The organism is Nonomuraea sp. NPDC050556, assembly GCF_044457355.1.
Classification (GTDB): Bacteria; Actinomycetota; Actinomycetes; order Streptosporangiales; family Streptosporangiaceae; genus Nonomuraea.
Window position 1 is genome coordinate 1 of record NZ_JBITGU010000006.1, and the last position, 110,619, is coordinate 110,619.

Annotated in this window: 117 protein-coding genes and 1 tRNA gene (1 of these 118 only partly in view); 67 read left to right on the top strand and 51 right to left on the bottom strand. The window is 68.9% G+C overall.

Annotated elements, in window-relative coordinates:
• Positions 1-386: 386 nt before the first annotated feature.
• From ACIBG8_RS46690 to ACIBG8_RS46700, 3 genes are read left to right on the top strand one after another with little or no spacing between them, the layout of a single operon-like run.
• Positions 387-788: a hypothetical protein gene (locus ACIBG8_RS46690; protein ID WP_397349761.1), complete on the top strand. Its 402-nt coding sequence runs from the start codon at positions 387-389 to the stop codon at positions 786-788.
• 57 nt (positions 789-845) lie between these two features.
• Positions 846-1,040: a hypothetical protein gene (locus ACIBG8_RS46695; RefSeq protein ID WP_397349762.1), complete on the top strand. Its 195-nt coding sequence runs from the start codon at positions 846-848 to the stop codon at positions 1,038-1,040.
• On the top strand, positions 1,037-1,273 hold the full coding sequence (locus ACIBG8_RS46700; protein ID WP_397349763.1) for a hypothetical protein: 237 nt from the start codon (positions 1,037-1,039) through the stop codon (positions 1,271-1,273). The genes ACIBG8_RS46695 and ACIBG8_RS46700 overlap by 4 nt, the downstream gene beginning before the upstream one ends.
• Here the strand turns inward: ACIBG8_RS46700 and ACIBG8_RS46705 are convergent.
• The 3 genes from ACIBG8_RS46705 to ACIBG8_RS46715 are packed head-to-tail and all read right to left on the bottom strand — an operon-like array spanning position 1,240 to position 5,145.
• Positions 1,240-1,926 carry a response regulator gene (locus ACIBG8_RS46705; protein ID WP_397349764.1) on the bottom strand — a complete coding sequence of 229 codons (687 nt, stop codon included), beginning with the start codon at positions 1,924-1,926 and terminating at the stop codon, positions 1,240-1,242. The two genes, ACIBG8_RS46700 and ACIBG8_RS46705, sit on opposite strands and share 34 nt — an antisense overlap.
• On the bottom strand, positions 1,923-4,379 hold the full coding sequence (locus ACIBG8_RS46710) for a DUF4118 domain-containing protein (protein ID WP_397349765.1): 2,457 nt from the start codon (positions 4,377-4,379) through the stop codon (positions 1,923-1,925). Before ACIBG8_RS46710 ends, ACIBG8_RS46705 begins: the two co-directional genes overlap by 4 nt.
• 22 nt (positions 4,380-4,401) lie before the next feature.
• Complete coding sequence (locus tag ACIBG8_RS46715; protein ID WP_397349766.1) at positions 4,402-5,145, bottom strand: group II truncated hemoglobin; 744 nt, start codon at positions 5,143-5,145, stop codon at positions 4,402-4,404.
• A 22-nt stretch (positions 5,146-5,167) separates the two neighbouring features.
• Here ACIBG8_RS46715 and ACIBG8_RS46720 point away from each other — a divergent pair, with 22 nt between their 5' ends.
• Positions 5,168-5,827: a phosphotransferase gene (locus tag ACIBG8_RS46720; RefSeq protein WP_397349767.1), complete on the top strand. Its 660-nt coding sequence runs from the start codon at positions 5,168-5,170 to the stop codon at positions 5,825-5,827.
• A complete protein-coding gene (locus tag ACIBG8_RS46725) occupies positions 5,808-6,371 on the top strand; it encodes a class I SAM-dependent methyltransferase (protein ID WP_397349768.1) in 564 nt (187 codons plus the stop codon). The genes ACIBG8_RS46720 and ACIBG8_RS46725 overlap by 20 nt, the downstream gene beginning before the upstream one ends.
• A gap of 74 nt (positions 6,372-6,445) precedes the next feature.
• On the opposite strand, the gene ACIBG8_RS46730 is transcribed toward ACIBG8_RS46725, so the two are convergent.
• Complete coding sequence (locus tag ACIBG8_RS46730; RefSeq protein ID WP_397349769.1) at positions 6,446-7,867, bottom strand: M1 family metallopeptidase; 1,422 nt, start codon at positions 7,865-7,867, stop codon at positions 6,446-6,448.
• A gap of 84 nt (positions 7,868-7,951) precedes the next feature.
• On the opposite strand from ACIBG8_RS46730, the gene ACIBG8_RS46735 reads away from it, so the two are divergent.
• Positions 7,952-8,458 carry a hypothetical protein gene (locus ACIBG8_RS46735; protein ID WP_397349770.1) on the top strand — a complete coding sequence of 169 codons (507 nt, stop codon included), beginning with the start codon at positions 7,952-7,954 and terminating at the stop codon, positions 8,456-8,458.
• Positions 8,459-8,779: 321 nt separating this feature from the next.
• Here the strand turns inward: ACIBG8_RS46735 and ACIBG8_RS46740 are convergent, their stop codons facing one another.
• The 4 genes from ACIBG8_RS46740 to ACIBG8_RS46755 form a co-directional block, all read right to left on the bottom strand.
• Entirely contained in the window at positions 8,780-9,226 is a 447-nt protein-coding gene (locus ACIBG8_RS46740; protein WP_397349771.1) for an NUDIX hydrolase, read from the bottom strand.
• Positions 9,227-9,791: 565 nt separating this feature from the next.
• Positions 9,792-11,366: a pentapeptide repeat-containing protein gene (locus tag ACIBG8_RS46745; protein ID WP_397349772.1), complete on the bottom strand. Its 1,575-nt coding sequence runs from the start codon at positions 11,364-11,366 to the stop codon at positions 9,792-9,794.
• Positions 11,367-11,871: 505 nt separating this feature from the next.
• The gene (locus ACIBG8_RS46750) at positions 11,872-12,600 is read right to left on the bottom strand and encodes a hypothetical protein (RefSeq protein ID WP_397349773.1); all 729 of its coding nucleotides are present in this window, start codon (positions 12,598-12,600) and stop codon (positions 11,872-11,874) included.
• 169 nt (positions 12,601-12,769) lie between these two features.
• Positions 12,770-13,534 (bottom strand): GntR family transcriptional regulator, encoded by a 765-nt coding sequence (locus tag ACIBG8_RS46755; RefSeq protein WP_397349774.1) that lies wholly within the window; start codon positions 13,532-13,534, stop codon positions 12,770-12,772.
• A 199-nt stretch (positions 13,535-13,733) separates the two neighbouring features.
• Here ACIBG8_RS46755 and ACIBG8_RS46760 point away from each other — a divergent pair, with 199 nt between their 5' ends.
• Positions 13,734-14,567 carry a hypothetical protein gene (locus ACIBG8_RS46760; protein ID WP_397349775.1) on the top strand — a complete coding sequence of 278 codons (834 nt, stop codon included), beginning with the start codon at positions 13,734-13,736 and terminating at the stop codon, positions 14,565-14,567.
• A gap of 725 nt (positions 14,568-15,292) precedes the next feature.
• Here ACIBG8_RS46760 and ACIBG8_RS46765 read toward each other — a convergent pair.
• Both ACIBG8_RS46765 and ACIBG8_RS46770 read right to left on the bottom strand, forming a co-directional pair.
• Entirely contained in the window at positions 15,293-15,682 is a 390-nt protein-coding gene (locus ACIBG8_RS46765) for an SCO5389 family protein (RefSeq protein WP_397349776.1), read from the bottom strand.
• Positions 15,683-15,890: 208 nt separating this feature from the next.
• Entirely contained in the window at positions 15,891-16,658 is a 768-nt protein-coding gene (locus tag ACIBG8_RS46770) for a GntR family transcriptional regulator (RefSeq protein WP_397349778.1), read from the bottom strand.
• A 150-nt stretch (positions 16,659-16,808) separates the two neighbouring features.
• On the opposite strand from ACIBG8_RS46770, the gene ACIBG8_RS46775 reads away from it, so the two are divergent.
• The 9 genes from ACIBG8_RS46775 to ACIBG8_RS46815 all read left to right on the top strand — a co-directional run bounded on the left by ACIBG8_RS46775 (position 16,809) and on the right by ACIBG8_RS46815 (position 20,788).
• On the top strand, positions 16,809-17,039 hold the full coding sequence (locus ACIBG8_RS46775) for a hypothetical protein (protein ID WP_397349779.1): 231 nt from the start codon (positions 16,809-16,811) through the stop codon (positions 17,037-17,039).
• Between the two features lie 291 nt (positions 17,040-17,330).
• The gene (locus ACIBG8_RS46780) at positions 17,331-17,660 is read left to right on the top strand and encodes a hypothetical protein (RefSeq protein WP_397349780.1); all 330 of its coding nucleotides are present in this window, start codon (positions 17,331-17,333) and stop codon (positions 17,658-17,660) included.
• Positions 17,661-17,759: 99 nt separating this feature from the next.
• Complete coding sequence (locus ACIBG8_RS46785) at positions 17,760-18,002, top strand: hypothetical protein (protein WP_397349781.1); 243 nt, start codon at positions 17,760-17,762, stop codon at positions 18,000-18,002.
• Complete coding sequence (locus tag ACIBG8_RS46790; protein ID WP_397349782.1) at positions 17,999-18,487, top strand: hypothetical protein; 489 nt, start codon at positions 17,999-18,001, stop codon at positions 18,485-18,487. The genes ACIBG8_RS46785 and ACIBG8_RS46790 overlap by 4 nt, the downstream gene beginning before the upstream one ends.
• A complete protein-coding gene (locus ACIBG8_RS46795) occupies positions 18,484-19,005 on the top strand; it encodes a hypothetical protein (protein WP_397349783.1) in 522 nt (173 codons plus the stop codon). The genes ACIBG8_RS46790 and ACIBG8_RS46795 overlap by 4 nt, the downstream gene beginning before the upstream one ends.
• Complete coding sequence (locus tag ACIBG8_RS46800; protein WP_397349784.1) at positions 19,002-19,346, top strand: hypothetical protein; 345 nt, start codon at positions 19,002-19,004, stop codon at positions 19,344-19,346. Before ACIBG8_RS46795 ends, ACIBG8_RS46800 begins: the two co-directional genes overlap by 4 nt.
• A 104-nt stretch (positions 19,347-19,450) precedes the next feature.
• On the top strand, positions 19,451-19,759 hold the full coding sequence (locus ACIBG8_RS46805; RefSeq protein ID WP_397349785.1) for a hypothetical protein: 309 nt from the start codon (positions 19,451-19,453) through the stop codon (positions 19,757-19,759).
• Positions 19,756-20,100 carry a WhiB family transcriptional regulator gene (locus ACIBG8_RS46810; protein ID WP_397349786.1) on the top strand — a complete coding sequence of 115 codons (345 nt, stop codon included), beginning with the start codon at positions 19,756-19,758 and terminating at the stop codon, positions 20,098-20,100. The genes ACIBG8_RS46805 and ACIBG8_RS46810 overlap by 4 nt, the downstream gene beginning before the upstream one ends.
• 115 nt (positions 20,101-20,215) lie before the next feature.
• The gene (locus ACIBG8_RS46815; protein ID WP_397349787.1) at positions 20,216-20,788 is read left to right on the top strand and encodes a hypothetical protein; all 573 of its coding nucleotides are present in this window, start codon (positions 20,216-20,218) and stop codon (positions 20,786-20,788) included.
• Here the strand turns inward: ACIBG8_RS46815 and ACIBG8_RS46820 are convergent.
• Positions 20,785-21,852: a hypothetical protein gene (locus ACIBG8_RS46820; protein ID WP_397349788.1), complete on the bottom strand. Its 1,068-nt coding sequence runs from the start codon at positions 21,850-21,852 to the stop codon at positions 20,785-20,787. The genes ACIBG8_RS46815 and ACIBG8_RS46820 overlap by 4 nt on opposite strands.
• Before the next feature lie 342 nt (positions 21,853-22,194).
• On the opposite strand from ACIBG8_RS46820, the gene ACIBG8_RS46825 reads away from it, so the two are divergent.
• The 16 genes from ACIBG8_RS46825 (at position 22,195) to ACIBG8_RS46900 (ending at position 36,967) form a co-directional block, all read left to right on the top strand.
• Positions 22,195-22,857, top strand: a complete 663-nt coding sequence (locus ACIBG8_RS46825; RefSeq protein ID WP_397349789.1) for a hypothetical protein — start codon at positions 22,195-22,197, stop codon at positions 22,855-22,857.
• 73 nt (positions 22,858-22,930) lie between these two features.
• Entirely contained in the window at positions 22,931-23,137 is a 207-nt protein-coding gene (locus tag ACIBG8_RS46830) for a hypothetical protein (RefSeq protein ID WP_397349790.1), read from the top strand.
• 1 nt (position 23,138) lies between these two features.
• Positions 23,139-24,734 (top strand): hypothetical protein, encoded by a 1,596-nt coding sequence (locus tag ACIBG8_RS46835; RefSeq protein ID WP_397349791.1) that lies wholly within the window; start codon positions 23,139-23,141, stop codon positions 24,732-24,734.
• A gap of 155 nt (positions 24,735-24,889) precedes the next feature.
• Positions 24,890-25,363: a hypothetical protein gene (locus ACIBG8_RS46840; protein ID WP_397349792.1), complete on the top strand. Its 474-nt coding sequence runs from the start codon at positions 24,890-24,892 to the stop codon at positions 25,361-25,363.
• The gene (locus tag ACIBG8_RS46845) at positions 25,363-26,133 is read left to right on the top strand and encodes a hypothetical protein (RefSeq protein ID WP_397349793.1); all 771 of its coding nucleotides are present in this window, start codon (positions 25,363-25,365) and stop codon (positions 26,131-26,133) included. The genes ACIBG8_RS46840 and ACIBG8_RS46845 overlap by 1 nt, the downstream gene beginning before the upstream one ends.
• A gap of 17 nt (positions 26,134-26,150) precedes the next feature.
• The gene (locus ACIBG8_RS46850) at positions 26,151-26,840 is read left to right on the top strand and encodes a DNA cytosine methyltransferase (RefSeq protein ID WP_397349794.1); all 690 of its coding nucleotides are present in this window, start codon (positions 26,151-26,153) and stop codon (positions 26,838-26,840) included.
• 80 nt (positions 26,841-26,920) lie between these two features.
• Positions 26,921-29,038, top strand: a complete 2,118-nt coding sequence (locus tag ACIBG8_RS46855) for a hypothetical protein (protein ID WP_397349795.1) — start codon at positions 26,921-26,923, stop codon at positions 29,036-29,038.
• Positions 29,039-29,243: 205 nt separating this feature from the next.
• On the top strand, positions 29,244-29,504 hold the full coding sequence (locus ACIBG8_RS46860; RefSeq protein WP_397349796.1) for a hypothetical protein: 261 nt from the start codon (positions 29,244-29,246) through the stop codon (positions 29,502-29,504).
• A 29-nt stretch (positions 29,505-29,533) separates the two neighbouring features.
• Positions 29,534-30,022: a single-stranded DNA-binding protein gene (locus tag ACIBG8_RS46865; RefSeq protein ID WP_397349797.1), complete on the top strand. Its 489-nt coding sequence runs from the start codon at positions 29,534-29,536 to the stop codon at positions 30,020-30,022.
• A gap of 98 nt (positions 30,023-30,120) precedes the next feature.
• The gene (locus tag ACIBG8_RS46870) at positions 30,121-31,653 is read left to right on the top strand and encodes an ATP-binding protein (protein ID WP_397349798.1); all 1,533 of its coding nucleotides are present in this window, start codon (positions 30,121-30,123) and stop codon (positions 31,651-31,653) included.
• Between the two features lie 297 nt (positions 31,654-31,950).
• The gene (locus ACIBG8_RS46875; protein WP_397349799.1) at positions 31,951-32,265 is read left to right on the top strand and encodes a hypothetical protein; all 315 of its coding nucleotides are present in this window, start codon (positions 31,951-31,953) and stop codon (positions 32,263-32,265) included.
• 227 nt (positions 32,266-32,492) lie between these two features.
• Positions 32,493-33,395 (top strand): DNA-processing protein DprA, encoded by a 903-nt coding sequence (locus ACIBG8_RS46880; protein ID WP_397349800.1) that lies wholly within the window; start codon positions 32,493-32,495, stop codon positions 33,393-33,395.
• 155 nt (positions 33,396-33,550) lie between these two features.
• Positions 33,551-34,258, top strand: a complete 708-nt coding sequence (locus ACIBG8_RS46885) for a hypothetical protein (protein WP_397349801.1) — start codon at positions 33,551-33,553, stop codon at positions 34,256-34,258.
• 76 nt (positions 34,259-34,334) lie between these two features.
• Positions 34,335-35,408: a bifunctional DNA primase/polymerase gene (locus ACIBG8_RS46890; protein ID WP_397349802.1), complete on the top strand. Its 1,074-nt coding sequence runs from the start codon at positions 34,335-34,337 to the stop codon at positions 35,406-35,408.
• Positions 35,409-35,420: 12 nt separating this feature from the next.
• On the top strand, positions 35,421-35,612 hold the full coding sequence (locus ACIBG8_RS46895; RefSeq protein WP_397349803.1) for a helix-turn-helix domain-containing protein: 192 nt from the start codon (positions 35,421-35,423) through the stop codon (positions 35,610-35,612).
• Entirely contained in the window at positions 35,609-36,967 is a 1,359-nt protein-coding gene (locus tag ACIBG8_RS46900; RefSeq protein ID WP_397349804.1) for a tyrosine-type recombinase/integrase, read from the top strand. Before ACIBG8_RS46895 ends, ACIBG8_RS46900 begins: the two co-directional genes overlap by 4 nt.
• 79 nt (positions 36,968-37,046) lie before the next feature.
• Here ACIBG8_RS46900 and ACIBG8_RS46905 read toward each other — a convergent pair.
• From ACIBG8_RS46905 to ACIBG8_RS46925, 5 genes are all read right to left on the bottom strand, one after another.
• A tRNA-Met gene (locus ACIBG8_RS46905) sits at positions 37,047-37,123 on the bottom strand.
• 161 nt (positions 37,124-37,284) lie between these two features.
• Positions 37,285-40,170: a UPF0182 family protein gene (locus ACIBG8_RS46910; RefSeq protein WP_397349805.1), complete on the bottom strand. Its 2,886-nt coding sequence runs from the start codon at positions 40,168-40,170 to the stop codon at positions 37,285-37,287.
• Between the two features lie 129 nt (positions 40,171-40,299).
• On the bottom strand, positions 40,300-41,346 hold the full coding sequence (locus ACIBG8_RS46915; protein WP_397349806.1) for a PDZ domain-containing protein: 1,047 nt from the start codon (positions 41,344-41,346) through the stop codon (positions 40,300-40,302).
• A gap of 10 nt (positions 41,347-41,356) precedes the next feature.
• A complete protein-coding gene (locus tag ACIBG8_RS46920; RefSeq protein ID WP_397349807.1) occupies positions 41,357-41,782 on the bottom strand; it encodes a molybdenum cofactor biosynthesis protein MoaE in 426 nt (141 codons plus the stop codon).
• Entirely contained in the window at positions 41,779-42,852 is a 1,074-nt protein-coding gene (locus tag ACIBG8_RS46925; protein WP_397350459.1) for an NAD-dependent epimerase/dehydratase family protein, read from the bottom strand. Before ACIBG8_RS46925 ends, ACIBG8_RS46920 begins: the two co-directional genes overlap by 4 nt.
• Positions 42,853-42,984: 132 nt before the next feature.
• Between ACIBG8_RS46925 and ACIBG8_RS46930 the strand changes: the two genes are divergently transcribed.
• The 3 genes from ACIBG8_RS46930 to ACIBG8_RS46940 are packed head-to-tail and all read left to right on the top strand — an operon-like array spanning position 42,985 to position 45,749.
• The gene (locus ACIBG8_RS46930) at positions 42,985-44,175 is read left to right on the top strand and encodes a zinc-dependent metalloprotease (protein WP_397349808.1); all 1,191 of its coding nucleotides are present in this window, start codon (positions 42,985-42,987) and stop codon (positions 44,173-44,175) included.
• On the top strand, positions 44,172-44,762 hold the full coding sequence (locus tag ACIBG8_RS46935; RefSeq protein ID WP_397349809.1) for an NUDIX hydrolase: 591 nt from the start codon (positions 44,172-44,174) through the stop codon (positions 44,760-44,762). The genes ACIBG8_RS46930 and ACIBG8_RS46935 overlap by 4 nt, the downstream gene beginning before the upstream one ends.
• Entirely contained in the window at positions 44,763-45,749 is a 987-nt protein-coding gene (locus ACIBG8_RS46940) for an endonuclease/exonuclease/phosphatase family protein (RefSeq protein ID WP_397349810.1), read from the top strand.
• On the opposite strand, the gene ACIBG8_RS46945 is transcribed toward ACIBG8_RS46940, so the two are convergent.
• From ACIBG8_RS46945 to ACIBG8_RS46955, 3 genes are all read right to left on the bottom strand, one after another.
• Positions 45,733-46,311: a hypothetical protein gene (locus ACIBG8_RS46945; RefSeq protein WP_397349811.1), complete on the bottom strand. Its 579-nt coding sequence runs from the start codon at positions 46,309-46,311 to the stop codon at positions 45,733-45,735. The two genes, ACIBG8_RS46940 and ACIBG8_RS46945, sit on opposite strands and share 17 nt — an antisense overlap.
• Positions 46,305-46,820 (bottom strand): M48 family metallopeptidase, encoded by a 516-nt coding sequence (locus ACIBG8_RS46950; RefSeq protein ID WP_397349812.1) that lies wholly within the window; start codon positions 46,818-46,820, stop codon positions 46,305-46,307. Before ACIBG8_RS46950 ends, ACIBG8_RS46945 begins: the two co-directional genes overlap by 7 nt.
• A 67-nt stretch (positions 46,821-46,887) precedes the next feature.
• On the bottom strand, positions 46,888-47,670 hold the full coding sequence (locus ACIBG8_RS46955) for an enoyl-CoA hydratase/isomerase family protein (protein ID WP_397349813.1): 783 nt from the start codon (positions 47,668-47,670) through the stop codon (positions 46,888-46,890).
• Positions 47,671-47,772: 102 nt separating this feature from the next.
• On the opposite strand from ACIBG8_RS46955, the gene ACIBG8_RS46960 reads away from it, so the two are divergent.
• Together ACIBG8_RS46960 and ACIBG8_RS46965 are read left to right on the top strand one after the other, a co-directional pair.
• Complete coding sequence (locus ACIBG8_RS46960) at positions 47,773-49,212, top strand: thiamine biosynthesis protein ThiF (protein WP_397349814.1); 1,440 nt, start codon at positions 47,773-47,775, stop codon at positions 49,210-49,212.
• A gap of 63 nt (positions 49,213-49,275) precedes the next feature.
• The gene (locus ACIBG8_RS46965; protein WP_397350460.1) at positions 49,276-50,601 is read left to right on the top strand and encodes an ABC1 kinase family protein; all 1,326 of its coding nucleotides are present in this window, start codon (positions 49,276-49,278) and stop codon (positions 50,599-50,601) included.
• A gap of 1,003 nt (positions 50,602-51,604) precedes the next feature.
• Here the strand turns inward: ACIBG8_RS46965 and ACIBG8_RS46970 are convergent.
• From ACIBG8_RS46970 to ACIBG8_RS46985, 4 genes are all read right to left on the bottom strand, one after another.
• Positions 51,605-51,793 carry a hypothetical protein gene (locus tag ACIBG8_RS46970; protein ID WP_397349815.1) on the bottom strand — a complete coding sequence of 63 codons (189 nt, stop codon included), beginning with the start codon at positions 51,791-51,793 and terminating at the stop codon, positions 51,605-51,607.
• 43 nt (positions 51,794-51,836) lie between these two features.
• On the bottom strand, positions 51,837-52,106 hold the full coding sequence (locus ACIBG8_RS46975) for a WhiB family transcriptional regulator (protein ID WP_397349816.1): 270 nt from the start codon (positions 52,104-52,106) through the stop codon (positions 51,837-51,839).
• Positions 52,107-52,568: 462 nt separating this feature from the next.
• Complete coding sequence (tesB, locus tag ACIBG8_RS46980) at positions 52,569-53,441, bottom strand: acyl-CoA thioesterase II (protein WP_397349817.1); 873 nt, start codon at positions 53,439-53,441, stop codon at positions 52,569-52,571.
• A 342-nt stretch (positions 53,442-53,783) separates the two neighbouring features.
• Entirely contained in the window at positions 53,784-55,835 is a 2,052-nt protein-coding gene (locus ACIBG8_RS46985; RefSeq protein WP_397349818.1) for an ATP-dependent DNA helicase UvrD2, read from the bottom strand.
• 145 nt (positions 55,836-55,980) lie between these two features.
• Here ACIBG8_RS46985 and ACIBG8_RS46990 point away from each other — a divergent pair, with 145 nt between their 5' ends.
• Positions 55,981-56,853 (top strand): alpha/beta hydrolase, encoded by an 873-nt coding sequence (locus ACIBG8_RS46990; protein ID WP_397349819.1) that lies wholly within the window; start codon positions 55,981-55,983, stop codon positions 56,851-56,853.
• Between the two features lie 75 nt (positions 56,854-56,928).
• Complete coding sequence (locus ACIBG8_RS46995; protein WP_397349820.1) at positions 56,929-57,174, top strand: mycoredoxin; 246 nt, start codon at positions 56,929-56,931, stop codon at positions 57,172-57,174.
• 83 nt (positions 57,175-57,257) lie between these two features.
• Here ACIBG8_RS46995 and ACIBG8_RS47000 read toward each other — a convergent pair whose 3' ends face one another.
• Both ACIBG8_RS47000 and nudC read right to left on the bottom strand, forming a co-directional pair.
• A complete protein-coding gene (locus ACIBG8_RS47000; RefSeq protein ID WP_397349821.1) occupies positions 57,258-57,503 on the bottom strand; it encodes a hypothetical protein in 246 nt (81 codons plus the stop codon).
• Between the two features lie 58 nt (positions 57,504-57,561).
• Positions 57,562-58,536, bottom strand: coding sequence for an NAD(+) diphosphatase (gene nudC, locus ACIBG8_RS47005; protein WP_397349822.1), 975 nt, complete (start codon positions 58,534-58,536; stop codon positions 57,562-57,564).
• 120 nt (positions 58,537-58,656) lie between these two features.
• On the opposite strand from nudC, the gene ACIBG8_RS47010 reads away from it, so the two are divergent.
• From ACIBG8_RS47010 to ACIBG8_RS47035, 6 genes are all read left to right on the top strand, one after another.
• A complete protein-coding gene (locus tag ACIBG8_RS47010; protein ID WP_397349823.1) occupies positions 58,657-59,793 on the top strand; it encodes an acetyl-CoA carboxylase biotin carboxylase subunit family protein in 1,137 nt (378 codons plus the stop codon).
• Positions 59,790-61,295 (top strand): IucA/IucC family protein, encoded by a 1,506-nt coding sequence (locus ACIBG8_RS47015; RefSeq protein WP_397349824.1) that lies wholly within the window; start codon positions 59,790-59,792, stop codon positions 61,293-61,295. Before ACIBG8_RS47010 ends, ACIBG8_RS47015 begins: the two co-directional genes overlap by 4 nt.
• Positions 61,296-62,822: an IucA/IucC family protein gene (locus ACIBG8_RS47020; RefSeq protein ID WP_397349826.1), complete on the top strand. Its 1,527-nt coding sequence runs from the start codon at positions 61,296-61,298 to the stop codon at positions 62,820-62,822.
• Positions 62,819-63,862 carry a type III PLP-dependent enzyme gene (locus tag ACIBG8_RS47025; protein ID WP_397349827.1) on the top strand — a complete coding sequence of 348 codons (1,044 nt, stop codon included), beginning with the start codon at positions 62,819-62,821 and terminating at the stop codon, positions 63,860-63,862. The genes ACIBG8_RS47020 and ACIBG8_RS47025 overlap by 4 nt, the downstream gene beginning before the upstream one ends.
• A 9-nt stretch (positions 63,863-63,871) precedes the next feature.
• Positions 63,872-64,213: a hypothetical protein gene (locus tag ACIBG8_RS47030; RefSeq protein ID WP_397349828.1), complete on the top strand. Its 342-nt coding sequence runs from the start codon at positions 63,872-63,874 to the stop codon at positions 64,211-64,213.
• A 155-nt stretch (positions 64,214-64,368) separates the two neighbouring features.
• Positions 64,369-64,956: a Uma2 family endonuclease gene (locus tag ACIBG8_RS47035; RefSeq protein ID WP_397349829.1), complete on the top strand. Its 588-nt coding sequence runs from the start codon at positions 64,369-64,371 to the stop codon at positions 64,954-64,956.
• Here ACIBG8_RS47035 and ACIBG8_RS47040 read toward each other — a convergent pair.
• From ACIBG8_RS47040 to ACIBG8_RS47090, 11 genes are all read right to left on the bottom strand, one after another.
• Positions 64,931-68,194: an ATP-dependent helicase gene (locus ACIBG8_RS47040; protein WP_397349830.1), complete on the bottom strand. Its 3,264-nt coding sequence runs from the start codon at positions 68,192-68,194 to the stop codon at positions 64,931-64,933. The two genes, ACIBG8_RS47035 and ACIBG8_RS47040, sit on opposite strands and share 26 nt — an antisense overlap.
• Positions 68,188-72,039 (bottom strand): UvrD-helicase domain-containing protein, encoded by a 3,852-nt coding sequence (locus ACIBG8_RS47045; RefSeq protein WP_397349831.1) that lies wholly within the window; start codon positions 72,037-72,039, stop codon positions 68,188-68,190. Before ACIBG8_RS47045 ends, ACIBG8_RS47040 begins: the two co-directional genes overlap by 7 nt.
• Before the next feature lie 440 nt (positions 72,040-72,479).
• The gene (locus tag ACIBG8_RS47050) at positions 72,480-72,770 is read right to left on the bottom strand and encodes a prevent-host-death protein (RefSeq protein ID WP_397349832.1); all 291 of its coding nucleotides are present in this window, start codon (positions 72,768-72,770) and stop codon (positions 72,480-72,482) included.
• 246 nt (positions 72,771-73,016) lie between these two features.
• Positions 73,017-75,776, bottom strand: coding sequence for a CDP-glycerol glycerophosphotransferase family protein (locus tag ACIBG8_RS47055; RefSeq protein WP_397349833.1), 2,760 nt, complete (start codon positions 75,774-75,776; stop codon positions 73,017-73,019).
• Positions 75,777-75,966: 190 nt separating this feature from the next.
• Positions 75,967-76,284 carry an MGMT family protein gene (locus ACIBG8_RS47060; RefSeq protein WP_397349834.1) on the bottom strand — a complete coding sequence of 106 codons (318 nt, stop codon included), beginning with the start codon at positions 76,282-76,284 and terminating at the stop codon, positions 75,967-75,969.
• A gap of 11 nt (positions 76,285-76,295) precedes the next feature.
• On the bottom strand, positions 76,296-77,453 hold the full coding sequence (locus tag ACIBG8_RS47065) for a S8 family serine peptidase (RefSeq protein WP_397349835.1): 1,158 nt from the start codon (positions 77,451-77,453) through the stop codon (positions 76,296-76,298).
• The gene (locus tag ACIBG8_RS47070; RefSeq protein ID WP_397349836.1) at positions 77,447-78,364 is read right to left on the bottom strand and encodes a hypothetical protein; all 918 of its coding nucleotides are present in this window, start codon (positions 78,362-78,364) and stop codon (positions 77,447-77,449) included. Before ACIBG8_RS47070 ends, ACIBG8_RS47065 begins: the two co-directional genes overlap by 7 nt.
• A 53-nt stretch (positions 78,365-78,417) precedes the next feature.
• Positions 78,418-79,626, bottom strand: a complete 1,209-nt coding sequence (gene mycP / locus ACIBG8_RS47075; protein WP_397349837.1) for a type VII secretion-associated serine protease mycosin — start codon at positions 79,624-79,626, stop codon at positions 78,418-78,420.
• A complete protein-coding gene (locus ACIBG8_RS47080) occupies positions 79,620-80,339 on the bottom strand; it encodes a hypothetical protein (RefSeq protein WP_397349838.1) in 720 nt (239 codons plus the stop codon). Before ACIBG8_RS47080 ends, mycP begins: the two co-directional genes overlap by 7 nt.
• A 34-nt stretch (positions 80,340-80,373) precedes the next feature.
• Positions 80,374-81,555, bottom strand: coding sequence for an adenylyltransferase/sulfurtransferase MoeZ (gene moeZ / locus ACIBG8_RS47085; protein ID WP_397349839.1), 1,182 nt, complete (start codon positions 81,553-81,555; stop codon positions 80,374-80,376).
• A 42-nt stretch (positions 81,556-81,597) separates the two neighbouring features.
• A complete protein-coding gene (locus ACIBG8_RS47090) occupies positions 81,598-82,497 on the bottom strand; it encodes an alpha/beta fold hydrolase (RefSeq protein ID WP_397349840.1) in 900 nt (299 codons plus the stop codon).
• A gap of 151 nt (positions 82,498-82,648) precedes the next feature.
• On the opposite strand from ACIBG8_RS47090, the gene ACIBG8_RS47095 reads away from it, so the two are divergent.
• From ACIBG8_RS47095 to ACIBG8_RS47105, 3 genes are all read left to right on the top strand, one after another.
• On the top strand, positions 82,649-82,936 hold the full coding sequence (locus tag ACIBG8_RS47095; protein ID WP_397349841.1) for a hypothetical protein: 288 nt from the start codon (positions 82,649-82,651) through the stop codon (positions 82,934-82,936).
• Complete coding sequence (locus ACIBG8_RS47100; RefSeq protein ID WP_397349842.1) at positions 82,933-83,277, top strand: SH3 domain-containing protein; 345 nt, start codon at positions 82,933-82,935, stop codon at positions 83,275-83,277. The genes ACIBG8_RS47095 and ACIBG8_RS47100 overlap by 4 nt, the downstream gene beginning before the upstream one ends.
• A gap of 121 nt (positions 83,278-83,398) precedes the next feature.
• A complete protein-coding gene (locus ACIBG8_RS47105) occupies positions 83,399-83,680 on the top strand; it encodes a hypothetical protein (RefSeq protein WP_397349843.1) in 282 nt (93 codons plus the stop codon).
• 190 nt (positions 83,681-83,870) lie between these two features.
• Here the strand turns inward: ACIBG8_RS47105 and ACIBG8_RS47110 are convergent, their stop codons facing one another.
• Positions 83,871-84,788 (bottom strand): GNAT family N-acetyltransferase, encoded by a 918-nt coding sequence (locus ACIBG8_RS47110; protein ID WP_397349844.1) that lies wholly within the window; start codon positions 84,786-84,788, stop codon positions 83,871-83,873.
• 278 nt (positions 84,789-85,066) lie between these two features.
• Between ACIBG8_RS47110 and ACIBG8_RS47115 the strand changes: the two genes are divergently transcribed.
• Together ACIBG8_RS47115 and ACIBG8_RS47120 are read left to right on the top strand one after the other, a co-directional pair.
• A complete protein-coding gene (locus ACIBG8_RS47115) occupies positions 85,067-85,330 on the top strand; it encodes a hypothetical protein (protein WP_397349845.1) in 264 nt (87 codons plus the stop codon).
• Between the two features lie 104 nt (positions 85,331-85,434).
• The gene (locus ACIBG8_RS47120; RefSeq protein WP_397349846.1) at positions 85,435-85,806 is read left to right on the top strand and encodes a VOC family protein; all 372 of its coding nucleotides are present in this window, start codon (positions 85,435-85,437) and stop codon (positions 85,804-85,806) included.
• Between the two features lie 6 nt (positions 85,807-85,812).
• Here the strand turns inward: ACIBG8_RS47120 and ACIBG8_RS47125 are convergent, their stop codons facing one another.
• Positions 85,813-86,667 carry a Ku protein gene (locus ACIBG8_RS47125; RefSeq protein ID WP_397349847.1) on the bottom strand — a complete coding sequence of 285 codons (855 nt, stop codon included), beginning with the start codon at positions 86,665-86,667 and terminating at the stop codon, positions 85,813-85,815.
• Between the two features lie 189 nt (positions 86,668-86,856).
• Between ACIBG8_RS47125 and ACIBG8_RS47130 the strand changes: the two genes are divergently transcribed.
• From ACIBG8_RS47130 to ACIBG8_RS47150, 5 genes are all read left to right on the top strand, one after another.
• The gene (locus tag ACIBG8_RS47130; RefSeq protein ID WP_397349848.1) at positions 86,857-87,762 is read left to right on the top strand and encodes an ATP-dependent DNA ligase; all 906 of its coding nucleotides are present in this window, start codon (positions 86,857-86,859) and stop codon (positions 87,760-87,762) included.
• Positions 87,759-88,631 carry a non-homologous end-joining DNA ligase gene (gene ligD / locus ACIBG8_RS47135; RefSeq protein WP_397349849.1) on the top strand — a complete coding sequence of 291 codons (873 nt, stop codon included), beginning with the start codon at positions 87,759-87,761 and terminating at the stop codon, positions 88,629-88,631. Before ACIBG8_RS47130 ends, ligD begins: the two co-directional genes overlap by 4 nt.
• A 32-nt stretch (positions 88,632-88,663) precedes the next feature.
• On the top strand, positions 88,664-88,876 hold the full coding sequence (locus ACIBG8_RS47140; protein WP_397349850.1) for a hypothetical protein: 213 nt from the start codon (positions 88,664-88,666) through the stop codon (positions 88,874-88,876).
• Positions 88,877-88,935: 59 nt separating this feature from the next.
• Positions 88,936-89,556, top strand: a complete 621-nt coding sequence (locus ACIBG8_RS47145) for a TetR/AcrR family transcriptional regulator (RefSeq protein WP_397349851.1) — start codon at positions 88,936-88,938, stop codon at positions 89,554-89,556.
• A 155-nt stretch (positions 89,557-89,711) separates the two neighbouring features.
• The gene (locus ACIBG8_RS47150; protein ID WP_397349852.1) at positions 89,712-89,942 is read left to right on the top strand and encodes a DUF3107 domain-containing protein; all 231 of its coding nucleotides are present in this window, start codon (positions 89,712-89,714) and stop codon (positions 89,940-89,942) included.
• On the opposite strand, the gene ACIBG8_RS47155 is transcribed toward ACIBG8_RS47150, so the two are convergent.
• Positions 89,939-90,265 (bottom strand): hypothetical protein, encoded by a 327-nt coding sequence (locus ACIBG8_RS47155; RefSeq protein WP_397349853.1) that lies wholly within the window; start codon positions 90,263-90,265, stop codon positions 89,939-89,941. The genes ACIBG8_RS47150 and ACIBG8_RS47155 overlap by 4 nt on opposite strands.
• Before the next feature lie 204 nt (positions 90,266-90,469).
• Complete coding sequence (locus ACIBG8_RS47160; protein ID WP_397349854.1) at positions 90,470-91,123, bottom strand: ferritin-like fold-containing protein; 654 nt, start codon at positions 91,121-91,123, stop codon at positions 90,470-90,472.
• A 359-nt stretch (positions 91,124-91,482) separates the two neighbouring features.
• On the opposite strand from ACIBG8_RS47160, the gene ACIBG8_RS47165 reads away from it, so the two are divergent.
• From ACIBG8_RS47165 to ACIBG8_RS47180, 4 genes are all read left to right on the top strand, one after another.
• On the top strand, positions 91,483-93,207 hold the full coding sequence (locus ACIBG8_RS47165; RefSeq protein WP_397349855.1) for a DEAD/DEAH box helicase: 1,725 nt from the start codon (positions 91,483-91,485) through the stop codon (positions 93,205-93,207).
• Between the two features lie 107 nt (positions 93,208-93,314).
• A complete protein-coding gene (locus ACIBG8_RS47170; protein ID WP_397349856.1) occupies positions 93,315-94,205 on the top strand; it encodes an alpha/beta fold hydrolase in 891 nt (296 codons plus the stop codon).
• 13 nt (positions 94,206-94,218) lie between these two features.
• The gene (locus tag ACIBG8_RS47175; RefSeq protein WP_397349857.1) at positions 94,219-95,133 is read left to right on the top strand and encodes an oxygenase MpaB family protein; all 915 of its coding nucleotides are present in this window, start codon (positions 94,219-94,221) and stop codon (positions 95,131-95,133) included.
• Positions 95,130-95,432: a hypothetical protein gene (locus ACIBG8_RS47180; protein ID WP_397349858.1), complete on the top strand. Its 303-nt coding sequence runs from the start codon at positions 95,130-95,132 to the stop codon at positions 95,430-95,432. Before ACIBG8_RS47175 ends, ACIBG8_RS47180 begins: the two co-directional genes overlap by 4 nt.
• A 43-nt stretch (positions 95,433-95,475) precedes the next feature.
• On the opposite strand, the gene ACIBG8_RS47185 is transcribed toward ACIBG8_RS47180, so the two are convergent.
• The 3 genes from ACIBG8_RS47185 to ACIBG8_RS47195 form a co-directional block, all read right to left on the bottom strand.
• Complete coding sequence (locus ACIBG8_RS47185) at positions 95,476-97,140, bottom strand: S8 family serine peptidase (protein WP_397349859.1); 1,665 nt, start codon at positions 97,138-97,140, stop codon at positions 95,476-95,478.
• Between the two features lie 61 nt (positions 97,141-97,201).
• Positions 97,202-97,426, bottom strand: coding sequence for a hypothetical protein (locus tag ACIBG8_RS47190; protein ID WP_397349860.1), 225 nt, complete (start codon positions 97,424-97,426; stop codon positions 97,202-97,204).
• A gap of 2 nt (positions 97,427-97,428) precedes the next feature.
• Positions 97,429-97,743 carry a hypothetical protein gene (locus tag ACIBG8_RS47195; RefSeq protein WP_397349861.1) on the bottom strand — a complete coding sequence of 105 codons (315 nt, stop codon included), beginning with the start codon at positions 97,741-97,743 and terminating at the stop codon, positions 97,429-97,431.
• 107 nt (positions 97,744-97,850) lie between these two features.
• Here ACIBG8_RS47195 and ACIBG8_RS47200 point away from each other — a divergent pair, with 107 nt between their 5' ends.
• On the top strand, positions 97,851-98,225 hold the full coding sequence (locus tag ACIBG8_RS47200; RefSeq protein WP_397349862.1) for a hypothetical protein: 375 nt from the start codon (positions 97,851-97,853) through the stop codon (positions 98,223-98,225).
• A 204-nt stretch (positions 98,226-98,429) separates the two neighbouring features.
• On the opposite strand, the gene ACIBG8_RS47205 is transcribed toward ACIBG8_RS47200, so the two are convergent.
• Positions 98,430-99,239, bottom strand: a complete 810-nt coding sequence (locus ACIBG8_RS47205; protein WP_397350461.1) for a RecB family exonuclease — start codon at positions 99,237-99,239, stop codon at positions 98,430-98,432.
• 30 nt (positions 99,240-99,269) lie between these two features.
• Positions 99,270-99,983: an MBL fold metallo-hydrolase gene (locus ACIBG8_RS47210; RefSeq protein WP_397349863.1), complete on the bottom strand. Its 714-nt coding sequence runs from the start codon at positions 99,981-99,983 to the stop codon at positions 99,270-99,272.
• A gap of 250 nt (positions 99,984-100,233) precedes the next feature.
• On the opposite strand from ACIBG8_RS47210, the gene ACIBG8_RS47215 reads away from it, so the two are divergent.
• Together ACIBG8_RS47215 and ACIBG8_RS47220 are read left to right on the top strand one after the other, a co-directional pair.
• Positions 100,234-100,626 carry a type II toxin-antitoxin system RelE/ParE family toxin gene (locus ACIBG8_RS47215; RefSeq protein ID WP_397349864.1) on the top strand — a complete coding sequence of 131 codons (393 nt, stop codon included), beginning with the start codon at positions 100,234-100,236 and terminating at the stop codon, positions 100,624-100,626.
• Positions 100,623-100,955: a helix-turn-helix domain-containing protein gene (locus ACIBG8_RS47220; RefSeq protein ID WP_397349865.1), complete on the top strand. Its 333-nt coding sequence runs from the start codon at positions 100,623-100,625 to the stop codon at positions 100,953-100,955. The genes ACIBG8_RS47215 and ACIBG8_RS47220 overlap by 4 nt, the downstream gene beginning before the upstream one ends.
• 295 nt (positions 100,956-101,250) lie before the next feature.
• Here ACIBG8_RS47220 and ACIBG8_RS47225 read toward each other — a convergent pair whose 3' ends face one another.
• Both ACIBG8_RS47225 and ACIBG8_RS47230 read right to left on the bottom strand, forming a co-directional pair.
• A complete protein-coding gene (locus tag ACIBG8_RS47225; protein ID WP_397349866.1) occupies positions 101,251-101,865 on the bottom strand; it encodes a MarC family protein in 615 nt (204 codons plus the stop codon).
• A 30-nt stretch (positions 101,866-101,895) separates the two neighbouring features.
• Positions 101,896-102,525, bottom strand: coding sequence for a DUF6758 family protein (locus ACIBG8_RS47230; RefSeq protein ID WP_397349867.1), 630 nt, complete (start codon positions 102,523-102,525; stop codon positions 101,896-101,898).
• A 52-nt stretch (positions 102,526-102,577) separates the two neighbouring features.
• Here ACIBG8_RS47230 and ACIBG8_RS47235 point away from each other — a divergent pair, with 52 nt between their 5' ends.
• Positions 102,578-102,949: an NUDIX hydrolase gene (locus ACIBG8_RS47235; protein WP_397349868.1), complete on the top strand. Its 372-nt coding sequence runs from the start codon at positions 102,578-102,580 to the stop codon at positions 102,947-102,949.
• 46 nt (positions 102,950-102,995) lie between these two features.
• The gene (locus tag ACIBG8_RS47240; protein WP_397349869.1) at positions 102,996-103,205 is read left to right on the top strand and encodes a hypothetical protein; all 210 of its coding nucleotides are present in this window, start codon (positions 102,996-102,998) and stop codon (positions 103,203-103,205) included.
• Here the strand turns inward: ACIBG8_RS47240 and ACIBG8_RS47245 are convergent.
• Together ACIBG8_RS47245 and ACIBG8_RS47250 are read right to left on the bottom strand one after the other, a co-directional pair.
• Entirely contained in the window at positions 103,183-105,954 is a 2,772-nt protein-coding gene (locus ACIBG8_RS47245) for a hypothetical protein (RefSeq protein ID WP_397349870.1), read from the bottom strand. The two genes, ACIBG8_RS47240 and ACIBG8_RS47245, sit on opposite strands and share 23 nt — an antisense overlap.
• A gap of 159 nt (positions 105,955-106,113) precedes the next feature.
• Positions 106,114-107,058, bottom strand: a complete 945-nt coding sequence (locus ACIBG8_RS47250; protein ID WP_397349871.1) for a lysostaphin resistance A-like protein — start codon at positions 107,056-107,058, stop codon at positions 106,114-106,116.
• Between the two features lie 102 nt (positions 107,059-107,160).
• On the opposite strand from ACIBG8_RS47250, the gene ACIBG8_RS47255 reads away from it, so the two are divergent.
• Positions 107,161-107,826: a hypothetical protein gene (locus ACIBG8_RS47255; protein WP_397349872.1), complete on the top strand. Its 666-nt coding sequence runs from the start codon at positions 107,161-107,163 to the stop codon at positions 107,824-107,826.
• Positions 107,823-108,368 (top strand): DUF6529 family protein, encoded by a 546-nt coding sequence (locus ACIBG8_RS47260; RefSeq protein ID WP_397349873.1) that lies wholly within the window; start codon positions 107,823-107,825, stop codon positions 108,366-108,368. Before ACIBG8_RS47255 ends, ACIBG8_RS47260 begins: the two co-directional genes overlap by 4 nt.
• Here ACIBG8_RS47260 and ACIBG8_RS47265 read toward each other — a convergent pair.
• The gene (locus ACIBG8_RS47265) at positions 108,358-109,290 is read right to left on the bottom strand and encodes an HpcH/HpaI aldolase/citrate lyase family protein (protein WP_397349874.1); all 933 of its coding nucleotides are present in this window, start codon (positions 109,288-109,290) and stop codon (positions 108,358-108,360) included. The genes ACIBG8_RS47260 and ACIBG8_RS47265 overlap by 11 nt on opposite strands.
• A 48-nt stretch (positions 109,291-109,338) precedes the next feature.
• Complete coding sequence (gene uppS, locus ACIBG8_RS47270; protein ID WP_397349875.1) at positions 109,339-110,037, bottom strand: polyprenyl diphosphate synthase; 699 nt, start codon at positions 110,035-110,037, stop codon at positions 109,339-109,341.
• Positions 110,038-110,053: 16 nt separating this feature from the next.
• On the opposite strand from uppS, the gene ACIBG8_RS47275 reads away from it, so the two are divergent.
• On the top strand, positions 110,054-110,619 hold the 5' portion of the coding sequence (locus tag ACIBG8_RS47275; protein ID WP_397349876.1) for an SAF domain-containing protein. 40 nt of this gene lie beyond the right edge of the window; only the first 566 of its 606 coding nucleotides appear in the window; the start codon lies at positions 110,054-110,056; its stop codon lies off the right edge, out of view.

The following is a 110,619-nucleotide window of genomic DNA, read 5'->3' on the forward strand; positions in this document are numbered from 1 at the left end:
CAGGTGGCATTTCGTTCCGTTGTGTCTCTATTCTCGCATTCGGCCTGGTCAGTGTCAAATTGACGCTGCCGGACATTTGTGCGGGAATTTCGACCGCCCCGTTTCCGGGACAACCCCTCTAACTTACCAGCACATTTGGACAGGTGCGAACCAGCCGGATGAGCCAAGAAGAAGTGGGATTCGCTGGGCGCCGTTCCCGGCCGCCCTGCATGAGCAACTCTAGCAGCCCCCTGGACCACCCAGGCGCCACTCAGGTAATCAGTACGTTCTTCCCTGCCCTCTCGACCCTCAAACCCACCCTCTCCGCAAGTGGACATCAAGTCATCCGCAATCGCCCCCCGGTACGAAGTACACACGAGCAGACTGCGCCCCTGGAGGTGTCCGCAATGACCCGCTCGGAGTTCGATGACATCCGCGCCGCCATAGCCGACGAGAGCAATCACGCCGGTGACCTGCTGCGTATCGCCAGGACCCTCCTTGACGACCTGGAGCATGCGCGCACGAGAGAGGCTGCGCTGCAGACGTACTACCTACGTCTGCTCACCGCGGCCCGCGCCACGGTCGCCGCCGACATGATCGGCGCCGAGGATCCCCTGATGTTCCTCGTGCACGAGCTCGAGGAACGCGGCCAGATGCCGGCGGACGGCGAAGCCGTACAACGCATCCTGGCCGATGCGAAAGCGGCGGCCGCGCTGCTCGCCTGCGTGGAGCACAGCGTGCAACCGCCCAGGTCAAGGGGCATGCGCCTGCGCCGGTGCGTGGGCACCGGGCGGAGGCTGCCGCGCTGACCCGACCGCGACCGAGCGCATACCCAGGCTTGGCGGAACGCCTGTAAGACTGCGCTTATGTGGCAACGGGGGTTGAACTGGGCGGCCATCGTCCTGGTCGGTGGATTCGGCCTGATGTGGCTTGGTGTGGTGATTTTCGCCATCGACACCACCGCCCTGTGGATACGGATCGTCCAGGCTGCCTTCGGGCTGCTCCTCGCCGGATGGGCCATGCAGAAGACTGCGGTCATGTTCAGCAAGGCCACGCGATGACCGATCAACCGTACGAAGTGAGCAGCGATCTCGGCGAGGACGTCCAGGAGTCGACGATCGCGATGTATCAGGACAAGTTCCCCGAGCGGCACCGGATCGACGAGATCGACGACGAGGCCGACCGGAGCGTCAAGGCCTGGGTGCGCGAGGAGGATCCCCGCGAAACCGACGCGCACCCCGACATCCTTGACGAGAGCACCTACTTCCCCGACGACCCAGACACTGACGGCTGAAAGCGGTAGCCCATCCCGGCTTCCGTCAACAGCTGAACCGGGTGCGCCGGGTCCCGTTCGAGCTTGCGCCGCAACTGGGCCATGTACTGGCGCAGGTAATGCGTCTCCTTCTCGTAGCCGCTCCCCCACACCTCCGCCAGCAGTTGCCGCTGGCTGATCAGCTTGCCCGGGTTGCGCAGCAGGAGTTCGAGGAAGTGCCACTCGGTCGGCGTCAGCCGTACGCCGCCGGAAATCGTCTTGTTCGCCAGGTCCACGACATGGTCGCCCACCTGGATGAGCGTCGAGTCCTCCTCGTGCGCGGCAGTTCTGCGGGTCACCGCGCGGATCCGGGCGAACAGCTCGTCGATGCGGAACGGCTTGCTGACGTAGTCGTCAGCCCCCGCGTCCAGCGCGTCGACGGCGCTGCCGTCCCGCCCGGTCAGCACGATGATCGGGACGCTCGTCCACCCGCGCAGCCCGTGAATGACCTCCAGGCCGTCCAGGTCAGGCAGCCCGAGGTCGAGAATGACCAGGTCGGGGTGCCAGTCGGCGGCCTGACGCAGCGCCGAGCCCCCGTCAGGGGCGACGGCGACGTCGTAGGAGCGGGCGGCCAGGTTGATACGCAATGCCCGGAGGATCTGGGGCTCGTCGTCGACGACCAGCACGCGGGTCACTCGGCCGCCCTCTGCAGCGACACGGTCATGGTCAGTCCCCCTCCTGGCGTCTCCTCGGGCAGCAACGTGCCGCCCATCGCCTCCGTCAGCCCTCTCGACAGCGCCAGGCCCAGCCCGACTCCTGTGTGGTTGTCGCGATCGCCCAGCCGCTGGAACGGTAGGAAGACCCGCTCGTGCGCTTCGGCCGGAATGCCCGGACCACGGTCGATGACCCGGATCTCCACCAGGGAACCATGTGCGCTCGCCGTAACCACCACCGGGCTGTAGCGCACGCCGTTCGACACCAGGTTGGCCAGCACCCGCTCCAGCAGCGCCGGATCCGCCATGAACGGGGGCAGATCGGCGGGAGCCTCGACGGTGAAGGCGAGGTCGTGCGGCAGGACGTCGGCCAGCGTCGCCGGTCGCAGCTCCAGCCCGAGCGCCCCCGCCTGCAGTCGGCTCATGTCCAGCAGGTTCGCCACCAGCCGAGCGAGCTTGGCCAGCGACTCGTCCGCGGTAGCGAGCAGTTCCCACCGATCCTCGACAGACCACTCGATATCGGTGCTCCGCAGGCTCTCGACCGCGGCCATCGCCGACGCGAGCGGTGTGCGCAGATCGTGGCTCACTGCGGCGAGCAACGCCGTACGCATCCGATCCGCCTCAGCCAGCGGCTGCGCCCGCGAGGCCTCCTCGCGCAGCCGCTGCTGGCGCAGCGCCACAGCCGCCTCGGCGGCGAACGCCTCGAGCACCCGACGGTCGGCCGCGTCCAGCAACCTTCCCCGTACGGCCAGCACCAGCTCGTCGTCGATCACGACGTCGGTGTCCGCGCCTCCCGGACTCGTGGCCGGCGGCCCGCCCGCGATTCCGGCGATCTGCCACCCGTCGCCGTCGCGTTCGAGCAGCGTGACCGAGGCCAGGCCGTACACCTCTCTGAGCCGTCCCAGCAGCGACGGCAGCGCCGAGTCGCCCCTGAGCACGTGGCCGGCCAGCGTGGACAGGACCTCGGCGTCGGCCCGCGCCCGCGCGGCCTCCCGGGTACGGCGGGCCGCCAGGTCGACCACTGTGCTGACCATGACGGCGACCAGCACGAAGATCAGCAGGGCGAAGAGGTTCTCCGGCTCGGCGATCGTCAGCGTGTGCAGCGGCGGCGTGAAGAACCAGTTGAGCAGCAGGAACCCGAGCACCGCCGAGGTCACGGCCGGCCACATGCCGCCGACCAGCGCCACGACCACCACCATGAGCAGGAAGAGCAGGATGTCGATCGGCAGCGTGAGCGAGTCGCGCGCCGGGACCATCGCGGCGGCCAGCGCGGGCACCGCCGCGAACGCCATCACCCACCCGGCCACCCTGCGCCCACGCGTCAGCGCCGCCCCTGCTCGGGGGCGGCGTGGCCGCATGACCGCCTCGTGCGTGACCATGTGCACGTCGATCGATTCGGACAGCGCGGCGGTCGTCACGCCGACGCCCCTGGTCAGCAGCTGCGCGAGCCTGCCGCGCCGCGAGGCGCCGACGACCAGCTGCGTCGCGTTCACGCCTCCGGCGAAATCGAGCAGCGCCCGCGGGATGTCGTCGCCCACGACCTGGTGGTAGGTGCCGCCGAGGCTCTCGACCAGGACCCGCTGGCGCGCCAGGTGCGCGGGATCGCCGCCGGCCAGGCCGTCCGCCGTGGTCACGTGCACGGCCAGCAGATCGGCGCCCTTGCTGCGGCCGGCGATGCGGGCGGCGCGCCGTACCAGGGTGTCGCCCTCCTGGCCGCCGGTCAGGGCGACCACGACGCGCTCGCGCGCCTCCCAGGTGCCCTGGATGTCGTGGTCGGTGCGGTATCGGTCGAGTTGCTCGTCGACCTTGCCCGCCACCCAGAGCAGGGCAAGCTCCCGCAGAGCGGTCAGGTTGCCAACGCGGAAGTAGTTGGACAGGGCCGCGTCGACCTTCTCCGGGGCGTAGATGTTGCCGTGCGCCATCCTGCGCCGCAGGGCTTCCGGCGACATGTCGACGAGCTCGATCTGCTCGGCCCGCCGTACGACCTCGTCAGGTACGGTTTCCCGCTGCGTGACGCCGGTGATCTGCTGGACCACGTCGTTCAGCGACTCCAGGTGCTGCACGTTGAGCGTGGTGACCACGTCGATCCCGGCGTCGAGCAGCTCGTCGACGTCCTGCCAGCGTTTCGCGTTGCGCGAACCAGGCACGTTGGTGTGTGCCAGCTCGTCGACCAGGGCGATCGCCGGGCGGCGGGCGATCACCGCGTCGGTGTCCAGCTCGGTGAAGGCCGAACCGCGGTGGATCATGCTCCGCCGCGGGACGATCTCCAGCCCGTCGAGCAGCGCCGCCGTCTGCGCGCGGTCATGGGTCTCGACGAACCCCACGACCACGTCCCTGCCGCGCTCGGCAGCGCGCCTGGCCTCGCCGAGCATCGCGTAGGTCTTGCCGACGCCGGGGGCGGCGCCCAGGTAGATGCGCAACCTGCCGCGCGCCATCGTCCTCACCCCCAGGTCAAGGCTATCCCTGGTACGGCGGAGCCACCCCCCAGCCCCAGTGCGGCACCGGCGCCTTGGTCGGCGGGGTCGCGCCGGGCTGGGAGTTGTGCACGGCCAGCCTGGTGCCCCACTCGATGTAACTGGCGAACGCGGCGCGGAACTCGGGGTCCGCCGGGAGCTCCACCTCGTCGGCCGCGTCCATGAGCAGGTTCACCCACCTGCGCCGCTGCTGCTCGGTAAGAGCCTTTCCGAGGTGTTGCGAGAGCATGTGGGGGTATCCGCCGCGTTCCTGGGTGTAGCGGTCAGGGCCGCCGAACACCTCACCCAGCCACATGGCCACGTACTTGGGGTGATCGGGGTTCATGTGCGCGAAGAGCGGACCAATCAGGTCGTCCTTCAGGACGTGCCCGTAGAACACGCCGGTCAGCCGTTCGAGCGCCTCGGCGCCACCCGCCCAGTCGAACAACGACGGTTCTGTCTTCTTGATGATCTGCTCGTAGTGCCGCATCTCCTCGATGTTCGACACGAACGGCTTGATCTCTCCAAAGAAGGCAGCGAAGTGGTCGCTGTTCCTGAAACCCTCCATATGCCCCTTGGCGGAGGTCCATTCGATGCGCAGGATGTAGCACTCGGGTTCGTCCACACAACGGGACAAGTCGTAGTCGAGGCATTGGGGCGCCTGGCCGAGCGGCACGACCGCACGCCGGTAGGCCGCCTCGAACTCCTCGGCGTCGGTCACGCGGTACCTGATGTATTCGAGGATCATGTAATCATGTAATCACTTCGGCATGGACGGGGGCAAGGTGGAGCTCATCGGCACCGGCAGGACCGCCGACATCTACGCGCTCGACGAACACCGCGTACTACGGCGCTACCGCTCGGGGGAGCCTGCCGACGCCGAGGCGCGAGTCATGACGTACGTCAGGGACTCCGGCTACCCGGCGCCGGAGATCTTCGACTGCTCGGGCCCCGACCTGGTCATGGAGCGCCTGCACGGGCCGACCATGTTCGCTGCCATGACCCGCCGCCCCTGGCTGATCAGCGCGTACGGCAGGCAGCTCGCGGCGCTGCACACCCGGTTGCACGGGATCGCGGCGCCCGGGTGGCTGGGCGACGGGCAGGTGCTGCACCTGGATCTGCACCCGCTCAACGTACTGCTCACGCCGTACGGGCCGCGGGTGATCGACTGGTGCAACGCCAGGGGCGGGGATCCGGCGCTCGACGTGGCGACGACGTTCGTCACGATGTCGGTGGCCGAGGTCCCGCATCTGGTGGCGCGGGCCGGGCGTGGGGCGTTCGTGCGCGCATTCCTTGCTGCCAGCCGTACGGACCCGCTGCCGAAGATCGCCGAGGCATGTCTGGCGAGGATCGGGGATCCGCACACGACTCCCGCCGAATTCACGCGATTGCGGGGCATGATGGCGCGTTATGACGTTCAACCACAATGACCACTATCACCGGTTGCTGCTGAGGCAGGTGCCGTCGGGGGCTCGGCGGGCGCTGGACGTGGGCTGCGGGACCGGCCGGTTCGCCCGCACATTGGCGGAGCGCGGGTTGGAGGTCGACGCGATAGACCCGGCGACATCGGGTGCAGGTCCCGGGGTCCGCTTCCTCCGAGGCGACGCAGCGTCGATGGACCTACCCGCGGCCCATTATGACTACATTTCCTGCCTCGCAAGCTTGCACCACATGCCCTTCGAAACAGTCACCCGCCTGCGCGCCTCCTTGGCACCCGGCGGCGTCCTGGTGGTGTTGGGCTGCTATCCGGAGAGCACCAGGTCGGACTACCTGCTCAGCCTGCTGGCCGTTCCTTGCAACGCTTTGATGCGCCTGGCGCTGTCCACCCGCCCAGCCCCCGAGGAGACAGCCCCCGTGACACCCCCGAAAATGACCCTCCCCGAGACCCGCAGGGCGGCCGACCAGCTCCTACCAGGCCACACCCTCCGCCGCCTCCTCTTCTGGCGCTACCTCCTGATCTTCAGAGCCACCTGAGCTCATCGGCGTTTCGTCGGGCTTTCCGGGCCTTGGCGCACTGTGTTCTTCTCGCGCAAGGCCCGGAAGGAGGTTTAGAGCGCTGGTTTGCCCTCGGTGTAGAGCCACTTGGTGAACAGGGCGTCGAGCTGCGCGGCATCGCCGAAGCGCTTCACGAAGCGGGTGAAGTCCTCCGTCGAGGCGTTGCCGTACTTGTTGATCGTCGGCCACAGCTTGACGAGCCTGAAGAACTTGTCGTCCCCGATGGTCTTGCGGATCATGTGCACGGTCATCGCGCCGCGGTCGTAGACCAGCCCGTCGAAGATGTGGTCACGCCCAGGATCGGCGACCTTGCCCTTCCACAGGTCGTCGCCGGCGTCCGTCGCGTACGCCTCGTCGAAGCTCGCCTGCGCGGTCGCCCCACCGGCGTGCTCCGTGTACAGCCACTCCGTGTACGTCGCGAACCCCTCGTTCAGCCAGATGTCGGACCACCGCGCCGGCGTCACGCTGTCGCCGAACCACTGGTGACCCAGCTCGTGCGCCAGCAGCCCGTCGCTCGGGTTCCGCCCCGGCCGGCCGTACCGGTCATAAACCGGACGCCCCTGCGTCTCCAGCGCATAGGACACGTGCGCGTCATCCACGATGCCGCCCGTCGAACCGAACGGATAACGCCCATACGTGGCCGCCAGCCAGTCCGTGACCGCGCCGGTGCGGTTCTGGAAGTCGGCGTCCTGCCCGGACGCGGTGTCCAGCGCCGTGTCGATCGCGGTGATGTTGCGCACGCCGCCCGGCGTCACGCCGTCCGTCACCGTGAACTTGCCGATGGCGATCACTGACAGCTCGCTCGCCATCGGCTGGCGCATCCGCCAGCGCGCCGTGGTCCAGCCGTCCTTGGTCCTGGTACCGGCCGGTTCGCCGTTGGCGAGCGACGTCAGCCCCTCGGGCGCGGTGATCGAGAAGGTGTAGGTCGCCTTGTCCTTCGGGCTGTCGTTGACCGGGTAAACGGTCGCTGCGCCGAACGGCTGGTTCAACATCAGCCCGCCGTCGCTCGTCGGGATCCAACCGGAGATGCCGAGCGCATCGTCGTCGACGGTCTGCGGAACACCCGCATAAGAGACGGACACCTGGAACGGCGCCCCTCTCCACAGACCCCACGGCGGGGTGATCTCCAGCTCCTGGGCGCCGGTCCGCGCGTACTCGGCCGGGCGACCGTTCACGGTCACCGCACTGATCTGCAGCGGGCCCAGGAAGTCGAGGTTGAACCTGGACAGGTTCTGGGTGGCGACGGCCTGGATCTTGGTGGTGGCGTCGATGGCCTTCGTCGCGGGGTCGTATTTCAGCTCGACGTCGTAGTGCGCCACGTCGTAGCCGCCGTTGCCCATATCGGGAAAGTACGGATCACCGCCACCGGGGGCGCCGGGGGTGAACCTGGTGGCAGCCTCCGCCGGAGGCGCCGCGACCAGGGCGGCAGCGAGGGAGAGCGAGAGGGCCAGGAGGGCGCGGGGGATCTTGCTCATTCGTGAGACCTTGTCTTGGGGGGTGAAGATCGTGCCCCAACCCTGGCAGGAAGACCGTCCCGCGCACAATGAAGGAGTCCGCGAATGGACACGAAGCGGCTGCGCGACGCGGCGGAAGAATTGGCGGCGGTGGTGGTACGGCACGCGAACGCATTGAGCGAACCCCTGAACCCGCCGGAAATCTTCGCCCTCAACGACGCGCTGGCGGAGGCCGCCGGCCGGTTCGCCGACGCCCAGTTCGACCTGACCGGCACCTTCCCCCAGTTCACGTGCGAGGAAGAGCCCGCCGCCCCCGCCGAACCCACCGAGGGACTCGCCGTCCTGAGACGCCACGACTTCGTGATCACCGACCGCGAGGCCCTGATGGCCGCCGGCCGAGCCGCCTACCTGCGCGTGTGGCCAGACGACACCGAGAAGGACGCCGCAAGCGACGTGCACGACGTCAACCGGGCCATCTACCAGCTCCTCCACGCCGCCCCAGACCCTCTGGACAACATTCCGGGGCTCCGTCCTGGCGCGTGGGTACAGCTCACCCTCGCCGCAACAGAACCCCTCAACCTCGACGACCCCTTCGAGATCTACTACGACTAGCCGGGGGCGTCAGAAACACGAAAACGCCCTCCTGGACAAGGTCCAGAAGGGCGGTCTCTTTTGGTAGCGGGGGCAGGATTTGAACCTGCGACCTCTGGGTTATGAGCAAGCTGTCCTTGATCTCGGGTAGATCACCCGGACTGCTCAACGCCGCCCTAGCTGCATATAGGTAGCAAAGATGTCTCACGGCGTCCTACCCGAATACACCTATGGCTGCGCGTCTTGGTTACCGCCCTGGTTACCAGGACAGCCTGCAAGCCCGCGTTAGTCGGAGCGGGCCCGACCCCCGATTGTGGCTCTCGATACTGTGCGGTTGCACCGCTACCTTTCGTATCCGTCTTGAAGCAGGCGCGCGCCGTCATGCTGGCGGACGGCCGGCACGCCGCTGCTTTCGAGCGCATCAAGAACGCGAACTGCGAACGCCTCAGAAGCCAAGGACTGGACCTCGCCAGCCGTGACCCAGCAAAAGGCTCGGGCTTCGTCGGTCTCGGCCAGTTCCCCGCCAACCACCCTGCATCGGAAAACGAGAGCCACGATGCTGCGAGCCATGTTCTTGTAGACCCCGGACAGGGAGAGCGGCTCGACCTGCAAGCCGGTCTCTTCCCTTATCTCGCGGATGAGCCCAGAGACGATGTCTTCGTCGAGTTCCAGGATGCCGCCCGGCGCTTCCCAGTGGCCGTTGTCCCGGCGCTGAGTCAGGAGCGCCCGCCCCCGGCCGTCGATGACTACGCCCGCGACACTGACGGAGTGGAGGTGCTGGGAATCCAACGGGCAAACCTTCCAAGAGAGATGGACGCGAGCTCCCATTCAGTCTGGCGTAGCCGACCTCAGAGGCTCCCCATCTAGGGGAGAAACGTCTGCACGTGCGCCCGTGACAGCTCATGATGGAGCTGTGGGGGCGTTCATGCCTCCCTACGCACGCAGGGGTGTGCCATCGTCACTGAACCCTCCTTGGCGAAAGGCCAGGTCTCCCCACGCACGTGGGGGTGTCGATGGAGATCGCCCTGCACTCTTGCACGGTTGACGCCATCCCCGGCACAGGGGCCGGGACTGTCCTCCATTCGGTGAGCCCTTGTTTTGAATATGGTCCTGCTGACTGATCACTCAACGTGATCGCTCCCATCAAGTGCGCCAGACCCCGTTATCTGGCCGGCGTCTTCAGCGCTATTTGGCCGCCGATCCCTATCCGGGGTGACACTGCACTCTGGCGGAAACGGGGCGCCGGGCTTCGCGCCGAGGGGAGATCCGGCTCGAACATGGCGGGATAAGTCCGGCGCGATAACGATCACCAAAGCGTTTGCGCACGTGGCGGCGCCCGGTATGGAGCCTTATGTCAACCCTCCGCCGCTCCGGTCGGCCCCTCCTTCTCGCCGCCCGCCGTACTGCCCGGCTCGGGCTCCGCCAGGCGCAGCGTCCGCCACCCGTCCGCATCCGCCTCCACCCGCCAGCACGGCGGCCACACCCACCGCACGCCCGCGGCCGCCGGCGTCACCCGCACGCCCACCAGCAGCGCCGCCTCCAGCCCCTTCGCCTGGCTGAACCAGGTGTCGCCGGTGAAGGTCGCCATGTCGAACCTGGCGTGGCCGGTGAAGGTCGCCTTGCCGAACCCGGCGACGCGGGTGAAGGTCGCCTCGCGGAACCCGGCGTCGCGGGTGAAGGTCGCCCCATCGAACATGGCGCCGCGGGTGAAGGTGACCTTGTCGAACCTGGCGTGGCCGGTGAAGGTCGCCATGTCGAACCTGGCGTGGCCGGTGAAGGTCGCCTTGCCGAACCAGACGTCGCCGGTGAAGGTCGCCTCGCCGAACCCGGCGTCGCGGGTGAAGGTCGCCTCGCCGAACCAGGCGTCGCGGGTGAAGGTCACCTTGCCGAAGTCGGTGTTGCGGGTGAAGGTCGCCTTGTCGAATATGGCGACGCTGGAGAAGGTCGCCTTGGTGAACCTGGCGTCGCCGGTGAAGGTGACCTTGCCGAACCGGGCCTCGCGGGTGAAGGTCACCTTGCCGAACCCGGCCTGGCCGGTGAAGGTCGCCTTGTCGAACCAGGCGACGCTGGAGAAGGTCGCCTCGCCGAACCAGGCGTCGCCGGTGAAGGTCGCCTTGTCGAACCTGGCGTGGCCGGTGAAGGTCGCCCCATCGAACACGGCGTCGCCGGAGAAGGTCGCCTTGTCGAACCCGGCGTCGCCGACACGGCAGCGGTTCAGGTCGAAGTCGAGCAGGGTGGCGCCGGTGAGGTCGAGGCGGACGTCGGTCCAGTGGCGGGCGTTGGGGTCGGCGGTGCTGGGCTGCCACCAGCGGTGGGCGGGCGGGTCCTCGTAGCGCAGGTGGGCGGTGAGGACGCGCTGAGCGGTCAGCCGAACCTGGCGCTCCTCGTGAGGGTCTCTTGCCACCGGCGCGGAGACGCCGCTGTCGACAGCGCCCGGCTCGGCGGGCTCTGACTGTCCGGTCTGGTCTAGGGGCGGGGTGTACGGCATCCTCAGATACGCGCAGATCACGTCCACGATGGTCTGCCGCAGCGCCGGGCTGGGATTGTCCTGACCCAACTGGTCGAGCGCATACAGGCCGCCCAGCCGGACCGGGGCCTGGGCGCTGCCGAGCTGCTCCACGGCCTTGCCGTACCGGTCGGTCACATGGCCGCGCTCGCCGAGCTGGAAGGTGCGCCGGGCGGTGTCGGCGTTGCGCGCGGTGTAGTACACCGCGACCAGCGCGGCCAACCCGGTCGCTACGGCCAGCACCCGGCCGCGGACCGCGTCCAGGGCCGCCGCCAGGTCCTTGCCGACCAACCCCGCCGGCCCGCCGATCGTCACCCCGTCTATGTGCTCCAGCACCCAACGCGCCCCCGGACCCAGCACCCAGACGATCCCCGCCACCAACACCACACCGACCGCAGCCACCACCATCGAGACAGGCTTCACATCCTCCACCGTGACCCGAACCAATCAAATGAGCCAGACCCCGATACGTGGCCGGATTCTTCGGAGCTATCCGGCCGAGACGCTGACCAATCCCACTAGATGTAGGTACGAAGACGAGTCCGATCCGTTCGGGAGAGGTCGAGCGTGGCCACAAGTCCGAAGTGGTCGTTAATGCCTAGGCCAGGGTCGACCCGTTCATACCCAGTGATTGCAGGACGCAGTGCTGGCGTCACATGCAACTGGTCGACTCGCAGCAAGCCCGCCCGACCTGTAGGCGCCGGTCCGATCGAGCGTATGTGCTTGGCAAGCTGTCCCCAGCGACCATCGGCCCCCGCCCCGTACTTGACGTTTTGACTCATCACCGTCAGGTCCATACGCACTCTCCTTGGCCAAGGGGCATCAAACATGACCCAGCTCTTCGTCTGCCGAAGGTGTGTTCGCCGAGCTCGGTGAGCCGAGCGCGAGCCTGATCGTGATCCATGGGCGGGGTGGAGCTCACGATCTTCTAGAAGTGCGGGCAGGGATTTTGCCTCTCCGCCCAAGGGCTTGTGCTGCCTTGACGGTAGCGTTCATAGAAGCGCTTGACGTGTGAATACTGACCGGTGGTGTACCAGGTCAGGTGCGGGTGACGGGTCTCCAACTGACGCAGCGCGAATGTGCCGAGCCCGCAGTATTGCCACTCAAGAGAGAAGCTGATTTTTCTGAGAAGGCCGATTCCACACGCGTCGCAGGTCTGGTACTGGACGACCCCGAGCAAGTCCTCGTCTCCTGATGTGATCGAGAACTCATAGGCCACAGTCGACGTGTCGGCACCTGGGCGTGGACGGTTATGAGTGGCGTTCGCTTGAGCGATCGTCGCCGTTCTGTCGCGATCGATCGCCGCGTACAGGCTCCAGGCGAGCTCAGGATCAATGTCGGCGATGGTGATCTCCGACCACCCGTCTACCTCCACGGTTCGACTCGTCAGGAAGGCGGTCAGCCGCGTTTTGACTGCTAGGGCAAACTCGGTCGGCCGCCGGTGCTCGGTGTCTTGCTCGGCAAAGATCTGCCTATATGCCTCGCACACGAGGGCTTGCGTTGCGGCCCGGCGCATACGCCGCTCGAATGCGAGGTCGGTCTCCGGGGTGGGTGTGGTGCGCAGCCAGGCAAGCAGACCGCGCCATCCACGCGGTCGCTCGCGTTCTTCTGCTGGCCACGCATCGGGTAGCGGATTCCACAGCAGCCGCAGCGTCATGAACGCACCGTAACTCCGGAGCGGGCGGATCTGCATCACAAGCCGGGCGGTCTATGCGCTCAGTTAGTGGAACTCCGGCTTGGGGTGCATCAGGAAGTCGTAGTGAGAGATGTTTCACGCGTACGCGCCGGACATTTCGAAAGCGACGACATCGCCAGGCCCGAAGCGATTACGCGAGCGGGAACGAGCTCTCGACGATCAGGTAGTGGGCCGGGGTGACGGTGGTGGTGACCTCGACGGCGGTGCCGTCGTCAGTGCGGCCCACGTGGAAGATGTCGAGCACGGTCCGGTCCGGGCTGATCTCCAGCCGGTTGGCTTCGCGGTCCGTCGGCTGCCGGACGGTGAACCGCTCGAAGGCTTCCGTCTGGGGGTATCCGAGGTCCGCGAGCGCCGACTTGATGCCGCCCACGATGACCAGTCCCGCCTCCTCTAGAACGGTTCCGTCGGCGATCGACAGCGGGAACCACGACGCGCTCAGCCGCACAGGGATACCCGACGCCAGAAGGCGCTGGCGGCTAACTAGGCAGTTGGCCTCACCTTCGGGCAAGCCCAGTGCCTGAGCGACATTCGCAGGCGGAATCGCGTGCTCCGTCGTGATCTCATGCTGCGGCTCAAGCCCAATCGCCCGGATCTCTGCGTCAAACGCTCTGCGAGCGGTACCACCTTCGCGGGTCGCCTGGAAGAATCGCGCGGGGGAGTGAGTTAAGGGTGGAATCCACGTCACCATGGTGCCCCTGCCCTGTCGCGGTCGCACCAGCCCTTCGGCGGCGAGTATCTGCATTGCACGGTTGACGAGGCTGCGAGACGCGCCGAAACGCTGTCCCAGCTCCGGTTCTGGCGGTAGGAACGACGCCGACGGGTACTGCCCTACCACAATTTCCTGTCTGATCTGATTCGCGATCTCCCGGAAGCCGAGCCGGTCAGCATGCTTCATCTGGTCCCGCCTTGTCCCTTTTCGGGCTAGAGCTGCGAGGAGTTGAACACCAAACGTTTGATGCCTCCCGCCATCATGCGTCATAGGGTGCGCAATTGCCATAGGTAAACGATGAACGTTTGATGGATGGCACATCGTTCCTGGAGATGTCGACGCAGAAGGCGTGGCGTAATCGGGCAGGATGCGAGAAGCTTGATGCATGGCACAGGTGACCATGACGGCACAGCGATGGCAGGAACTTACTGCGTTGCTGCAGGACGAACAGCGCCTCCAGGTCGAGTATCCCAAAGTGGCTGAATACCTGGATAGGACGGAAAGCCTATCGGGAACCGGTGACGATCAATTGGATGCGACGTTCGACTTGCGGTTTGTGCACCATATGACCGGCGGGATGGCCGTGAGCCCGAACCCATATTGGGACATCGTTGAACCCGTTGTGTTCGAGCACGATGGTCGTCGCGTGGTGAATGGCGGCCGGGCAGAGGGAAGTACGCGACTTGCCTTTGCACAGATGATCCTTCAGGCAACGTACGCCTACGCCATACCGTCCCCGCAGACCATTGAATGGGTATCCACCTTCTGCGCCGGTCTTCCTGTCATCGAGGTGGGTGCGGGTCGGGGATACTGGGCCGCGCAGCTGTCTCGCACCGGTGTAGCTGTAGCGGCGTACGATCTGGAACCGCCGGACAAGACCGAGAATGTCTCGTTCCCTGGAGCGATTGGGCAGGCTGATATTTGGCACCCCGTGGATGTTCTTGATGGATTTGTAAGGCGCTCCCGGTCAACGGGTTGTGTGCTGTTCCTATGCTGGCCGCCTGGCTGGGGCAACCAGATGGCGTACGAAGCGCTGACGTCGTTCGAGGAAGCCGGTGGGAAGCGACTCATATACATTGGAGAGCCAAAGGGCGGTAGAACCGGATGTGACGCATTCTTTGATGCCCTGTCGATGCGATGGAGAGTGGACTCTGTGGACTCCAATTTCGTTTCGTGGTGGACATCAACAGACGTAGCGCAGGGCTGGGTTCGAAGCTAAAGAGGGGCATGGCAAGGGGAGCTCGACTATTCGCCCTGCCAGTAGGTGTTAATCCGTCAGGGGCGCTGTTACGAATCTATCAGTGGCTGGGGTTTAGACGTAGATGACTTTTGTCTACGGAGCTCCCATTCGCTTCGACCATCAATCTCCGGTAGGAGCGCTTCGTCATCACCAACCACGTCCCGCCGCGCGGCAGTCCTGAAGGACACCGCGAAAGCGCTCCAACGATCCGGCTCGTAGGTCTTTTCGCCCCAGGCGATCGCCGTGAGTTCATGCATCAGTTCACGAGCGGTGCGGACTGTTTCGGGTGATCCTATGAGTCTAACGGCCACGAAAGCCTGCCAAGCTTCATTTCGCGCCTGCCGTGCTTGCGCTGGGGTGCTTGGCTCTCCCTGTCGAAACCCATCGGAAGTCATTATGGCCCGAGCTAAGCCGAACTTGATATGGAAGGCGCTGTAGGCGTCCAGGCGCTCTTTATGAAGACGGAAGCGATCCTCTCGCGCGTAGTCCGCTGCCCGCATTCGCTGAATGGTGCGTGCCTGAAAGCGCTGACCCAGAAGGGTTCCTGAGATTGCCAGAACGCCGCCCAGCGCCGTCAGTAATAGTGATTGGAGCATCAGCGAACTCCCTTCCTAACCCCCAGTCTGCACGACGAACTGATGAGAGAACGCCACAGGCCTGTGCGATCCTGATCGGATCGAACAGGCCCCCGTAGCTGTTGAGGCTTAGCAGTTCACGAGCTCAGGCGACTGGTTGAGGAGCTGTGCTCGGCGTGACTTGAACGTTCGGTACTGCTCTTCGCTTGCGCTTGAAGTGAAGACGGCGACTCGGTGGCAATTCTGGAAGGCGATGCGCACGCCGAAGTGTTCTTCCATGGCGGCACGCATGGAGTCGCTGGACATGGCTCGGAGGAGTTGGCCCTGAGCCGCATCGTCCGGTGGGGCAGTCCGGTTGTCCGCGAAAGTTGCTCCTGTCTCACGGGTCCTGGCAACGAGTTCCTCCACTAGTTCCCACGCGTAGGGCAGGGAGGACTTGATGCAGGCCACGAACTCTTCGTTGTCGACCTCGCCGGCGCGGGCACGTTCGAGTAGGGCCGGGGGGACGTCGAGTGACATGTGTGATCCCTTTCGAGTGAGCCGATCGAACGACAATAGTTATCATTCTCACTGATGTGGGAGCGCGGCAAGGGAGACTTGTGTAGCCAGTGGGCTACGTGCGGCAAGCGAACGAGCGCGAACGGCGTGCAAGTGAAAGCGCCAATATGTAAGGCCGGGCACCTCGCCATGTGGGGCGATATACCCGGCCTGTCTGGGTCTAGGCGTGCTACTTGTCCGACTCTGTGAGCGGATCCACCCGCGTGGCGTATTCGAGTTCGTACCGGTCGGATGAGAGCAGCAGGTCAGCCGTTTCGAGCGGGGTGTCTCCGAAGTACGCGGTTCGCATGATCACCACAACCGGGGTGCCAGGGCGCAACTTGAGCTGTTCGAGCTCGGAGGGGCGAGGCATGCGGGCGCGAAGTCGTTCGACGACGGCCGTGGGCCTCTTGCCGATAAAGGTGAAGCGATCAATGATCCCGGCCCCTGGTAGCGGACCCTGCTCGGGGAGTTCGATCGGTGTGCCACCTGTGATGGCGAGAGGCTCGAACGAGTTGACGATCATCACGGGCTCATCGTTTGCGAACGACACATAGTGCGTGCGCATCACCTCACCTCCAACCGCGATGTTGAGGCGTCGGGCGATGTCGAGACTGGCGCGCTCGGCGTGCGTTTCGTGTGAGTAGCGCGGGATTCTCTCGCTGGCCAGCGCTTCCTCGGCAAACGGGGCGCCCGGGTCCGAGCGGTAGTGCTGGGCAGACCGGCGGATCATCGGCTGGTATCGCCGGACGAACGCGCCGCCGCCGCGCACCCGGTCAATGAGCCCCTCGGCTTCGAGGATGTCCAGTGCTCGCCGCGCCACGGCTCGGGAAACCTCGAAGTCCTCGACGATCTGCTCCTGCGTAGGGAGCCTCTGACCCCATTCCAGGGATCCGCTGACGATCCGGTCACGCAGGGCACCCGCCACTCGCTCGTACATGTGAGTCGGTTCCGACATGCCTCCACCCGTCCTTCCTCGCGTGCGCGAAAAAACTTGTTAGGCCAAGAGTACTTGACTTGGCATGCCAAATGCTGGCATGTTCAGTGACATGAGTTGGCATACCAAATCAGCTCACGGTAACGACAACACAGTCCGAGAGGTGAAGCGATGAGCACTCGTCAGACCACCCCCAACCGCTCGCAGCACTGGTTCCCCGGCCTGTACGTACCGGTCAGGCACATCCGTGGCATCGAGATTTTCCCCTCGTCCCGGCGCATCGAAGTCGGTGTGTTGAAAACGACGCTGCACGGGACCGTCGACCAGCTCTACGCACTGGCGGCGGACATTCTGGACGCGATCGAGCGGGCTGAGCAGCAGCAACGGATGCGGGCTGCATGACCGTCTCTTCCTGAGGGTGTTGATCTGGCCCGCTTCCTCGGGGGCGCGGACCGGGTCAAGGCCTACAGGCCGAGAAGGAACAGCTTCTTGAGAACTGCATAGCGACAGTGCCAGCTGGGACCGCCGGTCCAGGTGACGAAACACGAGGTCCCGCGATCGCGGTCCGGTACGGCTGGCAGATGAAGCAGCGCTTGCGCTGCCCATCCTGCACGCACCCATCCCAGCTTCAGGGCGGATGCGCGCGGGGTGGAGAACGCAAGCCACCCCCAGTTTGTCGTGAGGAGTACGCCCATGAGGCACAACGGACGCGCGCCGATCCTGGTCAGCACGATGGCGCCCAACATGCTCAGCCTGCACGCCGGCGAACCGCCGATGGTGGCCTGCCCGGACTGTTCGGTCTGGCGGGTGGTACGGCGCGGCATGCTGTGGCCGCACCGCGCCGTCGACACCATCACCCGCTGTCCGGGAAGCGCCCAGCGCGTCGTCATCGACCTGACCGCCGTGGAGTGGCAGACCCGCCTGACGGTGGCCTGCCGCGAGGCCGGGTTGCGGCGCGGGAGCCGTACCGAGTTCACGCCCCGCCCGCCGACCCCCACACCGATCCACCGCATCGCCGCCTGACCCCGCACCACACATCAGGGCGCCCGGCCGGACCTGCCTAGGTCCGGCCGGGCGCCCTTCTGCATGCCCCAAATCACTGACAGAGGAAGGACACGACCCATGACCATTCACGCCGAAGGTTCCTACCTGAGGGAAGCTCAACTGCAGCTGGGAGAGGTGCTGTCCGGCTACGACCCGGCCGTCGGCGACCGCGACGAGCGGCTGCGCTTCGAGAGCAACCTGCGCATCGCGGCGGTGGCCTGCCAGGTCGCCCAGGTCGAGGTGCTGGAGCGGATCGCCACCACCCTGGACGAAGCACTGACCGAGCTGCGCAGCCTGTGCCGGAACGGCGGGCTGTCATGATGCCCCGCCAACAGGTGGCCGACCTGCGTGAACACGCCCAGGCCGCGCACCTGATCAGCGACGCTGACGAGCTGGCCACCATCGTGACCACCCTGCTGAGCGAGCTCGACGGCGCCCGGCAGCGTGAGCAGATCGTGCGCGGCGAGTATGGAGCGCTGCTGACCGCCGCCCGCGCCACCATCGCCGCCGACCAGAGCAGCGAGGCGGAGCCGCTGACGCACCTTCGGTGGGAGCTGGCCCGCCACGGCCAGCTGCCCACCGGGCAAACGTCGCCGATGCGGGTGCTGGCCGACGCCGCAACGACACAGACACTGGTGGAGCACCTAACCGAACACACCCCGCCCGCGATCGGCTGGCCATGCACGGGGTGCGGGACCGCGATGCTCACCCCGGGCATCGACATCGCCATCCCCGCCGATGGCCGCTGCCCGTCGTGCAGTACGGCTGGCGCGAGCCGTACCAGCGCGCTGGGGGTGAGCGCATGATCCCCACCGACTACAGCGACGCGCTTGACGAGGCCAGATGGCGCCTGACCGGGGAGGTCACACGCTTGGCCGTCGCCGCGTTCGGTAAGGACGCAGCCAAAGCCCGGCCGATCTTCCCCGGCGCGGAGACAACCGCGATCACGGCCGATCCGCTCCCTGCGTTGTGGGCTGCCAAGCAACTGCAGGCCCTGGCAGCGGCGCAGATCTATCGGCAGGCGCAGCACGCCCGCTCGGCCGGCCACAGCTGGCAGCAGATCGGCGAGACGCTTCAGCTGCCCGACACCAACGGTCCACTCGCAGAAGCTGCATTCGAGTACTTCACTGACGAACCGGTGAGCTTTTCCACCCCGTCCTTCTCCTGGCGCTGCCCTGCATCCAGCTGCGGCAACATGATCACCGATCACGGCCCGTACGAGTCCCACCCTGACGACTGCGAACGCGGTCACGCGCCCGGATGTGCTCGCCACGCCGCCGCCCTGGCCGCCTGGCAGGCAGCACACGACGGTGACGACTGGTGAGCGGCGACATGCTGCCGGACATCAGCGTCCGCGCCCCGCTGGTCGGCGGCGACCTATGGACGACCGTGGCTGTGCACCGCGCTGACGGGCGCTGCCAGTGCCGTACCGAGTGCGGCAACCAGCACACCAGCGGCCACGGTGCCTGCCGCCGCGAACAATCCCTCGGCCGCCCGCTGCGGGTGGTGCCGCGGGTGGCGGTGTCGGATCGCGCCGCCGCCGGATTGGGCGCCGATGACCTGATGGCGGTGTGCGCTCCCTGCCACGACGGCCTGATCCGCGCCCGCCGCATCGCCCACGAGGCGAGCATCACGCAGGCGGTCACCGCCGACACCCTGTTCTAACCAACATGCGGCTCCTGCCGCGCCCGCCCTCCCGCACCCTCTTTGCGAGACCGCGCCCCATGTCCCCGGGCGCGGTCTTCCTCATCTTCGATCGGAGTTCCGTCATGCGTATCTTCCTGCGAGTCGCCGGTCTGGTTCTGCCCGGCCCCACCACCCTCATCGCCGCCTACCTGGCCGGGATCTGGCCGGTCGTCATTGCCATGGGCATCCTGGCCGCGCTGGCCATCGTGGCCGGCCTGGCCGTCCTGGCGGTGTCGATCAACCGCGAAGAGAAGCGCGGCTCACTGACCTATGACCCGTCCGGCCGCGGCACCGCGTTCGCCCGGCGGCTGCTGAACGTGCACATCCGACAGCTGCCCGACGAAGAGCGGCCTACCGCCCCGATCGAGATGACGCGGGAGGTGAGCCGATGAGCGCCTGGCAGGACTCGGCGCGCTGTGCCGAAGTCGACCCTGAGCTGTTCTTCCCCGAACTCGGTGACCACCAGGATGCCCTCGACGCCAAGCGCGTCTGCGCTTCGTGTCCAGTGCGCTTCGAGTGCCTGACCCAGGCGCTGCAGCGGCGCGAACAGTACGGCGTGTGGGGCGGCATGTCGGTTGTCGAGCGGCGTGCGGTCACTCGGCTGCCGCACCGCTGCCGCCAGTGCTCCGGCCCCGTCCTGGAAGCCGGTCATCGGTACTGCGGCCCCGACTGCCAGCGCACAGCCCGTGCCGTACGCCGCCGCGAACGCCAGCACGTCGAGTGGGCGGCGTGAGCGCGCCATGTCGGGAACTTCTGTCTGCCGATCCGGCCATCCGGCGAACCAGCCCAGGTGACGATTGGGTGGAGAGCGGTGTGTCGCCCGCGGAGGCAGGCCAAGGTGGTTCGTCATGACGACGCCATTGCCTGCGCTGCCTGATGGGGTGCTCTCCGACGTGTTGGACGCGCTGGGCTGGGCCGACCACCAGCTGGTATACGCCCCGGCGTTGAGCGCTATGCGCCTCGTGGCCTGTCAGCTGGATGAGTTCGAACATGCAGCTCGGCAGTCACAGGGTCTTGGGCCCGTGACGGATGCGTTCTTGCTCCGCTGTGTTGGCGCCGGTGATCCCGACTTCCTTACGCGGCCCTCGCCGGTGCGGATCACCGGTGCCATCGCCGTACGCAGGACATGGACAGCCGCGTCGGGGAACCTCGGCGGCTTCGTATCGTTCGGAGCCCGGGTCGCAGTACTTCCACGTGCGGTAGCCACGCGTCCATCGGTCGCAGCCCAAGCGATCTATCACGGTTTTGGGGTGATCGCCGTCGAAAACCCTGGCGAGCTGATTCACCCACCCGCGTGTGCCACGGCAGGTGAGCGGACTTGGGTGCATCGGCAGGTGGAAGAGATCATCTACAACGCTCTCCTCCAGCAGGCTCGCCACCCAGTACCGTCGGCTGGCATAGGGCGAAGCGCCGCCGGTTAGGCAGGGCACCAGGCGCGAAGGAATCGGGGTACCTGCCAGTTCAGGCCGCTCCGGTGGCTGAGGTCCTCGTTACGCCAGATGGCGTCTCGGCATTTGCACAGCCACGATTCCTGACGAGCATTGGGCTGCAGCTGCGCCAAGCCCTCTCGTACGTCGAGCAGCAGTTGGAAAGTATGCGCGGTCAGCTCTGCGGCGGAGGCCGTTGCCAGCCATTCCATGGTGCGATTGCCACAGGTGGAGCAGGTGCACCGCCAGATGTCCCGCTCCAGATCCGCATCATGATGGGTGGCTGCCCAGCCCTCTGCGATCCGATCTACGCTCATGAGCGACAAGAGCGGCGCTACCAGGGCGTGCCTGGCCGGTGGGCGTCCCCCGCCTCCCCCACGACTGTCGGTGGGATAGAGGTGGCGCAACTTCGAGGTGACTCCGACCGCGGCCCATTGGGCGCCGAACGAGAGCGCCCCGAGCCCCGACACGTCGGTGCACAGCAGACTCACGCTGGTCATGGGCTGCTGTAGCAACCGGGCGAGACCTGTCGCTGCCTGCCTGCTGCCTAGGGGGTCGCTCTTGTGCTCCAGCACCAGAGCGACAGGCACGTCGTAGGCGCAGACCGCGCTGATCAGCAGCTGAATCCTGGCCGGTGACAACCAGCTGGTGTGCAGGGGAAGTACCGCTGTGGCGTCCCCGTCGAGTTCCGCGGTCTGCTCCAAGATCGCATGCAGTGAGGCTTCGTCTCCCTGGCCTACATATCCGGAGTCTGTCAGCAAAGTAGCGACGCCAAGCTGCCGTTGTGCCTCCATCCAAGGGCGGGACAGCTTCGCCGTTCCGAGCTTTCGGGATTTGCCCGCGTAGCGGCGGCGGTCGATCAGCAGCGGTTCGTCTAGTTCTGCCCGCCATGCGGAACTCGCCAGGTAGGTGGCTTCCTCCCCTGTTACCACGATCCCGCTGCCGCCTGCTTCCACAAGTGGAAGCGCGTCGCTGACTTTGTCGGCTTCCACCTGGATGAGCAGACGATCAGTCAGCAGGCCTGTCGCGCCGCCGACGCTTTCCGCGCCCGTTTCCACAGACGTGTCCCCCATCCCTCGCCGGTGAAGGAACGCACCCGATCACTTCGAAGGTGACCTGGCATTCAACGACCGTCAAGGGCTGGGTCGACCCCCGTCGAGGAGACGCCTCCCTCCTGCATCTCACGTCACGGCAGGCCCGAAGCGGTGGCCATCAGGCCATTCCTGCGGTTAGCACACCGCCCGCGGCGAGGCGCATCTGGCCGGCGCGTGTGGCACCGCGATCTTGCCCCGCCCGACCTACGCCCTCATCTGGCGCGCCCGCCTTCTGACCCAGCTGAAACAGCGCGGCCACCAAGAAGACCTCTTCGACCACCACGCCAAGCCCACAAGGAGATCAGCATGACCACCCCCACCGTCCCGCCCGCCTCCCCTGAATCCGGTTCCACGCCCGCTCGCAGTGCGGTCTACGCTGCGGCGGACTTCGTCTCGACGGCCGCGCTGATCGCGCACGCAGCCGGCATCCCCGCGCTGACCTTCGTCACCGACCCCGACCAGTACATGCCAGTCAGCGCCGCGGCCACCGGCCACGACACCCCCCTACCGATCATCACTCTCAGCGAGGCCGTGCTGTGCGCCGACCTCGACTCCTACGCCGGGAAGGTCGCCGCCGGGGCGCTTGCGCACACGCTGGTGTGCATGCACCAGCTCCCCACCGCGCGGGAGCGGTGGGCCGGATGGTTGTCGACGCTCGCGTTCTCCGCCGTGCTGGTCGGCCTGCTGATGGGCTCGCCTCTCACGCTAGCCCTGGGTGCGGTGGGCTGGGTCGGTGCCGCTCTGTCCGGGCTGGCCGCACAGCGGGCCAGCGAGATCGCCGCCGACCTGTACGCCGTCCACCTGCTCAACCAGGCCGGACTGGACGGGCGCGCCTGCCTGCTGACCATGGTCAACGACATCGCCTGCGGCGAGCCGCGGGCCTACCGGTTGTTCGGCTGGACGCTCTCCGGCGTGCCCACCGCCGCCGCCCGCGCCCGCGCGCTCAGCCGTACCAGGCCGACCGCCTGAACCCCCACCCATCCCTGTCCCGGCCGTCACCCCTTTTGGGGGTGGCGGCCTTGATTGTGCTGGAGGTGCCCGAATGCAGGTCCGCATCATCGGCGAGCCCGACCAGGTCGCCGCCGCTATCGAGGCGATCAGCGCCGTACTGACGGTGTCGGAGGTCTCCCGCCCGTACGGCTCCCGCCGCAACCCCACCCAGGTTCGCGTCTACATGGAGGTGACCGCCCCCGCCGCTGTGATCAAGGCTCACGGCAGCACAACTGAGAGCAATCCGGGGGTGAGCTGAGATGATCGACTCGATCCGCGAGGTCATCGCCGCTGGACTCGCCGAGCTCGCCACGCCGACGAACATCGGTCTGACCGCCGCGGCTCTGCTCGACGTCGCTCTCGTGATCGCCTACCTCAGGCTGGTCAAGGCTCGCCGCCGTGACGCCGACCGGGGTCTCAGTGCACCGCGCAAACCGCTCCCATGGCGCACGCGGCTCACGTATCTGGCCGCTGTCATGGCGTCTGTCGTGGCAGCTCAGGGCATGTTCATGTTTTTCAAGGACGTCTTGGGACTGTCTGCGCCGTTCGCCCTCATGCTGTGCAGCTTCATGGAGGTCGGCACGTTCGCCAGCGCCCTAGGCGCCCGCGACAATCTCAAGCTGCCGCCCTACACGACGGGACCGGAAGGCAAAGCCGTATGGGTCTTCGCCTCCTTGTCCGGCATCATGTCGGCATCGCACGCCTCCTCCGTAGCCGAAGCATTCGGCCGCCTGGTCGTGACCCTGATCGCAGGCTGGCTGTGGGAGCGGTCGCTGCAGGACGAACGCAAGCAGCTCACCGGCAAGTCCAATGAGCTGCAGTGGGCCATCACCCCCACACGCCTGCTCATCCGCATGGGCCTGGCCGACCCGACGACCCGCGACAGCAACGACATCGCTCGTGAACGGCGCCTAGACGCCTACGTACGCGCCATTCACGACCTGAGCGACGCCGAGACCCGCGGACAAGCCAAGGCCATCGCCAAGGCCCGCAAACGATGGGAAGCGGCCTACAACCGCGCCGTGGAGTACGCCCGCGTGGATGTCGATCAGGACGCCGCCCGGATCGTGGCCATCAAGGTCGACGCGCTACGCGAGCGCCGCGCCCTGATCGAGCGCATCCACACCGCACCGGCCCCACCGTCACCCCCACCCCCCAGCACCTACAAGCCAATCGTGATCCGCCACCTCCAGCGCCTGGCGCTCACCCCCGACCCGACCCACCCGACTCAGTCGGATGAACAGTCGGCCGCTTCAATAGCGCGCGGCACAGCCGACCAGACCCGACCCGACCACAGCACCCCCCGGTCTCAGTCGGATACCCCGCCCCCGACCCAGCCCGACCCGACTCAGTCGGGTTGGCAATCATCTGACTCCGACAAGGCAACCCGTACCACCGACCCGACCATCCCTGACCTCATCGCGTTCGCGAACGCCCTACTCGCGACCCGACCCGACCCGACCAACGCCCCCGACCTTGAATCGGCCGAGACGGCCGACTCCACCCGACCTATCAACCCGACTCGCGCAGCACCGACCGTGGTATTTCAAGCACCGCCCACGCTGCCCGCACCCGACCCGACTGAGGACCCGACGCTCCCAGCGCGAACCGGTCCCGCACTCACCGCAGTGCCCCCCGCCCCGAACTCGCGTCGGGTAAGCCGCAACAGCGCACCAATCACGCGACCGCTTGCAGCTCGCCGATCGATCGACACCCATCGAGAAGCCTTGCACGAGCTGATCGCACGCGGCCAACTGCCCGACCGCCCTGCCGCCGACGCGATCCGCACCGCCCTCGGGTGCTCCCAACAAGCCTCCCGCACGCTACGCAACGAGCTGCGAGGCATCGCCTCATAACCCGGCTTCCGAGCCCTCTGCGCAGCCCGCCCGAATTCGCCATCCGCGCCGGGCGAGCCGTACCCCTCATGCGCCGTGCTCGGGTGCGCTGTGCCGTCACCCGGGCGCGGAACCACCCTTTCTCACCTGCACGCCAACCCTTCAAGGAGTCCACGATGGAAGCGGGTAAATGGATCATCTTCGCCGCCCTGGCCGGGGCCGTGTTCGTCGGCTTTAAGTCCCGGCAGCTCAAGTCGTATGAGTTCGTCGTCTGCGGCCTGTTCGTCCTGCTCTTGGACGGGCTCGTGTTCAAGGGCCAGATCACCAAATGGGTCGGCGACCTCGGCTCCAACCTGCCCGACGTCGCCAAGACCGTCAGCCCCGGCATGGCCCTGGGACTAACCCCCAACGCCAGATGCTGGCTGGCCCGCTTTGGTCGGGCGGTGCGGGCCAACCTGCCGCACTGGTCCGACTACGTCATCACCGCCGCCCTGACCGTGGTCGCCCACTACGTGCTGGGCCTGTCCTGGTGGTTCGGCGCGGTGCTGTACGGCGTCCTGGCCGTCTTGCTCGCCGCCAAGGCCCTGCTCGCCATGCCCGCCGCCGACCCCGGCGAGGATGCCGCGGCGGGGAGTGGAGGGGAGCGCTGATGGACCCGTTCACTCTGGTCATCATCGTGGCCGCGTTGGTCGCGGCGACTAAGACCGGCCGGGCCGCGGTCGGCAACGGGGTGCGCTCCGGCTACAAGGCCACCGGGTGGCGTACTCCGAGCCAGGCCATCGTGCACCACTCCGGCACTGCCGGTGCCTGGGTCGGCAGCTGGATCGGCAAGGGCTTCCGCACGGCCCGCCACGGCATCGCGACCCGGATCAAGGCTGGCCGCCAACACCTGAGGAACAACCCTGAGCCGGTCGACGCCGACACGCTCCCACCGACCACCACCGATCTGAAGCCCGACGACTACTTCCGCGAATACATCGACACGCCGCCGCCGTTGCTCGACGAGCCCGACGATCTCCCCGCACGGCCCGCATCCGATGGCGCCAGCGCCCGCCCTGTCACTGCCCTGCCCGCCCCTGCACCGGCCCGCCGCCCCACCTTGTCGAAAGGATCTCTCACCGTGTCCCAGCTCATCATCAACATCGAACCGCCTACCACCGACGCCGAGTTCCTCGACGACTGCCGCTCCATCGCCGGCGTCATGCGCGCCCTGGCCGAAGAGATCGGCGAGTGGGCCAGCGGCGTGGCCGCGCTCGGCATCCCCCAGGAGGTGACCAACCCGCTGGCCGGGATCGCCGACGGGCTCACCGCGGCCGCCGACGGCGCCATGCAGGCCGCCACCCGCTTCGAGGACTCTTTCGAGGAGGCTCGCGAGGTCGCCGCTCGCGGAATGACCATCACCGGCCAGGACGCCGCTTGAACCGGTTGGCATCCACGATGAGCCCGGCGGCTTCGGCCGCATCGCAGGTGGGGCCGAGCGGCAGGCAGGTGCTCGACCTATTCTGCTGCGCAGGCGGCGCGAGCATGGGCTATCACCTGGCGGGCTTCACAGTGACCGGCGTGGACATCGCACCGCAGCCCCGATACCCCTTCACCTACCTCCAGGCCGACGCCCTGGAGGTGCTGTCCGACAGGAAGTTTCTCGCTCAGTTCGACCTCATCCACGCTAGCCCTCCATGCCAGGCCCACACCCAGGCCCAGCCGATCCAGGGCCGCAGGCACCCCGACCTCATCGCCCCCACCCGAAGATTGCTCCGCACCTCAGGCCGTCAGTGGATCATGGAGAACGTGCCAGGCGCGCCGCTCCGGCCCGATCTGATCCTGTGCGGATCGATATTTCCCGAGCTGCGTGACGGTCCGTACGGGATCAAGCGCCATCGCTGGTTCGAGTTCTCGGACATGCCCGACGAGCTTGCGCTGGTTCCGCCCTGTGACCACCCGCCGAAAGTGGTTTCCGTGTTCGGGCACGGCGGCGCCCGCTATCACGGAGTGGAGCAGTGGCGCCGGGTTATGGGGATCAGCTGGGCCAGCCGCGACGAGCTGGCCGAAGCAATCCCGCCCGCCTACACCCATTACATCGGAAACGCGCTCGTCCGCACCTGGACGTCGCAGAAAGGGGCTACATGAGCTGACCAGCAACCGTCCAACAGCCCCGGCAACCAGCCGTTCGCCGGGGCTTTTACCTGCCCAGGGAGGACATCCCAGCGATGGCACGACGTGACCGCTTCCCCACAGGTGACGGCCGACGCGGCTACCGACGCGGTCGTCGCTCCCGCTACGGCGACGGCTACCCCTACCCGCGCTCCGGCTACTACCGTGACCGCATCACCCCAGGACGGGTCATCGGCGCCACCCTGCGCGGCTACAGCCGGTGGGTGGCCAAGAGCCCCGATACCCGCGGCTTGGCCTCCGCGCTGGCCGCGCTCTACCCCGCCGGGCAGCTCGCCCACGCCTTCGAGCCCGAACCCGTGTGGGTCGGCGTCCTGTCCGGGCCGCTTGCGCTAGCCGCGTGGGTCGGCACCTACAAAGCCCACCACTCTCACGCCTACTCCGCCACCGTCGCCGCGACCGCTGCAGCCGGTCCGGCGTGGCTGGCCTTCGCCACCCACTTCGGCGCGTTCAACCTGCCCACCCTGATCGGCTACAGCAGCGCCTCAGCACTGGCCTGGTCGGCCTACACCTGGTCCGACGTCCTACGCCGCCGCCGCGCCAAACAAGCCGAACACGCGAAGTGGGAGGCGATGGCCGAAGCTGCCGGGCTGGAGGAATCCGTTCTGGTCGCGGTCGAGGACACCCGGCTGGGGCACCGCTACCGCGTCGACATCCGCCGCTGCAGCAAGACCGCCCGCCAGCTGGCCAGCGGCTCCCTGTCCGAGAACATCGCCGCCTACCTCGCCCTGCCCGCCTCCCGCGTACGGGTGAGCACCGACCCCAAGCACGCCGGAATGATCCAGATCCACATCCAGCTGACTGACCCGTGGGTCAACACCGTGCCCCACCCCGCCCTGACACCTACTGAGGCGGGCGCTTCCCGGCGGCGCCGGTCCATCATGGACGGCCCGCTGATCCTCGGCACCGACCCCGACACCGGCCACGACCTGGTCGTGAGCATCTTCGACAAGGTCGGCGGGCACGACACCTTCGTCGTCGCGCCCAAAGGCAGCGGCAAGACGGTCCTGTACTTCAACCTCATCGAACAAGCCACCGACCGAGACGATGTCCTGGTCTGGGCGATCGACCTCGGCAAGGGCACCCTCGGCCACGTGTGGGGGCCAGCGCTGGATGCCCACGCCGGCATCGGCGAACACGACAAGGCCGTGCAGATCCTGGAATGGGGCGCGGCCATCGTGGAGGAACGCTCGCTCGCCAGCGGCGGGCGCAACCACCGTCCCTCACCAACCGAGCCGATCATCCTCATTCCGATCGACGAGTTCGACACCGTCGCCGGCTACAACTCACCCATCGCGCACAAGACTAAGCAGCCGTTGGAGACCATCAGCCGCCGCGGCCGCTCCGCCGGCGTCCAACTCGTCATCGCCGCACAGCGCGGCGTCGCCCAGTACACCGGCAGCAAAGACCCGCACGCCAACGCCGACAACAAGATCGTGCTCCGAGTCAACCGGTCCGCCGAGGTCAACAACGTCATCCCGAACTGGGAAGCCGAAGGCATGCCCGACATGGCCACCTACGCCCAAGGCACCGCCGGTGTCGCCCTGGTCGTCGACAAAGACAACCAATGGTGTTCCGGCCGGGTGCGCGACCTGCACGACTTCGACGCCGTCATCGACCTGGCCCAGCGGCGCGGCGCCCCCACCGCGACCCTGGAACCCTCCATTGCCGCCGCCCTGCCCGGCTACACCGACCGCCACAAGACCGCCGTCATCGCCGGGGCGCCCCGCACGGCGGCCCCCATCCACAGCTCCGGCCGCTCGGGGTGGGGCATCGACGCCACCGACCCCGGCGCCGTCGACCGCCTCGCCCGCGACCTGGTCGCCGACGTCGAATCCCGCCTCACCGGCATGCCCACCGCCCCCGACCACCCCACCCCCATCGAGGAACTGCTGGCCGCCAAAGACGCCCTCGACAACGGCGAACAGGTACCCGAACATATCGCCCGCCCGATCCTCACCCTCCTCCAGAGCCGCGGTGAAGACGGGGCACGCCGCGATGAAATCGCCCAGGCGCTCGGCAGATCCCTGTCAGGGGTATCCAAGTGGCTGGCCGTCATGCGCGACCTCGACCTCATCGACACCGCCGGCGCAGGCAAAGCAGCCCGCTACTACCTACCGGAATGCGCCCCCGACGACCCCACCAACGACTACTGACCGTAGCCAGTAGCGGCGGCGAACTGTCCACGCCAACTGTCTACCGAACTGTCTATCGGCCCCCCTATGGGAGGGGTGCCGTAGACAGTTGGACAGTTCGCGTGGACAGTTCCCGAGCTCACCGACCGTAACCAACACGCCTTCCCCGGGCGGGCGCCTCCACGGCGCCCGCCCGGACTTCGTCATGCCCTCAGGGAGGAGCTTCGTGTTACCCGTCCCGCTCGCCCTCGCCCCTCCACCGTCGGAGGCGAGCGCGCAGTACACCGTGTGGCTGTTCCTGTTCGCCCTCGCCGTCCTGTACGGCATCGGCTACGCGATCTCCATCCGGCTGCACCCCTACAAGGCCTGCCGTACCTGCAAAGGCTCCGGCAAACACCGCGGCTGGCTGTTCGAGCGCTCTTTCCGCGCCTGCGACCGCTGCCACGGCTCCGGCCGCGAACTGCGCCTGTTCGCCCGCGACGACTAACCAACCCCCGTGTGAAGGAGAGCCCCGCCATGTCCATCGGAGACACCACCATCACCGTCATCGGCAACCTGACCGCCGACCCCGACATGCGCTACACCCCGGCCGGGGTCGCGGTCGCCGCGTTCACCGTCGCCTCCACCCGCCGCACCTACGACAAGCAGACCGGCAAGTGGGCCGACGGCGACACCCTGTTCCTGCGCTGCAGCGTCTGGCGCGAGGTGGCCGACCACGTCACCGAATCGTTGACCAAGGGCACCCGCGTCATCGTCACCGGCCGCCTCAAGCAGCGCGACTACGAAGACAAGGACGGCATCAAGCGCACCATCTACGAAATCGACGTCGAAGAGGTCGGCCCCTCGCTGCGCTTCGCCACCGCCAAACCGACCAAGGCCGCACGCCAGAACGCCCCGCACCCGGCCGACACCCCGGGCGGCGACCCCTGGACCAGTACGGCACAGCCCGCCGGAGTCGGCGCTGCAGGTGGTTGGAACGGCGGTGGTGACGAGCCGCCGTTCTGACCACCCGGCGGGTGGGCTGGACCCCCGGACATGCGAAGAGGCCCCCCGCCTTGAGGGCCTCTTCGACTCGCTGCTCTTACTGAGAGAAAGGGTCGCACGTGGACGCGTCTGATCACAACCAGTCCGGCGACGAGGCGTATTTCGCCGATGGCGTTCCGCTGCCGGATGAGGACCGCCAGGGCGACGCCGTCGGTTCCGGCAAGCTGGCCCCGGAATTGGTCAAGATGGCCGAAGACGCCTACCGGCTGATCCGTGCCGACGACGGCCGCAGCTACGCGGTCCCCAAGCTCGGAGCGGCCGTCGCCGTACCCCTGGCTTCCAAAGGCGGATCTGGGTTGCGCGCCAAGCTGGCCACCTCGCTGTATCGCCGCACCGGCCGGGTTTCCTCCGGCGCGGAACTGTCCGACGCGATCAACGTGCTGGCCGGCGAGGCCAGTGAACAAGACCCGCAACCGGTCTACCTGCGCATGGCCCGCCACACCACCCCTGGCGACCACGCGGACGCCGGGGCGATTGTGGTGGACATGGGCACCGAGACCGGCGAAGCCATCGTCATCACAGGCGACGGGTGGCGCATCGACCCCGTCTCACCGGTCATCTTCCGCCGCTCGGAGCTGACCCATCCCATGGTGACCCCGGTCCGCGGCGGCACCCTCGACGGCCTGCGCGCCCTGATCAACCTGTCAGAAGAGGATTGGCGGCTGGCGATCGCGTGGGTGGTGGCCGCCTACCTCACCGACATCCCGCACCCGATCCTGACCGTCAAAGGCGAACAGGGCACCGCCAAATCCAACCTCATCCGCTCCCTGCTCCTACTGATCGACCCGCAACCGGCCGCCGACCGCGAGCCACCGGGCAGCCAGCGCGAATGGGCCATCTTCGCCCGCGCGAGCTGGGCCTTCAGCTTCGACAACGTCACCGACATCCCCGACTGGCTATCCAACTCCCTGTGCAAAGGCGTCACCGGCGACGCCGTACTCCAACGCGCCCTGCACTCCGACGAAGACATCACCGTCTTCGCCTTCCAGCGCGTCATCGCCATGACCAGCATCGAGTTCAAGCACCCGCTCGCCGGCGACCTGGTCGACCGCATGCTGCTGATCGAACCCGAAGTCATCGACGTGCGCCTCACCGAGCAGTACGTGCGCGCCGCACGCGAGCAAGCACTCCCGCTCGCCCTCGGCGCCGTGCTCGACCTGGTAGCCGGCGTCCTGGCCGCGCTACCCGCCGTGCATACGACCGACCTGCCCCGCATGGCCGACTTCGCCCGCGTCCTGGCCGCCCTCGACAAGGTCACCGGCTGGACCACCGTCAAGGACTACCGGACCCGTATCGCCGCCATGGGCATGACCCTCATCGAGGGCAACACCCTGGCCCGCGTCCTGTACTACTTCGCCACCCCCCAGCCGTGGGAAGGCGAGACCAGCGACCTCCTGACCGGGCTGCGCCGCGTCGCCGCCGAACACGGCCTGCCCGCTAGCCAACTCCCCGCCGACGTGCGGACGTTGGGCACCAAACTCAGCGAGATCGCCCCCTCGCTGCGCAAGGTCGGCGTCGACATCCGCAAACGCAAGAGCGGCGCGAAACGCTACATCAGCGTGATCAAGAAAAGCGATGACCCTCAAGAATGAAGATCACCTTCTCTTTCTATTTAGAAAAGAGGAGACCGTTGTCCCCTTGTCCCAAACGCCCTGTGGCCTGCACGGACGCAGGGACAACGCCTTGTCCCTGCCTTGTCCCTGATGTCCCAAGATCACGGGATGTGGGACAACGTGAGGCAACGGTGGGACAACCCGTTGTCCCCCCATCAGCCCACGTCACACGGCGTTTGGGACAACGAGACAACGATTCGCCGCGCTCACGCTCAATCAGTCAACCGGCGATCGCCCTCCCGTCCGAACCGGCTTCAAAGCAAAGGGCCAACCCTCATGGACAACCCCCGACTTGTATCCCGCTCAACCCTCACCGAAGACCCCGCCGTCACCCACGCCATGCAGACCTACGACCAGTTCAGCCCCCGCCAGCAACGCGAGGTGTTCATCAGCCTCTATCGCGCCATCCGGGCCTTCCGCCGTACCGGTGACACTGACTTCCTCGCCACCTTCGCCCAAAGTGTGGAAGCGATGATCACGCTGCACAGCCGTCCCGACGTACGGGAGGCGATTCGCAACGCCAACCCCAGCCCCCGCCGGGCAGACCAGCTCATCGACGTCGATCACGTCACACAGCACCTTCACGCGTAGTCGCCCCGCGTCTCTGCCCGGTCGAGGCATGCACACCGCAGGCCCGACCCCTCCGGCCGCGCGGCGAGCGGGGGATGCCTCCCGCTACGCCAGCTCGCCGGGCGCCCAACCTCCTTCGGCGACGACCGCCGCGGCCGACGTATGCCGGTCGGCGTGAGCCGTACCAGCAAGGAGGCATCCCCCGCTGCCGCACCTGAGGAATCACGTCCAGTAACGAGAGGAAACCAATGTCAGCTCCCCAGGAACAAGCCGCCGTGCTCGCGCTCACCATGCACGCTGACGGCGCGTGGCCGTCGATCGCACGCATCATCCAAGACAGCGGCAGCGCCCTGCGGCTGATCGTCGGCGACATCGCCGATGTCGACTACGAAGATCGGGCCTATGCCCTAGCGGTCATCGCCAGTGTCCGCCCCAGCGACCTCACGTGGGCTGCGAGCCTCATCGCCTCTGCCCACACGCACGACGTCAGGCTGATCACCGTGCTGGATTCTGACTACCCCGGCAACCTCGACTTCGCCCACGACCTGCAACCTTTCCTATGGGCGCGTGGCCGGCTTCGCACCGATGACTGGCGAGCACTCACCATCGTCGGCGACGACAGTACGGCTCTCGCCGACGCCCACCACGTGGCACAGGCCGCAGCTCGCGCGGGCTTGACCGTGGTGGCCGGGCTCCGCACCCAGGTCGACCTCGCCGTTCACGAGGCGGCGCTGGCCGTCGGCAGCCGCAGCCTGGCGGTCCTGGATCAGGGCATCCACACGCCGCTGAACGCGGAGCCGTACGCCGCCATGGCCACGGAGCTGACCCGCCGCGGTGTCCTGGTCTCACAGTTCTGGCCGCACACCCCGTCGGACGAGCACACCGTGGCCAGCGCTCGCGTCGTGACCAGCGGCCTGGCCGCCGCCCTCTACGTCGCTGATGGCACCCACGACAGCGGACCAGCCCACCAGGCCAGGATCGCGCTCGATCACGGCAGGCACGTGTTCGTGCCCCACCGGCTCTACCGCGAACAAGCATGGGTCCGCTCGCTGGCCTACCGCGGCGGAGTCACCGCCGTGCACACCCTCGACGAGCTGATCGCCGCCGTCGTTGACCTCATGAGCGTCGGCCACCACCCGGCCCCTTTCTGACACGGCGAGATCGACCACCCGTATGCCGCTCGCGCGACCCTGGCCAGCCGATGCTGATCGGCACTAGCCGTACGCCACCTAGGCACCCCCCTTCGCACCCCACGCCGGTCGGCAGGCACGCCCGTCGGACGGCCCCTCGACTCCAAGGAAGATCCATGTCGCTCACTTCCGCCGCGACCTCGCCCGCCACCCCGGCCGTCACCATGACCGGCCGCCAGCTACGCGACCTGACCGGCAGCGTGCTCAACCACGTAGCCACCGGCCGCTGGCAGGTGCCCTTGCTGACCATGGTGCAGGTCGAGGTCAGCCACAACGTGCTGCACCTGATCGCCACCGACACCTACACCCTTGCGGTCGCTCGCCACCCGCTCGACGGACCCGGCGGCGACCTCACGCTGCACATCCCGGCCACCACCCTGACCGCCGTCGCGCGCACCATCCGAGTGCGCGACCAGGTACGGCTCAGCCTCACCCCGCAGGCCCTCATCCTCGATCGGTGCCCCGCGCCGGAACTGCCCAGTTGCATCCCGGACCCAGAATTGACCTACCGCATCCCAGCCGTGGAATCGCAAGCACCGCTCCCGTGGCGCAAGCACGTCGCCAAAGCCCTCCACCGCCCACCCAACGCCACCGTCGAACACCCGCTCGCGATCCGGAACGCGTTCCTGGCCCGCTTCCAGACCGCTGCCTTCACTGGCCAGCCCCTGCAGCTCCACCCGCCGGGCAGCCACAAGCAGCCGATCTTGATCACCAGTGGCCCGCACTTCCTCGGCCTGCTCATGCCTATCGGCCTCGACGACCGCGCCGACCAGGCCACCGAGCTCACGCCCTGGACCACCCTCTGCCCGGCCAACGCCGCCTAAATACCAGCCTGTTGATGACCCCCCGCCCACACACCACGGGCGGGGGGTCGTCGCGTTTCCCCGGGAGGTTCCCACCGTGCCCAACCCGTCGACCACGCCCCTCAACCTCGCCATGCGCCTGGCCGGGTACGGCTGGCACATCCTGCCGCTGTCCCCGACCAGCAAACGCCCCCTCGCCAACTGCCCCACCTGCACGCCCACCCGCGGCGCCGCCCGCCACCCCATCGACAGCTGCCCGTGCCTGCCCGCCGGCCGATGGTGCCACGGCGTCCGCGCCGCCACCACCGACCCCGACCGGCTCACCGCGTGGTGGCGGAGCCAGCCCCACGCGGTCCCCGGCGTGGCCGCCGGACCCTCCGGCTTGATCCTGATCGACCTCGACACCCACGCCACCGATCCGCCCGCCAACGCCGCTACCGAGCTGCTGCCCGGCATCGACCTGACCGGCCACCCCATCGCCGCCCACGCCGCCAGCATCCGGACCGGGCTCGACACCCTCGCCCTACTGGCCCGCCTCCGCGGCGGCACACACCCCTGGCCGATCGACCCCGACCATCAGCCGGTCGTCACCGTCACCCCGAGCGGCGGCCGGCACCTGTGGTACCGCGCCCCTGCCGCACCGCTCCGCCAGGCCATCGGCCAACTCGGCTGGCAGATCGACATCAAGGTCGGCTGGAACTACGGCATCGCCCCAGGGGCGACCACTGCCGCCGGCACCTACACCCACCGATCCGGCCACCTCACCGCCCCTGGCTACCCTCCGACCTGGCTCGCCCGCGAGGTCGCCCGGGTCGCCAGCCCCGTACCCCTCCAGCGCCGCCACCCCTACCCACCACCCCGAGCACCCCGGCCCGACGGCGTCCCCGGCCGCTACCTAACCACCGTCATCAACCGCGGCGCCGCCGAGCTCGCAAAGCTCAAGCTCCAGGACGGCCGCCAGCGCCGCCTGTCAGCCCTCGCCTACCAAGCAGGCGGTCTACTGGCCTGGTCCGGCCTGCCTGAACACCAGGTCACCAGCTGGCTCATCGCCGCCGGAGAGGCCAGCGACCTGCCCACCCGGCTCGCTGCCCGAATCGTCCATCGCGCCCTGCTCAACGGCATCGGGTCACCCGTCACCCCTGCCGCGCTTCGTCATGCCCTGCCCGCCTGAAAGGAACCCGCCGTGAGTCACGACGACCTCCCCGCACTCCTCACCGTCCCCCGAGCGGCCAAGCTCCTGGGGATCAGCCGCGCGTCCGCCTACCGCTACGCCGACGCCGGCGAGCTGCCGGTGAAGCGCTTCGGCAGCCGCATCTACATCGTCACCGCGAAGATCCGCTACCTCCTGGACGGCTCAGAAGGGCAGGCCGCGTGAGCAAGAAGGACGACCCGGGCAACCCGGTCGCCGGCGTCGTCGTCTACCAGCGCGGCAAGAAGTGGTCCTACCGCCTGGAGCTGGACCGCGACGTGCTGTCTGGAGAGCGGCAGTTCGAGTACGGGCACGGCTACGCCACGCGAGAGGAGGCGTGGACGGCCGCGGTGAAGGCGAAGGACGACCACGGGCGCGGACAGCGGGTGTTGCCCTCCAAGCGCACCGTGGCGCAGTTCTTCACCGAGTGGCTGACGTCCAACGAGCACTCGGTGAAGCCCTCGACCTACGTCAACTACTGCGACTACACCAACGCCTACGTGGTGCCGATCATCGGCAAGCGCAAGCTGCAGGACGTCAGCGTGCCCATGCTGAACACCCTGTACCAGCACCTACTCGCGAAGGGCCGGGTGAAGCGGGACACCAACACCGCCATGTACGAGTACTGGTCGACCCGTCGCAAGGCGGGTGCCGAGCCTAAGCCCATGGAGATCTCCCGGCACTGCAAGGTGAGCATCTACGCCGCCCGCAGCGCCGTACTCCGCTATCGCCGCGGCCGGGTGCCCCAGGAGCCGAACCCCGGGCTGGCACCGAAGACCGTCAAGAACGTCCACCGCATGCTGCACCGCGCGCTCGGGGACGCGGTGGCGTGGCGCTACATCGAGTTCAATCCCGCCGCGCACGCCCGGCTCCCCCGCGAGAGCCGCTCCGGCAAGCGGCGCCGGGGCAAGACCTGGACGCCGGAGCAGCTGGTGGCGTGGCTGAAGGTTGCCATCACCGACCGCGACGCCGGCGTCTGGGTCCTGATCGCCACCACCGGCATGCGACGCTCAGAGGCCGCTGGAGCGGAGCGGGAGTTGCTCGACTTGGTCGCGGCGACGCTGAAGCTGGGCGACACCCGCATTGTGGTGGGCGGCGATGCGGTGGCGTCCGACGGCAAGAGCGAGAGCGGGCGCCGGACGCTCTCGCTGGACGCCTTCACCGTGGCCTTCCTCACCAAGCATGTGGAGATGCTCGACGCCGAGCGCGAGGCGTTCGGCAAGGACTACTGCGACGCGGGCTTGCTGGTCTGTCATCCGGACGGGCGGCCGGTGCATCCCGACACCATCACGCGCCGGTTCAACCGGCTGGTCGATCGGGCGGGAGTGCCGCGGATTCGGTTGCACGACGTGCGGCACACCTACGCCACGGTGTCGCTGGACGCCGGGGTGGATCCGAAGATCCTCGCAGACCGGATCGGGCACGCCTCCATGTCCTACACCTTCGACATCTACACCCATCCGACCGTCGGAACGGACCGGGAATCGGCGGAGAAAATCGCCCGGCTGATCTTCGGAGTGGACGGTCCACAACTCCCATGAATCGGCCGGATGGTTACCATTCTGGTTACCGGAGACATGAAAACGGCCTTCCGGAGTATCTCCGGAAGGCCGTTTTGCCTGGTAGCGGGGGCAGGATTTGAACCTGCGACCTCTGGGTTATGAGCCCAGCGAGCTACCGAACTGCTCCACCCCGCGTCGGTGTGTGTCTAAAGACTATCGGCCGATGGGAGCACACGCAAATCAAGGGCCAGCGACCGCGTCGCCTGTCCAGGTTTGTCCATGATGTCGGCCAAGGGGAGCTCTCGGCAAGAGAAACAGAAAGGCCCGGACCCCCAAGAAGGGTCCGGGCCTCGCCCTCAGCCTGTTGGGCTTGTGGATGGAGATGGGCTGGCGCTTGGGGTTGGGGTGGCTGTCGGGGTGGGTTGGGCGGTGGCCGCCGTCTCCAACGCCTTCAGCGCCTCCTCCAGCCGCTTCTGCGCCTTGCCGTACTCCTCCCAGTTCGGCGGGCTGGACTGCAACGCCCGCTGCGCGTCGTCGAACGCCTTCTGGGCGTCGGCGATCGCCTTGGCCTGGCCGGTCGCCGCCGGGTTGTCCTTGCCGGTCTCCGGCGGGATCACCGTCTCCTGGCTCTCGCCGAACACCTGCGCCAGCGCCTGCGTGAGCGTGTCACCACTGCCCACCTTGTTGCCGAACGCCACCAGCACGCGCCGCAGGATCGGGTACGGCTCCTGCCCGGTGCCCGCCCTGGTCTGCACGTAGACGGGTTCGATGTAGATCAGGCCGTTGGCGTAAGGCAGCGTGAGCAGGTTTCCGTAACGGACGTTCGCCTGGCCCAGGCCGAGTGGCCCGAGCTCGCCGGAGAACTTGTTCTGGAAGTTGTTCTGCGCCTGCCCCGGTCCTGGAATGGCCGTGTTGGACGGCATGCGCAGAATGCGGAGCTTGCCGTAGTCGTCGCCGGCCTTCGCGTCTACCGCCATGAAGGCGGCCAGGTTCGGCCCCTGGCGCGGGACGAACGTGGTGGTCAGCGAGAACGTCGGCTGCGAGCCGGGCATCGTGGTCGTCAGGTAGTAGGGCGGCTGCTTGACCGACTGGTCGCCCTGTGACGGGTCGTTCGGGACGTTCCAGAAGTCCTGGCCGCTGTAGAAGGCGTTGGCGTCCTCGATGTGGTAGCGCGACAGGGTGTAGCGCTGCACCTTGAACAGGTCTTCCGGGTAGCGGATGTGGTTGCGCAGGTCAGGGGACATGGCGGACGCCGGCTTGATGGTGCCGGGGAACGCCTTGGACCAGGTCTTCAGCAGCGGGTCGTTGTTGTCCCACCCGTACAGGGTGACGGTGCCGTCGTAGGCGTCGACCGTGGCCTTGACCGAGTTGCGCATGTAGTTGATCTTGTCGCGGGGCTGCTGGGCGACGGCGAGGGTGTTGGTCGACTTGTCCTTCGTCATCTCGTCCAGGCTTTCGCTCTGGGAGTACGGATAGTCGTTGGTCGTGGTGTAGCCGTCCACGATCCAGACGATCCGCCCGTCGACGATCGCCGGGTAGGCGTTGGCGTCGAGGGTGAGGAAGGGGGCGACCTTCTCGATGCGTTCCCTGGGGTCGCGCACGTAGAGGATCTTCGAGGCGTCGTTGATGTCGCCGGAGAGCAGGATGTTCTTCTCGCCGTACTTGGCCGCGTAGATCAGCCGGTTGAAGAACGAGCCCACCGGGACACCGCCTGAGCCGGTGTAGGTGGTGTTCTGCTGGCCGGTGCCGCCGCTCTCCGGGTAGTCGAGCTCCTGCGGCGTCTTCGGGTTGCCGCCGGCGATGACGTACTCGGTCGCCGCCGGGTGCTCGCCGAAGTAGACGCGCGACTCCTTCAGCTTGGTCGAGTTGACCAGCGGCCCGGTGACCGGCATGTCCTTGGCGTCGTAGTTGGGCAGCCCGCCCTGGTCGACCTCGTTGCCCGGGGCCGCGACGAAGCCGTAGCCGTGGGTGTAGACGAGGTGCTCGTTGATCCAGTTGTTCTGCTCGGTGGGCGGACCGATGAGCTCACGTACGCCGACGACGTGGTCGCGCTCGACGCCCTTGTCGTCCTTGTACCGGTCGACGTCGAGCTGGTCGGGGAAGCCGTAGAAGCCGCGGATGCGCTGTGTCTGCTCGTACGTCTTGGCGACGAGAGCGGGGTCGAGCAACCGCACGCCGTTCACGGAGACGTCACGTTCCGCGGCCTTGGCCTGGGACGGGTCGGCGACGGCCGCGTAGTCCTTCACCTCGGTGTCGGCGATGCCGTACGCCTGTCTGGTCGCCTCGATGTTCCTGGCGATGTACGGCGACTCCTTGCCCTGCTGGTTGGGCTTGACCTGGAACTGCTCCACCAGCGCCGGGTAGACGCCGCCGATCAGGATCGCGGAGAGCACGAGCAGGCCGAAGGAGACGCCGGGCAGCATGCCGCCCGGCCGTACCACTCCTGCGAAGAACAGCGCGGCACAGATCAGCGCGATGATCGCCAGGATGGTCTTGGCCGGAAGCACCGCGTTGACGTCGGTGTAGGAGGCGCCGTTGACGAAGCCCCGGTCGGAGAAGACCAGCCCGAAGCGGTCGATCCAGTACGCGATGGCCTTCAGCAGGACGAACACGCCGAGCAGCACCGACAAGTGGACGCGTGCGGCTCGGGAGGCGTGCACCCCGGGCGACTGGAGGCGGAACCCGCCGTACAGGTAGTGCGTGATCGCCGCCAGGATGATCGAGATGATCACCGCGGTGAACAGGAAGTTCAGCACCATCCTGATGAACGGGTAGTCGAAGACGAAGAACGAGATGTCGAACTTGAACAGGTCGTCGACCTTGCCGAAGTCGGCCCCGTTGACGAACTGCAGCCACGTCTTCCACTGCCCGGCGAACGACGAGCCGGAGAAGAGGGCGAGCACCGCCATGCCGACGATGAAGATCAGCTTGCGATGGGGGTCGAGGGCCATCCGATACCGGTCGGCGCCGCTGCCGCCGCCGAACATCGCGGGCCCGAACATCGGCCGCATGCGGAAGGCGAGCAGCATGTTGCCGCCGACGATCCCCACCATCAGCAGCGCGCCGACGGCGAACAGGGCGATCTCGGTCAGCAGCACGCCGGAGAAGACCGAGGTGAACCCTACGGCGTCGAACCACAGGTAATCGGTGAAGATCCCGGCGAACAGAAAGAAGAAAGCCACGATCGCCACCAGGGCGATCGCGACGGGTAGAAGCAGCCGCGGCCGGCGGGGCAAGCGCATCGCCCTACCGGCTCCTGGGGTCCGGAAGCTCAAGGCCAACCCCTCGTCGTGATGAACAAACGGTCCGTGTCTGGCAACCTACACCGCTCTGCCAGCCGTACGGCTAACGCACGGCGGTGCGCGGAAGTTTCAGCTTGACGGGCAATTGGGCACGGCGCCCTTACCGGTACGCAGTGCGTCAAGCGCCGACACGGCGTCGTGCAGGGTGTCGGCCTTGACCAGACGCAGCCCGCTGGGTACGGCCTTGACCGCTTCCGCGCAGTTGTCGGCCGGGGTGAGGAACACGGTCGCGCCCGCGTCGCGCGCGCCGACCATCTTCTGCGCGATGCCGCCGATGGGGCCGACCTGGCCCTCGGGGGTGATGGTGCCGGTGCCGGCGATCGACTTGCCGCCGGTGATCTCGCCGGGGGTCAGCTTGTCCACGATGCCCAGGGAGAACATCAGTCCGGCGCTCGGCCCGCCGACGTCGCCGACGCTGATGTTGACGGTGAACGGGAACTTGTACTTGGCCTGCATCGTGACGCCGACCATGCTCTTGCCCGCTGGGCCTGCCACGGTCTTGACCGCGACGTCCTGCTTCGTGCCCGCCCGGGTGATGTTGAAGATCAGCTCGTCGCCCGGCTTGTGCGACTTGACGGTCTGGGCGACGGACTCGACGTCGGGGACGGGCTTGCCGTCCACGCTGTTGATCTCGTCGCCCTTCTGCAGCTTGCCCTCCGCCGGCATGCCCTTCGACGCGCTCACCACGGTCACCACGGAGCCGAACGGGATCTTGAGCTCGGACAGAGCCGCCGCCGTCGCGCTGTCCTGGGAGTTGGTCATCTCCGCGGTGTTCTGCTCCTCGACCTGCTCCTGCGTCTGGCTCTTGGGGAAGATCGTCTCCTCGGGCACCACGGCCACGGTCGGGTCGACCCAGCCTCGCAGCGCGGTCATCAGGTCGATCCTGCTGTCGGGCCCGCCCTTGTAGGCGACGGTGACCAGGCGCAGCGCGCCGCTCGTCGGGAACGTCTCGTGCCCGGTGATCGTGATGACCGGCTTCTTGTCGTGGTCGCCGAGCGTGTTCTCGGTGGGGCCGGGGCTCAGCACGACGTACGGGACCTTCATCAGGGCCCCGGTGACGCCGAGTGCCAGCACGAGGAAGCCCGCCACCATGAGAGTCAACGCACGTCGCGACATGGGGATGAGCTTATTCGCAGGCGCCGACCCACTCGGCCGACCCGTCGGCGAACACCTGATGTTTCCAGATCGGAACCTGTGACTTGAGATCGTCGATGAGCCTGCGCGACGCCTGGAAGGCCTCACCCCGGTGCGGGCAGGCCACGGCGACGATGACCGCGATGTCGCCCAGCTCCAGGTCGCCCACCCGGTGCACGGCCGCCAGCGCGGTCACCGGGAAGTCTGCCGCAACCTTCTCCGCGACCGCGCGGAGTTCGTCGAGAGCTGAAGGGTGCGCGGAGTAGGACAGCTTGGTCACGGGCTTGCCGTGGTCCTGCTCACGTACGGTCCCCACGAACAAGGTCGTCCCGCCGGCCGCGTGGGAGCCGACGGCGTTGAACACCTCGTCGACGGAGAGCGGGGTGTCACGGATGTCGAGCAAGCGAATCACGGTCAAAGCCTACGCTTCTTGCGAATCTGCCTGACGACGGCCGCCGTGCCGATGACGGCGACGGTGGCGCCGGCCGCGGTGAGCGTGGCCTCCTTGACCGGCAGCCGCGCGCCGACGACCATCGTGCGGCCCTCGCGCAGCTCCAGGAGCTGGGCGAACGCGGCCTCGTTGGTCCAGGCGGGCTTCCATCCCGCCTCGCGCAGGGCGGCGCACTCGACGACCCAGGGGTAGACCACGTAGTGCAGGTCGGTGGCCGGGGCTGGGGTGATCCCGAGGCGATGGAGCCGCTGTGCCGTACCGAAGGTCAGTCCTGCGGGGAGCTCGAAGCGCCTGATTCCGGACAGCTCCTCGACCTGCTCCTGCTCCAGCCAGCCGTCGCTGCCCACGGCCACGACGCCGGTGACCGCGCCGCGGGCGGCCAGTTCCAGCGCCGAGACCAGGTCGTCGACGTGGCAGAACTGCCAGCGGGGCGAGCAGCCCTTGACGGTGAGCAGCCTGGGCGCCTCGAAGTGCCTGGTGACGACGGTGTCGATGCCGGGGCCGACGATGGCCGCCGGCCGTACGACCGTGAGCTCCAGACCTGGGTGGCTGCGCAGCGACCTGCGGGCCAGGGCCTCGATCTCCAGGTAGTCGCCGACCATGCCGCTGTCCGGCTCCGCCGCCACGTCCGCGTCCTCGGCCAGGGGCACCGGGTTGTCCGGGGTTGCGCCGTAGACCATCGCGCTGGTCACGAGGACGACGCGGCGCACGCGCGCGGCCGCGCTCGCGGTCAGGACGGTCTGGGCGGCGCGCAGGTTGTAGGCGCGGCGCTCCGAGGGGTCGGAGTCGAGGGCGTAGTCACCGGCGAGGTGCACCAGGACGTCGATGTCGGAGATCCGGTTCGCCAAGAGCGGATCTCGGACGTCGATCACCCGCCAGGTGACGTCCTGAACGTCGCCACGCTGCTCGTCGATGGCCACCACTCGGCGGAAATCCGCTGATACGGCGAGCCTGGCGAGCAGTTCTCTGCCTAGGCCTGAGGCCGCGCCGGTGATGGCGACGACGGGTTGGCGCGGGCGTTTCGAGGTAGGCACCAGGTCCTCACTTTGCACTGATCCGCCGTAGGACGACTAACGTGGCGGATGTGGACTCCTCCCTATCCTGCACGAGGCGGAGCGGTGACTGACCTGCCAGGTCGTGAAAACGACCCTAATGAGAACCCGTTCGCCATGTTCGGCAACCCTGAGCAGATGGCTCAGGCGATGCGCCAGTTCGCCGACATGTTGTCGGCGCCGCAGGGCTCCGGCCCTGTCAACTGGGACATGGCCAAGAACATCGCCCGTCACGCGGTGGTCGCCGAGGGCGACCCGAGCGTGATGGAAGGCGAGCGCCGCCAGATCGTGGACGCTCTCCAGCTGGCTGACCTGTGGCTGAACGAGGCGACGGCGCTTCCGAGCGGTGTGTCTGCCCCTGAGGCTTGGAGCCGGTCGGAGTGGATCGAGAACACGGTCCCGGTCTGGCAGAAATTGACGGAACCCATCGCGGCCCGCATGGTCGAGACCATGGGAGGCGCGCTCGGCGGCGCAGGCCTGCCCCCTGAGGCCCAGCAGATGGCCGGGCCGCTGATGGGCATGCTGAAGCAGATGGGCGGCATGATGGTCGGCCAGCAGATCGGCCAGGCCATCGGCTCGCTCGCCCGCGAGGTCGTCGGCACTACCGACATCGGCCTGCCGCTGTCGGACACGGCCGCGCTGCTTCCCGGCGGCATCGCGTCGTTCAGCTCCGGGCTTGAACTGCCCGCCGACGAGATCAGGCTCTACCTCGCCCTGCGCGAGGCCGCCCACCAGCGGCTCTTCCAGCACGTGCCGTGGTTGCGCGCGCACCTGCTGGGCGCGGTCGAGGAGTACGCCAAGGGCATAACGGTCGACACCTCCGCGCTCGAGGAGCAGATGCGCGGTCTCGACATCAACAACCCCGAGGCACTGCAGGAGGCGCTGAGCGGCGGCGCCCTGCTCAAGCCGGAGGAGACCGAGCGGCAGAAGGCGGCGCTCGCGCGGCTGGAGACGGCGCTGGCGCTGGTCGAGGGCTGGGTGGCCACCGTGGTGGACGCCGCTGCCGGCGGCAAGCTGACCTCCGTGGCGGCCCTGGCCGAGACGGTACGGCGGCGCCGCGCGACCGGCGGCCCCGCCGAGGTGACGTTCGGCGCGCTCGTCGGCCTGGAGCTGCGGCCTCGCCGCCTGCGCGAGGCGGCCGCACTGTGGACGGCGCTGGGCGAGCACCGCGGCATCGACGGCCGTGACGAGGTGTGGGGTCACCCCGACCTCATGCCGACCGCCGAGGATCTGGACGATCCTGCCGGGTTCGTGACCGGTGAGGCTGAGCTGGACCTTTCCGCCCTGGATGAGAAGCCCGAAGAGTGACGCTTCGCGACGACGCTGCGGCCGTTCTGTCCGGTTGGTCGGCGCCGACTCCTGAGGAGGAGGCGCTGCGCGAGGAGTTCCTCGCCCACGTCCGGAAATATGACGACGCGATGCTCCGGGAGTGTGTCCCGGGGCATCTGACCGCCACCACGGCGGTGTTGTCGCACGACGGCGCCCAGGTGCTGCTCACGCTGCATCCCAAGGCCGGGATGTGGCTGCCGATGGGCGGCCACTGCGAGCCGTCCGACCTCACGCTGGACGGCGTCGCGCTGCGCGAGGCCGCCGAGGAGTCGGGCATTTCGGGATTGCAGCTGCTTCCCGGGCCGCTGGCGCTGGATCGGCACGAGGTGTGGTGCCATCCTCCGCGTTCCTGGCATCTCGATGTCGAGTACGCGGCCGTGGCGCCGGTCGACGCTCAGGAGATGATCAGCGAGGAGTCGCTGGATCTGCGGTGGTTCCCGGTGGACGAGATCCCCGAGCTGTCGGACGAGGCCACGCGGCGGCTGGCCAGGCGCGGGCGCGCGTTGCTATCTCGCGTTCATCCGCGTTTGGCTAGAGTCTCTTTGGGTCGTTCCAAGGGGGCATGAGTGGACATCTCTGTCGGTGGCACGATCGTGACGCCTGCGCGTAAGCGGCGGAGATTTCCGCGGAGGACGCTGACCTGGCTCGCCGTCACCCCCTTCGCCGCCTGGGCCGTGGCCCGGGTGGCCGGGCTGGAACGCGGTTCGCTCACGACGCAGTTCATGACGGCCACGCCGTACATCGCTGCTGGTTCGCTGCTCCCGCTGCTGGTCGCGGCCGTTTCGCGCAACCGTACGGCTACCGCCGTGGCGGCGATCACCACGACGGCCTTCGCCTTCACGGTGTTGCCCCGCGCGATGGGGAGCGCGGAGGCGACTCCTGGGCGGCCGCTCAAGGTGCTGACGATCAACATGCTGTTCGGCAGGGCGGACGCGGACAGCATCGTCGACCTGGTCCGGAAATATCAGCCCGATGTGCTCAGTACGCAGGAGCTGACGCCTGGAGCGGTCGCCAACCTGGACGAAGCGGGACTGCGTGACCTGATGCCGCACCGGGTGCTCCAGGACGAGTGGAGCGCCGGTGGCAGCGGGCTGTTCGCCAAGTACCCGCTCAAACCGCTCTGGGACGTCATGCCGGTGGCCGGGCACAAGATGCCCGGTGCGATGCTCTCCCTGCCCGGCGGCAAACCGATCGAGATCATCGACGTGCACCCCTATCCGCCCCTGGGCGCGCAGGTGCGCGAGTGGCGCGAGGCGCTGGAGGCGTTCCCCGCCGCCTCGCCCGACACGGTCAGGGTGCTGGCAGGCGACTTCAACGCCAGCCTCGACCACGCCGAGCTGCGACAACTGCTCTCGCGCGGCTACAAGGACGCCGCCGACACGGTCGGCGCCGGGCTCATCCCGACCTGGCCTGCCAACAAGCGCGTACCGCCGATCATCACGATCGACCACGTGCTCGTCGACCAGCGGGCCGGGGTGCGCGCGGTGAGCGTCCACACCGTCCCTGGTACGGATCACCGGGCGGTGTTCGCCGAGCTCACAGTGCCGCTCTGAGGTTGTCCCACCCTTCGAGGCCGGGGTCGAGCCTGGCCACGTCGTCCGGCGTGCGCAGGCGGTGCCAGCCGGGGCCGACGGCGACCATGCGCGGGCCAGGGGCCTGGGCTCTCAGGGCCGCCACGGGGTCCTCGTCGTCGAGGTCGGGGCGCGCCCAGCCGTCCAGGGGCAGGTCGGCGGCGATCGCCACGGCTCCGCCGTACTCGCTGGGGCAGACGGTCAGGCGCGCGCGGCCGAGCTCGCGGAACAGCTTGCCGATCAGCAGGGGCGGCAGGTCGGGGGCGTCGCCGCTGACCACTACGGCCTGGTCTCCGGGCAGTCTTCCGAAGATGTCCCTGAGCGGCTCGCCCTCGTCGACGAGGATCACGTCGGTGCCCGGCCAGACGATCTCCTCCAGGCCGGGGACGCTGGTGACCAGGACCGGCGTGACGAGTTCGAGGCCGGCGACCAGCTCGTAGGTGTCCTCGGCCATGGCTTCGAGGAAGGTCTGCGGGTCCAGGTGGGCGGGCGCGGCTTTCGCCATGCTCTGCCGTACCAGGACTGCGGCGATCCTCGTCAACACTCCTCCGGGGAGCCGTTGGCGGCGACCGAGAATCCTTCGAGGAAGCCGCGGGCGCGGTCCGCCTTGGGATACTGTTCGACCAGAGCCCAGAACTTGGGGCCGTGGCTCGGCACCAGCAGGTGCACGAGCTCATGGATGATCACGTAGTTGATGACCCATTCCGGCAGGCCCCTGAGGCGGGTCGAGATCCGGATCGTGCCGTTCTCCGGTGTGCACGAGCCCCATCGGTGTTGCTGGTTGTCCACCCAGCGCACGCTCGCCGGGGACGCTCTGCCGTCGAGATATTTCATCGACAGCTCGTTGGCTCGCTCCAGCAGGCCCTCGTCCGTAGGGCGTCTGCGTTGTTCCTTGGCAGCCAGCCGTTCGAGCATCCGGCTCACCCATTCATCCGCGTCTTCGCCGCTCAGCCACGCGGGCAGGAGCACGATCGTCTTGTCGCCGTCGCGGTACGCGGAGACCGTACGCCGGCGACGAGAACTTCGACGGACCTCGACTGTCTCGGGGGGCACATATGCACGGTAGCCGAGACTGGCGAAATTCCACAGGGGGTGCACGCTGTTTTCGCTGGTCAGATGATTAAGACCCGGTGAATTTGGGTCTGCGCCTTTCCCGATGTGCGGCCAGTCCCTCCATCATGTCGGCAGAAGCCATGGTCACGGGCTGTGCGAGCGATTCCCAGCGCAGTGCGGATTCGAGGTCCTGATGGCCCTGGTTCAGCGCGACCTTCGTAAGTCTGGTGGCTATCGGGGCATTCGCTGCAATGGCTCGGGCGATCTCCATTACTGCCGGGATGAGATCGTCCTTGGGGTAGGCCCGATTGATGAGTCCTTCACGGGCGGCTTCTTCACCTGTGAGGGTCTTGCCGGTGAAGAGGAGTTCTTTGGCCTTCTGCGCGCCTATCGCCTTGGGGAGCAGATAGGTGGCCGCCATACCGGGGTGGAGGCCGAGCGTGGTGAAGGGGGCGAGCAGTTTCGCGTCCTCTGCCGCGTATGCGAGGTCGCAGGCGAGGGCCACGCAGAGACCGGCGCCCACGGCCGCGCCGTTGACGGCGGCGATGGTCGGGACCTCGAGGTCGGTGATGGCGAGCCAGGTGCGGTAGAAGGCGAGCATGCGGTCGCGCAGGGCGGGGACGTCCTCCGCGCCCCTTTCCGCCAGCCAGGAGAGGTCGCCGCCCGCGCAGAACGCGCTTCCCGCGCCGGTGATCACGACGCATCTGAGGTCTTTGTCCCCGGCGAGCTCGGCGATCGTGTGGCGCCATTGCTCGGTCATCCGGTCGCTCATGGAGTTGCGGCGCTCGGGGAGGTTCAGGGTGAGTACGGCAATGCCGTCCTGGTCGCGGTCTAGGAGGAGCTCGCTCATGCCGGAGAGCGTATCCACAGGCTCTCGCTCAGCGCGAAAGTTATCCACAGGCAGGGGGAAATCCGCGTGCGATCTTGTCGGAGCGTGGAAATCTTGCCCGGCATGAGGCCCCGTGTGAAACCCGCGCTCCGGCGGATCGTCCGTGACGAACGCACCCTGCAGTTCGGGGTGCAGCCTGGGAAGGCCGTGCTGCTGACCGACCTGAGCCCGCCGGTGCGGCGGTGGATCGACAGCCTGGACGGCACGCGTGATCTGCGTCAGGTGATGGAGCACGCGGCGCTGGCCGGGCTGGACGAGCCTGGGGCGCGGTCGTTGCTCGACCGGCTGGCGGTTCAGGGGGTGCTTGACGATGCTGCTGCTTCGCCTGGTGCCTTGTGCGGGGTGAGCTTGGTGGAGCGGGATCGGTTGCGTCCCGACCTGGATGCGCTGGATCTGGCTTCGACGGTTTTCGGGGGTGGGGTGGCGGCGTTGGGGCGGCGGCGGGACGCGCGGGTTCGGGTCTATGGGGCTGGGCGGGTGGGGGCGCAGGTGGTGGGGTTGCTGGCGGCTTCCGGGGTTGGGCACATCTGCGTGGTGGATGGAGGGCTGGCTCGGGCGGAGGACCTCACGCCTGGGGGGTTGGGGTGGGGGGACGTGGGGTTGCCCCGGCAGGACGGTGCGGTCGCCCTGGCCCGCCGCATCACCACCCCGCCATCATCCGCTTGGGGCCCTGGTGTTTCCACGTCGACCACCCCCAGCGCCCCTCCCACCCCGGCCGTCGTCTCCCCCGTCCATGAGCCAATCCGCAACACTCCCGCCGCCCTCTCCAGGGGCCACGGGCCAACCGACTCCGTTCCCACCGCCCCATCCCTCGCGTCGCGGGACGTGGTCGCTTCGGGCGCGGGAGGCCCCTCCGCCGCCGCCCCGCGCGTGCCGAGGCAGGCGCGGGGCTCCTCTCCGGGCGCATCCGCCGGGCACACCCCGGGTCGTCGGCCGAGACCGGATGCCACGTCAGGGCGCCGGGTGGACGAGTTCCCGGACACACCCGGGCCGTCCGTCAACGCGTGGACGAGTGGGACCCATCTCAGCGACGGTTCCCAACGCCCCGACCTCGTCGTGCTCGCGCCCGTCGGTCCCCTCGACGGCGTGCTCGTCACCGAGTTGCTCACCATGCGCATCCCCCACCTGCTCGTCTCCGCCTCCGAGGGATACGGGTGCGTCGGCCCCCTCGTCCTCCCCGGCGAGACCGCGTGTCTGCACTGCCTCGACCTCACCCGCCGCGACCGGGACCCCGCCTGGCCCGTGGTCACGGCGAGGTTGGGCGGGTACCCGGTGAGCGAGGTCGCCTGTGACACGATGCTCGCCGCCCTGGTCGCGGCGGCCGCAACCGGACATGCGCTTGCTCATCTCGATGGCAGGGAGCACGTTGTGACCAACGGCACAATGGACATATGCCCTGATTGGCGGTGGAGGCGCCGGTCGTGGGCGGTGCATCCGCAATGTCGTTGTATGCGAAACGATCCATATGCGCTAACAATGGTCACGTCGGCTGGAAACGGCTGATGAGCCCGGGGGATGATCACGAAAGGGGGGAGCGGCGTCTCTGGCGAGATTCCGCGCAACATGGTGAGCGACCTTCCACGCCGCGCCGTAACGCGCTCCGCCAAACTCGCCACGCTCCCTCTCAGTTTCGCCGGCCGTACCGCACTGGGCCTGGGCAAGCGCATCGGCGGCAAGTCAGCCGAGCTCGTCGCCCAGGAGATCCAGCAGCGTACGGCGGAGCAGATCTTCAAGGTGCTCGGCGAGCTCAAGGGCGGGGCGATGAAGCTCGGCCAGGCGCTGTCGATCTTCGAGGCGGCGCTGCCGCCGGAGATCGCCGGGCCGTACCGGGCCACGCTCACCAAACTGCAGGATTCCGCTCCCCCGCTGCCCGCGGCGACCGTGCACAAGGTGCTCACCGAGCAGCTCGGCGACGACTGGCGGGAGAACTTCCTCGAGTTCGACGACAGCCCGACGGCTGCCGCCTCGATCGGGCAGGTGCACAAGGCCGTCTGGCACGACGGCAGGGCCGTGGCTGTCAAGATCCAGTATCCGGGCGCGGGCAAGGCGCTGATCGGCGACTTCAACCAGCTCGCCCGGCTGGGCAAGCTGTTCGGGGTGCTGCTTCCCGGGCTGGACATCAAGGCGGTGCTCAGCGAGCTGCGCGAGCGGATCGCCGAGGAGCTCGACTACCTGCGCGAGGCCGAGGCGCAGCACGCGTTCGCGCTGGAGTTCAAGGACGATCCCGACTTCCACGTGCCGGATGTGATCGCGGCCAACGAGCAGGTGCTGGTCACCGAGTGGATGGACGGCACGCCGCTGTCGCGCATCATCTCCGACGGGACGAAGGAGGAGCGGGACAGGGCTGGGTTGCTGTTCGTACGGTTCCTGTTCGCCTCGCCGGCGCGGGTGGCGATGCTGCACGCCGATCCGCATCCGGGCAACTTCCGCATGCTCGCGGACGGACGGCTCGGGGTGCTCGACTTCGGGGCGGTCAACCGGCTGCCCGACGGGTACCCGAAGGTGTTCGGGCAGCTGACCAGGATCTTCAACCATGGCGACATGGAGACGGTGGTGGAGGGGCTGCGGGCGGAGGGGTTCATCCGGCCGCACATCGACGTCGACGTGGACGCGTTGCGCGGGTTCCTCGCGCCGTACGTGGAGCCGACGGCGGTGGAGGAGTTCACGTTCAGCCGGGAGTGGCTGCAGGCGCAGGCGGCGAGCGTGACGGATCTGCGGCCCACGAACGTGGTGCGGCAGCTCAACCTGCCGGTTTCTTACGTGTTGATCCATCGGGTGCATGCGGCGGGGGTGGGAGTGTTGTGCCAGCTCGGCACGACGGCCCGGTTCCGTGACGAGGTGATCCGGTGGGTCCCGGGCTTCCACGAGGAAGACGCCCCAGACCCCGCCTGACGTACCGCCTCGGGTGGGTTAGGGGCCGCCGCTCGGGTGGGTTGCCGGTCACCCGTGGAGCCGCCACTCAGGTGGGTTGCGGGTCACCGTCGCTCGGGTGGGTTGCGAGTCAGCCGTGGAGCCGTCGCTCGGGTAGCGTCACCCGCGGAGCCGCCACTCGGGCGGGTGCGGGTCTCCCTGTGGACCCGCCGCTCGGGCGGGTGCGGGTCTCCCCGTGGAGCCGCCTGACTCTCCACACGTACTTCCCCTCCGCGCGGACGCCGCTGCCCCTTGGCACGCCGCTCGCCCTTCCGGACACCTCGCCCTCCAGGCAGCGCTCGCCCTTCGTGCGACACGCACGCTTCGTGAACACACGCCGTCAGTAGCCGCGCGCCCCAGGTGCACGCTCGCCCACACGTAGGCGCATCCCCCGCGTGCGACGCTGGCCCACCCGCGGCCGCCCACCCCGAGTGTGACGCTCGCCCACCCGTGGCCGCCCACCTCGGGTGAGACGTTCACCCAGCCGTAGGGGCCCACCCCGGAGTAACCGGGCTGGAATCGACGAACCGGCCGGGTGCGTTGGGGGCACCGGGCCGGTTCGTTGTGCCGCGGGAGGCGGCGGGGATCAGGTCCGGGGGCGCGGAGCCGGGCGGGTAACGGTCCTACCGGTTCCGAGTGCCTCTACGTCAGACCTGCTATTGCTCAAAAGCCTCCACTAGGGAGGTGGTGGCACCGCCGGTGAGGGGCAAGGGCGACGGGCGGCACCACCTACCATGCGGTGCCCCTATGGCGGCGTTACCCCCGAAGGGGCGAGCCCGAGGGAGGACGGCCGCCTGATCAGAGGCGAGGCCGACGGGCGGCGGCGCCTCCAAGCAAGGAGAGGGCCGGAAGGCGGCGCCGCCAGCAAGGTGAGGTCGGAAGGCGGCGCCGCCTTTGGGCGGCAGGGCCCGGTGGGGCGCCGCCTGCTAATGGGTGGTGCTGGTGGAGGGGCCGCTCGGCGGTTGGACCGGGCGGCCCCTCCTCGTCAGGACTGGAGGGCGCGCTGCAGGCGAGCGTTGGCTCGCTCTACGCTCTTGCGCGCACGCTGCACGCGCATCACGCGGGACACCAGTCGATACTCTTCCGCCTCGCGGTGGAAGGTTTGTATTCGGTCGTTGACCAGTTCTTGGAACAGATGCGGCATCTCAAAGCTCCTGCTGGGAATCGTGCTCATCGGAATGTGTCTCTCTTTCGAAGAAGAGGTGCGTGCGGGAATTTCAGGCAGCGACCGGGTGCTTGCGGGGACGCCCGCGGGGCCGCTTACGGGGAACGACGGTCCCCCGGAGGATGAGCTCGCCGCCCCAGACACCCCAGGGCTCCTCGCGCTCGAGCGCGCGCTCGAGGCAGGCCTTCTGGATCGGGCACCCGCCGCAGAGCGTCTTGGCGAACTCGACGTCCTCCGGCGACTCGGCGAACCACAGGTCAGGGTCGGTACGGCAGGGGATCTTGGCTTCGTCGATCAGGTCCATGATCGCCTTCGCCTCCATCTGCGTCTCCTTCTGATTGATCTTGTTCTTTAACCTCGCGGGTGTTAGGAGACCGGGGCAAACAAAGAGGCCGCGGATCCTGTCTGCGGATCCGCGGCCTGGAGGCTGATGTTGCCGGTCAGGTTATGACCGGTTCATCCCTCCAGGGATGCGAACCGCGCAGTCCACCCTTGGTGGTCGGCTGGGTCGGGACTTGGGCGACTGCCACAGAGGCGCCGCCACCGATACGGGCGGCGGGGACATACAGGGCAGTCTTGTGGCGCTGAAGCTGGATCGGCCCATCAGCGATGTGCTGGACCGAGCTCCGGCATGCGGAAGTGAGCCACTGCGTGGCTTCCATGTTCAGGATTCTCACCGGGGCTCACCTCCTTCTGTGATCGTCGGACAGGAGTGTCCGACTCGCTTGACCATGACCCTAAACCGGGAACCCGGGAAGGGGCAACATATTTTCTACCTGCAGTTTCACGACTTCGTGATGCGGATCATCGCCTCCTGCACCACGGAAACCACGAGATCTCCCGATGCGGTGAACATCTGTCCGCGAGCAAGGCCGCGAGCGCCCCCCGACCAGGGGGACTCTTGAGCATAGAGCACCCACTCGTCGGCTCTGAACGGGCGGTGGAACCACATGGCGTGGTCGAGGGAGGCACCCATGACGTTCTGCGCGCCCCAGGACAGACCGTGCGCCAGCAGGACGGTGTCGACGAGCGTGTAGTCGGAGGCGTAGGCGGCCAGCACCACGTGGAGCAGCCGGTCGTCCGGCAGGGCGGCGTCGCAGCGGAACCACACGTTGTTCTCGGGGCTGCGCAGGGACGGGTCCTTGTAGGCCTCCCACGTCAGCGGCGAGGCGTAACGCGCGTCGATCGGGCGCTCGCGGGTCAGCCACTCCTGCCAGCCGGGCTCGTCGCCGACGAGCTCCAGCATGCGGTCCTGGAAGCGGGGCAGCGTCTCGGGCGCGGGCACGTCGGGCATCACGGCCGACTGGTGGGCGATGCCGTCCTCGAAGATGTGGAACGACGCCGACATCGTGAAGATCGCCTTGCCGTGCTGGATGGCGACGACGCGGCGGGTGGTGAACGAACGTCCGTCGCGGACGCGTTCGACGTTGAAGACGATGGGGATGGACGGGTCGCCCGGCCTGATGAAGTACGCGTGCAGCGAATGCACGTCGCGGTCGGAAGGCACCGTGCGCCCCGCCGCGACCAGCGCCTGCGCGGCCACCTGACCGCCGAAGACGCGCTGGATGCGCTCCTCGGGGCTGCGGCCGCGGAAGATGTCGAGCTCGATCTGCTCCAGGTCGAGCAGATCAAGCAGCTCTTTCAGCGCTTCATTCACCAGATCTCCCAATCCACTTAGTTCCCCCAAGTGTGCCGGACCCGGAGCCTTCCACAACAACACACCCCATTGGTGTGCTTGATAACACCCATGTTGTACGGCTGGCGCCAGGAGAAGGCCGCCCGCCGCACTGCCCTCCGTCCTCTCCGGCAACACTCGCGCGTAGGTGGACCCCGCCATAACGACGGTGCGTCACGCACGCGCCAGGGCATTCACAAAGCCCGGCTGACAGAGGGCCACTGAAGGGGGCGGCAGAGGGCGGGCCGATGGTGGATGACGCGAGGTGGGCGGTCCAAGGCGGATAGCCCCAAGCAGATGACCCCCCAACAAGGGGCGCCGGGGTCAGCTTGGGGTGCGGCAGATGGTGAGGACGGCTTCGCCGTACCGGTCGAGTTTGACCTTGCCGATCCCCGCAATAGACAGCAGCTCCTGCTCAGAAACCGGCGCCCGCTCCGCAATAGCCTGCAAAGTGACGTCAGTGAACACCACGTAAGGCGGGATCTTGCCCTCCTTGGCGGTAGCCGTACGCCAGACCTTGAGCCGCTCCAGCAACCCCTCGTCATAGTCCGCAGGACAGGTCGAGCACCGCCCCAGCTTCTGCTCCGCCGCCATCACCAACGTCTTCGCACACACCCGGCAGCTGATCGGCGTGGCCACCGGCCGCCGTTCGCGCGCCGGAGCGGCCGCCGACCGCACGGACCCCGCCGGACGCCCCGTGAGACCGTCGAGGAAGCGGGAGGGACGGCGCCCCTTACGTCCGCCGGGAGCGCGGGCCAGCGCCCACGAGAGGCCCAGATGCGCACGAGCCCGGGTGATCCCCACATACAGCAGCCGCCGCTCCTCCTCGATCTGGTCGGGCGTCTCCGCGTAGATGATCGGCATCATCCCGTCGGTGAGCCCGACGAGGAAGACCGCGTCCCACTCCAGCCCCTTGGCGGCGTGGAGGGAGGCGAGGGTGACGCCCTCGACCGGCGGCGCGTGCTGCTCGGCCGCCCGCCGTTCCAGCTCCACCACGAACGCGGGCAGGTCGCCGCCGTCGGCCGCGACGTCCTCGGCCAGGTCGGCCAGCGCCTTGAGCGACTCCCACTTCTCGCGCGCCTTGCCGCCGCCGCCGGGCGGGTTGGGGGTCAGCCCGATGCCGGACAGGATGTGGTGCACCTCGGAGGCGAGCGGTTCGCCCGCCGCTGAACGCGCCGCCCCGCGCAGCAGCACGACGGCCTGCCGTACCTCTGGACGTTCGAAGAAGCGCTCGGCGCCGCGCAGGACGTAAGGGATCTCGGCCTTGCCGAACGCCGTCTCGTACGCCTCTGACTGGGCGTTGACGCGGAACAGCACGGCGATCTCGCGGCTGTGCACGCCCTGGTCCATGAGCTTGCGTACGGCCCGCGCCACGCCCGCCGCCTCGGCCGGTTCGTCGTCGTACTCGCCGAAGACCGGGGCAGGGCCGTCCGGGCGCTGGGCGATGAGTTCGAGCCGGTGCGGGCTCTTGCCCTTGGCCAGCGCCATGTTGGCGAGGTTGACCACCTGAGGCGTGGAGCGGTAGTCGCGGACCAGCTTGATCACCGCGGCGTTGGGGTATTCGACGGCGAAGCCGGTGAGGTAGCGCGGGGTGGCGCCGGTGAAGGAGTAGATCGTCTGGTTGGGGTCGCCGACCACGCACAGGTCGTCGCGCCCGCCGAGCCAGGTGTCGAGCAGCAGCTTCTGCAGCGGGTTGACGTCCTGGTACTCGTCGACGACGAAGTAGCGGTACTGCTCGCGGACCTGCGAGGCCACTTCCTTGTGCTCGGTCATCACGGCCGCGGTGAGTTCGAGGATGGTCTCAAAGTCGACGAGGTGCCGCTCGCGCCTGATCTGCTCGTAGGCCTCGTAGAGGCGCGCCACCTCCTCGGCCGGGATGGGCGGCGTCCTGTGCGACTTGGCGGCGGCCCCGACGTAGTCTTCCGGCCCGATCTGGGTGACCTTGGCCCACTCGACCTCGGCAGCGATGTCGCGCAGCTCCGACCTGTCCACCTTGCGTACCCGCTGGGCCGCCTCGGCCAGCAACGGCAGCTTCGACTCGATCACCGACGGCGCGGAGCCGCCGATCACCCGCGGCCAGAAGTAGGTGAGCTGGCGCAGCGCGGCGGCGTGGAACGTGCGCGCCTGCACGCCTGGCGCGCCGAGCTGGCGCAGCCGTTGCCTGAGCTCGCCTGCGGCCCGTGTGGTGAACGTCACAGCGAGTACACCCTGGGCGTCGACCACCCCGCTGCGCACGGCGTGGGCGATGCGATGGGTGATCGCCCGCGTCTTACCCGTGCCTGCACCTGCGAGCACGCAGACCGGGCCGCGTACGGCCTCGGCCACCTCGCGTTGCTCGGGATCGAGCCCGGTTAGGACGTCTTCGCTGTGGTTCACCTGTCAATCCTCCCAGCCGGTGGCGACGGAGGACTCCATTCTGGCAACATGCCGCCCGTCATCTGTTCACCATCTTCGAGATGCAAAAAGTAGGTCAATTCCCCCACAATGGGGCGCGACCGTCTGCTTGGGGGAAAGGAAGCCCGTGCGAAGAGCGGTATCCGCGGGTGCGCTGGCACTCGCTGCCGTCGCGCTGTCACCAGGAACGGCGCACGCAGGCAAGGACCCCGTCAGCGGGATGGGCGGCATCGAGTTCGAGACCGTCGAGTACGGCCAGCAGCGCCACCAGGCGATGGACGTGTCCTGGACGGCGGACGGCATGAAGCGCCCAGGGATCTTCCTGATCCACGGCGGCTGGTGGAGCAGCGGCGACAAGAAGTACATGACCGAGGTCACCCGCAGCTACGCCGAGCTCGGATACACCGTTTTCACCATCAACTACCGGCTGTCCGGCGAGGCGGCGTGGCCCGCGCAGCGCACCGACGCGCTCGCCGCCATCCAGTCAGCGCGCAAGCAGGCGGAGCGCTGGTCGTTCGACCCCAACAACTACGTGGTCGTCGGGTTCTCGGCCGGTGGGCACATCGCGGCGGCCGTCGGCACGTACGGCGACGGCGACCTGCCCGGTCTCAAGGGCGTCGTGGGCATCTCGCCGGTGATCTCGCCGCTGCGCGCGTATTCGGACGGGGCCGCCTCGGCCGACCCCAACCAGCGCAAGCTGCGCGAAGCCGCGATCCAGCTCGCCGGCGGGTGCGAGCCCAAGGGGGCGTGCTCGCGGGTGTGGGCGAGCATGGAGGTGCCGTGGCACGCCAGCCGCCACGACGTGCCGGTGCTGGCGGTGCACTCCAAGGACGAGTTCGTGCCTCCGGCGCAGAGCATGTTGCTCAAGGAGATGCTGGGGCAGGTCGGGGTGCCGGTGACGATCTTCACGGCGCCTGGGGTGGAGCACAGCGCGCCGCTGTACCGGGAGCCCGGAGTAGCCGAGCGGGTGCAGAAGTGGATCGCTGAGCGGATCGGCTGAGGTTTCCAGCGCTGCGGGATTACGAACGCTGCTCGCGTTGTTGCAACGATCGCCTGTCAGCGGAAAGGACCCCACATGGCGCTCACGGTCTACAGCACTACCTGGTGCGGCCCCTGCAAGCGACTGAAGTCGCAGCTGAGCCGGGAGGGCATCGCTTATACCGAGATCGACATCGAACGTAATCCTGGTGCGGCAGAGTTCGTGATGAGCGTCAACAACGGCAACCAGACGGTGCCGACGGTGGTCATCGAGACCCCCAGGGGCAAGGTCGTCCGCACCAATCCGTCGGTGCTCGAGGTGAAGAAGATCTTGAAGGCGTAAAAGAGCCTCGGCGCACACTGTACGCCGAGGCTGATTTACGATGGGCGCGGGGACCTGGGCGCTAGGATCGTCCAGGTCCCGAATTAGTGCGTATGGGCGTCGATCTTCTCTTCGAGCCGGTGAATGTCGGCCTTCAGCTCGTTGCGTATGTCGATCATCTCGCTCTTGAGGTCGGTGATCCCCATGGACACCGCTCCACTGATCGCCTCGATGATCTTCTGGGTTTGGGCCTGAATCTTGTCGTCGATGCGTACTTCGACGGCGGCGAACTGGATCGCGAGCTTCTGCCGCTCCAGATTCACGAACTCCTGGACGTGTGTGTCGTTCATGGTCATGAATTTACACTCCCCGTCACCCAGCGTGTCAGGAAAATCACTCAATCGCAGGCTACCAGTCACCAACCAGGTGATCCCCATACCAGGTCTCTATCAATCGCCTCGCGATCGAGACCGCGGGCGGGAGGCGGAGCTCGCCTGACGCGATCGCCGCGACCAGTTCCTCGCGCGAGAACCACCGGGCTTCGGCGATCTCCTCGCTGTCGCAGATCAACTCCGTGGTGGTCGCACGCGCGAAGAAACCCAGCATCAGGCTGCGCGGGAACGGCCACGGCTGGCTGCCCAGGTAGCGGGGTTCAACGGCCACCACGCCGACCTCCTCCGCCACCTCCCTGATCACCGCGTGCTCCAACGACTCCCCGGGCTCCACGAACCCGGCCAGGATCGACATCCGCCCCTCGGGCCACTGCGGCCCGCGGGCGAGCAGGCACCGGTCCTGGTCGTCGCGGATGAGCATGATCACCGCGGGGTCGACACGCGGAAAGTGCTGGCTCTGGTCCTCGGGGCACACCCTGATGTGCCCACCGGCCTGCACCTCCGTACGGCTCCCGCACCGCGGGCAGAACTCGTGCGTCGTGTGCCAGGCCTCCAGCGCCACCGCGTACACCAGCAGCCCCGCGTCGCGGTCGCCGAGCAGCCCGCCCACCTGCCGCAGCCCCGCGGAGAACGGCTGCCCCTCCGGGGTCTCTGCGACGGACAGGGGTACGGTGGCCCGCCTGTTGGCGTCGCCGCCGACCGATTCCGGCAGCGTGGCCGCCACGGCGAAGTAGGCGACGTCGTCCTCGACGCCCAGCAGGTAGCGCTCGCCGTCCGGCGCCTCGGCCGTGGTGAACAGGACCGCCTCGACGTCGTCACCGGCCCGCCGTACGAGCGTGCGGCCGTCGTTGATGACCAGGACCCTGGAGCTCGGGCTGGCCCAGGCGCTCTTCAGCCACGCCGCGTCGCCGCGCAGGATCGAGGAACGGTCGATGGTGCCGCGTGCGAGGAGCAGCGGCCCCAAGAGTGTTTCTTCTGCCGTCGTCTCCACCCGGTCATCCTATGACGCTGGGATGAACGCTCATTTACTCCATCCGGGCGGTGAGACGATCTCCCTGCGGCTATGATCTGCCACTTAGGTTAGCCTTACCTGATCTGGGGGTGCCCTGCGTTGCGGCTCTACGTGACCGCGCTCAAACCGACGGACTCGGTGACCGACGGGTTCCTGCCCGCCGCCCGCGCGCTGGGCTGCGACGTGACCGTGCTCACCGACCGTCCAGCGGAGCACCCGGACGCGGTCCTGTGCGACGTGCGCGACCCACGCGCGATCATAGACGCCGTCGCGCATCTGGGCAGGCCGGACGCGATCTTCTCCAACTCCGACCACCTCCAGGCCGAGACGGCGCTGGCCGCCGACTACTTCGGGCTCCCCGGCAAGGACTGGCGGGCGTGCCTGTCGGCCAAGAACAAGTTCCTCATGCGCGAACGGCTGGCCGCCGCCGGGGTGGAGCAGGTGCTGTCGGTACGGCTGGCGCCCGGCGACCCGGTGCCGGACGGCCTGCCGTACCCGCTGGTCGTCAAGCCTCGCGAGGGGGTGGCCAGCGAGGACGTGATGCTGGTCGAGTCGTCGCTGGAGAAGGCGGTCGCCGAGGTCAGGGGGCGGCGGCCCGGGGAGGCGCTGGTCGTCGAGGAGTATCTGGAGGGGCCGCTGCGCACCCTGGAGACGCTGGGGGATCATCGCGGGACGCGGGTGCTCGGGGGGTTCGCGACCACGTTGGGGCCGTTGCCGTACTTCGTGGAGGAACGGCTGGACTGGGCGCCCGACGGGTCGCACGATCATGTGCTTTCCGCGCTTCGTGCGCTCGGGGTGGGGTTCGGGGCGTGCCACACCGAGTATGTGGAGACGGCGCGTGGGCCGAGAATCGTTGAGGTGAACTATCGCGTCATCGGTGACCATTGCGACTTTTTGCTGGGCGACATCCTTGGGGTGGAGCTGTTCGAGGAGATCCTGCGGGTGCATCTGGGGGAGCCTGTGCGGTCCTTCTCCCCTTCTGGGCGGTACGGCACTGCTGTGAGTGTTGTCGCCGAGCGGTCCGGGGTCATCGCTTCCGGGCCTGGGGTGGTCGAGGTCCACGAGGGGGACGTCAGGCTGTGGCATCGGCCGGTGCGCCGGGTTGGGGAGTCTGTCGAGGTCACGCATACCAACCGTGACTATCTCGGGGTGATCCGGGCGGTCGGGGCGTCGCGTTCTGTGGTGGAGGCGGCGGTCGAGGGGTTTCGTGCCGAGCGGCCTTGGGTGATCGTGTGAGGGAACCGTACCTGGCTGCCAGGGTTCTGGACGCTTTGCTTCGTGAGAACTACGGGGGGCTGGCTGAGCGGGTGACGCGGAGCCGGGACGGGGTGGCGCTGGTGCTGGCCGACGGGCGGTCGGTGCGGCTGGCCGCTGGGGTGTTCCAGGACTTCGTGGTGGCGCCTGGGGAGCTTTTGGGGCTTGAGCAGGTGTTGCACACGTTGGCTGAGCTGGCTGACGAGGAGGACGCGGAGGGGGTGGCCGCGTTTTTCGAGGAGTGCGTGGAGGCGTTGGCGGGGCTTGAGCTGCTGGACTCCCACCGTCCGGCTGTGTTGGGGAGCAGCTTGGCCGACTATGAGACGTTGGCGGCCTTTGTGGACCACCCGATTTATCCGACATCTCGGGCGCGGAGTGGGTTGTCGGAGGCGGATTTGCTGGCCTATGCGCCTGAGTTCGCGCCGTCGTTCGAGCTTCGGTGGGCCGCCGTGCGGGTGGCGCCGGGCTCCGCCGTACACCGGCCCGCCGACGCGGCGCCTTGGTGGCCGAGCGCAGAGGATGTGGGCCTCCCCAAAGACCCGGGCATCCCCGGAAAAGCAGACACGCACGCCCTGTTTCCTGTGCATCCGTTGTCGTTGGGGGAGGTTGAGCGGATCGAGGGGGTTGTCGTCGCGCCTGACAGCTATCTGCTGGTGCGTCCGACGCTGTCCATGCGGACCGTCGCCGTCGACGAGCGGACCCATCTCAAGCTCCCCCTCGCCACCAGCACGCTCGGCAGGCTCAACCGGCGCTCGATCAAGCCGGCCACCCTCGACGACGGCGCCCGTGCCGAGCTGCTGGTCCGTGAGCTGGCCGACCCCGGCGTGCTGGTCGCCGACGAGCAGACCTACGGGCACGCGGGCCACGAATACCTCGCCTGGATGATCCGCAAGCTCCCCGCCGGCAGGATCGTGCCCGTCGCCGCGCTCCCCCAGGTCATGCCCGAGGCGCTCGGCGACTACCTGCGCCTCCTGCTCCGCTGGAACGTCCGGCTGTTCGTGGAGTACGGCGTCGCGCTCGAAGCCCACCAGCAGAACCTCGCCGTCGTCGTGACAGACGACGTGCTGAAGCTGCTGGTCAAGGACAACGACGGCCTGCTCGCCTCCCCCAGCAGGCTGGCCGCCGCCGGGGTCAAGGTGCCCGACTTCGCCGACGAGCGCATGCTCACCGACGACCCGCACGCCCTGGCCGATGTGTTCGTCACCATCACCCTGCACCTCGCCGCCACCGCCGTGGCCAGTGCCGTACTGCCGGCCGATGCCGCGGCCAGGCTCGTGCGCGACACCCTGACCGAGGCGCTGGCGGAACACGGCGACCACCCCATGGCCAAGCTGCTGCGCGCCCGCACCCTCGACGCCGCCAGGCTCACCGGCAAGTCCATGATCACCGCGGGCACCCTGAAGACCAAGCAGCGGTCGGGCGCGCGCGACATCAACAAGTTCTACGGCACCAGCGGACCCAACTACCTGCGTAGGAGCTCCTGAGTGGACAGCCTGGTCCTGGACCCGCCCGCAGCCGTCGCGGCTGAGGCCACCCTCCACGCGCTGCTGCGCTGCTGCGTACGCGAGGTGGCCGGGCCGCGCGGCGCGGTCTGGCCGGCCTCACCCCACCTGCTGCTGAAGGTGGGCGGCGCGCTCATCAGGGTGCGCACCAGCGGCGGTTCCGCGCTGCGCTTCTCCGGCGCCCCCGAGCGGCTCGAGCTGGGGTCGTGGCTCCCGCTGACCCTCGACGAGCTCGTACGGCTGGCGCAGGCCGATCTGGACCCGTCCACGGACAACCCCGAGTTCGCCGAGCAGGTCGCGGCCAGCCGTGACGCGCTCGCCGCGATCCTGGCGGCGCGGGCGGGGACGAAGCCGCCCGCCGACCCGTGGCTGGAGTCTGAGCAGTCGCTGGTCTTCGGCCACCCGTTCCACCCGGCGCCCAAGGCGCGCGGCGGGTCCGGGTGGCTGCGGTACGCGCCCGAGGCGCACGCGGAGTTCCCGCTGCGGCTGCTGGGGGTGCGGCGCGACGCGGTGGCCGGGGAGGGCGACTCGTCCGCGCTCGACCTGCTCGGTGCGGCGCCCTCCGGATACGTGCTGCTTCCTGCGCACCCGTGGCAACTCGACCTGCTCGCTCCTGCTTTCGACGACCGGCTGATCGACCTCGGCGACTCCGCCGTGGGCGTGGTGCCCACCTCGTCGGTCCGCACGGTCTACGCGCCGGATGCGGAGGTGTGCCTGAAGTTCAGCGTGGATGTGCGGATCACCAACTGCGTGCGGAAGAACGCCTGGTACGAGCTGGCCGGGGCGGTGGCGCTGACCGAACGGCTCGCGCCGATCTTCGCCGACGTCGCCAGGCGCTTCCCGGGCACCCGGTGGCTGGCCGAGCCCGGCTACCGCACCGCCGACCTGGGGAAACGGCTGTTCGAAGGGCTCGGGGTGATCGTCAGGCAGAGCCCGTGGTCGGTGGTCGCCCCCGGCGTCACCCCGGTCCTGGCCGGTACGGTGACCGCCCGCGGCTGCGACCCCTTCGCCTGGTGGGCGGCCTACGTCCGCACGGTCGCGCTGCCGGTGCTCGACCTGTTCATCCGGCACGGGGTGGTTCTGGAGCCGCATCTGCAGAACGTCCTGGTCGGGCTGGACCCGTCCGGGATGCCGGTCGAGGCGGTGTTCCGCGACCTGGAGGGCACCAAGCTGGTCGGCCACGATCTGCGCGGGCTGCCCGAGCGGGTGGCCGAGGCGCTGACCTACGACGAGGAGCGCGGCTGGAGCCGGGTCGTCTACTGCCTGATGGTCAACCACCTCACCGAGGTCGCGGCCACGCTCGCGCCGTCCGACGAGGTGTTGCGCCAGCTGTGGCGGTCGGCGAGGGAGATCCTGGCCGCTTACGCGGGGTCCGTGGGGTGGCCGCTGCCGCTGACGGATCTGCTGGCGGGGGCGCCGCTTCCGGCCAAGGCGAACCTGACCGTGCGGTGGGCGCGCGGGGCCGACCGGTCCGCCGGGTACGTGCCGATCGCGAACCCGTTCGCATGATCGACGTCGACGTTCCTGCCTACGTCTACGATCTGGCCGCGCTGGACGCGCACGCTGGGATGGTTCGAGCGGCTCTGCCGGGGATCGAGCTCTACTACGCGGTCAAAGCCAATCCGGACCCGAAGCTCCTCGAGGTGCTCGCCGACCACGTGGACGGCTTCGAGGTGTCATCGGGCGGCGAGTACAACCACGTCCGAGGGCGCTTCGGGGCGCGGGTGGCGTTCGGCGGGCCGGGCAAGACGGACGGCGAGTTGCTGCTCGCTGCGGACGCCTACCGGGTGCACGTCGAGTCGCCCAACGAGCTGAGGCGGCTGCTCGCGACAGGTGCGGACGCCGACGTGCTGCTGCGGGCCAACCTGCGACTGGACGTCGGTGGCGCGGCGCTGGAGATGAGCGGGCCGTTCGGCATGGACGAGGACGGGCTGGCCGAGTGCCTGCCGCTGTTCACCGACCGGGTACGGCTGCGCGGCCTGCACGCGCACCTGGCCAGCGGGCTGCCCGCGCCGCGGCTGCTGGAGGTGGCCGCTCGCGTGCTCGCGCATCCCTACGACGAGATCAACGTCGGGGGCGGGATGGCGGTGTCTTATGCGGATCCATCAGAGATGTTCGACTGGGCGGCTTATGGGCGAGGTCTGGCCGCGCTCCGCCGTACAGGGCAAGTGGTCAGGATCGAGCCGGGAAGGGCGCTGACCGCCTATTGCGGCTCCTACGTCACCCGGGTGATCGACGTGAAGCGGGTGCACGGCGAGATGTTCGCGGTGTTGCACGGCGGCACCCACCATCTGCGCACCCCGGTCACCAAGGGGCACGACCAGCCCTTCACCGTCCTCCCGACCGGCTCCGGCCCCTCGCTGGACGGCCCGGTGACCCTGGTGGGCCAGCTCTGCACCCCCAAGGATGTCTTCGCCAGGAACATCCACACCTCGCTGCGGGTGGGCGACACCGTGGTGTTCGCCATGGCCGGTGCGTATGCGTGGAACATCTCCCACCATGACTTCCTGATGCACCCCAAGCCGGACTTTCACTATCTGTCACGATAGCGTGACAATATGACAGAGATCGCCGAACGGCTGCGGATCGCGACCGGCTTCGCGCAGAAGGAACACGAGTGGATCGGGGAGCGCTTCGAGAGCCTCTACCGGCGGCTGCGCGGCCACGAGCCGGACTCCGTGGACATGGAGCTCAGCATCAAGGACCGCGACACGGCCGAGCAGCGCGCGACGCTGGAGCTGTGGGTGAGCGGGTGGCCGCGACTGGTGGCGACGTCACGGAAGACCGACCTCTCCGCGGCGGTCACCGAGGTGCGCGACGACATGATCCGCCAGGTGGACGACACCAAGGAGAAGCGCGAACCCAACAAGAACCGCCACCTGCGCGAACCACTGACCTGATCGGTACTGGTGTTCGAGATTTACCTGACGATGGGGAGTTGACTGACTACCCTTGGTGTCAATCGGGCGCCGCATCGCCCGCCAACCCCTCGTCAGGAGCCGGAGAGGATGACACCATCATGGTCATGGCCCCACCTCGCCCTCATACCGCGGAAGTGGACTTCAACGACGCTCAGAGCCTGTGTCTCGAGGTCAACGACGCGGGCTTCACTGCGGAGCTCAGCCACGGGCAGGTGGTCGTAGTGCCGTGGGCCAGCCCGGACAGCGGAAAGATCCTTCACAGGATGCAGCGAGCGCTCTTTCCGCTCGCGAACGAAAACGACTGGGTCTTCTTCCAGAGTCTGGCCGTGCACGTGCCGCCACACCGCGACATGCGGCTGCCTGATCTCATCGTCGCTCCGGAAGCGGCAGAGCTCTACGACGGGATGCACATCTTCGGGCACTCCACGCTTCTCGTAGTCGAGGTCTGCTCCAAGGGCACCGCCGCCGTCGACTATGCGGAGAAGCCCAACGAGTACGCCCGTGCCGGTGTACCGCTCTACCTGATCATCGATCAGCTGGCCGACCCGCAGAGGCTCGTTCTCATGAGTGGTCCGGTCGACGACCTGGCACCCCAGGACTGCCGCCCACCCTATGAGAAGACCATCACCATCCATCGCGGCGACAAGCTCGTCCTGCCCGACCCCTTCAACCTCACGATCGAGACAGATGAGCTGTTCACGCCTGGGGGATCGACTCGATGAGGGCGACGAGCCCGGCCGCGTCGAGCAGGTCCACCGGGCGGATGGTCTCGTTGGTGCGCACGAAGTGGAACGCCGCGCGCACCGACGAGACCGGCACCCCTGAAAGGTGCGCCCAGGCCAGCCGGTACGCGGCCAGCTGAACCGACGCAGCTCGGGCCGCCTTGCCTGTCGGGCGTTCGCCGGTCTTCCAGTCGACCACCTCGTACGACCCGCCAGGCAGCTCGAAGACCGCGTCCATCCGCCCGCGCACCAACCGGTCGGCGATCATCGTCTCGAACGGCACCTCCAGGTCGAGCGGCTCCCGCCCCGCCCACTCGCTCTCCTCGAAGCGCTCCTGCAGCTCGGCCAGCCGTACGTCGACCTCCTCCGGCTCGTCATAAGCACCGGGCAGCTCGAAGTCGTCGATCAGCCGCTGCTGGTCCCACCGCGACTCCAGCCACCGGTGGAACGACTGCCCGCGCCTGGCCAGCGGAGCCGGCTTGCGCGGCACCGGGCGCCGGATCCTGCGCGCCAGCTCCTTGGCGTCCTCGGCCAGCGTGACCAGGGACGACACGGTCAGCTTCGACGGCAGCTCGACCGTCGTCTGGCTCACCTTCCTGTACATCTCGCGCTCGCGCAGCAGCAGCTCGGTGTCGCGCTCCCACGCCTTGAGCCGTTCCTCGTCGAAGGAGGAGGCGCGCGCCGGCCCGTCCGCCTCGTCGAGCATCCCGGCCAGGGCGTCCTCCACCAGGCGGGCGCCGTCGAGGACCGACTCGTAACGCAGCCCCTCCGGCTCGACCGGCCACGTCGCCTCGGCCGGTTCGGCCAGCAACGGGTTGGTCGCGCCCTCTTCGAGGTCAGGCGCCCAGAACGCGATGCGATCGGCGGTGTCGCGCACTTCGAGCAGGAAGTCGGAGGGTTCGAGCGGCTTCGTGGCGGTTCCCCACCGGTAGCCGGAGGCGATCAGCAGGTAGTGGGCGCGGGTCACGGCCACGTAGGCCAGCCGCCGCTCCTCCATCAGGTCCCGCTCGCGGCACTGCTCCTCGAAGGCGATCAGCTCCTCCTTGGCCAGCCCGGACAGGCGCGGCAGGTCGGCCACGTCGCCGCGCAGCGGGTAGGGCAGCTTGCGCGGGTTGTCGGTCCACCTGCTGTTGGTGACCGGCGTCGCGGGGAACATGCTGCCGATCGCGATGTGCCCCTTGGAGCTGACCAGCTGCGACAGTCCTGGCACGACCACGACCGGCCACTCCAGGCCCTTGGAGGCGTGCACGGTCATCAGCTTCACGCTGTTGCTCTCGCCCACCCGCCCGGCCTCCAGCCCGAACTCCTCGCTCTCCGCCGCCTGCAGGTAGGCCAGGAAGGCGCCCAGCGTCGGATCCTCGGCGTCGCCAGCGAAGCGCGAGGCGGCGTCGAGGAACGCGTCGAGGTCGGCCCTGGCGGCGAACGCGCTGACCGTGCCGCCGCGCGCCGCGACCTCGATGTCGAGGCCCAGCCTGCGCTCCACCTCGTTGATCAGGTCGGGCAGCGGCTGCGCCGTGTGCGAGCGCAGGCTCCTGAGCTCCTGCGCGACGGCGACCAGCCGCGTCCTGGCCAGCGGCGCGAACGCCTCCAGCCACTCCTCGCGGTCGGGCAGCTCGTCGAGCGCGTCGACCAGGCTGCCGCGCTCCTCGGCCAGGTCGGCGACCACCTGGTTGAGCGGGTCCCGCTCGCGGCGCGCGCCCTCGCGGGCCTCGCGGTTGAGCTCGCGCGCGTAGTCGCCGAGCAGCCTGAGGTCGGCGGGCCCGATGCGCCAGCGCGGCCCGGCCAGCAGCCTGACCAGCGCGTCTCCGGCCGTCGGGTCGTAGAGGACGCGGAGCGTGGCCACGATGTCGTTGACCTCGGGCACGGTGAGCAGGCCGCCCAGTCCGACCACTTCGACGGGGATGTCGCGCTCTTCGAGCGCTCTGCGCAGCGCGGGGAACTGTGAGCGCTTTCGAGCGAGGATGGCCACATCCTGGGGTTGTACGGCGAGCGTCTTCTTACGCTCCTTCTCTCCCCAGGGGAGCCCGTCGGGGGCCACCTCCTGATCGATGATCTTGGAGATCCCGTCGGCGATCCACTTCGCCTCGTCCTCGGCCGTCTCGTGGAACGCGCAGACCACGCGTCCCCGGTCGACCCGGTTGGAACCGGGCACCAGGACCGGCACCTCGCGCGCCTCCATGCGCAGCGGGAGCTGCACGCGCGCCGCGACGTCGAGCACCCGGTCGCCGTTCCTGAAGCTCACCGAGAGCTGTTTGATCGGCGCCGGTTCGCCCTTGTCGAGCGGGAAGTCCTTCGCGAAGCGCCGCAGGTTGCCCGAGGAGGCGCCGCGCCAGCCGTAGATGGACTGGCAGGGGTCGCCGACCGCCGTGACCGGGTGGGCCTTGCCGTACAGGCTCCTGAGCAGGACGAGCTGCGCGTGGCTGGTGTCCTGGTACTCGTCCAGAAGCACCACCGAGTAGCGGGAGCGCTCGATCTCCCCCACTTCCGCATGCTTCTCCGCGATCCGGGCGGCGAGCGACATCTGGTCGCCGTAGTCGATGACCTCGCGCCTGCGCTTCAGCCGCTCGTACGCCTCGACCAGCGGGAGCAGCTGCTCCCTGGCTTCCTGTACGGCCAGCGGCTTGCGTTGCTGCGCGATCGTCCTGCCGGTCAGCCTGCCGTACCCCTCCTGGAGCCACGCGCCCACCTCCCGTACGTCGGCGGCGGTGCGCAGGTGCTCGGACAGCTCCCCGGCCAGGTCGAGGACGGCTGCCGTCACCGACGGTGGGCCGAGCTCGATCTTGTCCATCGGCCCGTCGTACATCGCCACCACCCGGGAGGCGAGCTGCCAGGAGATGGCCGGGGTGACCAGGCGCATCGTGGGTTCGAGCGCCTCGCGCAGCGCGTGGTCCTGCACCAGCCGGGCGGCGTAGGCGTGGTAGGTGGAGATGGTCGGCTCGTTGTCGAGCGCCTCGGGGGCGACGAGGCCCGCCTCGGCCAGGCCGTTCAGCCGCTCGCGGACGCGCGTGGCAAGCTCCGCCGCCGCCTTCCTGGTGAAGGTCAGGCCGAGCACGCGCTCCGGGCTGACCAGGCCGTTGGCGACCAGCCACACCACGCGGCCGGCCATCGTCTCGCTCTTGCCTGACCCGGCTCCGGCCATGACGACCATGGGCTCCAGCGGCGCCTCGATGACCGCGGCCTGCTCGCTGGTCGGCGGCAGGATGCCGAGCTTCTCGGCCAGTTCGATCGGGTTCAGCACACCTGGCCCCCGTTGTCGTTGACGGGGCAGCTGTTCCTGGCCGCGCAGGTGCGGCAGCCGTCGTTCACCTTGGCCTGGAAGAACGGGCCCGACATGCCGATCGCGACGGTGTCGACCATGTCCTTGGCCCAGCCGGGGTCCGGGTCGTCGGCCAGCGCGGGCTGGGACTGCTCCAGCGCCTCCTTGCCCGCCGCCTTGCCCACCTGGACCAGCGCGGCGCCGCCCGGCTCCGTCATGCCGTGCTTGGCGAAGGCCTGAAGGAGCGCGGCGAGCTGGTAGACGCCCAGCTGCGGGTGGCGGTCGAGGTCGCCAGGCTTGGGCTTGGAGCTGCCGGTCTTCAGGTCGATGATCACCGCGCGGCCCTGGTCGTCACGCTCGACCCGGTCGACGCGGCCCCTGATCTCGACGCCCTCGGAGACCCTGGCGGTGAACGCCTCCTCCAGGGCGATCAGCTCGCGCGGGTTCTCCTTGTGCCACTGGACGAACTTGCTGATCATCTGCTCGGCGACCTTGCGTTGCTTGCGGTTGAACCAGACGCCGCCGAAGTCGAGCTCGCTCCAGATCTCGTCGAGGCGGCTGCCGAGGAGGTCCTCGCTGGGCAGGTCGGTGGCGGCGAGTACGGCGAGCGCGTGGATGATCGTGCCGAGGCCCTGGGCGGAGCTGGTGCCCGCTGCGCCGACCGCGGTTTCGAGCAGCCATCTGAGGCCGCACTTGGTGAAGTTCTCCACAGCCGACGGCGAGATGCGGACGATGTCGTCTGGCCAGCCGATCGGGCGGTCGTCGGAGATCGGGGTGAGCGCGTACCAGTCGTTGGGGTGCGCGCCCTGCACGCCCGCGGCTGCCAGCCTGGCGAGGTGCTTGGCGGCTTCCTGTCGGATTTTCCCCGATTTAGTGGGATCGGTGACGGCGCTGCGGAGGTCGGCGACGAGGGCCGACATGTTCAGCCAGCGCGCCCGGTCGTCCACCCCGGCCTCCTCGACGGCGCCCGGCATCAGCTCGCTCAGGAACCTCGACGGGCGCTCGTCAGTGTCCTCGCCACCCACGGCGGTCACCACGAGGCGCTTCCTCGCCCTGGTCGCGGCCACGTAGAACAGGCGGCGCTCCTCGGCGAGCAGCTTGGACGACAGGCTCGCCGCCGCCACGTCCTTTTCGAGCGGGGCGCCCTCGGAGACCTGGACCAGGTCCTCCACGCCCAGCATCGACCCGCGCAGGCGCAGGTCGGGCCACACGCCCTCCTGGACGCCGGCGACGACCACGACGTCCCACTCCAGGCCCTTGGACCTGTGGGCGGTCAGGACCCGTACGGCGTCGCCGTCCGGAGCCCTGTCCGCCAGCGTGTCACCGGGGATCTCCTGGGCGGCCAGGTCGTCGAGGAACACCTCTGGGCCTGCCTTGGGCATCCTGTCGACGAACTTGGCCGCGTAGTCGAAGAGCGCTACCACGGCGTCGAGGTCACGGTCGGCCTGCGCGCCTCTGGCGCCGCCTTGGAGGCTGGTGTCGGTCCATTGCTTGGCTAGGCCGCTGGCGTTCCAGACTTCCCAGAGGACGTCTTCTGCGGTGCCGCCTTTTTGTACGGCTTCGCGGGCGGCTTTGAGGAGGTTGCCTACGCGTTCTGCTGGTCTGGCTACGTGGGGTTCCACGCGGACGAGCTCACGGACGTCAGCCAGGGCGGCGATCATCAACTCCCCCGACGACCGCGCCACCACCGTTTCCCCGTCCAGAACGCGGTCGGACCCGTCAGTGGCCGTGTCGGCGACATCCGCGGACCCCTCAGCGTCATCGCGGGGTCCGCTGGCGACGCCTTCGCTCTCGCGGGCAGCGTCGTCGGACCTGCTGGCGACGTCCTCGGGACCGCTGGCGGTGTCGTCGGGCCTGCTGGCGACGTCCTCGGGGCCGCTGGCGATGTCCCGAGGTCCGGCCATGGCAACCTCGGGGTTCTGGCCCCGAGGTCCTTCTCCGGCCTCCCGGGGTTCGTCCGCTGGGTCGTGGGGGTCGGCGAGCAGGGCCTCGTTCTCCGCGATCTTGAGGGCGCGGCGGAGTCGGCGTACACCCAGCATGTCCGTGCCACCCAGCGGGCCGGTCAGCAGTTCCTCGGCCACCGGCTCGTCCAGCGCCTGGGCGTCCATGGCCACCCTGAGCACCGTCAGCAACGGACGGACCCCCGGCTCCTGCGCCAGCGGCACCTCGTCACCCGCCACCATCGTCGGCACCCCGGCCGTCACCAGCGCGCGCCTCAGCAAGGGCACCTGCCGGGTGGCCGACCGCACGAGCACCGCCATCCGATGCCACGGAATCCCATCGATCAGATGCGCCCGCCGGAGCGTGTCCGCCACCACGGCGGCCTCCTGAGAGGTGCTGTCAGCCAGCAACACCTTCACATCGCCCGGCTCGGCGTCCGGCATCGGCAGCAACTCCCGATGCCCATGCGCCCGCCGCCGCTCCGGCACCCCCCAGCCCTGCACAGCCGTACGGTCCCCAACCCCGCCTACACCAGCCCCAGCCGTACGGTCCCCAGCCTCGCCTGCACGAACTCCAGCTGTACGGTCCCCAGCCTCGCCTACCCGAGCCCCAGCCGTCGCCCCACCATCCGCCTGATCGCCAGCGTCACTCTCGCCAGACCCGCTCCCACCAGCCCCACGATCGCCGGACCCGCTCACATCGGCTGAGCCACGGCCCGACCCGCGCTCGTCGGCCGCGCGGTCGATCCCGTCGGTTGTCGCACGATCGACGGACCCAGGCTCGTCGGACGCCAATGGGCGGTCGGCTGCTGCCGTGGGCTCAGGGCTGTTGGGGTCAACGGTCGCGGAGGCGTCCCCTGCGGTGCTGGACGTTTTGGGAGAGACCGCCGTGGTCGTTGGAGAAGTCGCCAGCGAGGGGGTGGGTTGGGGGGTGGGGGCGGCGGGGAGGCGGGTGGCTATGCGGCGGGTCGCCTCCAGCAGGTCGGCGCCGCTCCGGCGGCACACGCGCAACGCCACCACCGGCGCCTCCCGCCCAGCCCTGTCGCGGAACCGTTCGGGAAATTTCAGGATCCCCTGCACGTCAGCCCCACGGAACCCGTAAATCGACTGGTCAGGGTCGCCGACCGCGATCAGGTCACGCCCCTCCCCCGCCAACTGCTGCAGCAACAGCTCCTGCGCCGGGTCGGTGTCCTGGTACTCGTCCACGAACACCACGTCGTACGCCCCGCGCTCCCGCGTCCGCACGTCCGTCGAGGCCAGCAACCCCCCTGCCTCCCTGATCAGCTCCGCGTAGTCGAGCGAAGGCTCGGGATCGAGGTCGAACCGCTGCTGGTACCGGTCGGCGAACCCGCCAACGGCGACCCAGTCCTGCCTGCCGTACAGCCGACCGAGCGCCACGAGCCGCGAGCCGTCCAGCCCACGCTCGCCCGCGCGGGACAGGAAGTCGCGCAGCTCCTCGGCGAACCCGCGCGTCTTGAGCGCCTCGTGCAGCCCGCGTGGCCAGAAGACGGCGCCGTCCTCGAGCTCGCCGTGGAGCAGGCGGCGGATCTCCAGCAGTTGCTCGGGCCCGGTGAGCAGGCGCGGCGACAGCACCCCGGCCGCGACGGCCTCGCGGCGCAGCAGGGCGTAGGCGTAGCTGTGGAAGGTGAGGGCGAGGGGGGTGCGGGTGGTACGGCGCATGCGGGAGGTGATGCGCTGGCGCAGCTCTTCCGCGGCTTTGCGGCTGAAGGTCAGGATGAGGATGCGTTCCGGGTCGGTGCCGCGGCGCTCGACCCGGTCGACGACGGCCTCGACGATCGTGGTCGTCTTGCCGGTGCCTGGACCTGCGAGAACGAGCATGGGCCCGCCCGTGTGGTCAACGACGGCACGCTGATGCTCGTCGAGCACAGGGGCCGCAACAGGCCCCCCGCCTCCACGCCGCACCAACCGCCAGGTCTGACCACTCACAACCCTAGATTCCATCAGACCGCAGGGGTAGATCGTGCCGACTTGACCGTTGCGGCCGAACGTACCTCCGAACAACCCCCCACACCCGCCGCCACGCCGGTACGGCCGGCCACGTTCTTTGCCGCACCTTTACGGTCGTCAGTTCAGGATCGACGGACGTTGTGTACAACGGCAGCTCATCGCTATGGCGGCGATCATCAGGTCGGCCATCCGACGGCGCGGCTTACATCCAGGGCCACCACCATGCGACCGTAGATCCGCGCCGCCTGGAGCATCCCTTCCGACACCTCGACAGGGGTCACGACGCTGATCGCCACCTCTCCCGGGCAGCTCATTCCTCGTCTCAGGATGACAATGCAAGCCCTTGAGAGTGCACGAAGTCAGCGGCCGTACGGGTCCGCGACCTCGTCGTCGATGAACGCCTGAGCGCTGGCGCGGAAATCCTCGGGGTCGACGAGGGAGGCCGTGCGTGGCATAGCCAGAAAGTCCTCCCGGGGGACAAATCGCCGTGTTCGCCGTTGCGGGACGAGTTCGCCGATTCGGTGGCCATCGTGGGCGACGTGGAAGCAGCCCCCACGCTCGACAGCGTCCACGATCTCCACTGAGCGTCCATCCAGATCGCGTTGCGTGATCTCCGGCTGGTCAGGATGGGCTTCGTGCGGAACGGTCACGAAATCCACGGTACTTTCGTGCGTGACGGAGCGCCGCATGGTGACGCCATGAGCCTTTGTACGGAGCACCATGGGCGATGGATCTCCCACGCGACAAGCACATCGCGACAGCGCGGGCGGAGCCCGCCAGGAAAGCGCCCGAGCGCCAGCGAGGCCCTTCAGGGGTCGGGGCCTGCCCCGACTGGAAGTACGTCGAAGCCCCTTCTGGCGAGCCCTTTCGCGCGGGCCCGAACCCCGGAAGGCCCTCTACGAGAAAAGGTGGTCGACGACGCGGGCGGTGGCCTTGCCGTCGTCGCGCGGGGCGTACGTGGCGCGGAAGGCCTCGTAGCGTTCCGCGTACTCCCCCGCCACCGAGTCCAAAGACCGCAACGCCTCCATCACCTCGGCCGACGTGGAAAGCAGCGGCCCAGGGGCCTGGCTGGGCAGGTCGACGTACAGGCCGCGGCGAGACGCGTACTTGTCCAGGTCATACGTGTAATACACGATCGGCCGGCCGGTCGCGACGAAGTCGAACATGGAGGACGAGTAGTCCGTCACCAGAACGTCCGCGATCAGCAGCAGGTCGGCCATGTCGGGGTAAGTGGTGACGTCGTGGGCGATGTCGGGAACGGCGGGCATCGCCTGCATGGGGTGGGCGCGCACCAGGATCTCGTGGTCGGCGCCCAGCACCTCGCGCGCCTTCGCCAGGTCCAGCTTGACCATCGCGTTCTTGCGGTCGTAGTCGCGCCACGTCGGCGCGTACAACACCACTCGCTTGCCCTCGGCCAACCCCAGCCGCGTGCGGATCGCGGCCGCCAGAGCCGAGCGGTCCGGGGAGACCAGGACGTCGTTGCGCGGTAGCCCGCTCTCCAGCACCTCGCCCTGGTAACCGAAGGCCTTGCGCAGCACCTCGGTCGCCCACGGGGACTGGGACAGCAGCACGTCCCACCCGCGCACCTCGGCCGCCTGCCGGTGCCACACCGGCGGGCGCGGGTCGCGGGTCATGTGCGGCTGGTCGTTGCCGATGCGCTTGGCCGGGGTGCCGTGCCAGGTCTGCACGACCACCTGGTCCTCGCGGGCGCGGAACCACGCGGGCAGGAAGGCGTTGGTGACGATGTGGCGCGAGCGGGCCAGCGCCGCGTGGTGCTCCCGGCTCCCGGCGCGCACGATCGACGGGTCGCCGGGCGGCACGAACGCGCCGTCCTTGACCACCCAGATGTGCTCGCGGTCGTCGCCCCGCCGCAGCCGCTCCTCGTAGATCGCGCGCACGCTGTCGGCGTAGAGGCGGCCGTCGTTGACGACGTAGACGGTGGCGTCGTTGAGCGGCTGGGTGCGTTGCGCCGGGTAGAAGACGCGGCGCAGCACGTGGGTGCCGCCCACGCCCTTCTCGTCGTCCGGCCGCACCTCCTCGACCATGAGCACCGGCACGTCGAACCGGGTGGACAGCACGCGGAAGGAGTGCCCGCCGATGGCACGCGGCCCCTCGTCGAGCGCGGCCAGCGACGCGTGGTCCATGCGCGCCGGCACGATCTCGCCGGACGGGTGGCGCACCGACAGGTTCCAGGTGCCTGACGACAGCGGCGTGTCCTCGCCGAAGCGCGCCATGGCCGCAGGCGCGAGCCGTACGGAGAACCGGTCGCCGGAGCGCTCCATCGGCACGGTGTGCAGCAGCCCCGAGCGGTGCCGCAGCGACAACGAACGCGCGCCGTCGACGTCCGGGTAGTCCCCGGACAGCACGAGGGAGGACCCCTCCCACACCGCCGAGGTGATCACCGGGCGGATGCGGTGCGCCGAGACGACCACGCGGTCGCGCCGGTCGCCGAGCACGGTGATCTCGCGGTCGCCGACCGCCACCCGGGTCTCGCCCGAGTCGGCGAGCATGACGGAGGCCGCCGGGTCGCCCTTGGGTTCGACCCAGAGGCGCCTGCCGTCCTTCTCCTGCAGCAGCGAGTGGGCGGCCAGCGCGATGACGACGTCGGTGCCGCCGCTCACCGGCGTGAAGTCGGCCGCCATGCGGTGCCCGCCGAGCCTGGCGTGGCCCTTGGTGACGCTCTTGCCCGGCAGGAAGACCCGGAGCTCGACCCGGTCGCCGTCGAGCGTGACGCCGGTCAGCTCGGCCCTGTTGGGCTGCAGCACGACCTGCAGGGCCCGGTCGGACGTCCAGACGGGGCGCACCCACCACCCGGGCCGCACCTTGAGCCCGACGGGCCGCTCGGTGTGCCCGACGGCCGCGCCGCGCAGCAGGCCGGTGGCGCGGGCGCCGCGGCTCCAGAAGACGATCTCGGCCCGCCAGGTGGTGGTCTCCTGTACGGCCATGCGGCGGCGCAGGAGTCGCCTGCCGCCCCTGGCGAGCGCGCGCACTCCGGCGCGCCAGCGCAGCGACCAGGGCGACAGCTCGGCGGTGAAGCCGGACCAGTCGTAGTTGCAGCCTGGCTCGCGGGCGCCGTGCGTGGCCTCGGGGGCGAGCACGCGCCTGGTGCGCAGCCGCACCGGAGGAAGCCAGCGCGGGCCGCGCAGGACCACGGTCGCCCAGTTGAAGCGCCTGCTGCGCACGGAGAGCCCGGCGAGGTAGGCGTAGCCGCTGATCCGCAGCCTGCCGCCGGACCAGGAGATGTCGTGGATCTGCGTCACCGGCACCAGGTCGGCGCGGCGCAGCCGGAGCAGCTCGGGCGGCAGGCCGTCGCCGAAGGGCAGGTCGGCGTACCAGCGCAGGCCCTTGCGCACCCGCTTGGACGGCTCGGCCGCCGCGGTGACCACCTGGACCAGCGCGTCGCCCTCGACGAGGTCGTCGAGGTCGCGGTTCTCGAGGAGGTAGCAGAACAGCCGCCTGGCGACCGGGAGCTCCCGCTTGATCGCCGGGTCGACCTGGGCGAGGTAGGGGCCGATCAGGGTGACCAGCTCGCGCCTGCGCGCGGCTCCGCGCTTGACCGCCTGGTCCATGCGCACGCCCAGCGGGCCCGCGAGGATCTCGGCGTCGGCCCTGCGGCGCTCCTGGGGGTCGAGCCCGCCCTCCTGGACGGCCCGCATCACCGCTTCGAGCGGTTCACCCCGGTCGCAAAGGTCCTGAACAGCCCGCAAGCGCTCGGCGACAAGGTCGCCGCTCGGGCTCGGGGCTGTGACGCCGGTGGCCATCGGGGAGGCACCGCCTTTCAGACTGTCCCTGCAATGGTAATGCGAATCACATGTGCGGGAATCGCGCGGAGGGCGGAGAAGCAGGTCAGCGGCGTTGCTGAAAATCCGCTGAGCGCGTGGCGCCGTCCCACCTGGCACGCCGCATGTCAACTCGTTCCCCGCGCACCACGGTGCCCTCCTCGAGCCAGTGCGCCATCGCCCGGTCGAGCAGGCCGCCGGCCGCCGTGCCGTCGGCGTGTACGACGCGCCACCACGGTACGCCTCCGCCCCAGGTCGACATGACCTTGCCCACCTGGCGGGGACCGCCCTCACCGACATATTCGGCGATGTCGCCATAGGACATCACCATGCCGGGCGGGATGCGCTCCACGACCTCGAGCACCCGTTCGGCAAAAGGCTCCATGACGCGCGACCTTAGCGGATCCTGCGCTGGTTGAGTATCGCGACGGCGACACCGAACATGGCCAGCGCCAGCAGGGCTCCACCGCCGAACAGGGCCAGCCGCCACGGGTCCGGCCCCGGCCTGGACGGCACCGGCGAGTCCTCCCCCGCGCCGAAGTGCCGGTCGTCCGGCACCGCGACGTCGCGCGCCTTGCCGTCGAGCGCGTCCGCCGCGTTCAGCGCCGCTCCAGCGTCGACCACCCCGAACCCCACCTTGTCGTCATATCCGGCGGGCGGCCTGCCGCGCGCGCTCGACGCCAGCGCCTGGGCGACCTGCTCGGGGCGCATGTCGGGGTGCTTGGACTTGATCAGCGCGGCGACGCCCGCGACGAGCGCGGCCGAGGCGCTCGTGCCGGTCACGCCGGTGTAGCCGCCGCCGAGCCGTACGGACGGGACGTCCACGCCGGGTGCCGAGACGAGCACCGAGAGGTTGTCGCTGCTGAACGGCGCCCGTTTGCCCAGCTTGTCGACGGCCGAGACGCCGATCACGCCGGGGTATCCGGCCGGGAAGGACCAGTAGGAGGTGTGGTTCTGCTGCGCGTACTGCGTCTGGCCGTCGTTGCCCACGGCCGCGATCAGCACGACGCCGCGCTCCAGCGCGTAGGCGACGGCCTCGCGTTCCGCCTTGTCCGGCCCGTAACTGCCGATCGACATGCTGACGACCTTGGCGTTGTGGTTGGCCGCGTAACGCAGCGCCCTGGCCAGCGCGCTGTCGGAGCCGGTCCGCTCGTCCTCCTGCGGCGGGACCGCGTCGCCCGGCTCCTCGTCGATGACCAGCGGCAGCGACATGATCGAGGCCTCGGGCGCGACGCCGACCAGGCCCTTGTCCGCGCCGGAACCGGCGATCAGGGCGGCCATCGCGGTGCCGTGCAACCCGGGTTTGACCTTGGTGTCGAGGGCGGCCGAGTTCATGTCCGGGGCGACGAAGACGCGGCCCTGCAGCTCCTTGAGCTTGGGGTCGACGCCGCTGTCCACGACGGCGACGGTGACGCCCTTGCCCTTGGTGACGGCCCAGGCCTGCTCGACGTTGAGCGCGCTGAGCACCCATTGCTGCTGCTCACGCACCGGCGGGGCCGCTGTGCCGTACATGGTCGTGAGGAGGGCGGTCAGCACCCTCAGGGAGGTCAGCACACGTTCCCCTGCGTGCACGGCGGGACGTTGGGCGGGTCGGCGAGGAAGTAGGCGATCTGGTTGCCGATCGACTTGGCCGTGGACCACAGCTCGCTGTGCAGGATCTCCTCGGCCGGTACGGCCGCGCGGGTGCGTCCGTCGGCGTATCCGGCGGTCGAGAACACGACGTACGGCCCGGCCCCCACCCAGCCGCTGCGCTGGCGCTGTTCGAGGCCGAACCGCTCGGTGACCGTGCCTTCGAAGGGCACGGGCAGGACGCCCACACGGTCGTCCAGCGTGAGCTCCTCGGTGGCCGACACCCGCGAGTCCTCGTCCTGGAGTACGGCGACGCCGACCGTGATGACGAAGGTCGCCGTCTCGTCGAGGTAGGTGGCGCGCAGGACCGTCACGCAGCCGTGCGTGTCGAGCACCGCCCCGATGGGCGGGTCGACCGCCTCGGCACACTTGGTCTCCGGCGCGATCCCCACCCGCCGCGCGTACTGCGTGGCGCTGTCGAGCCCGAGGTAACGCACCTCCTCGGGGAAGACCCCCGCGGCCGGCCACGCCTGCCAGCGCCTGGCGATCTCCTCCTGCTTGTACCGCGCCTGCTCGGCGGCGGTGAGCGGGCGCGACCTGGTCTCGGAGATCAGCCCGACCGTGCCCATCAGCACGACCACCATCGAGACCGCCACGATCGCGCCGAGCAGCCAGACGAACAGCTTGCGCCGCTGCACTCCCTGCTGGATCGCGAGGATCTCCGCGCGGGCGCGCACCGCGGTCGAGCGGCCTCTGCTGGGCGCTCCAGGCCACGCGCGCACGCGGGAGCGACGGCGCGCGGCGGCGCCCAGCGGGTTGCCCGCGCCCGCGGTCTCGTCGGCGCGTGGCAGTCCCGAGGTGGACCTACGGCGCGCCTTGTTGGACTGGTCGCTCACCACTCCTCATTCGTTACCGGCCTGTGTCTATTTCGTCCCCCTACGGGGGCAGATCATGCGTCCTGCGGGAGGTGAGTGCGACGCACCCGCCTGACCAGCGCGACGATGACGGCGACACAGACGAACGCGCAGATTCCCGCGCCCAGGGCGATCGCGCTGTAGACGGTGATGCGGTGCTGGTCGCGGTGGATCACCTGGATCGGGGCCTGGGCCTTGGCCAGGGACCGTTCCGGATCGAGCACCTGCGCGCCCTTGGCGGTGTGGGTGTGGCCGGCCAGGCGCGCGGCCTCGGCGAGCGACCCGGCCGCGTTGACCACGCCGAAGCCGGTGCCCGTGTCGTAACCGCCGGACGGCCTGCTGGTCGCGCCAGCCGTGAGCGCCTGCACGACGAGCGCGGGCGACATCTTCGGGTACTTCGCCTTGATGAGGGCGGCGACGCCGGACACGAGCGCGGTGGCCTGCGAGGTGCCCCTGCCGACCCAGTACTCGTTGCCCGGCCCAGCGCCCAGGATGTCCACACCGGGCGCGGCGACCATGACCGACGGGTTCCAGTTGGAGAAGGACGCCCTGCGCTTGCCCCGGTCGATCGCGCCGACGGAGATCACGCCGGGGAAGGCAGCCGGGTAGGAGTAGGGGGCGAAGCCGCTGGCGTCCGGTTTGCGCGCGCCGTCGTTGCCAGCCGCGGCGACCAGCACCACGCCCTTGGAGATCGCGTAGCGGATCGCCGCGCGCTCCTCCCTGGTCGCCAACTCCTTCGAGATCGACATGTTGATCACGTCGGCGCCGTGGTCGACGGCGTAACGCACGCCTCTGGCGACCACGTCCTCGTAGCGCTCGGCGGTGTTGAACTCCTTGAACCCAGGCTCCTCGTCCTCCAGGATCACCCGGACGGACAGCAGCTTGGCCTTGGGCGCGACCCCGATGACGCCCTGGCCACCGCCGGGCCCGTGCCCGTGCCCGGCGATCAGCGAGGCCATGTAGGTGCCGTGCAGCCGCTTGGGCGCGACGCCCGGCGGGTTGGCGCCCTCGGTGAAGTCCTTGCCCACGGTCACGGACCCGGCCAGGTCGCGGTGCGAGGGGTCCACGCCGGAGTCGAGCACGGCGACCGTGACGCCGGAGCCCTGGCTGCTGCTCCACGCCTTGGACAGCCCCAGGGTGTCGATCACGGACCGCTGGCTGCCGCGCACGTCGTCCGCGCTCGCGGACGCTGTGGGCAGGGTGAGCGTGGCGCACAGGGTGAGCGCGCCAAGGAGCCTCAGCATCGCCACTCCGCCGCCGAGCAGTCGGGTGTGGCCGGCGCGCTCAGGTCGGCGAGGATGCGTTCCGAGAGCTCGGCGGCGAAGGCGAAGATGGCCGGGCGCTGCTCGCCGACCGCCCGTGCCGGGCGGCCGTCGACCTGGCCCGCCGTGGTGAGCACGACGTACGGCCCGGCCTGCCGTACGGAGCTGGACTGCCTGACGTCGGCGGTGAAGCGGTCGGCCACCGTACCGCCGAAGGCCAGCGGCCGCAGTCCCGGCGTGGGCTTGCCCGCCTGCGGAAAGGCCGACTTGGCCTGTACGGCACGCAGCTCGTCGGGCAGCGCCACCACGCCCACGGTCACCACCACACCCTGCAGCGCGTCGAGGTAGGTGGCCCGCAGCACGCCCCTGCATCCGGCCTTGCGCAGCGCCTTGGCCGCCTTCTTGTCGACGGCCTCCGCGCAGCCGGTGCGCGGCGAGATGCCGACCCGGTGCGCCTGCTCCTCGCCGCCCTGCTCGGCCGAGTATTCGACGGCGGCGGGAAAGAGCCTGCCGGCCTGCCAGCTCTGCCAGCGCCCCGCGACCTCGCGCTTGGCAGCGACCGCGAGCTCGGCCGGCGTCGGGCCGCGCGTCAGCTCCGTGCCCGCCGCGCTGGCCGCGACTCCGGCGGCCACAGCGCAGACCACGGTCAGCACTGAGGCCGCCATGAGGGCGGGCCAGACGCGGGACGAGTTCACGGCACTGACACTAATGCGGCGTACCGGGTGCTCGTTAGTAAGTCGGCAAGCTCGGGTCGACGGTCTTCACCCAGCTCAGCACTCCACCGCCGACGTGGACGGCGTCGGAGAAGCCCGCGTTCTTCACGATCGCGAGCGCCTCGGCGCTGCGCGCGCCCGACTTGCAGTGGAGCACGATCCGCTTGTCCTGCGGCAGCTTCTCCAGCGCTGAGCCGTTCAGGAACTCGCCCTTGGGGATCAGCGTGGCGCCGGGGATGGAGACGATCTCGTACTCGCCCTGCTCGCGGACGTCGACGAGGAAGATGTTGTCGCCGTTGTCCTGCATGGCCTTGAGCTCGGCCGCGGTGATCGTCGAGCCGGTGGCCGCCTGGGCCGCCTCGTCGGAGATCGTGCCGCAGAACGCCTCGTAGTCCTCGAGGAGCTCGGTGACGGTCGGGTTCTTGCCGCACAGGACGCACTCGGGGTCCTTGCGCACCTTGAGGTCCCGGTACTTCATCTCCAGGGCGTCGTAGATCATCAGGCGGCCGACCAGCGGGTCGCCGATGCCGGTGAGCAGCTTGATGGCCTCGTTGACCTGGATCGAGCCGATGGAGGCGCACAGGACGCCCAGCACGCCGCCCTCAGCGCACGACGGGACCATGCCGGGGGGCGGGGGCTCGGGGTAGAGGCAGCGGTAGCAGGGGCCGTGCTCGGCCCAGAACACGCTGGCCTGGCCGTCGAAGCGGTAGATCGAACCCCAGACGTACGGCTTGCCGAGCAGCACGGCCGCGTCGTTCACCATGTAACGCGTGGCGAAGTTGTCGGTGCCGTCGACGATGAGGTCGTAGCCCGAGAAGATGTCCATCACGTTGTCGGTCGTGAGCGTGGCGTTGTGCACGATCACGTCGATCAGCGGGTTGATCTCCTTGACCGTGGCCGCGGCGCTCTCGGCCTTGAGCCTGCCCACGTCGGACTGGCCGTGGATGATCTGGCGCTGCAGGTTCGACTCGTCGACGACGTCGAAGTCGATGACGCCCAGCGTTCCGACGCCGGCGGCGGCCAGGTACATCAGCGCCGGCGAGCCAAGACCTCCCGCGCCCACACAGAGCACTTTGGCGTTCTTCAGCCGCTTCTGCCCGGCCATGCCCACATCGGGGATGATCAGGTGGCGCGAGTAGCGGCGCACTTCCTCAACGGTCAATTCGGCGGCCGGCTCGACCAGCGGTGGCAACGACACGGTTCCTACTCCCGTTTCAGGGCTGTTATCTCAGGGTGAAACCTAGCTGGGCAGTGGGGCATTCCCCAATCGCGTCTCAAGGATCAGACGGCGCGCCTCCGCGGCCACGACCTTGGGCATCTCCATCTGCGCGACGTGCCCGGCCCTGGGGAGCAGGACGAGCCTGACCGTCCTGAAGATCTTCCCCGCTTTGTACGCCGTGGCGGGGCGGACGAGCCGGTCGCGCTTGCCGTGGATGATCAGGGTGGGGGCGGTGATCCTGGCCGCCTGGCGCCAGAGGTTCTGCTCGCCCCTGCGGAAATACTCGGCGACGATGCCCCTGGCCGAGCCGATCATGGCCATGGAGGAGTACGGCAGGCCGTCGCGCCTGCGCAGCTCCTCGACGGCGTCCTTGAGCCGCGCCGGGTGGACGACGCCGGTGTCGGCGTAGCACATGGCGAGGCTGGCGTTGATGCGTTGCTCGGCCGGGACCAGGCGGAGCTTGTCGGCCACCCATTCGCCGATGCGCGGGGTGGCTGCCGCGGCCACCCGGGCCGGGCCGTACCGGGGAAGGAGGTCGGGGAGGGCGGGGCTGACCAGGGTCAGGGACTTGACCAGGTCGGGTCTGGTCGCCGCCACGCGCACGGACACGGCCCCGCCGAGGGAGTTGCCGAACAGGTGGGCCGGGCCGGTCTCCTCCAGCAGGCCGATGACGGCTTCCGCGTGGGCGGGGATGGTGTAGTCGCCGTTCTCCGGCGCCGGTGAGTGGCCGTTGCCCGGGAGGTCGAGGGCGTGGCCCTGGACCAGGTCGCTCAGCTCCTGCATGAGGTCGGTCCAGTTGGTGGCGCTGCCCGCCAGGCCGTGGACGAACACCGCCTGCTCCGGTGGCCCCTGCGGGGTCGACCGTACGTGGACAGGGCCGATCATGCGGCCAGGCCAGTTGGGGATGGGCTCGTCCACCATGCGTCCTCCTCACGTTCACTCCACGATAACCAGCAAGCAGGTGTGAGGTCGCGGCGCGGCATAAATTAGGTATAAAACACACCATAAAGGCTGTTAAGCGCAGATAAAGGGACATATGAAGAAATAGCACCACTCATTGCTAGGGGGGTCAATGAAACTCACACGCATCACGGCCGGACTCATCGCCGCGACGATCGCCGGAAGCGGCCTCGTCGCGATGGGCGCCACCAGCGCCAGCGCGGCCACAAGCGTCCAGACCACCGTCGGCGTCTCCACCTCCGCACCCGTCATGACGAGATGGCGGTGCTTCTGGATCGGCAAGCACGGCCGGATCCACTTCGGCAAGCACGTGCGGAAGGCGACGCTCAAGTGGCGCCACGGCCACTGGGTGATCAAGCGCTCCTGGGGCTGCTCGAAGGTCAGGAAGTGGCGTTGGTGATCAAACACATCACCGCGGGGATCATCGCAGCGGCCATCGCCGGCAGTGGCGTGGTCACGGTCAGCGCAGTGGCGGCCTCGCCCGCCAGCGCTTCGACCAGCGTTCAGACCTCCAGCGGCGGCTGCCGCTACAAGGTTCGGCACGTGAGGACACGGCTGAACGTCCGCAAGGGCCCGGGAACCCGGTACCGCGTCGTCGACAAGCTGTACCCGCGCCAGAGCACCTGGGGCAAGTGCAGGAAGTACGGCAACTGGCGCAAGGTCGAGGGTGACCGCGGCAGGAGGGGATTCGCGAGCAGCCACTACCTGAAGAAGGTTCACCACCGCCCCTGGTGGTGGTAGATCACCGATTGACGATGGCGCGAGGTCTCCCGACCCCGCGTCATCGTCATGTTTCCGGCAAACACCCGCGCGCTGCCTGGCGAATAGGGCCATTCACCTGCGATCCATGACGTAACCGCTCATGAAGGAGCCCGCCGTGCTCGCCGCCCTGCTCACCGTGTCCCTGCTGACCGGCCCCACCCCCGGCTGCGCCTATCTGGTACGGCAGGCGGGACCCGTACGCGCGGAACCCGCGGCGGACGCGGCGGTCGTGGACCACCTGGGCAAGGGCGACAGGGCGCTGGGCGGCTGCCGCCCGCACGCCAGGTGGCTGGTCGTCGTCGGCACCAGGAAGGGCAAGCAGGGCTACGCCCCCGCCAAGCTCCTCGACCGCCTCGGCACCCTCGCCAACGTCATGTACTAGCCACTCGCCCGGCAGCCGCCCTCCCTGGCGTTTCGCCGGTGAACCAGGCGATACGCGCACCGCGTCACCGCGCTGGACTCTCCGGCAAGTCCACGCCGCGACCGGATCGGCTTCGTCTTCCAGGCGTGGTGGTGGCCGCCGCGGCGCCGGCCGTGACCGTCTTCTTCGCCCTCCGCCGCGGACCTCGTTTCTAGGACTCGTTGGAGAGGTTGAGGCGGATCTCGGTGTTCCGGTATCCGGCGCGGTGGAAGGCGGCGGCCATCGGGGCGTTGCCCAGGTCGGTGGTGGCGGTGATGCGCTGCTCGCCGTTGGCGGCGTGGATGCGGGTGATCTCGCCCAGCACCTCGTCCACGTACCCGCGCCCGCGGAACCCCGGCACGACCCCCAGGTATCCCACGTTCACGCTGTACGGCGTGGCCGACGGGATCGCCATCCCGGCGACCTCGCCCTCCGGGGTACGGGCCAGGCGCCACCAGTCGCGCTTGCCCGGCGCTTCGAGGTAGAAGTCCATCTCGTCCTTGGCGGCCGCCTCGGCGCCCACGGCCTTCACGGACTTGCTGGTGTGCGCGTCGAGGCTGCCCTCGGCGATCAGGCGGAAGACGGCCAGGAACTCCTCGTCCGAGCCCGGGGCGAAGGTGAGCTTGCCGGTGGCCTCGGGCACTCCGGCGGCGGGGGTCCACTCGAACTGCAGGCGCTCCACCTCGTGGGTGAGCCCGGCGGCGTGCGCGGCCGCCCGACGCCAGTTCACCGCGGCGGAGACGGCCGGGTCGTCCCGCCAGCCGCCCTTCACCTTGATCGCGTACTCGACGGGGCCGGGCAGGCTCGCCTCGATCAGCGCGGTCGCCACGGCCTCACGGTCCTGGACGTCAGGGGCGACGTCGAGGCAGTCGAGCGCCACAGGACGGTCGGCGTTTCCCCGGCCCCACCACAGGGCGCGGCCCACGAGACGGTCGCCGTCCTCGGCGATCCAGGTCCACTCGGGGCGGTACATGTTCTCGGCGAGCTCGGCGAGGTAGCGGTCGGCCGGGATCCAGCTGACGGGCTCGTCGACGGTCCAGGCGGTGACGCGGTCGAGGTCGGCCGGGGTGATGGCTCGGTAGGAAATCACCCTCGAAGAGTAGTGGCGTCCCACAAGATCCTTTTCGGCCCGATCGCCCCGGAAGGCCGGTTTGGACATATGGGGACAAAGCCCGCTAATGCCAGCAATAAGCGTCTACTCGATGCAATGACATGCCGATTATGACGTAAAGGTGAGTGATCACCGTTTATGTCCACCATCGCTCGGAAATCAACACAACCAGATGGCCACAATGTGAGTCATCACAGGCGATAAATCGCTCGGCGCGAATATCGCCTGGAAGCATAAACCGTTCAGGGGGAGCAAAAATGTTCAACATCAAGCGCGCGCTTACGGCCACCGTCCTCAGCACGGCACTGGCCGGCGGCATCCTCGGCCTCGGCGCCATCGCCGCGGAAGCCTCCACCAACGTCTCGACCAACCCCTGCATTTGGGTCGGCTCGGGACACAAGCTCAAGTTCCACAAGGGCGAGCGCGTCAACAAGGCCACCATCAAGTACAACTTCGGTGGCGACTACTGGATGCTCAAGCGCACCCGTGGCTGCCAGAACGTGAACGTTCGCACTTGGTAGATCTTCGCTAGTCCGATAACTCTGTCGGATTAGATCGGAGAGAGGCCGGGGACTTCGAATTTCGGAGTCCCCGGCTCTTTTATTTGCGGCACTAGAATAATCACGTGATTGGCACTCTGCAGTGCGTCGTTCTCGACTGCACGGATTCTCTGGAGCTCGCCCGCTTCTACCGAGGCCTCGTCGGCGGTGACGTCAACCGGCCCGACCGTCGCTGGTCACTCGATGACGGCTGGGCCACCCTGCACACCCCCGCCGGATTCGTCCTCTGCTTCCAGACCGTCGAGGACCATCGGCCACCACGATGGGGCGACCCGACGCGCCCCCAGCAGTCCCATCTCGACATCGACGTGGAAAGCCTCGCCACCGCGCACCACCAGGTGACCGAGCTCGGCGCGACCATGCTCGACGAGCGACAAGGCTGGCGGATCTACGCCGACCCCGCCGGGCACCCCTTCTGCCTCATCGGCAGGCCGTAAGAACCCTCAGGCCGACTTGCGAGCCTTTTTCTTCGCCGGTGCGTCCGCGGCCTTCTTGGACGGCTTCGCCGTACCGGAAGAAGAGCGCTCCTTCTTCGCCGCCTCCACCGAAGCCCGCAGCGCCGCCATCAGGTCCACGGCAGGCCCGGCCTCCTCCTCGCCACCCGCGGGTGCGACGACCTCCTTGCCCGCCACCTTCGCCTCGATCACCTGCTGCAGAGCCTCGCGATACGCGTCGTGGTACTCCGACGGGTCGAAGTCGCCCTCCATCGTCGTGATGAGCGACTCCGCCATCTTGAGCTCCTGCGCCCGCACCTCGATGTCCTCTTCCAGGAACCCGAAGTCCGGCGTGCGGATCTCGTCCGGCCAGAGCATCGTCTCCAGGACGAACACCCCGTCGCGCACCCGCAGCGTCGCCAGCGACTCCCGCTGGCGCAACGCCACCTTGACCACCGCGACCTGCCCGGACGCCTCCAGCGCGTTGCGGAGCAGCACGTACGGCTTGGCCCCCTGCGCGTCGGGCTCCAGGTAGTAGGACTTGGCGAAGTAGATCGGGTCGATCTGGTCGGCCGGGCTGAACTGGAGGACGTCGATGCGCCGCGACGTCGTCAGCGGCAGGTCCTCGAAGTCCTCGTCGGTGAGCACCACGATCTCGCCGGTCGCCAGCTCGTACCCCTTGGCGATGTCGGCGTAGGCCACCTCTTCCCCGCAAACCGTGCACACGCGCTTGTAGCGGATCCTGCCGCCGTCCTCGCGGTGCACCTGGTGGAAGCTGACGTCCTTCTGCTCGGTCGCCGAGTACAGCTTGACCGGGATCGTGACCAGCCCGAAGGAGATCGCACCCTTCCAGATGCTGCGCATGGGTACTCCTCGATCGTTAGCGAGCTCACCTCTATGCGACATACCCCCACAAGGGTGATCCAACACGACCGAAAGGACACCCTCTGACCTGCTCAGACGATCAAAGGTGTACGCAGCAGCTCACACGGGAGCCCGGCACCGCGTGCCCCGGCTCCTGCGAGCGGGCACAACCCATATATGGGTGATCCAATGCCATACCCGGTCGAACCAATGCTGGCCATCCCGGGTGAGCTCCCCCAGGATCGCGAGCTGTACGGCCTGGAGGTGAAGTGGGACGGCATCAGGGCCGTCCTGCACATCGACGGCGGCCTGCGGGTGACCGGGCGGCACGGCGCGGACTTCACCCGCCGGTATCCGGAAATATCGACGTTCGGGGTGCCCAATGCCATCCTCGACGGCGAGGTCGTCTCCCTCGACCCCAAGACCGGCATACCGAGCTTCGGACGCCTCCAGCACCGCATGCACCAGGTCGACCCCGACCCCGCCATGCTGCGCCGCTACCCCGTCGCCTACATGCCGTTCGACCTGCTCTTCCTCGACGGCGCCCCCCTCTTCGACCTCCCGTACCGCGACCGCCGGGCCCTGCTCGACGAGCTCGACATCGGCGCCCCGCCGTACTTCCCAGGGGAGTCCGACCTGCTCCGCGCCACCCACGAGCAGGGCCTGGAGGGCATCGTGGCCAAACGGCTGGACTCTCCGTACAGACCAGGGGTGCGCTCCCCGTGGTGGGTCAAGGTCAAGAACCTCACCACCCGCGAGGTCGTCCTGGGCGGCTGGAAGCCGGGCAAGGGGCGGCGCGAGGGCGGCATCGGCTCGCTCATCATGGGCGCCTTCACCGAGGAGGGCCTGACCTATGTCGGCCACGTCGGGACCGGACTGACCGAGGCGGCGCTCGACCACCTGTACGCCCTGCTCAGACCGCTGGAGATCCCCCGCAGCCCCTTCCGCAACGAGGTTCCCTGGCGCAACCGCTGGGTTAGACCCGAGCTGGTCGGGGAGGTTGCGTACACGATGGTGACCGAGGAACGCAGGTTGCGGAATCCGGTGTGGCGCGGGCTGCGACCGGACAAGATCCCGGCAGAGGTGACCCTGTGAAAGTGCCCGTGCAGGTCGACGGCCGAGAGCTGGTGCTCAGCAATCTCGACAAGGTGCTCTACCCGGAGGTCGGCTTCGCCAAGGCGGAGGTCATCGACTACTACAGCCGCGTCGCCCCCTACCTGCTCCCCCACCTCAGGGGCAGGCCGCTGACGGTCAAGCGCTACCCCAACGGCGTGGAGGGCAAGTTCTTCTTCGAGAAGAACGCCCCCAGCCACACCCCCGCCTGGGTGCGCCGCGTCAGGCTGCCGGTGCCCGGCAGCACCAAGGACCGCGACACGATCGAGTTCGCCGTCGTGGACGACCTGGCCTCGCTGGTCTACTACGCCAATCTGGCCGCGCTCGAACTGCACGTCCCGCAGTGGCGGGTCAGTGACGACGGTACGGCGCTGCCGCCCGACACGCTCGTCTTCGACCTCGACCCGGGAGCCCCGGCGACCGTCGTCGACTGCTGCCGGGTGGCCACCGTCCTGCGTGAGGTGCTCAAGGCGGACGGCCTGGCCGCCAGGCCCAAGACGAGCGGCAACAAGGGCATGCAGCTGTACGCGGAGTGGGACGGCAGGAAGGAGCCCTCCGTCTACGCCAAGGAGCTCGCCCAGCTCCTGGAGAAGGAGCTGCCCAAGCAGGTGGTCAGTGTCATGACCCGTTCCGCCAGGCCGGGGAAGGTGTTCATCGACTGGAGTCAGAACAACCCCGCGAAGACCACCGTGGCCCCCTACTCTTTGCGTGCCAGGCAACGGCCGACGGTGTCGACGCCGCTCTCGTGGGACGAGGTCGAGGAGTGCGACCGGCCCGAGCAGCTCGTCTTCACCGCGGCCGACGTGCTGGCCAGGGTGGAGGAGCACGGTGACCTTTTCCGCCAGGCGTAGTGTGGAACCGTTCGCTACATAAGGGGACTGACATGTCGGAGATGGACGTACGCGGGGACGACCGCCCTTTCGACGACGAGGAACTGCCGATCGAGGCCCCTGAGGCCGACGCGGCCGAGCAGCACCGCCAGGTCGTCGACCGTGAGGGCAGGCGCCGTTCCGAGCTGCCGTTCGACGTCGATCCCGCCGACGCGGCCGACCAGGACCGCACGGTGGATCTCGATGACGACGACGACTATCGCTGAGCTGGTTACTCGCACGTAGGATGTCCCAACGGAAACCTAACCGTCGTCAGGGGGAGCTCGTGACTGCATCGCCGGATGCCAAGCCGAGGGGCACGAGGCTGCCCCGGCTCGCCCGCCGCCGGCAGTTGCTGAGCGCCGCGCAGGAAGTGTTCGTGGAGAACGGCTACCACGCGGCCGCCATGGACGAGATCGCCGACCGGGCCGGGGTCAGCAAGCCGGTGCTCTACCAGCACTTCCCCGGCAAGCTGGAGCTCTACCTGGCGCTGCTCGACCTGCACGTCGACGACATGGTCGACCGGTGCAGGAAGGCCCTGGCCTCGACGAACGAGAACAAGCTGCGCGTCCAGGCGACCTTCAGCGCCTTCTTCGACTTCGTCTCCAGCCAGGGCGAGGCCTTCCGCCTGGTCTTCGAGTCCGACCTGCGCAACGTGGCTCCAGTGCGCCAGCGCGTGGAGCGCTCGCTGCGCGAGTGCGCGGAGATGGTGAGCGCGGTGATCCAGGAGGACACCGGGTGCACCAGCGACGAGGCGCACCTGCTCGGGGTGGGGCTGGTCGGCATGGCTGAGGTGAGCGCGCGCTACTGGGTGACGCAGCACGGCTCCATTCCGAAGGACGCGGCCGAGCAGCTGATGGCCAGGCTGGCCTGGCGCGGCATCAGCGGTTTTCCGCGTACGGCTTAAAGCCGTTCGCTCGCCGCGATCACCGGCGCTTTTTCGCTGCTCAGGGGCGACGATGGGGAGACCCGCCGGAGCAGAGGAGCTCGGAGTGAGAGAGCGAGGCACGATGCCAACGAGCTCCGAAGCGGCTGCGACCATTTGCACAGCAAGGGAGCACCATGGAGATCAAGATCGGCGTACGGTCCGTACACCGTGAACTCGTTGTGGAGACCGACCTCACGGCCGAGCAGGTCGAAGAGGAGATCAGGAATGCGCTCGCCGCCGATCGCGGCGTGTTCGCCCTGACCGACACCAAGGGCCGGCGCGTGATCGTGCCGACCGCCTCGCTCGGGTTCGTCGAGATCGGCGAGGACGAGACCAGGCCGGTCGGCTTCGGCGGCACCCTCTAAGGATTTTCCGGGGTACGGCTCGCCGGGCCGTACCCCTTCAGCCGCTGGAGCACCTCCGCCCACGGGTCCTCGGCAAGGTGCGCCCAGCCGCGGTGTTCGAGCTCCACCCGCGTCAGCTCCGGCCCCAGCTCGATGAAGCGCACCTCCACCTCGGCGCCGAGGCGGCGCATCGCGACCCGTACGGGCGGCTCCCAGGCGACGGTCTCCGGCGGGGTGCCGTCGCCCTGCGGCCACCAGCCGGCGATCTCGCGGGTGAAGACCTCGACCACGTCGCCGCGCTCGCGATGCACGGTCACCGAGCACCGGACGGACGGGTCATCCACGACGGGCTCCGAGCCGGCAACCGCACGGCCGCCTGCGCCGCGGCTGGACCCCCGGTTCGACGACCGGGCAGCCTCCCCGCCGCAGCACAGGGCGCGAGATCCAGTGATTCTGCCCACATCTGGTCAGGGAGCTGCCGTAGCGGCGCGAGGCCCTCATGTGCGCACGGTACAACCGTTTCGCACCACGCGCCCGCCTTCCCCGGGTCACAGACCGAGCGCGGCCATCCGCTTGCCGTGCTCCTCGGTCAGCCGCGCGAACAGCCTGGAGATCTCCGCCTGGTCGTCGTTGACCGCTTCCACCAGCAGCTTCGCCAGCTCGGGCCGCACCGCGGCGACCCGCTGCCCCTGGCTCAGCGCCTCCCCCACGAGCCGCCTGGCCCACAGCGCCAGCCGTCCGGCGACCACCGGGTCGCTCTCGATCGCGGCCCTGACCCGCTCGACCACGAACTCCGAGCGCCCCTCGTCCACCAGCACCTCGTCCACCAGCGAGCCGATCGACGGGTCGAGGTGCCTGGCCGCCTCGCGGTAGAAGTCCAGCGCGATGCCCGTGCCCACGTACGCCTTGACCAGCGCCTCCAGCCAGTCGCTCGGGCCGGTCTGCGCGTGCCACGCGTCGAGCGGTTCCACGAACGGCTCCATGGCCCGCGCGGGGTCGGCGCCGAGCGCTTCCAGCCGGTCGCGCAGCAGCCTGAAGTGCGCGTATTCCGCCACGGCCAGCTCTCCGAGCGCCGCGCGGTCGTCGAGGGTGGGCGCGAGCGAGGCGGCGTCCTCGGCCAGGCGGAGGAAAGCGGTGAGCTCGGCATAGGCAAGAACGCCGAGAAGGTCGACTACACCTGGCGCGGAAGGGGAATCACTCATGCAGGCAGCGTACGAGAAGGCACAGGAAGAACCCATCGGGAACATACGGAAACTCGGCCAGCGTTGTGGTATCGAGTACACTGCTCTGTGAAAGTGCGACCGCACTGTGTTAATCCGGGGGATCTCTCCCGATAACCCCCACTTCCTGGGCCTGCGGTCGCGATGACGCGAGAGGGCTGGCTCTACCGCGAGGACACGAACACGGGGAATCACTTCCGTTCGTAGGTCCCGGCAGGCCCGCCTTCATTTTGAGACTGAGGCAGGCCACGCTGACGACTTTCCGAGACCTCGGAGTCACACCGGAGATCGCTGACGCCCTCGAGACCGAGGGCATCACTTCTCCGTTCCCGATCCAAGAAATGGCGCTCCCGCTCGCACTGAGCGGCCAGGACCTCATCGGTCAGGCACGCACGGGCACGGGAAAGACCTACGCGTTCGGCATCGCGATGCTGCAGAGCATCGGCAAGCCGCGCAAGAACCGCAAGAAGCCGCGCGGCCTCGTCGTCGTGCCCACCCGCGAGCTGGCCGTACAGGTCAGTGAGGACCTGACGACCGCCGCGGGCAAGCTCGGCTCCCGCGTGCTCACCGTCTACGGCGGGCGCGCGTACGAGCCGCAGATCGAGGCGCTCAAGGCGGGTGTCGACGTCATCGTCGGCACGCCGGGACGTCTGCTCGACCTGGTCAAGCAGAAGCACCTCGACCTCTCCCAGATCACCTCGCTCGTGCTCGACGAGGCCGACCGCATGATGGACCTGGGCTTCCTGCCCGACATCGAGCGGATCTTCAACCTCGTTCCCGCCGAGCGCCAGACCATGCTGTTCTCCGCGACCATGCCCGGCGAGATCGTCGCGCTGTCGCGGAAATACCTCAACAGGCCGACCCACGTCCGCGCGGAGAACAGCGACGTGGACGAGGCCGAGATCACCCCGCAGGTGCGCCAGCTCGTCTGGCGCGTGCACAGGATGGACAAGATCGAGATCCTGTCCCGCCTGCTGCAGGCCAAGGGTCGCGGGCTGACGATGGTGTTCTGCGAGACCAAGCGCGCCTGCGACATGGTCTCCGAGCAGCTCCAGACGCGCGGCTTCGCGGCGGCAGCCGTACACGGCGACCTGGGTCAGGGCCAGCGTGAGCAGGCCCTGCGCGCGTTCCGCAACGGCAAGATCGACGTTCTGGTCGCCACGGACGTGGCGGCGCGCGGCATCGACATCGACGACGTCACCCACGTCGTCAACTACGACGCCCCGACCGAGGACAAGACCTACGTGCACCGCATCGGCCGTACCGGCCGCGCGGGGCGCACGGGCATCGCGGTCACCTTCGTCGAGTGGGAGCAGCTGACCCGCTGGAAGATGATCAACCAGATGCTCGGGCTCGACTTCGCCGAGCCCGAGGAGACCTACTCCTCCTCGCCGCACGTCTACACCGAGCTGGACATCCCCGAGGGCACCAAGGGCGTGCTCCCGCGGGCCAACCGTTCGCGGGCAGGCCTGGAGGCCGAGACGCTCGAGGACCTCGGTGAGACGGGCCGGTCCCGGTCGCGCGGCGGCAGCAAGCGCCGCGAGGAGGAGCGCACCGAGCGTCCTCCGCGCGCACCGCGCCAGCGCCGCCGTACCCGCGGCGGCATGGCGTCGGAAGAAGTCGCCGTAGTCGAAGCAACGATCGAGTCACCCCCTGCCGCCCAGTCGGAGCCGGAGGTCGAGCCCATGGAGAAGCGCAGGCGCACGAGGAGGAGCGAGGAAACCCCCGCTCTGATCTCGGCCGAGGAGATCGAGGCCGCACCCAAGCGCACCCGCGCTCGGCGTCCAGCAGCCGTCGATGTCGTCGAGGAGGCCCCGGTGGTCGTTGAGCGCTCGTACGAGCCTGAGCCTGCCGTGTTCTCCACGCCGCCGCCCCCGGTGCGCACCGAGCCCGCGCGGATCATCCCGCCGAGCCCGTTCGCGGTGATCTTCCAGTCGCCCGACATCGCGACGGAGGACGACGAGGTCGCCCCTTCCGCCGCCTCCGAGCGGCAGCAGCAGCGCCGCCGTCCCCGCCCGAGCAACGGTGGGGGCAACCACAACGGCGGCAACCGCCGCCGGTCGTAATCGATCATGAAAAGGGCGCAGGCCATCCTGCGCCCTTTCTGTGAATCGCACCGGCGTAACGAGTTCGCTGGTGTTGTACACCTGACCTGTGGGTATTGTTGCCCCACGTGAGTACGCCGCGATTCCTCAACCTGCCTCCTGGCGTCGTCTCCACGCACCTCGAGACGCCCATCGGCACGTTCGCGGCCCTTGAAGCGACCCCGGTGAGCGGCGTGATCGAGCGGTGGCCGGCGCTGATGGTCCCCGGGCTCACCGGCAGCAAGGAAGACTTCATCGCGGTCCTGCAGACCCTGGCGCACTCGGGGCGCAAGGTGGTCGCGATCGACCTGCGCGGGCAGTACGAAACGCCCGGCCCCGACGACCCCGCCGCCTACACCTGCGCCGCGCTCGGCGCCGACATCGACGCCCTGGCCCAGGAGGTCGGCGGCGGCGACCCGATCCACCTGGTCGGCCACTCCTTCGGCGGCCTGGTCACCCGCGAGGCGGTGATCGACGGCCGGTCCAAGTTCCTGTCGTACACGCTGATGAGCTCGGGCCCCGCCGCCATCGCCGGCAAGCGCGCCCACAACGGCAAGAAGATCATGCGCGAGCTGCCCGAGCACGGTCTCGAGCACGTGTGGCACAGCAGGTTCGAGCCGGAGGCGCTGGCCAACGGGGTCCCCGACGACATCATCGCCTTCCTGCGCAAGCGGCTGCTGGCCAACTCCCCCGTGGCGCTGGCGACGATGGCCGAGCAGGTGCTGACCATGCACGACCGCACGGACGAGCTGATGCAGGTCGAGGTCCCCACCCTGGTCCTGTACGGCGAGCACGACGACGGCTGGTCGCCCGAGACGCAGATGGCGATGGCCGCCAGGCTCGGCGCGGAGGCGGTCGTGGTGCCCAGCGCGGTGCACTCCCCCGCCGTCGAGGCGCCGGAGACGACGGCCGCCGCGCTGGTGCGGTTCTGGAATGCGGCGGAGAAGCGGTTCTTGGACACAAGGTCCAATGCCATGTAATTATCTACTTACTATGGATCCTCACACCGTCACCTGGCTCGTGCACATCGACCGCTCCATGTGGGTGGGCGGCGTCAGGGGCCTGATGTTGCAGGCGCTGCACCCCCTGGCCATGCGCGGCGTGTGGCAGAACTCCAACTTCCAGGAAGACCCGTTCGGACGGCTCCGCCGTACGGCCGACTTCGTGGGGCGGGTCACGTTCGGCAGCCCTGAGGAGGCCGACGAGATCGGCAGGCGGGTGCGCGGCATTCACAAGGCGTTGCGGATCAAGGATCAGGACAGCGGGCGCGTGCACCGGGTGGACGATCCCGAGCTGCTGCTGTGGGTGCACTGCGCCGAGGTGTCGTCCTACCTGGAGGTGGCCAGGCGCGGCGGGCTCGCCCTGAGCGAGCGGCAGGCCGACCAGTACCTGTACGAGCAGCGCAAGAGCGCCACCTACGTGGGGTTGCACCTGTCCGACGTGCCCGGATCGCTGGCGGAGATGGCCGCCTACTTCCGCGAGATGCGGCCCCAGCTGCGGGTCACGCCCGAGGCGGCCTCGACCGTCCGGTTCCTGCTGTGGCCGCGGCTGCCCTCACCCCTGCTCTCCCTGGGCAAACCGGCCTACTTCCCCTTCGGGGCGCTGTGTTACTACTCGCTGCCCGAGTGGGCCAGGCAGATGTACGGCGTGCTGCCCCCGGCGCCCTCGGCGGCGGTCACGGGCGCGCTGCGCGCCTTCCGCATGGGGATGAACGCGCTGCCGGAACCCCTGCACGACCGCGCCTTCATGCCCGCCACGCGGGACATGCTCGCCGCCGCCCGCGCCCGGTTCGCCGCGGCGGGATACGACGTGCGCAAGGGGCTCAAAGGCCTCACGCACCCGGGCCGCTGGCCGTCTACGATCACGGCATCCGCACCGAGATCAGGAACGACGGCTGGCTCAACGTGACGATCACCTCCGCCGGGGCGAGCAGCTCGTTCATGAAGCTCGTCGAGGTCGACGCGGTGAAGCTGCCCTTCACCGTGGCGCCAGGCGGCACGTGGTCGGCGGAGTTCGTCTACCAGGTCACCACGTGCGCGAACGGCATGGAGGACAAGCCCTGGCCGATCCCACTCACCGTGCGGCGGGAGTGGGGAACCCAGCGGGTGGACCTCACCCCGCCGGACGACACGCTCGAAGGCGACGACGCCGACGATGCCCCTCGCGCCTGGCACGTGGCCAGGGCGAGCTACGCCTGCGACTGGTGACGGCGGATACGCGCCGCTCCAGGCGCGCGTATCCGCCGCGTTCTCACCCTTCGACCAGGCCCGCCGAGCGCATGGCTGCGTCCAGCGGGGCGAGGAGGGCGTCGGGCTCTCCTGCGGCGACGGGCGGCGCGACGCCGTACGACGCGTGGGTGCCGCGTGGGGCGACGCCCACGGCCACGGCGGCGTCGGGCAGCCCGGCGCCGGTCCACCGCGGGTCGAGTCCGGGCAGCGGGCGGCACGAGGCCTTGATCACCTCGAAGAGGTGGTCCACCCGCACGCTGCTCCGCGTCACCGGGATCCGCCCCTGCTCCGGGCGGAACATCGGGTGGTGTCCCAGCACCAGGGCGGCGACGGCGGTGACGTGCGCTGCCGCGACACCCGTGCCGCCGCGCGGGCCGTAGCTAGTCGGCGGCAGCCCGGACACGATCGCGACGCCCGGCGCGCAGCAGTCCACGCCCCAGCCGCCGTTGGACGACCTGGGCACGAAGAACCCCTCGGGCGAGATCGTCCCGCTCAGCTCGCCGACGTCGGCGCTGTCCGGCGGGAACGTCCCGATCCGCCCGATCGCGCCCACGGCGAGAACGCCGGGGTACGCGGCCGGGTAGCCGATCCGCGCTTCGCCGTCGTCGCCGACAGCGGCCACGCAGGCCACGCCGTTCCGGCGAGCCTCGTCGATCTTGGCGGCGACCAGCGCGGACGCCTGCCGCGTGCCGTACGCCAGGAGGGCCACGTCGATCTGCTGCTCGATGCAGTAGTCGAGGGCCTCGATCAGGTCGGAGTTCCAGCCTCCCGGCGCGATGCGGCAGACGTGGATCTCGGCCTCAGGCGCGAGCCCGACGACGCCGCTGCCGTCGTCGCGCCCCGCGATCAGGACGGCGTGGTGGGTGCCGGTCCCGACGAGGTCCTCCTGCCAGGACTTGGCGTCCTGGCCGACGACGTCGCGCCCGCTGGTCAGCCCGGTCAGGTCCGGGTGGCCGACCGCGACGCCCGAGTCGATCAGCGCGATCCGTACGGCGTGGCCGCGGTGGGTGGGCGGCAGCCGGTCGAAGCCCATGACGCGCATGCCCCACGACTCGATCGGCCGGTCGGGAAACTCCGGGTTCGTGGTGGTGATCCTGGTGCACACCGCCCGGTTGGGCTCGCCGGTCACCAGGCGCGGCCTGGCCACCCTGACCGGCCAGCAGCCGCGCGGCGGATAGACGAGCAGCGCCTCGACCTCGGCCGGCGCCAGGACCTCCGCCTTGCCGTCGGCGCCGGTGAAGGCGGCGAACGGCGCGCCCTCCAGGCACACGGCCGCGCCGTCGATCGGCCGTCCGCCGTCGTCCAGCACTTCGAACGACACGGTTCTCAGCTCGCCGACCTCGGGGCGGGCCGCGCCGTACCGGATGGTGGCGCCCTGGGTGAGTGAGCTGTCCTGCTCGACGTGCAGTCCGGGGCGGCCGGACAGGGCCGCCGCGCGCTCGGGCGCCATCTCGACGACCGTGACGCGGGGGTAGGCGCCCTGGTGCTGCCCGCCCACGGTACGGATCACCCGGCAGGACGGGTCGCCGTCGAGCTCGGCGGTCACCGTCCGGACGTCGGTCGGCGGGGTGACCCCGACCAGGTAGCGCTCCGGTCGCGGTCTGATGGGTGTTCTGTCTCCTCGCGAGCCCTGCGCCTGCCGGCCCTTGGCAGCGGCGGGCTTCTGCTCGCGTGCTTCGTTGGCCATCTTCTCGGCTCTCTCATGTCGAAGGGGGTGACGCCCGATCGCCGGGCGTCACCCCCTGGCCTCACAGGGGCGGCAGCGCGGGGTAGGCCTGCCTGGCCTGGTGCAGGGTCGCGAGGACCCCGGTGAGCTGGTGCCCGGCGGCGTCGTACTGCCCGGCCGCGTAGAGCTGGGCGGCGACGGTCAGCGCGGGCGCCACCTGGGCTACCGGGGGCGCCACCGCGCTCGCCGCGCGGACCCAGCGGTGGGTGTGCTGCAGGAGCCCTGCGACCTCATGACGCGAGGTCATGATCAGAAGGGGCGGTTGAAGGGCTGCTGGCCGTACTGCTGCTGGCCGAACTGCGGCTGCTGGCCGTACTGCTGGCCGTACTGCTGCTGGCCTTGCTGCTGCTGTGAGAGCTGCTGCATCACGAGCTGCTGGAGCTGCTGGTGGATCTGCTGGGTCGCGATGCTGACGACCTGCGGCAGGATGTACTGCTGCGCGATCGGCAGAAGCTGGCTGACCAGCTGCTGAACCTGAGGGTGGACACCGTAGGACCCCTCGATGCCGAGCGGTGCCGGGAATCCTGGAGCGTACCCCTGCTGCATGGTCTGTCCGGTGGTCATGGCTCCTCCTGTCCGGTTATCCCAGATGATTGTCCAATTACATTGGACGCTATGTGCATACGCGCGATCACGCAAGGGGCTAGCCTTGACCCAGGAGGACGGCCCCGATGAATGCACTCCAACAGCTCATCCGCGCCAGGATGGCCGAGCTGAACCGATCATTCAGCGATGTCGCCAGGCGAGGTGGGCTGCCGCGTTCGACCGTCCACCACCTGGCCGCCAACTCGCGCCCGGGCCGCCTGCCCAATCCCGTCACCCTCGAACGGCTGGCCGTCGGGCTGGACATGCCCATCGAGGTGCTGCGCGCCGCCGCGGCAGCCGCCGCTGGATTCAGCGTGAGCAGCCTGGGTAGCGAGACCGTCGGCGACCCGGAGATCGAGGTCCTGATCGCGTCGCTCGCCAAGCTCAGCCCGCAGGACCGCAGGCACGTGGCCGCGCTCGTCCAGTCCTTGTTGACGGCCAAAGAAAAGCCAACCCTCTAGGCGAAGGCTGACTTCGCGCCTAGGTTCGGCTACGGAGGTGTGACATGCGCGTCGTTCGCTGGTCGGGTTTACCGGCCTTGGTACGGATCGAGACGCGGGGTGATGTCACCGTGGCCATCCCGCGTGGCCTGAGCCGTGAGGAGGTGCTCGACCTGGCCAGTGTGGTGCTGTCCAGCGAGGAATACCACGAACTCCGCCAGGCCATCAGTCGGCCAGACCCTCCCAAGGGCGCTTGTCCGGGGCAGCCGCCTGGCCTTCCGGGCAATGGCGGCGGAAATCACACCACGAGCAGATGGGACCAGGACTCGGAGCGAAGAGCGGCTCTGCCAGCGCGGCGTCCTCCCGGTAGCGGTCATCCGCCTCGGCCGCCTCGACGGCGACCTCCTCTGCCCTGGTGATGTGCCTGGCCAGCGACTCGTCCGAGTGCTCCCACTCGACGATCTCGCCGGTCGGCAGGTGGTGCAGCTCCACGGTGTGGCACGGCGTGCGCATCATCCGGGAGGCGGCCACCGCGTAGATGGCCAGGGCCAGCGAGGAGCGGGCGTCGTCCGTGGTGAGCGGGCGCCTGCCGGTCTTGTAGTCGACGACCACCAGCTCGTCGCCCCGGCGGTCGAGGCGGTCGATACGGCCGGACACGGCGATGACCTTCGTCCTCGTGGCCACCGTACGCTCGACGCCGACCGGGTCGTCGGACGGATCCAGGGTCGAGACGTAGCCCGACACCATGTCCCTGGCCCGGTCGCGCCAGGCCAAGGACTGCTCCGCGTCCCTGAAGCCGTCGGTCAGCCAGCCGTTCGACAGCAGGATCGCCGCCATCAGCGGCGTCCTTTTCTCGTACGGCTCCCGCCACCAGGCGGCCAGCGCGTTGTGCACGCTCGCGCCGACACTGTTGTGCCCCCACGCGGGGCCCTTCTGCGGCTGCGGGCGGTCGAGATAGGTGAACCGGTAGCGGCGGCGGCAGTCGAGCCAGGTGTTCAACCGCGACGGCGTGCACGAGTAGAGCCGCCGCGGCATTCCCTCCAGCGGGAGTTGGTCATACACCGCTCAGTCGTCGCCCAGCTTGATGCCCGAGATCCTGGTGCCGTCGGTGAGCGGGCCTTCCTTCTCCAGCTCCACCGTCTCCGTGCGCGTCAGCGAACCCGACACCCAGTCGTCGAAGTGCGGCTCCAGGTCGGCGACCGTGGTCTCCTCGCCGTGGGACGGGTAGATCTTCGTCGCGTGCGGCAGCGTGAATAGGCGGCCGCCGATCGAGGTCAGCTGGTCGGGCAGCGCGGGGTACTCGCCGCCGAGCTTGCCAGGACCTTCCGCGTTGAGGGACTTGCCGGTGAAGACCGCTTCGAGCCCCTCGCAGTAGAGGGAGATGCCGCCGGGGGTGACGCCGGGGGTCTCCATGACGTCGAGCTGGACGTCGGCGACGCCGAAGATGCCGTCGTCCTCCATCTCGATGTCCGGCCAGGTCTCCGACCAGGTCTCGCGCCAGATGGGCTTGTCCTTGGGGTGCAGGGCGACGATCGCCTCGTCCCTGCTGGCCACCTCGATCGCCGCACCGACGTGGTCGGGCAGGCCGTGGGTGCAGATCACGGCGAGCACCTCACGCTCGCCCACCTGCTCCATGATCGCTTCGGCGTCTCGCGCCGGGTCGATGACGATCACCTCTTCGTCGTCGCCCACGATCCAGGTGTTGTTCTCGACCTTCTGCTCGACGCCGTCGACATCGACGACGCCCTCGGTCACCACTCGCTCGATACGCGCTGTCACGCCAGGAACCTTACCGCTAAACCACCGAAAACCCCGGCCCCGAGACACGCCCGTCACCGACCTTCCGCTCCTCACCTCGCCCCTCCCGCACCCCCCACCCGCCTTCCCGCCCTCCGCCCGCCCACCCACCCGCCCCTGGTCCTGCTGTGGCTAGCCACCTCTGGCAGTGTCCGTCCGTTCGTGGCGACGGCGTTTGCAGGCTTCGGCACAATCCGGGGACAGAAAGTAAAGGCTGCCCTATACTCTTGATGTGTCGTACGAGATCCGACTAACCGACGACGTAGATGCCTGGCTCGACAGCCTTGCGCATAGTGATACGCCCGCATACCGACTGGCAGTCGACACAATCAACCGCCTTGAAGAGCAAGGTCCCGGCCTACGCAGACCACTCGTGGGCAAGATCGATGGCAGCTCGATCGTGAACTTGAAAGAGCTACGCCCCCGGTCGACAGGCACAAGCGCCTTGCGCATCCTTTTCGTGTTCGACCCATGGCGATCAGCCATCCTGCTGGTGGCCGGAGATAAGGTCACCGAGCAACCTGGCAACCCCGACCGCTGGTACGACAAAGCGATCCCCCAAGCTGAGCACGCGTATCAGACCTACCTGGCCGAGCGCGCCGAGGAGGAGGGACAGAATAGATGAGCGGTCACAAGAAGTGGAGCGACGTCCGCGACCAGCACGTGGAGCGTGCCGGAGGCGAACAGGCACTCGCGGAGACCCGCCGCCTGGTCGACGCCTATGTGCATGCGTGGCATCTGGCTGAGCGCCGCAAGAACGCTGGACTCACACAGGCCGATGTCGCTGAGCGCATGGGCGTTACCAAGATGCGCGTCTCACAGGTCGAACGCGGTGAAGTCGCATCCGTCGAAGTGCTGGCGCGCTATATCGAGGCCATCGGCGGACACCTCGAACTGGTCGCCACCTTCGATGACGGCACTTACCGCATGGGCGATGCCGCCGAGGCTGTCTGACCTCGACGGTCCAGGTTGGTTACCCGGCGTTCTGCAGCCCAGAGCCAGCGGGCACGGTAGGCCGTTCTCAAGCTGCATGCCTCAATCACGCGTCCCCACTCAGCAGCGAGCCCATCCCGAGTGGGCGATCGCCACGACGTCGCTTATGAATCCACGAGCGGTCGGAAACTGCCAGAGGTGGCTAGCCACTGCAGGACCAGGGGCGGGCGGGTGGGCGGGCGGAGGGTGGGCAGGCGGGCGGGGAGAGCGGGATGGGTGGGGTGAGGAACGGGAGAGAGAGGCAGGTGGAGGTGGGTTAGCCGGTTGAGATGAGGGAGCGGATGGCGTTGATGATGAGCTGGACGGCCAGAGCGGACAACAGGAGGCCCGCGATCCTGGTGACCAGTTCCACGCCGTTCTCTTTGATGACGCGGATGATGCTCACCGAGAAGCGCATGAAAAGCCACAGGACCATGTGCACAGCGGCTATCGCCAGACCCAGCGAGATGATGCCGCCTGGTTTTCCCGTTGCCTGTTGGGCGAAGACGATGGTGGCGACGATTGCGCCTGGACCCGCCAGCAACGGGGTGCCCAACGGGACCAATGCCACGTTGACGTTTGAGCGGACCTCGCTGGGTTCCGTGGCGCCTCTCAGGAGCTCCAAAGCGACCAACAACAAAAGCAGACCACCGGCTATCTGCATCGCCGCCACCTCGACGTGCAAATACCCCAGGATCGCCTGACCGAAGATGGCGAAGACCACGATGAGGCAGAACGCCGTCACCGCCGCCTGCCACGCGATGCGCTTGCGCTGCGCCGCCGTACGCCCGCCCGTATAAGCCAGAAACAACGGGATCACACCAGGCGGGTCCATGATGACGAACATCGTCACGAACGCCTCGACGAAGAATCGGACGTCGAACAAGACCATCCCCCAGAAGGAAGGGGGAGTGACAGGATTCTAGTCGTCCAGTCGCGGCGAGAAGGCTCCGAAAGGCAGGTCGAGTTCCTGTTCGCGCAGGTCGCGCAGGCTGAGCTGGGCCAGTGCGATCAGGCAGCCCGCCTCCTCGGGCCACGCGATCGTCCAGAGCCAGTTGCCCAGCGCCTCCCCCGCGTACACGGCCCGGTCGGGCGCCGCCCTGTTGACGCACCACAGCGCCGTCGGATGCCCCAGCACGTCGACCTTGGCGTTCGGCGGCCCCTCGTCGAAGCCCTCGCCGGGGTCCGGACCGTCGAGGCCGGCGAACGCCGCGCCGAGCCCGATGCCGGGTTCCTCGGCGATGATGAGGAGGTCGGCCGGTCCCTGCGTGACCGAGGGTCCGCACAGGGCGACCACGCTTGCTCTGCCGCCGGTCCTGTCGTCCCCCGCAGTGGCGAAGCCGGTGACGAGCCAGCCGGGCGGCAGCGGCCACGGCACCCAGACGGGGACGACGGCGCTCTTGCGCACCCCGTCGACGGCTGCGGTGGACGGCTGCCAGGGCGGCTGGAAGGGCACGACATCGCCGTGCGCGTCGCAACGCCATGCGCTCGACCACACACTCGGCGGATGAAGCGGGCCAAAACACCGCGGACAGGTTGGTGCCGCTCTCACAGCTACTCACGGTGCGTCGTTGCACACCGTTCCGTCAAGTTATGTTTCCCATGTGCGCGTAAATTGTGTGGGCGCGATCATCACCGACGACGCGGGCCGGCTGCTGCTCATCCAGCGCGGACACCCGCCTGGCCAGGGGTTGTGGTCGCTTCCCGGCGGGCGTAAAGAGCCTGGCGAGAGCGATGCGGAGGCGCTGGTCCGCGAGGTCAGGGAGGAGACGGGGCTCGAGGTCTCCCCCGGCCCGCTCGTGGGCTCGTTCGACACCGACGACTTCGCCATCAACGACTACCGGGCGACGGTGACGGGCGGGGTGCTGACCGCGGGTGACGACGCGGCCGACGCCCGCTGGTGCTCGAGAACCGATCTCGTACGGCTGCCGCTCACGGAAGGACTGCTGGAATTCCTCGCCCAACATATGGAATAAAGCATTCCGTTCTGCTAGACTGAGGGCAGACGCCAAGGAGGATCCGATGACCAGGTCGCACCTAGCACAGGCCCTGTTCGCCTCCCCGCTGCAGCCCTCGCAGCACCCGACCATCGCCCAGGTCAGAGCCGCCCTCCAGGCCGCGCGCGCCGACGTGGCGGCCCGCGTGGCGCAGGAGGCCGGCGACCACCCCGAGGCCTACGCCGCCCGCATGCAGTGGGCCCTGGCCACCGTCAGCGGCCTGCCGACAGCGTAGAAGTCCACAGGATGACGTGATCGGCGTTGTAGGTCGTCGACCGGCCCAGCCCGACGACCTGCGAGCCGTTCACGCTCACCGCGGTCAGCCACTGCATGCCCTCGCCGCCCAGCCGGTCACCCGCCAGGTCCTGGCGCTCCCAGACCAGCCCGTCCGACGACGTCCAGGCCGCGCTGTCGCCGCTGCCCGGCACCCCGTGCCACCCGACCGCCACGATGCCCTGCTCGGCCACCGCCAGGTCGTAGACGGCCGCCGCCTGCGTCGCGGGCAGCAGCGCGGTCTGCCACGACTCGCCCTCGTCGGACGAGACCGCGGCGAACGCCTTGCGTGACCCGCCGAGTTGGGCGGTGCCGACGGCCACGAGCTGCTTGCCGTACGAGACGATCTGGCGCAGGCCGGTGGAGGTCGCGTTGGGGAACAGGACGCGGTCGCGCGCCGTCCAGTTGAGCCCGTCCTTGGAGGTCCAGACGACGCCGCTCTCGTCGTCGCCGCTGCCCTGGCCGCCGACGGCGACGAACCCTGGCCCGCCCGCCGTGACGTCGTGGACGCGCACCCCGGCCCCGCCCTGGGGCAGCTTCTTGGACCTGGTGAACCTGGACAGGTCGGTGCTGAACCACAGGACGGCCTCCGCCGTACCCGCCGCGTCCTTGGCCTCGCCCGCCACCACGTAGCCGTCTGGCCCGGCGGCGGCCGCGTGGGCGGCCAGGTAGGGGGTGTTGCCGTCGCGCGGCAGGCCGAGCCTGCGCCACGCGTGCGCGTCGCCGGAGGTGGCGATGAGCGGCTGGGTGAGCGACAGGTCGGTCATGTCGGAGCCGACGGCCAGCCAGCCGCGCCTGCCGTACACGACGTCGTTGAGCGTCTGCTGGAGCGGGCCGCCGAGCGGGGTGGCCCGCCACTCCTGGCCGTTGGGGCTGGTCCAGATGCCCGCGTCGCCCGAGGCGGAGCCGACGGCGACGTACCTGTTCTTGGCGAACAGCAGCCGTGACGTCTCGCGCGCCACCCGGGAGAGGCCCTCGATCTCGTCCAGCTTCACCCGCGCGACCGGGCCGCCCGAGGGGGCGGACAGCAGGACGGGCTGGTTGCCGATGTCGGAGGCCGCCTGGTCGCCCGCCGCGAACATCGTGCCCGAGTCTGCCACGGCGAACCCGCGCAGCGAGGCCCCGCCCAGGTCGTTGCGCTTGGCCCAGCTCTTGCCGTCCGCACTGGTCAGGACCGTGTACTTGTCCAGGCCCGCCCGCGTCACCGCGGCGATGCCCGAGGCGTAGGAGACGAGGGTGTCCACGCCGGTGCTCTGCGCCGCCAGCCCGCCGATGGAGCCGCACTGGCTCCACTCGGTGCCGGTGGCCGAGCAGTAGACGCGCACGTCGCCGGTGATCGTCCGCTCCCTGGTGGGGACGAGCACGAACTGCTTGGGGAGTACGCCGAGGGAGCCCGTCCTGGGCTCGGCCTCGGGCAGCTGGAAGCCGGTCGCCGCCCACGTCCTGCCGCCGTCGGCCGAGCGCACGACCCGCGAACCCGCGCCGTCGGACGGCTGCGCCACGGCCACCGCCACGTCGCCCCTGGCCACGACCGCCTTCAGCTCGCCCACGCCCAGCTCGCGGGCGTCCACGCGCTGCCAGGCCCGGCCGTCGGCCGACTGCCAGATGGCCGGTCCCGACGACCCGTCCTGCTTGGTGGTACGGCCGACCGCCACGAACCCGGAGGCCGTCCTGGCGATGTCGTTGATCAGGTCGCCCTTCCTGAACGGCGCCAGCCCCGCCTGCTCGACGGCCGTCCAGCTGAAGCCGTCCGCGCTCGTCCACAGGCCGTGCTCGTCGCCCAGGGCGTCGCCGCCGCTGGCCAGCCACATGCCGCCGCCGCCCACCACGCGCTGGACGGTGTCGGTGGTCGAGGTGGTGACGCTGCCGAGCTGCCACGTCTTGCCGCTGTCCGGGGAGAACAGGAAGAGCGGGCGCGGGGTCGGGCTGGTGGTGTCGCTGCCGACCGCGACGACGGCTCGGCCGTTGGCGGCCATGTCGTTGAGCTTCTGGTTGGAGCCGCCGCCCGCTGCGGGGATGGTGAAGAGCTTGTCGCCCGAGCGCTGGGTGCCCGCGGTGATGCGCAGGCCGGCCTCGGCGATCTGGGGCTGCCACCAGCGCCACACGAGGATGCCCGCCGAGACGAGGATGGCGAGCGTCAGGACGACGACGGCTGGGGCGAGGAGGCGGCGGCGCCGTACCGGGCTGGAACGGCGTACCGCGGCGGGGGCCGGGCCCCTGTGGTGCCTGCCGGGCCTGGCCGGGCCCGAGGCCACGAGTAAGTCGGGTCTGGTCGGACGGCCGGGCGGGGGCTTGCCCACCCGCCTGACCTCGTCGTCCGGAGGAGGCTCTGAAGGCTCGGGCTCGACCTCGATGACCGGCGGGTTCTCCCGTGGAGGGCCGGAAGCGACCAGCTTGTCCGGGCGGTCCACCACGCGGTGCGGGCGGCGGCGCGGCTGCGTCTCCGGCTCGGCTGTCGGCGAGGTGTACGGCCGGCGGCCCTTGGGCACGTCCTGCTGGTCGTCCTCCGGCGTCGGCGCGGCGAACGGCGGCGCCCCCCAGGGCGAGGTGAGCGGCACCCCGCGCGCCCGGTCGTCGGGCGGGCCTGGGGGCTCGTGACTGATCCGCGGTAGGTCGTCCGCCTCCGGACGCGACTGCTCGCGGTCGGACGTGTCCTCATCGTCCGGCGCCACGCGGCGCACCTCCTCGTCGGGGGATCCGGACCGTTCCATTGACCACTATTTCGCGTTATTTCGACTTCTGGAGCACGCGCATACTCCTACCCCGCCCACAGAGATGATCACCTCCGGAAGTCCTCACGATCCAGACCAGCATGCTGGGGCCGGAATGGCGAGACCTCTCTAGTGAGATTCGCAGAACTAACCCGCGATTTATCCCGAAACAGTGTCGATTGACCGCTTTTTCGAGAGAATCAGCACCCCAACCACGAAAACAACGAGCTGCACGACCGTACCCGCCAGCGACTGCCACGGCACGTCGCCCTGCTCCATCGCCTTCTCCAGCTGCCCGGCCGCCGCGATGAGCCCGAACGCCATCACGTTGTTCATCACGTGCATCGCGATCGCCGCCTCCAGCCCGCCCGTGCGGACCGCCAGCCACCCCATGATCGCGCCGAACGTGAAGACGTCGACGATGCCCCAGCCCGTGTAGCCGTGCATCGAGGTGAACGCGGCGGACCCCAGCAGGATGCCGGGCAGCGGGTTCCTGATGTAGGCGCCGAACGCCTGGATGAACCAGCCGCGGAAGATGTACTCCTCGGCGGCCGCCTGGAACGGCACCAGCAACACGATCACGATCATGCCGGGCAGGAACTTCGCCCACCCGCCCCACTCCACGAACCCGGTGGTGTCCTCGCCGGTCACCAGCAGCACCACGTACTGCGCGACCTGACCGAGCACCAGCGCCACAGCCGCCAGCCCGGCGCACTGCAGCAGCCAGCCCCAGCGCAGCCGCCCGGCGACCGACGACAGCGTGCCCGGCCGACGCCGCTGGAGCAGCGCCGCCGTACCGAAGACCAGAGGGAGAACGGCCGCGATCGACAGCAACACCACGACCAGGTTGTAGACCGGGTCGCTGAAGAGCTGCTCGGGGTTGCTCGTGGTCCGGATGCCGAGCGGCATGCCGACGAGGACGCCGAGGACGATCACCACCGCGCCGATGACGAAGAACCCGGCGCCGATGATCAGCGTGCCGAGGATCGGGCGCCACCACGCGTTGGCCGCGTTCCTGCCCAGGTGGTCGTACCTGGTGCCGGGCGGCGTGGGGGCGAACCAGGACACCGGCTGCGGCGGCGCGGGGTAGGGGTTTTCGTACATGACCCTCATTCTGTCCGGGCGGATGCGCATTAGTTCACAGACAGGCCGGTGGATTAGGCGGATGGTCGAGACAGGCAATTCCGAAAACCCTGGGAGCACGTCATGTCAAGGCTGGGGCCAGTCATCACCCTGGCGGCAGGAGCGATCCTCGCCACCGGGCTGGGTGTGGCCAGCGTCGCCACGGCGCCCGCAGCGCGGGAGACGACCGCCGCTGCAGTCGCGGAGCCGACCGTCGAGGTCACCTCCGCCGCCACCCCCGCACCCGTGAAAACCGTACAGAAGATCAAGGCTGACTACGCCGGGCACGTCAACGGCAACGGCGGCCTGATCGCCGTCTCGATCAGGGACGGCAAGGCCATCGGCTACTTCTGCGACGGCAAGACAGAAGCCTGGTTCAAGGGCACGGCGGCCGACGGCGCCGCCACGCTCGCCGGGTTCGGCGACGCCAAGCTCAGCGCCTCCTTCGGCGGGGGCAAGGCCAAGGGCAAGCTGTCGCTCAGCGGCAAGTCGTGGACGTTCACCGCGCCCACGGTCGTCAAGCCGTCCGGCCTCTACCGCGCCACGCAGCTCATCAGGGGCGCGCAGGTCAAGGCCGGGTGGATCGTCCTGCAGCGCCCGGACAGGAATGGCTTCATCCGCGTCGGCACCGCCTACGTGGACGGCAAGCAGGTCGAGACGCCGGAGCTCACCCCCGGACAGCCTGTCACGCTGAACGGCGTGCAGATCCAGCCCAAGGACGTCGACGCCTTCATCGAGGAGATGCAATGACCGCGGTCACCGAGCGCCCTCGTACGAGCGTGCTGCTCCTTTTCGTCCCGCTGCTGGTCGGGGCGCTGGTCATGATCGGCCTGGGCGTGTACGGCAGAGCCCACACGCCCACCGGTTACGCCGTGGGCGTGGCGGGCTTCTCCTCGGCGCTCACCATGAAGGCCTGGCTCACCACCGGGGCCTTTGTCCTGGCCTTCGTCCAGGTGATTTCGGCTCTCTCCATGTGGGGAAAAATCGGGATCCGTATCCCTGGCTGGGTGCACCGGTGGTCAGGCAGGCTCGCCTTCGTCCTGACCATCCCGGTCGCCTTCCAGTGCCTCTACGCGCTCGGCTTCCAGTACGACGTGCCGCGCGTGCTCGCCCACTCCCTGCTCGGCTGCTTCTTCTACGGGATCTTCACCGCGAAGATGCTCGCCCTCCCCAAGAAGGGCCTGCCCGGCTGGACCCTGCCCGTCCTGGGCGGCCTGGCCTTCACCGCCCTGGTCGGACTCTGGCTGACCTCGTCCTTCTGGTTCTTCACCACCATCGGCATCAAGGTGTGAAGGTCTTGGTCCGCTTCATCCCCGCGGCGCGGCCCTTGGTGGCGACGACGACGGCCATCTTGCGCGAGGCCTCGTCGATCATCTCGTCGCCGAGCATCACCGCGCCGCGCTTCTCCACCGTCGTGTAGTACTCGTAGGCCTCGAGGATCAGCTCGGCGTGGTCGTAGTCGTCCTGCGCCGGGGAGAACACCTCGTTGGCCGCCTCGACCTGCAGCGGGTGCAGCACCCACTTCCCGTCGAAGCCCAGCGCGGCTGCCCGGTTGGCGACCCTGCGGTAGCCGTCCACGTCCTTGATCTGCAGGTAGGGGCCGTCGATGACCTGGAGGTCGTGCATCCTGGCCGCCATCAGCAGGCGCATGAGGATGTAGTGGTAGGCGTCGCCCTCGGTGTAGCCGGGCGGCTGCTCCCCCACGACCAGCGTGCGCATGTTGATCGACGCCATGAAGTCGGCGGGCCCGAACACCAGGGCCTCCAGGCGCTTGGAGCTGCCCGCGATCGTGTCCACGTTCACCAGGCCGCGGGCGTTCTCGATCTGCGCCTCGATGCCGATGCGGCCGACCTCCAGGCCCATGGTCTTCTCGATCTGGGTGAGCAGCGTGTCGAGCCACACGACCTCGGTGGAGTCCTGCACCTTGGGCAGGATGATCGCGTCCAGCTGCGCGCCGGCGCCCTCGACGACCTCGATCACGTCGCGGTAGGTCCACTGCGTGGACAGGTCGTTGACCCGTACGGCCCGCGTCTTCCCCGTCCAGTCGCCGTCGCGGAGCGCGCCGACGATGTTCTTGCGCGCCTCCTCCTTGGCCAGGGGGGCGACGGAGTCCTCCAGGTCGAGGAAGACCTCGTCGGCGGCGAGCGTCTGGGCCTTTTCCAGGAACCGCGGGTTGCTGGCGGGTACGGCCAGCACGGAACGACGTGAGCGCATGGCCGCCACGCTAGCGGTGCCACCGCCGGGGCGACAGCCGGGCCCTTTCTATGGGGCGCATCGGGCGGAGTAGGCCCGGAGCGCCCGCAGGAAGTCCACGCGGCGGAAACCGGGCCAGTAGACGTCGCAGAAGTGCAACTCGGCCCGCGGCGACCCCCACAGCAGGAACCCGGACAGCCGCCGCTCCCCGCTGGTCCTGATGATGAGATCGGGGTCGGGCACGTGGATCCGAGCGGAGATGGCCTCCTCGGTGATCTCCTCTCCGCTCTCCAGGAGCCCGCGGACGGCGTCGACGATCTCCTGGCGGCCGTCGTACCCGATGGCCAGGGTCAGTTCGCGCGGCCTGTCCCTGGTCGCGTCCACGGCCTCCTTGAGCGCGTGCGCCGTGGAGTCCGGCAGCTCGTCCAGCCGCCCGGCCACGCGCAGGCGCCACAGCGGTGACGACGCGACCAGCCGCCCGGCGATGATCTCCTCGATGAGCTCCATGTAGGTGGCGACCTGCTGGGACTCGCGTTTGCGCACGTTGTCCGCCGAGGCCACGTAGATGGTGACCTCCTGGATCCCCAGCTCGGCGCACCAGCCGAGGACCGTCCCGATGTGCTCGACCCCGTAGCGGTGGCCGACGCTGGGATTGTCGAACCCCTGCTCCCGCGCCCACCGCCGGTTCCCGTCCATGACCAGCCCGACGTGACGGGGAACCTTCCTGACCTGCCGCCGCAGCAACCGGGCGTAGAGGGCATAAAGCATGGGCCAAACTCTAGATGTGTCCTCCCCAGACGCTCCCCCCGCGCCGCGCCGCCGCAGGCCGTCCAGCCTGTCGAGCATCGCGCTGGTCCTCGTGCTGGTCGCCGGCCTGCTCGGCTACCTGTTCCTGCGCGAGGGCGACCAGGTGCGGGTCTTCGTGGCGGCACACGACCTGCCCGCCTTCCACCAGATCACCCAGCTCGACGTACGGCAGGCCACGGTCGAGGCGGGTTCCGTCCCCGGCGACGCCGTACGCAACCGCGACGGGCTCGTCGGCAGGTACACGCTGGCAGCGGTCCGGCAGGACCGCCCCTACCGCAGGTCGGAGCTGGGCCCGCTGCTCAAGCCCGGCGCGCTCGACAAGCTCTCGTTCGTGGCGACCGAAGCCTCACCCGTGTCCACGCTCGGCGGCCGCCTGGCCCGCGGCGACCGGGTCGACGTGCTGCTCTCGCCCACCGATCCTGACGCGACCCCGGGCAGGCTGCCCGAGGTGCTCGTGGTGGACGTGGCCAAGGAGTCGGTGGTGCTCGCCGTGACCGGGAAGAACGCGCGGACGCTGCTGCGGGCCAGAGGGTCGAGCACGGT

Bases quoted from the DNA above. Each gene is read 5' to 3' on its own strand.
- ACIBG8_RS46690 (WP_397349761.1), top strand. From the start codon at position 387: ATGACCCGCTCGGAGTTCGATGACATCCGCGCCGCCATAGCCGACGAG.
- ACIBG8_RS46770 (WP_397349778.1), bottom strand. From the start codon at position 16,658: ATGTCGGAACCGACTCACATGTACGAGCGAGTGGCGGGTGCCCTGCGT.
- ACIBG8_RS46785 (WP_397349781.1), top strand. From the start codon at position 17,760: ATGACCATTCACGCCGAAGGTTCCTACCTGAGGGAAGCTCAACTGCAG.
- ACIBG8_RS46930 (WP_397349808.1), top strand. From the start codon at position 42,985: ATGTTCGGCAACCCTGAGCAGATGGCTCAGGCGATGCGCCAGTTCGCC.
- ACIBG8_RS47195 (WP_397349861.1), bottom strand. From the start codon at position 97,743: ATGACCACCGGACAGACCATGCAGCAGGGGTACGCTCCAGGATTCCCG.
- ACIBG8_RS47125 (WP_397349847.1), bottom strand. From the start codon at position 86,667: ATGCGCAGCATCTGGAAGGGTGCGATCTCCTTCGGGCTGGTCACGATC.
- ACIBG8_RS47260 (WP_397349873.1), top strand. From the start codon at position 107,823: ATGACCGCGGTCACCGAGCGCCCTCGTACGAGCGTGCTGCTCCTTTTC.
- ACIBG8_RS46700 (WP_397349763.1), top strand. From the start codon at position 1,037: ATGACCGATCAACCGTACGAAGTGAGCAGCGATCTCGGCGAGGACGTC.
- ACIBG8_RS47165 (WP_397349855.1), top strand. From the start codon at position 91,483: ATGGCGCTCCCGCTCGCACTGAGCGGCCAGGACCTCATCGGTCAGGCA.
- ACIBG8_RS46775 (WP_397349779.1), top strand. From the start codon at position 16,809: ATGAGCACTCGTCAGACCACCCCCAACCGCTCGCAGCACTGGTTCCCC.
- ACIBG8_RS46795 (WP_397349783.1), top strand. From the start codon at position 18,484: ATGATCCCCACCGACTACAGCGACGCGCTTGACGAGGCCAGATGGCGC.
- ACIBG8_RS46780 (WP_397349780.1), top strand. From the start codon at position 17,331: ATGAGGCACAACGGACGCGCGCCGATCCTGGTCAGCACGATGGCGCCC.
- ACIBG8_RS47160 (WP_397349854.1), bottom strand. From the start codon at position 91,123: ATGAGTGATTCCCCTTCCGCGCCAGGTGTAGTCGACCTTCTCGGCGTT.
- ACIBG8_RS47175 (WP_397349857.1), top strand. From the start codon at position 94,219: ATGGATCCTCACACCGTCACCTGGCTCGTGCACATCGACCGCTCCATG.
- ACIBG8_RS46875 (WP_397349799.1), top strand. From the start codon at position 31,951: ATGGACAACCCCCGACTTGTATCCCGCTCAACCCTCACCGAAGACCCC.
- ACIBG8_RS47115 (WP_397349845.1), top strand. From the start codon at position 85,067: ATGTTCAACATCAAGCGCGCGCTTACGGCCACCGTCCTCAGCACGGCA.
- ACIBG8_RS46840 (WP_397349792.1), top strand. From the start codon at position 24,890: ATGGAAGCGGGTAAATGGATCATCTTCGCCGCCCTGGCCGGGGCCGTG.
- ACIBG8_RS46805 (WP_397349785.1), top strand. From the start codon at position 19,451: ATGCGTATCTTCCTGCGAGTCGCCGGTCTGGTTCTGCCCGGCCCCACC.
- ACIBG8_RS46885 (WP_397349801.1), top strand. From the start codon at position 33,551: ATGTCGCTCACTTCCGCCGCGACCTCGCCCGCCACCCCGGCCGTCACC.
- ACIBG8_RS46810 (WP_397349786.1), top strand. From the start codon at position 19,756: ATGAGCGCCTGGCAGGACTCGGCGCGCTGTGCCGAAGTCGACCCTGAG.
- ACIBG8_RS46915 (WP_397349806.1), bottom strand. From the start codon at position 41,346: ATGTCGCGACGTGCGTTGACTCTCATGGTGGCGGGCTTCCTCGTGCTG.
- ACIBG8_RS46760 (WP_397349775.1), top strand. From the start codon at position 13,734: ATGGCACAGGTGACCATGACGGCACAGCGATGGCAGGAACTTACTGCG.
- ACIBG8_RS46995 (WP_397349820.1), top strand. From the start codon at position 56,929: ATGGCGCTCACGGTCTACAGCACTACCTGGTGCGGCCCCTGCAAGCGA.
- ACIBG8_RS46720 (WP_397349767.1), top strand. From the start codon at position 5,168: ATGGACGGGGGCAAGGTGGAGCTCATCGGCACCGGCAGGACCGCCGAC.
- ACIBG8_RS47245 (WP_397349870.1), bottom strand. From the start codon at position 105,954: ATGGAACGGTCCGGATCCCCCGACGAGGAGGTGCGCCGCGTGGCGCCG.
- ACIBG8_RS47000 (WP_397349821.1), bottom strand. From the start codon at position 57,503: ATGAACGACACACACGTCCAGGAGTTCGTGAATCTGGAGCGGCAGAAG.
- ACIBG8_RS47225 (WP_397349866.1), bottom strand. From the start codon at position 101,865: ATGGTCTTGTTCGACGTCCGATTCTTCGTCGAGGCGTTCGTGACGATG.
- ACIBG8_RS46715 (WP_397349766.1), bottom strand. From the start codon at position 5,145: ATGATCCTCGAATACATCAGGTACCGCGTGACCGACGCCGAGGAGTTC.
- ACIBG8_RS46845 (WP_397349793.1), top strand. From the start codon at position 25,363: ATGGACCCGTTCACTCTGGTCATCATCGTGGCCGCGTTGGTCGCGGCG.
- ACIBG8_RS46850 (WP_397349794.1), top strand. From the start codon at position 26,151: ATGAGCCCGGCGGCTTCGGCCGCATCGCAGGTGGGGCCGAGCGGCAGG.
- ACIBG8_RS47250 (WP_397349871.1), bottom strand. From the start codon at position 107,058: ATGTACGAAAACCCCTACCCCGCGCCGCCGCAGCCGGTGTCCTGGTTC.
- ACIBG8_RS46825 (WP_397349789.1), top strand. From the start codon at position 22,195: ATGACCACCCCCACCGTCCCGCCCGCCTCCCCTGAATCCGGTTCCACG.
- ACIBG8_RS46835 (WP_397349791.1), top strand. From the start codon at position 23,139: ATGATCGACTCGATCCGCGAGGTCATCGCCGCTGGACTCGCCGAGCTC.
- ACIBG8_RS46695 (WP_397349762.1), top strand. From the start codon at position 846: ATGTGGCAACGGGGGTTGAACTGGGCGGCCATCGTCCTGGTCGGTGGA.
- ACIBG8_RS47025 (WP_397349827.1), top strand. From the start codon at position 62,819: ATGATCGACGTCGACGTTCCTGCCTACGTCTACGATCTGGCCGCGCTG.
- ACIBG8_RS47095 (WP_397349841.1), top strand. From the start codon at position 82,649: ATGAAACTCACACGCATCACGGCCGGACTCATCGCCGCGACGATCGCC.
- ACIBG8_RS46955 (WP_397349813.1), bottom strand. From the start codon at position 47,670: ATGAGCGAGCTCCTCCTAGACCGCGACCAGGACGGCATTGCCGTACTC.
- ACIBG8_RS47090 (WP_397349840.1), bottom strand. From the start codon at position 82,497: ATGGTGGACGAGCCCATCCCCAACTGGCCTGGCCGCATGATCGGCCCT.
- ACIBG8_RS46855 (WP_397349795.1), top strand. From the start codon at position 26,921: ATGGCACGACGTGACCGCTTCCCCACAGGTGACGGCCGACGCGGCTAC.
- ACIBG8_RS46970 (WP_397349815.1), bottom strand. From the start codon at position 51,793: ATGAGCACGATTCCCAGCAGGAGCTTTGAGATGCCGCATCTGTTCCAA.
- ACIBG8_RS46815 (WP_397349787.1), top strand. From the start codon at position 20,216: ATGACGACGCCATTGCCTGCGCTGCCTGATGGGGTGCTCTCCGACGTG.
- ACIBG8_RS46730 (WP_397349769.1), bottom strand. From the start codon at position 7,867: ATGAGCAAGATCCCCCGCGCCCTCCTGGCCCTCTCGCTCTCCCTCGCT.
- ACIBG8_RS47205 (WP_397350461.1), bottom strand. From the start codon at position 99,239: ATGCCGCGGCGGCTCTACTCGTGCACGCCGTCGCGGTTGAACACCTGG.
- ACIBG8_RS46910 (WP_397349805.1), bottom strand. From the start codon at position 40,170: ATGCGCTTGCCCCGCCGGCCGCGGCTGCTTCTACCCGTCGCGATCGCC.
- ACIBG8_RS46960 (WP_397349814.1), top strand. From the start codon at position 47,773: ATGAGGCCCCGTGTGAAACCCGCGCTCCGGCGGATCGTCCGTGACGAA.
- ACIBG8_RS47060 (WP_397349834.1), bottom strand. From the start codon at position 76,284: ATGGAGCCTTTTGCCGAACGGGTGCTCGAGGTCGTGGAGCGCATCCCG.
- ACIBG8_RS47190 (WP_397349860.1), bottom strand. From the start codon at position 97,426: ATGACCTCGCGTCATGAGGTCGCAGGGCTCCTGCAGCACACCCACCGC.
- ACIBG8_RS46750 (WP_397349773.1), bottom strand. From the start codon at position 12,600: ATGACGCTGCGGCTGCTGTGGAATCCGCTACCCGATGCGTGGCCAGCA.
- ACIBG8_RS47140 (WP_397349850.1), top strand. From the start codon at position 88,664: ATGTCGGAGATGGACGTACGCGGGGACGACCGCCCTTTCGACGACGAG.
- ACIBG8_RS47105 (WP_397349843.1), top strand. From the start codon at position 83,399: ATGAAGGAGCCCGCCGTGCTCGCCGCCCTGCTCACCGTGTCCCTGCTG.
- uppS (WP_397349875.1), bottom strand. From the start codon at position 110,037: ATGCTTTATGCCCTCTACGCCCGGTTGCTGCGGCGGCAGGTCAGGAAG.
- ACIBG8_RS47220 (WP_397349865.1), top strand. From the start codon at position 100,623: ATGAGCGGTCACAAGAAGTGGAGCGACGTCCGCGACCAGCACGTGGAG.
- ACIBG8_RS47255 (WP_397349872.1), top strand. From the start codon at position 107,161: ATGTCAAGGCTGGGGCCAGTCATCACCCTGGCGGCAGGAGCGATCCTC.
- ACIBG8_RS47130 (WP_397349848.1), top strand. From the start codon at position 86,857: ATGCCATACCCGGTCGAACCAATGCTGGCCATCCCGGGTGAGCTCCCC.
- ACIBG8_RS47030 (WP_397349828.1), top strand. From the start codon at position 63,872: ATGACAGAGATCGCCGAACGGCTGCGGATCGCGACCGGCTTCGCGCAG.
- ACIBG8_RS46975 (WP_397349816.1), bottom strand. From the start codon at position 52,106: ATGGAGGCGAAGGCGATCATGGACCTGATCGACGAAGCCAAGATCCCC.
- ACIBG8_RS47150 (WP_397349852.1), top strand. From the start codon at position 89,712: ATGGAGATCAAGATCGGCGTACGGTCCGTACACCGTGAACTCGTTGTG.
- ACIBG8_RS47055 (WP_397349833.1), bottom strand. From the start codon at position 75,776: ATGCGGGCCGTCCAGGAGGGCGGGCTCGACCCCCAGGAGCGCCGCAGG.
- mycP (WP_397349837.1), bottom strand. From the start codon at position 79,626: ATGCTGAGGCTCCTTGGCGCGCTCACCCTGTGCGCCACGCTCACCCTG.
- ACIBG8_RS47200 (WP_397349862.1), top strand. From the start codon at position 97,851: ATGAATGCACTCCAACAGCTCATCCGCGCCAGGATGGCCGAGCTGAAC.
- ACIBG8_RS46710 (WP_397349765.1), bottom strand. From the start codon at position 4,379: ATGGCGCGCGGCAGGTTGCGCATCTACCTGGGCGCCGCCCCCGGCGTC.
- ACIBG8_RS47265 (WP_397349874.1), bottom strand. From the start codon at position 109,290: ATGCGCTCACGTCGTTCCGTGCTGGCCGTACCCGCCAGCAACCCGCGG.
- ACIBG8_RS46830 (WP_397349790.1), top strand. From the start codon at position 22,931: ATGCAGGTCCGCATCATCGGCGAGCCCGACCAGGTCGCCGCCGCTATC.
- ACIBG8_RS46755 (WP_397349774.1), bottom strand. From the start codon at position 13,534: ATGAAGCATGCTGACCGGCTCGGCTTCCGGGAGATCGCGAATCAGATC.
- ACIBG8_RS46880 (WP_397349800.1), top strand. From the start codon at position 32,493: ATGTCAGCTCCCCAGGAACAAGCCGCCGTGCTCGCGCTCACCATGCAC.
- ACIBG8_RS47240 (WP_397349869.1), top strand. From the start codon at position 102,996: ATGACCAGGTCGCACCTAGCACAGGCCCTGTTCGCCTCCCCGCTGCAG.
- ACIBG8_RS46790 (WP_397349782.1), top strand. From the start codon at position 17,999: ATGATGCCCCGCCAACAGGTGGCCGACCTGCGTGAACACGCCCAGGCC.
- ACIBG8_RS46765 (WP_397349776.1), bottom strand. From the start codon at position 15,682: ATGTCACTCGACGTCCCCCCGGCCCTACTCGAACGTGCCCGCGCCGGC.
- ACIBG8_RS46865 (WP_397349797.1), top strand. From the start codon at position 29,534: ATGTCCATCGGAGACACCACCATCACCGTCATCGGCAACCTGACCGCC.
- ACIBG8_RS46725 (WP_397349768.1), top strand. From the start codon at position 5,808: ATGACGTTCAACCACAATGACCACTATCACCGGTTGCTGCTGAGGCAG.
- ACIBG8_RS47185 (WP_397349859.1), bottom strand. From the start codon at position 97,140: ATGGCCAACGAAGCACGCGAGCAGAAGCCCGCCGCTGCCAAGGGCCGG.
- ACIBG8_RS46735 (WP_397349770.1), top strand. From the start codon at position 7,952: ATGGACACGAAGCGGCTGCGCGACGCGGCGGAAGAATTGGCGGCGGTG.